This is a genomic window from Paenibacillus sp. FSL H7-0703 (genome assembly GCF_038003485.1).
GTDB classification, from domain to species: domain Bacteria; phylum Bacillota; class Bacilli; order Paenibacillales; family Paenibacillaceae; genus Paenibacillus; species Paenibacillus polymyxa_B.
In genome coordinates this window covers 5,145,524-5,260,866 of the sequence record NZ_JBBOPF010000001.1, presented here as the reverse complement: position 1 = coordinate 5,260,866, position 115,343 = coordinate 5,145,524, and the positions used below count along the sequence as shown (strand labels likewise).

Below are 115,343 nucleotides of genomic sequence, written 5' to 3'. Positions count from 1 at the left end.
GATTGTATCGTTCCACAGCCTTATTAAGAGCACGAACGCGCTCCGAATACAGTTTGCATATCGTGTGCTTGTGGCGCTCATACATTCCATTTTTAATATAAATATCAAGCGCCGCCTGAGACAAAATAGATGTGTCGACATATCTTTTATAGGTATTAAACGTCTTCAATAGGGCTTCTGGCAATACCGCAACTCCTAATCGCAAGCCGGGGAAAATGATTTTCGAAAAGCTTTTCAAATAAATAACATGGTCCGTCTGGTCGTATGCATAAATGGGATCAAACAGATGATCGGCCCCCAAATCTGCCATATAGTCATCTTCTACGATGTACACATCATATTTGGCGGCTAAGGCAGCTATCGCTTTTCGCTCCTCTGTGTTGTAAGAGACTCCTAATGGATTATGATATCTTGACATGGTATAAAAAAACTTGATGCTCTCGTTCTTAAATTGATTCTCCAATTCGTGAAAATCCATACCTTCCGCTGTCCGGACGATGGTACTGACGGGTATGTTCTCTTCCTCCAGAAAACGCAAATATATATCGTAACTTGGCTGCTCGACCAAAACCTTTTCTTTGCCATTGGGAAACGGCATTTTAGCGAGTATCTCCAATGCCTGCTGAACACCCGAAGTAACGATAATCCGATCCATTTTTGCAAACACCTGAGTATCAGCTAAATGGGAAACCAACGTATGACGCAGTGTTTCCAGTCCTTGCGAATCGCCATAAGTGAACAGATGATATTTGTAGGTGTCAATAGCCTGATTCAAACAATGTTGGAAATCCAGATAAGGGAATACATTTAAATCCGGGGAGGCCGAAGCAAAATCAACGAAGTCTTGCATATGGCTATGGTGTAAATCGCCCGAATTTTCCACTACATAGTATCCACTTTGCGGTATGGAATAGATGGCGTGTTTCTTTTCAAGTTCAGCGTATGCCCGCAAAATCGTGCTTTTGCTGCACCTGTATAATTCAGAAGCCTCACGGACCGACGGCAGCTTGTAACCTGATTTATATTGTCCCTCGCGAATTTTAAGTTCTATATCCAATAAAATTGAAACGTATTTTTTCACAATATCCTCCCATCTGCTCTTTACATACTCATTACATGCTCATTTCATTACATGCTTATTCCGTCTTATGTTTCTTTACACGCTAGATGTTACCATGGTTTATGGATAAACAGGATACCTCATTTCATTGAACTGTACTGATACAGTTTTAATTATTGGATCATATTTGGGATGGTTTACGTGAAAAAGAGGCTGTTTCTTCATAATGGAAGAAACAGCCTTGCATGGTAATGATGTATGGATGCGCCTTAAAGTCACTTGTACTGTACAAGAACTGTAGGCGGGAGAGAGCAGAGAATTCACTATATCTGGCGATTAAGGAATTAGGATTAGTAATAAGGCAGCAAGCTAATCGCTGTCAACGCTGCAAGTGGCAGAATCAAACGATTAAAGCGACGGCGTCCGTATGGGAACCCATATGCATAAGCGGGTACTGGATACGGGTACGGGTACGGGTACGGATACGGATACGGAGGATAAGACGCATAGCCACCATAAGCACGGGAGCCGCAGCCACAATTGTTAGGTGGATATGGGAGATTAACATTGACTTTCTCCATCTCGTCTCCACCCACAGGAACGGCTAAGTATATCTTTTCATCATCCACATGCTCTACAATGCCATCATACATTGTCCCGTCCTTCACCCATACGCATACATAACGATGCATATGTTTTTGACATAGTGTTTTAACATCCGTCTGTTCCGGTGCTGTAACTTTTTCGGTTGTCATGCTTTTTTCCATGGTTGTTTCCTCCTAGGCTCTTGCATGTATACCGTATGTTATTCAAAAACGGGCTATTTGCTACATCAAATTGGGCGAATTCCGGCTTGCAAAAAAAAGAAGCACCCCGGGAGCTCTTGGCAGAGCTCCTCTGAACGGACGTATGACGGGAAGATTTCTTCCGCAGCATACGTCCGCCGGGGTGCTGTATGATTAACTTGTCGGCTTGGCTGTATTATAACAATAGTTTGAAACTGTATCTGTGACCTGTATCACATTACTTCAAAAAGTTTCCATAACCACACGTGAGCCGCCTCCAGCCTGCTCTGCTGGAAGAACAACTAGCTTGCGCGGCAGACGGGCCCGTAGTTCAGGCACATGACTAATCACACCAACAGACAATTGATCGTGGTGCAGCTTTTCCAGTGAGGTGATCACTGTGTCAAGCAGCTCAGGGTCCAACGTTCCAAAGCCTTCATCCAGAAAGAAAAATTGCAGAGGGTATTGGCCCCGCAATTGAATTTGAGCCGACAGCGCAAGCGCAAGCGACAAGGAGGTCAAGAACGTTTCGCCACCGGACAAGGTCGATACTGGACGTTTGACCCCACCGTTGGCATCGTCACTAATGACAAAACCACCGCTGGAATCTACCTCTAGCGCGTAACGCTGCTTGGTCAGAAAACGCAGGCGGCGTGAAGCCGATTGACTGACCTGCATGAGCTGCTCCTCGGCAATATATTCAACAAAGGCATTGCCGCGAAAAACAGACTGGAGCTTGGACATTTTTTCCGCTTCGCTACGCAAATGTATACGATTGGACTCCAGCTTCATCCAGCGGACGTGCCGATGCTGCAAGTCCTCTAAATCACGCTCAGCCTTGGCGCGATTCTGAAGCGCCTCTTCGTCGCGTGCACGGCAATCACGTAGCTGTGCAGTGGCCGTTTCCCACTGTTCCTCTGTTACCGTTGCTCCATTCAGCTGCTCTTCGACATGTTTTAAGCGGGAAGACAGCTCTTTTTCCCGTTCTCGATGCAAGCTCACTTCACGCTCATAGCGTGCGGCTTCTTCCGGTCCCAGGCAGCATTCCATGACCTCTGCTTCCGTAGCGAAGGAGGAGGCTTCCAGACGGCTGCCCCAACGGGACTCTGCCATCTGACGTCTTTCTTCTGCCGAGTCGGAGGCCTGCCGTGCAATCAGTGAAGCATGAACGGCTTGCTGCTTGCGTTCTTCCGCTTCGGTACGGCGGCGTGCCGCGGCTTCGGCTCCATTTTTCAGTCCCAACAGTCGCGAGGTCGCTTCTTCCAGCAATGAAGCCGCTTGGCCATCTCCAACCCATTTTCGGAGCTGTGCTAGCTTTTCACGAAGCGAATCATCTTTGCTTTGGAGCCCTGTACGACGGGCAATAATGATTTTGTCTTCCTCGATGATACTCTGCTGTATCTGTTGAACACGCGCCGCCTTTCCTTCGAGGAAGGTCACACTCGTCTCCAGCCGGGACCGCAGCTCTTCCGCACGCCCATCGCGCTCCTGCATGGCACGGTAACGCTCCGCAGCTTCGCTCGGAGCGACATCCGGCAGCTGCGCCGCCCATTCGCCGCGCAGCCCCTCGCTGCGCGTGGTGCATGCCTCGCGCTTGCTGCGTGCCTGCGTCAGCGCTGCAGCTGCTGCCTCCTGCTCGGCAGCAGCACGGATGCGCCGCTGCTGTCCGGCGGCGTCTGCCTCGCGCAGCGCCTGTGCCTCGGCAGGCAGTGCATGCGCACGTGCGGCTAGCTCTGCCGCAGCACGCTCCAGCGCCGTGCAGCGCTCCACCCAAGCGGCAATACCGCGCGGCTCTGCTGGCGCTGCCGCAGGCGTGAAAGGCTCGCCCGTGGCGGCAGCGCCGCTGTCTGCGGTGGCGGGCTGCGCCAGCAAGCTGCGCTGCTCGTGCAACTGCTGGCGCAGTGTGAGGCGCAGCTCCTGCAAACCAAGCCGCAGGCGGTGCAGCTCATCTGGCGCAGCGGCATCCGCGCTATGCGCCGCAACGACGGCAGGCGCGGGGTGATGCAGCGAGCCGCACACTGCGCACGGCTCGCCTTCTCGCAATTCGGCAGCGAGATGCTGTGCGAGACGCCCCAGCTCCTCGGCACGGAGCTCGTGGCGCAGTTGTTCTTCCTCGGAGGCCAGTGACGACATATCGGCGGTGATCTCTGCCTCCAACGTCAGCAATGCCTCAATGCCATCAGCTGCCTGTGCAGCAAGGGCAGAACGCCGTGCCTCTGTCTCCTGTGTCTCCTGGTCCGTCAGCTTTAAACGTTCGTCAGCTTGCGCAAGCCGTTTCTCCTGAGCGGTGTACTCCAGTTCAGCTTCACGCAATTGCTCATCCGCGATTTCCAGCTGTTGCAACCGTTGCACAGCCTCTTGCAGCATACGCCGCTCATCTGCCCGCACTTCATTTTGCTTTAGCTCTTGTTGAAGCTCCTGCTGTCGCTTCAAGCCTCGCGTCTGTAGCTCTTGTTCCTTTGCGAGTCCTTCTGCATGTTCAGCAAGGGTTTGTTCGCTTTGCACAAGCTCGGCCGCCAGACGGTCTCGTTCAATACGCAATGCTTCCGTATCACGCTCCAGTTGAAGTGCCTGCTCTAGTTGGTCGATCCGAAGCAATAGCTTCGGTTCTTCGGCACTGAGTGCTTGCCGGGCCTGCTCATCTGCTTGCGCAGACACAAGCGCAGCCTCCTGCGCGGTAGCGGCCAGGACTTCCATTTCTTCGGCACTCTTTTGCCGTTTTTCCGCTTCAGCACTGGCTTCCTTCCAATCCGTCAGCGCAGGCAACAATGCCTCGGCTGCAGATGCTTGTCGAAGCTTGTGCTCCAGCAAAGCAATGCCTGGCTCCTGTGCTGCCAACTGCTCCAGCTCGTTCGATCTTTGGCTGAGCTCGACAACCAGCTCACGGGTTTTGTTTAGCGCCTCCCATTCACGTGAGACACGCTCTAGCTCACGACGCGAAGCTTCTGCATTGGCAATCGCCTCTTTGAGACGCAACTCTACATGTTCAAGCGCTTCAGCACTGGCATCCCCCAGCCCTTGCTGCTCCGCCTCTAACGCTTTCAGTGCGGTATCGTTATCTTTCACACGACGGCTTAGCTTCTGTGCAAGTTGGTCTCCGTACTTCTCCAGATGGAACAAACGCTGTAGCATCTGTCTGCGTTCACTGCCTTTTAAGGACAAGAATTCCGCAAACTTTCCCTGCGGCAACACGACAGCTCGTGTAAAATCGTCCATTTTCAGACCGATATACTCCTCCACACAGCGCGTCACATCCTGCACCTTATCGGCAAGCACTTCCTCGCCATCCTCTGTTAACGCAATAAAACGGCTAAGCGTATTATTAACCGATACGCCTCCAGCACGTTTGAAACGTCGTTCTACACGGTAACGACGAGGCCCTTGAGCTGACATTAATTCAAACGTAAATGCAACAGACAATGTATCCTCAGCATGATTCATAATGCCTTGTGTACCATTCACTGCCCGCTCCACTTTACCGTACATAGCCAACGTAATGGCATCCAGCAGCGTTGATTTTCCACTACCCGTTGGGCCAAATATCCCGAACAGTCCAGTTTCGGTCAAATCGTCAAAGCGAATTTCCTGCGACTCCCGGTAGCTTTGCAACCCCGCCAGTTTTAGAAGGATTGGTTTCATGCGTCATCCTCCTCAGCGTGGTCTCTTGCATCATCCTGTTCCACCAGTTCCAGAAACAACTGCACTAATCCGTCATCTGGCTGTGCTCCACCTGTCTGCCGCTGATAGAATGCCCGGAACAACTCATGCACTGGCAGTTCTGATCGTTGGTGCTCCAGCTGTGCGGCAGCCATTTCTGGATACATTGGGCGAATATGAATGATGCCTTCACGGCTTTTGCGCAGCCGCTGAATATCTCCCATCGACATCGCTTCATCCAGCGTAATTTCCAGATCAATAAAGGCATCGGCATCCAATCCTTCGTCCAGCCAGCGATATACTTCCTCCAGACCTCCCCGTGCGCGCCACCTCACTAATGGGCGTCCACTGGTAATATACAGTTCCTCGACCTGAGCAGGCTTGCCAGCAACCACGTCAATTAACGTAACCGATTTGGCTTGTCCGGCTTCGGAAAAGCTATAAGCCAGCGGCGAGCCACTGTAACGCATCAGCCCGTCTCCCTTCACATATTGGGGACGATGCAAATGTCCTAGAGCCGTATACTGTGCCCCAATACTCAAAGCAGACGGATCTACGGTATACGCCCCCCCGACCTGAATCGGGCGTTCCGAGTCCGACTCCAGCCCGCCGAGCACATAAATATGGCTCATCGACAAATTAACGGTGTCAGGCCGAAATGCTGTACCCAGTTGTGACATCAGCAAGCCCACACGGCGACTGTATGCCTCGCGCAAGACTGTTTCATCTCCGTCTTCAGACAATAGCTCGTTCAGACGAGACTCGGACGGATATGGCAAGGCTGCAATGCATGCCATTTCACCCGTTCGCGGTGTACGAACGCGTACCGCTTCCCCATGGGGCAGTCCCAGCAACGTAATTCCACGCCCGCTCACCAGCGGTGTGACCGAGGATACCCTTTCCGGCTGATCATGATTGCCCGCAATGACGACTAGTGGTCTTCCTCCAGCCGTGAGACGGGCAGACGTTTCATAAAACAATTGCTCGGCTGCGGCCGAAGGATTGACTGAGTCGTATACGTCTCCAGCCATCATAATCAAATCAGCCTGCTGATCGTCAGCCATTTTCGCCAACTCTTCCAAAAACGCCTCCTGCTCCTTCAAACGGCTGCGTCCTTCCAACGTGCGGCCCAAATGCCAATCACCCGTATGCAAAATCCGCATGCTATTCCTCCTCTCCCTATCTATATAACTACAGCTGTACACTCTCTCCAGCTTCTAAAAAATACAGCCACTTCTCAGCAACCTTTTTGCTTGTAATCTCTTCGATCACACGGGCATACAGCTCCAATTGAAAACGATATTGGTCTATTAAATGGGACAATGTACGATATTCAGATATCCGATCTGTTTTATAATCCACCAGCACGAGTCCTTCGGGAGTTTCAAATAGACAGTCAATAATCCCGTTCATCAGCACTTTATCGCCGTCCTGTCCACCTTCCGAATCTGTTTCTTGTCCTGGTGACATCGATGGTAAGCTGTGGTTCCAGTAATCGGTTGCCCGCATGGTATAAGTAAACGGAAGCTCTCTTTGAACATGGGATGCCCCCAGCATTCTGCTACCCAGCTCACTAGTGAAAAAGCGTAATATTTTATCCGTATCTAGCGCCTTTGCATGAACATCCAGTAACATACGCTGATTGAGCAAACGAGCCTTGGTTTCCTCAATAACTTCGGCGCTCATCCCCCCATCTAATGGCAAATGCAGCATCAACGTATGATAGACTGTTCCTCGTTCCGTTGGAGTCAGTCGCTGATTCCCCATAAACTTAGGTCTGCGCAAGTGTAATTGACTTCCCCCAGTGTGAGAATCCTCCCGATCCTCCGGTGACTCTGCTAGTAGAGAGTTAGATAGATTCAGCCAATCGTCCGAACCCATCTCCTGCATTTCCAGCCATCTTTTCATCTCAGTAACCGATGTATTGGCTGCCGTCTTGCCAGCCCGTTCATACGGATAGATCCAGGAAAGAGCAGCTTCAATATCCGTTTCACTCTCTTCGTTCAAGTCGATTAGCTCCGCATTTCTCAGTGCTTCTGTCTTCTTTTGGCGCTCTTCGCCCGACACCTCTTCCTCATGATCTGAGTTCACACGAGAGCCGGAAAGTGTTTCCGAGGCGACGATTTTAAATAACCAGTCTGTTCCCGGCATATGTTCCAGCCTGTGATAGTACCCATCCTGATCACCTGCCGCTTCCCTCAACAAAGTAGCAGAAGGATGCCGAATCAAAGCAGGACCTACCCAGTCCAGATAACTGCGGCCTGCCGCCAGCATATAGTCTGGTAAGACCGTTTCCGTATGTTCTTTGGCACGTGCCCAACCCGCTGCGCGCGAAGCGAGATCCTTCACAGTTCCGGTCATAATCAGCTTTTCACGCGGACGCGTAAGCGCCACGTATAACACCCGCATTTCCTCAGCCAATAGCTCCAGCTGTGAGCGTCGGCGGATCGCTAAATTAGGCAGCGTAGGGTAGCTGACACGATTTTGTTCCTCCACATATTTAGGACCAAACCCCAACTCCTTGTGCATAAGAAACGGCGCATTGAGATCCTGTTGATTGAACATTTTTGCTGTCCCGGCAATAAACACGATAGGGAATTCAAGTCCTTTACTTTTATGAATGGTCATAATACGGACAGCCTGATCGGGTTCAGTCCCCCCGCTAATGGATCCTAAATCACCGCCTCGCTCCCGTAGACGGGAAATGAAGGTCAGAAATCGGAACAATCCTCGGTTGGACGTAGAAGTCTCATACTGTCTCGCTCGGTCATATAGCGCCCGCAAATTGCTTTGACGCTGTGAGCCGCCAGGCAGTCCACCGACCCAATCCAGATATCCTGTTTCCTCCAGCACATTCCAAATCAATGCACTTAAGCTTCCTTGTCGGGCTTCCTGCCGCCAGGCTTTCAAATTACGCAAAAATGAACGTAGTCGGGCTGATAACGTATTCCCATCATTTCTATTACCAAAGTCAGATGAAGATAAAGAGTCCTTAGGGAAAATATCCAACTTCATGATGTCAGCTGAGATCCCTTTTTCACTTTCTTCCAGTGGGTCAGCTTCTGCCGCCGCCAGCAATGCGTCATAAAATAATCCATCCGGCTTCTCCAACCGAATTTGTGCAAGTTCATCTTCAGTCAAGCCGACAATCGGCGAACGAAGCACGGATGCAAGCGGGATGTCCTGCTGCGGATTATCAATAATGTGCAGCAGAGACAACATCACCTCAACTTCAGTTGCTTTAAAAAAGCCTGTCGTCTGCTCCCCTGAAGCCGGAATGCCCTCAAGCCGCAGTTCCTCTACAATTAGGGGGGCCCACACGCTTGCGGAACGAAGCAAAATGACGATATCGCCGTAGACTGCCGGGCGCATCGCTTTTAATCCTCTGTCGTAAATCAACAGTGGTTGTCCAGTGTCTCCGGTCAGTTCTTTAATCCGTTGCGCGATCGCACGAGCCTCTAACTGTGCCGTTTCTAGCTCCGCAAGCTCAGCCAGCTCACTTTCCTGTAGAGCAGATTCGTCCCCCGTTTCGGACAGCTCCGAAGCCTCGGAAAGACCCTGTCCACCCTTATCAACTAAGAGCAGCTCAGGTGCATATACAGATGCGGTGTCTTGATCCGACGGGTCGGGATAGGATGCGCCGTGTACCAGCCAGGCTCGTTCATCGTACTCAATTTCCGCCACATCCACACTCATAATCTGGCGGAACACCAAATTGACCGCATCGACAACTTCCTGCCGACTGCGGAAATTACGCGCCAGATCAACTAAAAAACCATCTTCCTGCTCCTGCATGCCGTACCGTTGATACTTATTCAAAAACAGACCCGGCTCCGCCAGGCGAAACCGATAAATACTCTGTTTCACGTCGCCCACCATAAAACGGTTACCCGGTTCCTCCCGTGATACCAGCCTAACGATATCTTCCTGTACGGTATTCGTATCCTGATACTCATCCAACAGCACCTCGTCGAATTGCGCCTTATATTCGAGCGCAGCGTCGGAAGGTAGCAGCTTGTACGGAGTAGAATCGGGATGTCGTAATATTTTCAGACAATAATGTTCCAAATCCCCGAAATCCACCAACCCTTTTGACTGCTTGTGCTGTTGAAATCGTTCCCCGAATACAACCACGGTTTCTACCAACTCGTCCATCAGCGGAGCCGCGGCGTGTAGCTCCTCCCAATAGGCTTCTGCTCTCCTGCCAAACAGGGATGCCTTCATATCTGTAATCATTTTTTTGGCTGCTTCGCGCAACGTCTTAACCCGTTCCTGCAACGCAGGCTCAGTCTGATCTTTTTTGACCGGCTTGAGCTTACCGAAGGCAGCTGTCTGAAAATGATCATATAGAGATGCCCACGGCTGTGTCTCCAGCTCTTGCAGCAATCCCTTCACCATCGCCGCATCCTCTTGTAGAGTTACGGCATAAGGTGCAGGGCCGCCGGGCTGCATAGCTGTTTCATGCGCCTGTTCCAGCAAGCTCGCTGCTCCGCGCAAAGAAAGTACGGCATCCGCCAAAATGCTGCGAACCCAGGGAGTCTCTCCCAAAGCGGCTACATCCTGTACACGAAATGCTGCCGCTGTCTCACGCAGCCAATGTTCTGGCCAAGGATGACTTTGAGAAAAATCATACAACCGCTGAACAAGCACGTACATTGCATCATCGGTGCGTTCTCCACTAAACCAGTCGACCAGTCTGCGGAATGTACTGCCTTCATCATGAGCCTCATATTTCTCCTCAAACAGTTCTTCTAGAAGCTCCTGACGCAGCAATTCTGTCTCATGCTCATTCATAATCCGAAAACCAGGATCAAGAGGAATGGCCTGATAATGCCTGCGGATGACCTCCATACAAAATGAGTGAAGCGTTGTAATCGAGGCCCGATTCAGCAACGACAGCTGGCGGCGTACATGCTCACTTTCCGGTTCCTGTTCCAACACACGTTCCAACGCTTCGCGTATCCGTTGACGCATTTCGGCGGCTGCAGCCTTCGTAAAGGTTGCTACCAGCAACCGATCCACGCTGAAGCCAAGCTGGGGATCGACAATTTTACGGATAATACGCTCTACGAGCACCGCTGTTTTACCAGACCCTGCCGCTGCCGCGACCAGCATGTTGTTACCCGATTCCGAAATGGCACGCCACTGGTCATCGCTCCACATACTGCCTTCCGGCTTCGGCATGTCTTTAGTGTTTGACGTGCCTATCATTGGTCCATTCCTCCTTTCCCTTCCTGTGTATGACCCAGCAGATTCCAGATTTGATCCTTACCGGGTTTACCCCATTGATTGTAGCCACTGCCCTCCAGACTGTCGTCAAATTGACAAACAGGCTTATAAGAACAGAAGGTACAAGCCGTCTCTTGCTGGATTCGATAAGGTTCAATGGCCACATCGCCCTCTGTCATCCGTGTGCCAATCGTCCGAATATTATTACGCACCGAAGCTAGCAGGCTGTCCCACTGTTCCGGCGAAGCAACCGAAGCACTGCTATAAAAACTGCCGTCTGCTTTCACCGCAACAGGTAAAATAGAGGAATATCCTTTGTCCAATGCTGTATCCATTTGTCCAACTACATCCCGATCCGCAAGCAATAATCCCTTCATCTTAAAACGTTTCAAAAGCTCCTGACGAGCCTGTTCTGCGCTAAGACCGTTAGGCGACTGCAACATCGGATTGTGGACGTGAAAATACAGGGTACCCGCTGGATAAGCTGTCTCGCCCAACCATTCCTCCGCCGCATTCAGCAGCACATCCAGGTAGGTGAGCATTTGCAAGGACAGGCCATAGTACACTTCATGCAGCTTGAGATCCTTTTGGCTAGATTTGTAATCGATGACACGCAAAAGTAACCCCTTTTCTCCCTCTGCCACATCTACACGGTCAATCCGTCCGACAATTTCCATCACAACGCCGTTATCTAACCGGAAGCTTAACGGAGGAAGCTGCTGACCCGGTCCAAAGTCCAACTCCAGCCCAATCGGCTCAAAACTACCTCTTCGCGCATGTTCACCTAAAATCAACGAAGCACGGCTCACGATGTCTTTCAATTTGCGCAAAATGTAGCCATACCGCTTGGAACTCATTAAAATCTCGCCTTGCAGACGAGGAGCCAAACGCTCCACTGTACTTTCCGCCTCTTGTCGGCATTCTTCGGTGCTGAGGCTGCCCCAGCTGACATTGCGTTTACGCAGATTGATCGCCATCTCTCCAAGCGCTGCATGGAATAATTGTCCGATATCCGGGGCCTTCAGGCGATACATTTGACGTTCCTTCAAACGAAGACCGTGAGAGGCAAAGTGCGAAAATGGACATGCCACAAAACGTTCCATACGAGATACGCTGGTACGCAGCTTGCTACCGTACAGACGGCGGCTCGTTTCCTTCTGCATTTCGGCATGGTTCTCATAAAAAAGTGAGGTCAACAGCTGACGCAGCTTGTCCTTCTCACGCCCTTGCTGGCTTGCATACCAGTTATATACCTCCCACCAAGGAGATAAAATGTCACCGCCACGTCGCCAATGCCGTAATTGCGCAATGAGCTGCGGCAAAGCCTCGGACGGATGAGAAGCATACTCCCATTGCGTCGTCCAAGCATCCCCAGGCAAAGGGGATCCAGCCAACGGACGTTCGTCCAGACTAGGAAACAGGTTCCGCACATGTCGTACTAACTCAGACGGCAACAATGACTTGCCTTCTTCATCAGTCACTGCATAGCTCATCCACAGGCTTTTACCGGCTGAGGTAAGGGCCGTATAAGCGAGAAAACGTTCGTCCAACAGACGTCTTGTCATATCCGGCGCCAGCTCTACGCCTCGTTCGTTTAATGCCGTACGCTCCTGCTCATTCAGCACACCGTCCTCATGGAACACAGCCGGCATCACACCTTCGTTCATACCTAGCACAAAGGCATGTTGAATACCGGATACACGCGTACGGTCCGTGTTTCCGACTAGAACCTGATCCAGAGCCGGCGGAACAAGTCCCATACGGAACTCGGCCAATCCCGTTTCCAGCACACCTGCAAACAAAGAGGTATCCAGCCTCTCATCACCCATCATTTCGACGATTTGATCCAGTAGTTCAAGCACTGCATCCCATACCTGACGATGCTCCTTCGCCTGCTCAGGTTTTCCTGCTTCCTCTGCCTGATGAATGAAGGCGTCCAGCTTGTGGCCGATTTCTGCATCTTCCAGTAACAGATATACCGCTTCACACTTCTCAAGTGCAGTTCGTGCCTTGCCCACACGTTTCTCAAACGCACGTAAAGGCGTCACGATCACATCCCGGCATAGCTCCATCAAATCCAACGTTTCATCCCGCCTACGGTTCCGTTCTTGCTCCTCCAGCTCTAGTGACAAGCTGGGCACAGCCTGCCACGGCCGACCGTCTGTCCAACGGCTGCCTTGTATTCCGCAGGCCAGAACATAGTTTTCCAAACGGTCCATCTCCTCGCGGCTCACCCGACCATCCAGCGGCAAGAGAAGGTCTGTTTTGACCGCACGGAATACATCCTCATATCGCCAATGCCGCTGCACGATATCCAGCGAAGCCCGAATCAATTCCACCAAAGGATGATGTAATACACTTCTTCGCTGATCCAGAAATACTGGAACCTCATACTGTTTGAATATCGGTTCCACCCATGGCTCATAATCTTCAATATGACGTACAAACAGAGCCATCTCCCGGTAACGCGCGCCTTCCTCTCGGGCCAGACGGCGCATTTCGCGTACAGCCCCTTCCAGCTCTGCACGGCGATTAGCCGCAGTGTACAGTTTTATGCCCTCCGGCTGTTCTTCTGTCCACTGCTCTCGTAGCTGCTGCAGCCGCATCCGTTGTTCCTGATTCCGTAACCCTGTACGATGTTCAAAGTTAGCCTCCAAATATGCCAACGCTGGACGCTCCTTAAATCTCGGCAACGGATCAGGGCGCAGCAATTGTGTCTGCGTCTCTATCATCAGCTCGTCTGCTATTCCTTTGAGCCTTACATACGTAGCCGCCGAAGGATGAAACAAATCCAACTCATGCGGAAGCTGTCCGCTCTCGTAGCTACGGTTGCAAGTCAGCGCCACCGTCAACGAAGAGGCATGCAGCATAAGTTGCTCCACCACCTTGTATTCATGTGGTGTAAATCTACGGTAGCCATCCATCCAAATGTCTGCTCCACGCACAAGGGAAGACTCCGCAATCTGTTCTGCCAGCATACGCAACGTATCTTCACCGTCTATATATTTAAGCGTCAGCTCTCGTTCAAAATCCTCGTAGATTAGACTGATATCTTTGAGCTTGCCGCGCAAAATCGGAGTTGACTCTCCCACAGCGTTCATTCGCTCCAGTTGCTCGGGTACAGACCGAGTATCATTTCCATACTGCTTTAGCTCCGTAAACAATGTATTCAACCGATCCACAAAGCCGAGCTGGTCTCCCGAATCCTTAAACAAGCTCAGTTCATCCTTGCGACGACGAATAATTTTATATAAAAGCATCTTCTTGCCTTCTTCCGTTACATGCACCAGTGCTGAACCCCCGGTTTCCTGCATAACTAAATAGGCAAGACGATGAAATCCCATCACTTGGGCGCGCACCGACCCCTGAATACCGTTTCCGGCTTCTGTAAGTAACGCATGCTCGGAAGCAAATGACGATTGCTCCGGTACAAGTAACAGCATAGGCTTACCTAGCGGCTCCTCGCGTAACATAGACGTCATTTCATTGCGGATTAACGTACTTTTACCACTACCAGAGCGGCCAATCAACAAGCGGACCGACATGATGCGGCCTCCTTTCCAACGAACAACATTCTATTAAACAGTATAGCATATCAGGCAAGGGAGAAAAGAACGTACGTTTGCCATGTTGTAGCAATTCATCCTCCCCCTAAAAATAAATCAGTCCCGCAGGTTGGCTTGGTGCATGCCTTCTCTACAGGACTGATTTATACCTAAAATGAGTCTATTTTACCTATTTAATCACCAAAAAGGCGATTGACTTTGACTTTGTATGAAACCTAAAGCTGTGTCCGGCTGCGCACCTCAAAGATGGCGAATTTCAAGTAATGGCCTTCCTCCACACCCAAAATTTGAGGATGGTCCTTACCAGCCGCTCTCCAGTCTACCAGACGAAGGATTTTGCCGGCATCTGCCGCCGCTTCCTTAATGGTGTCCAAAAACAGCTCTGGCCGCATATGGAACGAACAGCTCGCTGTCACCAGATAGCCGCCCTCATTGACAAGTTTCATCCCATGCAGGTTGATATCTTTATACCCACGTGTAGCTCCTTTGACAGCGTTCTTCGTTTTGGCAAAGGCTGGCGGATCGAGAATGACCACATCAAAGGTGCGTCCGCCACCTGCTGTCAGCGGCTTGGATGTATCTCCTTTGCCCCCGGCTCGTGCATTGCGTTCCTCTACGCCTTTCACTTGATTGCGCAAATATTGAAAAGCATCGTCGACGACAAACTCGACGCGTTCCTCAAAACCGTTCAGCTTGACATTATCCCGCGCACTTTCAATCGCATGCTCAGAAATATCAAGACATGTTACTTTTTTAGCACCATGTTTACATGCATTGAGCGTAAAGCTTCCCGTATGTGAAAAACATTCCAATACGGTTGCGCCATCCCAGAATGGGAATTCAACAACCTTACCACTTTTATTCACTGGCTTCATGACCGTAGTGCCCGCATCCCCTGAGTCTGCAGCTACTTCTTGTAGCGTAATTCCACTACGTGCTCCCCAACCTGTCATCAACGGTGCTATAGCCGCACGATTTTCACGCTGGTCAAAGAAATACCCCGTCTTCTGGCCCTCTACGATATCAACCTTGATTTGCAGGCCATTTTCCGTCACCACCACATGACGCGGGCAATCACCGTACAAAGGACCCTTCGTTTGTTCCAATCCTTCCAGCTCACGGATGGATACATCACTGCGCTCATATATACCAGCAGGACCCACTACTTCAACGAGCGCATCCCTGATTTCTTCCCTGCGCCGATCCATGCCAAGCGTTAACAACTGCACGACTAACACATCACCAAATCGATCTACAATCAGTCCAGGCAAAAAATCAGCCTCGCCGTACACCAACCGATAAGCGTCTCCCCCGGTCACAAAACGTTGGCGGTGCTCCAGACATTTGCGAAAGCGTTGGGCAAAAAAGTTTTGATCCATTGCTTCCAGCGGCTCATAGGACATCACACGTACTGTAATTTGTGAAGCCGGATTATAGTAACCTGTCGCCAAATAACGCCCCTGATGGTTAACGATGCTGACCAAATCGCCTGCCTCTGGGTCACCCTCAATCTTGGCTATTTCGTTTTTAAACACCCAAGGGTGTGCGTGCTCCAGCCTTTTTTTACGGCTGCGTTCTAATATTACTGAAGGCAAAATCCTTCACTCCCATTCTTGAATTACTCAAAGTGTTAAAACGTTGTTCGATAGGGGCGCGGCTCCGCGGATCATTTGATCTTACGATCACTGTTGCTTTTCCAGATTCAAATGATCCGCTTCGCTACTGCCCGCCTGTATATCGACGTCACGCTTTTAAAGCTTGTGAAGATACTACAAAAATTATCGTTCTATAAAAAAACAGCTCGGCCATGCTTGTCATGGCTGTCCTCGGTAGATCATAGGCTGTTACATAAGTATTTTCACCTAGAAAAGGGGGCTATGCCCGTGTTTATACATGTTATACTCCCGCTGTGCGGCGGGCTGTTTATTTTTTTGGGCGGGATGAAGCTGATGGAAGCAGCCCTCCGGCATTTGGCCGGCCCCTTCCTCACCCGCTGGCTGAACCGTGCGACAGTTTCCCCTTGGCGGGGGATGCTGTTCAGCTCAGGCATTACCGCCCTACTGCAAAGCAGCACCGCCGTAACGGTGCTGACAATCGGACTGGTCAACGCCGGGCTGTTGACCTACGGCCGCACGCTCGGCATCATTCTCGGCACCAATATCGGCACCTGCCTGACCACCGAGCTGATGGGGCTCCAGCTCGGCAAGCTGGCTGTTCCGCTGCTCTGCGGCTCACTGCTCTGCTGGAGCACTGCCGTCCTGTGGGGTGAAGCTGTCCCCAGCCGCCAGTATACGTCTGCCGGAGCTTCATCCGGCTCCAATGGGCTCAGCCGTCCGCAGGCTGTACAATATATCAGCCTCGTCTTTGCTGGATTTTCGCTGATTCTGGCGGGTATTCGCGTGATGCAGTCGGTCGGACCCTGGATTGAGCAGGCCGGACTATTCCGTTGGTTTCTTGATCACGCTGCAGCCAACATGTGGTGGGCCTTCGCTGCTGGAGCCTGCCTGACCGCGCTGGTTCACAGTAGCGCAGCCGTCATTGGCATGGCGATTAGCCTTGCCGCTGCTGGAGCCTTGCCAGCCGATGTGGGGATCGCCATCGTCATCGGCTCCAATGTAGGCACCTGCGTAACCGCCCTGATTGCCGCTGTTGGCGGCAGCGTGTCCGGCAAATTTGTAGCCTGGTCCCACGTGCTGCTGAACGTAGGCGGAGCCTTGCTCTTTATGCCGTTGATCCCTGGTCTGGAGATGGCCGCTGCCTGGATATCTACCGAGCCCGGAGCCAAGGTAGCCCATGCCCAAACTCTGTTTAACGTTATTAGCTCTCTGCTGGTCTTGCCTCTCTGCTATCTACCTGTGTGGACGCGTTTAGAGGATCGTATATCTCCCCACAGAATCAAACATTAATTCCTAGCATGGACAGCGCCTTGCTTAAAATGACATCATTATTGTCATATCCACCCTGGCGCTGGAGACGCCATGCTTCCTCAGGCGTATGCCACGCAACTCCTTTAATTTCTTCGATCTGTGCCTGTAAATCCCCATCCAGTGCCTCTACGAGATAATAATGTACTTCTTTATCTACTTCCCCAAATTCTGGATGCTGATACGTATAAGCAATCATATCTACATGCTGGATAATCCGCCCGATCAACCCTGTTTCCTCGCGAATTTCACGTAAAGCCGTCTGTTCGATTGTTTCTCCCAACTCCATTTTCCCTTTAGCCAAGGATACCTTGCCATATCGGTCAGTAATGAGCTGAATTTCAAGCTGCTCCCCCTGTTTGCGAAACACAACGCCGCCTGCGGAAATTTCCTTTTTTGCTGCCATCCTGTAATCTCCCTTCCTTGCGCAACAAGGATTCCGTCCTCTCTGTAAGGAAAGGCGAAATCCTTGTTTGCCATCTCTATTGCCTGTTCAGGCTTTTTTTGTTCTTACAGAGCTGTTTGCAGCCCATTCTCTAGTACGCGGACCAATTGGCCTTCACTTTCATTAATGCCTGCCTTCGTCAGCTTCACGCGGCATACCTTGCCAACCAGATCCTCAGTACCTTCAAACGCCAGTTGAATATAATTGTCACTATATCCATGGAGTATGCCGCTATCTTCGGTCCCTTTCGGCGCAACTTCCGGAATGACCTCCAGCACCTGACCTACAAACTTCTTAGCATACGCCAGTTGCATCTGCTCTGACAGTTGTATCAGCTCATGCACTCGTGCATTTTTCACGTCTTCGTTCACCTGATCCTCCATACGCGCCGCAGGAGTTCCACTGCGCTTGGAGTACGGGAACACGTGCATTTCCGAAAAACCGATTTTTTTCATCAACTCATAGCCATTGCGGAACATTTCATCCGTCTCCCCAGGGAAGCCGACAATCACGTCCGTTGTAATCGCTACATCTGGCATTGCTTTGCGAATCATAAGCATTTTGTTATAAAACTCTTCTGTCGTGTACTTGCGACGCATCCGTTTCAACACGGTGTCGTCCCCCGCCTGAAGCGGTATGTGAAAATGACGAACCAGCTTGGTGGAACGATTCAGTACATCAAGCATTTTTTCATCAATCTGGCTGGCTTCAATCGAACTGATACGGATACGCTCCAGCCCTTCCACCTTCTCCAGATCCCACAGCAGATCAGACAGGTCATAGTTTTCCATGTCGTCACCATAACCGCCAGTGTGGATACCTGTGAGCACAATTTCCTTGTAGCCCGCGTGTACCAATTGACGCGCCTGTGCAATAATGCTCGCGGCGTCACGACTGCGGGATAGCCCCCGCGACCACGGAATGATGCAGAAGGTACAGAAGTTATTGCAACCATCCTGAATTTTCAAAAATGCCCGAGTATGATTAGCAAAATCAGGCACATCCATTTCCTCAAATACACGCGTTTTCATAATATTGCGCACGGCGTTCACCGGTTGACGCGTCCCTTGAATTTCCTGCACGAACGGAATGATTTTGTCCCGATCCTGAGTCCCGATAACGAGATCAACGCCAGGAATATCCATAATTTCGGCAGGAGAAGTTTGGGCGTAACAGCCCGTCACTGCCACAATGGCATCTGGATTCCGGCGAATCGCGCGGCGAATAATCTGACGACTCTTTTTATCGCCGGTATTCGTAACGGTACATGTATTAATAAGATAGACGTCAGCAGTCTGCTCATCAAAGTCCACCTGTTCATAACCTTCATTTTTAAACAGCTGCCAGATCGCTTCTGTATCATAAAAGTTAACCTTACAGCCCAATGTGTAAAATGCCACTGACGGCATATTAAACCCCTCCCATTTCTCCTGTCTCATATAAAATGCATGCCAATGCAGCCATTCCTGCGGTCTCCGCACGCAAAATACGTCTTCCCAGTCCTGTAGACTGGGCTCCAGCCTGCTCGGCTTCCAGACTTTCCGCTTCAGTAAAGCCACCTTCCGGGCCTACCACCAGCAGAACACGCGGCATGTCCGTCGACGCCCATTGTCCTGCCAAAGGTTGGATTACATCCCGTAGCTGTTTACCCTGCTCTTTTTCATAACAATAACATATCAAATCATACCCAGCAAAAGAAGCCAGAAGTTCTTTCCACGTCATGGGCGCGCTAATTTCTGGAATCCGGTTACGGTGGCTTTGTTCAGCCGCTTCCTTCACAATCTTGCGCCAACGCTCCAGTCGCTTGCCTTCTTTTTTGGCATCATACTGCACGACCGTACGCTCGGACAAAAACGGTACAAACCCGGTTGCTCCGATTTCTGTACATTTTTGCATCACCGTCTCCATCTTGTCTCCTTTAGGAAGACTCTGAGCGATGGTGACCTGCACATGCGGTTCAGAGGTCATCTTCAGCGGCTCAATAATCGTCGCCGTAACATGATCCTGCTCAATCGTATCCAATGCAGCCAGCGCTTCCCTAGATACCCCGTCACTAACTATAATTTTGTCACCACTACGGCCCCGCATGACTTTAGCGATATGTCGCGCGTCCTCACCCGCAACAATCACGTGATCTTCTAGAAATTGCTCTGCCGGAATAAAATAACGCTGCATTCTCTCTCACACCTATTCCTGGATTTTGCAAAATCCTCATTCTAAAAATAACTGTTATCCACTAACGTTCCGTACAAAATCCGAATAAATCACCAAGCAACATCATATCATCTTTTGCGCCTGTATGACCAGTCTGTTCCCTCTTCCATTCAGGTTATACCTACCTATTCTCGTAAAAAAGGAGCCCTTAGGCTCCGAATAATCCAGTGATATAAAAAGAGAACTGCAAAAACTGTATATAAATCATCTGGGCCAGCGTGTATAGAGGTTCAATTGTTACAGCTCGAACCTGCGGAATGACCAGGATAAGCAGAAAAATAAAGATCGACCACTGTTCAAATTGCTGAAGTTTACGGCGTACAGGAGTGGGCGCCACATCTTCCACAATCCGGTATCCATCCAGTGGAGGCAGTGGGATCAAATTAAAGATAAACAAAAATAGATTTAAATTGATCAGAGCATTGATAAACAAATAGATTGCTTGAGCTACCCGTTGGTTCTCCATCCCCGGCAATACTTGAAAATGAAGGAGCACGGCATAGATCAAAGTAGTAACAAATGCAAGCAGCAGATTGCTTAGCGGACCCGCAGCCGATACGATAATGCCCATGAGGCGCGGACGGCTAAAATTATCACGATTAACCGGAACTGGCTTGGCCCAGCCAAAGCCTCCGATCAACAGCAGCAGCGTACCCAGCAGGTCAATATGCACTGCCGGATTTAAAGTCACGCGCCCAAGTAGCTTGGCCGTAGGGTCACCAAATTTATTGGCATAATACGCATGTGCAAACTCATGAACCGTGAACGATATGATCACAGCCAGTAAATAAAAGGGAAGAACATTTAAATTTACACGAAAAATATTTTGTAGAAAATCCATACTTACCTCTTTCTCGCCACAAACGCCAGCCAATCTTCATCCCGGCTTATTTCGGCAATCTCAAAGCCAGCTGCTTTCAACGCAGTTTCGACAACTTCTTCTTTGTTCTTCCAAATCCCTGAAGCAATATAAATACCACCTGGTTCCAGGGCTTTATATACATCATCAATGAACAGCAAAATAATCTCTGCCAATATATTAGCTACCACCAGCTTGACCGGTAACTGGATACCCAGCGTTGGATCGCTCGCATTAAGCACGGATAGCAAATCACTTTCTTTAATGGTAATGCGTTCCTCCAGTCCGTTCAGACGCGTATTTTCCCGCGCACTGGATACTGCCACCGGGTCCAGATCCAAGGCAAGTACATGCTTCGCTCCCAGCTTTACTGCTCCAATGGCCAAAATACCGGAACCCGTGCCGACATCAATGACTTCTTCTCCACCCTTAATCACAGACTCCAGCGTTCTCAGACAAAGGGATGTCGTAGGATGCGTTCCTGTCCCAAAGGCCATACCAGGGTCCAGCTCAATGATTTTTTCCTCTTCACTCGCAGGCTCATAGTCTTCCCAAGTGGGTTTAATCGTCAGACGGTCCGACACACGCAAAGGCTTGAAATATTGCTTCCAAGCATTTGCCCAGTCATCCTCATCAACTGTTTTCAGTTCATACTGAACCTCACCAGGGTCAATATCGAAAGTTCTCAATTCTTCGACGCGCGGCTCAATTTGCGAACGAATACGATCCATGTCCACTTCTTCGGCAAAATAGCCTTTGATGATCGCTTGTCCTTCAGGTATGTCGTTCAAAGGTCGATCATACCACTGTCCATAGGACGTATCCCGCGGCTTGTTGAGCGAACCGGATTCTTCAATGGAAACCCCTCCTGCACCTGCTTCGTGCAGAAAATTCGAAATCATTTCGATGGCTTCTTCGGTTGTATGTATTGTAATTTCATTCCACAACATGGTTTTCATTTCCTCCTCATTTCACATGCATACATTACATTGTACTATATACATGCATAGGAGTTCAAAAAAGCTAATATTATCGGTGCTCAAAATATTTTTTGTAGAGCTTGTATTTGTTGTCCTCTCTTTTAGTCCAAGCACCCTTAACTCTAGTACATACAATACAATATACTAGAAAAGGAGTGATTTAGTATGGCAAAGGCGGTGTTAGATTATAATGCCAGTGTTATTACACCTATCACTAATGGTATCAATCTACCTGTTCCGATTTCTCCAGCCGGACTTGGAATTGCTACGACGTCTGTATTTATTGATCCTGCTATTTCTGGAGCTGTCAACAACCGAGTAGAGTTAAAAGCCTCGATTGGACTACGTTTTGTCGGTGCCGGCAACATTAGAGTGCTTGTACGGATTTGGAGAGCCGGCAAGGAAATTTATTACGGACTGGAATCCAATGTCTTCGATAACAATATTATTCTTAATGTCGAAACGGTAGACGTTGCGCCTCTGGGCGTGCAAAACTACCAACTGATTATTGAAAATCAAACGCTTGCGACTACTGCTTTCGTCGCCGGTCCTCTTGTTTTTAGTGCAACAGCATACAGCGGATAATGAATAGAAAGAGGAAAGAACACAAATAAGACGGGCTATCTCACAAATTATCCTTATTAATGGAGATAACCCGTCTTATTAAATTCTACTCATTGTCGTTTATGATACGTTGCTGACGACGGTCAGCTACTTCGCTACGCCGGATCGCTTCTAGATCCTCAGCATCTGCCTGATCTGCCGAGAACTCAACATCTTCATTTTTAGCAGATTGCATGCGTTTGATTTTCTCCGTTTTGGTCAGCACTTTATCAAACCGTTTGTTTTTGGACATCGGTCACTACTCCCTCCAAACTTTTCACAGCATTCCACCCGCTTGTTCCACGATGGACATCGCCTGATGATGAATGGATTCATCCACCACAGCAGTCAACAAAATATCGCGGCCCGTCGGTCCGCCCTGTCCTCCATCACTCATGCCACTGGCGGACGGATCAGCCGCAGCCAGTATTGCTGGAGTTGCATCTGTAAAGTCCACGCCCTGTGTCAGTGAGGACAAGCTGCTAATCTGTCCTGAAAATACAGGCAATCCGGCGTTGCCAGTAGACTGCCGCGGATACCGGCTAAATCGGTCTATCGACACATCGGCTACCCGGAGAGCTTCCAGTTTTCTAGCGGCTCCCTGTGCTTCCTCAGGACTTTTGAAATACGCCAAAATATTTTTTTCGCCCATCTCAAAATCTCCCTGTGTAGTATTGAGCGCAACTGCTCTTCAAGAGCATGGAGCGTTACGCTTTGTTATATCCTGCTCATTGGCACGATTTTATATTCCCTACGAAAGCTAGACGGATCAGGCGGTATCGAGAACAGCAGGCCAAGACTGTGAACCATAGTTTGTGAAGAATATAACTTTTACGGGTGTAAAGTAGCAGCCGGCGCTTCACCTGACTTGGCCACTCCTGTCTCCCATGCAGCACGAATGACAGCATCCCGTACCTTTTGAACCACCTTCGGATTAAAAACATTCGGTATGATATAAGTTTCACTTAGCTCCTCAGGACAAATCGCATCAGCGATGGCAAGTCCGGCAGCCAGTTTCATTTCCTCATTAATCGTCGTAGCATGGCAATCTAGAGCACCCCGGAAAATTCCCGGGAAGCACAGCACATTGTTAATCTGATTTGGAAAATCGGAGCGGCCGGTAGCAAGCACACGTACATGAGGTGCGGCTACAGCCGGATCAATTTCCGGCTTCGGATTCGCCATGGCGAACACGATAGGATCAGTTGCCATGCTCTGTATATCCTCCACAGTCAGTATATTCGGGCCTGACACACCGATGAATACATCAGCTCCCATAATCACATCGGATAAACTTCCACTTAAATTGTGCGGATTAGTCATGTTCGCATACTCTGTCCAATGCGGGTTACTGTACTCCACGTCACGATGAATAGCTCCCTGTCGATCAACGCCAATCAGATTGCGCACACCTGCCTTAAGCAGCATACGGGAGCAGGCCATACCCGCCGCACCAATCCCTGCAAATACAACTTTAACATCCTCCATTTTTTTGCCACATACCTTTAATGCATTGACCAGACCCGCTAATACAACAACTGCCGTACCATGCTGATCATCATGAAATACTGGAATGTCCAGTTCCTGCTTCAACCGTCTCTCGATTTCAAAACAGCGTGGCGAAGATATATCTTCCAAATTAATACCGCCAAAGGCAGGAGCAATCATTTTGACAATTTGAACAATTTCATCAGCGTCCTTCGTGTTGAGACAGATTGGGAAGGCGTCAACACCTGCAAATTGTTTGAACAACACTGCTTTACCCTCCATCACAGGCATAGCGGCCTCCGGTCCGATATCTCCTAACCCAAGTACCGCAGTTCCGTCTGATACGACTGCTACTGTATTCTTTTTGATCGTTAATTGATACGCTTTGGCTGGGTCATTGGCGATTTCCATACAGATTTCAGCTACACCCGGCGTATACACTTTGGACAACCCCTCCATCGTTTCAATTGGTTTCTTTGGTAAGGTCTCCATTTTGCCACCTGCGTGTAATTCTCTAATTTCATCTATTAAACTGCTCATATTTTTCTCCGTCCTTTCATGTCTCTTTTTGGATATGAAACTCAGTCCTGTGTATAAAACTCATCAGCTCCAAAATTGGAGTAACAAAGTTGCTAAAATGACCGTGCCTGCCCCGCCAATACGTGTTGCAATTTGTGCAAAAGGCATCAGTTCCATCCGATTGGACGCAGACAGAATGGCTACATCTCCCGTGCCCCCTAATCCACCGCGACAGCTAGTCACCAAAGCAGCTTCTACGGGATACATGTGAATCCATTTTCCTGTGAAGTATCCGGTAACAATCAATGCAACTACAACAGATGCGCAGGTAATGGCATAAGGAACCGTTAAAATCCCAACTACACTATCCAAAGGTACATACAAAATACCCAATCCCACCATCAAGGGCCACGTCAGACTTGCCGTTATACATTTGTACAAGTGAAAAGCTCCCTGCTCCAATGTGCTCGGCATGATCTGAATACACTTTATTAATGCCGCCGCCAGAATCATGAGGATCGGACCTGGAATATGGAGATACGGCTCCAGCAGCTTACCCACAATAAAGAAAGTACAGGCCAACAGCAGACCTCCTCCCATCAATGGAAAAGAAATCGATTGTTCCAGACTTGCCGGGGCTAACTTGTCTGCATCTTTATCTAGTTTTAGTAACTTCCCGTTACCTGAAGTTTTTGGATTTTTCTCTGCTAATCTCTTCAGAACACCCGCACCTATGATTGCAACAATGTTCCCAATTATTGCAGCCGGGATAAACTGGGATACGAATACTGCCGAATCCTTGCCCAGCACCAATCCATAAGAAATGGACAACGGTAAAATGCCTTCCCCAATCCCACCGGAGATAATTGGAATGATGATGAAAAAAAATGTATGATAGGCGCTATAGCCAAAAGCCATACCCACCACCATTCCCACGCCAACAGCTGCAATAGATCCTATAATAATGGGGGCAAAAATTTTGACAATTCCGTTCATCAGCATTTTGCGATCCATGCCAAGAATACTTCCCGTTACTAGACATGCGATGTAGAAGTAAAGAAAATTCGAGGTTTTCATCAGCGTGTGTACTGCACCCATCGCAGATGGACTAAACATATTCCAAAATACCATTAACGATGGAACCATAAGAGATAAAATGGCCGGCCCGCCAATATGCTTAAGCAACGGAAGTTTGGCCCCTAGATCACTGAGCAGTATACCTAAAATCATGATGACGGCAAACCCGCCCAACAGATCGTTTGGAAGTCTTTCAGTAACTGCAGCTGCATAAACAATCAGCGCGATCACGGCATAGAGTGGAAGAGGAATAACCCCCAACTTTACCCTACCCAGCATTCTGATGCCATCTACAAAATTTTTACTCCATCTTTGCCCCTTTTGAATGACAGGCTGATTCGTAGCATTTTCCATAAATCTCCCTCCATAAAGTGAAGAATGATGATCATGTTTCCATTCTACACCTTGGAAAACGCTTTATTTGGTTTTATAACTAATCATTCACTTTTGTAATTAAAGTAATCAGAAAGAAGATTTAAATAAAACTATTCATGATGCCTTCTGCCTGTGGCAATATTCGGTATTGGTAAACAGGGCGTCCTATGGTACCGTATATGGTTTCCATGGAAAGAGCCTCAATCTCTGTCATAAAAGCCAGGTACTTGCGCATAGACACCCTGGATATCCCTGCGCTCTCCGCAATATCCTCGGTGGAAAATAGCACCTTATTATGCCGCTGGATACAATTCCATATCATAGCCAGCGTGGATTTAGTTATGCCTTTGGGCAACCGTGCCAAGTCTTTAGTCAAGCTTTTATGATAAATCAGTCGGTCCAGTTCCTCCTGAGAAAGTAGACTGTGCTCACGCACGATGCTAATGTGCTCTCGGTACCCCGTGAGGGCCTCCAAAAAACGGTTAAAGTGAAACGGCTTAATCAAGTAATCCACCGCGCCGAAGTTCATCGCTTTTTTGACACTGTTCATGTCACTTGCAGCCGAGATGACAATGACATCTATATTTACACCTGTCTCCCGTATGAATGACAGTAAATCGAGGCCATTGCTTTCCTGCATATACACATCTAGCAGTATCAGATCAATGGCCTGTTCAGCTATATATTTCTTCGCCTCTTCTACAGAAGAAGCCCAGCCCCCACATCGAAAACCTTCCACCTGCTCCATATATTTGCGGTTAAATTCCGCAACCATCGGATCATCTTCTACAATCAGGACATTAATCATGTTCATCATTCCCCGCTATAATGTATGGAATCGTAATCTGAAAACAGCACCCTTGCTCGGCTGGGTTCAACTTTATACTTCCCTGTAATCTTTTCACGCTTTGCGTCACCAGATAAAGGCCCATTCCTCGTGACTCTCCCTTGGTCGAAAAACCTTTTTCAAATATAGCCTTTACATGCCCTTCCGGTATACCCGGACCATTATCGCACATGATACAGGTCAGATAGCCGTTCTTCTGGCTTTCCTCATAATAAAGTGAAAGAGTAATCCGCTTGTGCTCCAAAGATTCCATCGCCTCCACCGCATTATCAAACAGATTGCCAAGAATAGTAATCAGTTCATGCGTCGTTTGAGTTTGACTGGATTCGGGCAAGTAACTACCTGGAGTCAGTTCAAAATTCACCCCTACCTCTCTGGCCCGGCTTAATTTCCCCAACACAAATCCCGCCATAACCGGGTCCCTGATCTGCCGGGTGATGGAGCCAATCTCCACTTGATGATGCTCAACGGCATCCATAATGTAATGCTCCAGTTTATCGTACATTCGTAAGTGTACCATCCCCATAATGACATGCAGCTTGTTCATAAATTCATGAGCCTGCGCACGTAGTGCTTCCGTGTACAGGGACACTCCTGTCAAACGTTCCGCAAGCTGGTTCATCTCCGTTTTATCCCGAAAGGTTACAATTGCTCCCACAATTTCCCCTTTGACCCGTATCGGAACACTGGTGGTCAGCAAGGTTATTCCACCCAGCTCCATTTCCTCATCCATCTGTGGAGTACTCGCTTCCAAGACCTCTTGCAATCGAAAAGCGGATAAATAAACGGTAATCTCCTGTCCGGAGAATGAGAAATCTTCAATCCCCGCTTGCCTAAGCAGACGTATCGCTTCTGCATTCATCAGCATGACGCGACCGAATTCATCTACTGCAATAACCCCTTCCTTGATGGATTGCAACATAGCGCTGCGTTCCTCCAGCAAGCGTGCGATTTCCGGCGGCTCCAGTCCGACTAGCATATTTTTGATTTTACGAGCCAGCACAACCGCACCTCCAGTGCCAATCAACATTCCAGTGCCAATGGCGATAGCAATAAGACGGTTGTTGCCTTCCTGAGCCATCTGTACATCTTGCATGGATATACCCACAACAATCGCCCCTACCTGTTTCCCCGTTAAACTGAACACGGGGGAAAAGGCTCGCATGGACAAGCCCAATGTTCCCTTCGCAACGGACACGCTCTCATGGCCATGAAGTGCAGTATACTCGTCTCCGCCGACAAAGGCTTTGCCGATCATCCTAGCATCCGGGTGCGTTTTACGAATTCCCTTCATATCCATAGCCACGATAAACTGGATGTGATTTGCTGCTGAAACCCTCTTCACATACTCCTGCATAGAAGGAGACGAACCCGTCCCTTGCAATTGCTCGACAATAAGCGGCGTATGGGCGAGTGTACGCGCGATGGACATTGCCTTTTCTTCCAGTCCCTTCTCAGTTTCATGTTCCACTCTCTCAGCAAATAACAGGGTTACAGGCAGAAGCACAAGTGCCATAACTAGACATACTAGCAGTGTAATTAGGCCTCTGAGCTTTAATAGCGGTTTACCCCGACGTAGCTTGAGCTGTACATTTCCGATGGAACTCACCCCTTTCTACTTGATATTAAGTCTCAACAGTTCAACATGCCTATACAAAAATGGTTATGTATGTGTTTACGTGAAATAAAAAAAGGAACTATCCCGCAATTGCGGAATAGTTTCCTTTGATTCATGGTTGAAGCTCCGCGATTCCTAATTGGGCTTAGTCGCCTCGGAAGGCGCGCTTCACACGGTCAAAAAAAGACTGCTCATTCTCATGTGTCTGCTCTCCGCTAAGCGAAGAGAATTGACGCAGCAAATCCTTTTGTTCCTCACTCAGCTTACTAGGCGTTACCACAACGACCTTAATATGCTGGTCACCCTGACCTACGCCTCGCAGTTTTGGCACACCTTTTCCTTTAAGACGGAAGTAAGTACCTGTTTGTGTACCTGCTGGAACTTTCAGCTTCACTTTCTCGGTCAACGTTGGGATCTCGACTTCATCTCCCAATGCTGCCTGTGAGAACGTCAGCGGAATTTCACAGTAGATGTCGTCTCCCTCACGCTCAAAGAAGTCGTGCGATTTCACACGGAACACGACGTACAAGTCACCTGCCGGTCCTCCGTTGACACCGCCTTCGCCTTCACCGTTAATACGCATTTGTGCGCCGTCATCCACACCTGCTGGAATGCGGATATGAATTTTACGTTGCTTGCGTACCCGACCCGAACCGCTACAAGTCGTACATTTTTCTTTAATGATTTTACCGGAACCGCCGCAATTGGAGCAGGCGCGTCGATTAACCATACGACCAAACGGTGTATTCTGCACCACTTCTTCCTGTCCGCTACCGTGGCAGACGGAGCAGGTTTGTGGTTGAGTACCCGCTTTGGCTCCCGTACCGTGACATGTATCACATGTTTCCGTACGTTCAATATGAATGTCGGTTTCTTTACCGAACACCGCTTCCTTGAATTCAATCGTCATCGTATATTGAAGATCGTTCCCACGCTGCGGTGCATTCGGATCGCGTCGACCGTTGCCGCCGCCACCAAAGAACATATCAAAAATATCGCCAAACCCGCCACCGAAGTCGGCACCACCACCAAAGCCGCCTCCCATGCCCTGGTTCGGGTCTACATGACCATACTGATCGTATCTTGCCCGCTTCTGACCATCGCTGAGAACATCGTAAGCTTCTTTCACTTCTTTAAATTTAGTTTCCGCGTCCGCAGCCTTGTTCACGTCCGGATGATACTGACGCGCAAGCTTACGGTAAGCCTTTTTGACTTCTTCATCCGAAGCGCCCTTCGCGACGCCCAGCACCTCATAATAATCACGCTTATCAGCCAATGTTCCACCCCCATGCCTACAACGTGTCTGCACTACATATAAAAGGAAAGCCAAAGGCACGGGATGACCCGGCTTTGACCTTCCCATCATTTCAAGGCAGTACAACCCGTAATATGCTTATTTATCTTGGAAATAACTGTTACCCTTCGGCTAATTGTTATTTATCAAGGCAGCTACGCTGCAATTACTATTCAGTATATCATAACGCATCGGTGTACCGTAAAGCTACCACATACCCGATCCGTAGCTTAGTCTTTCTTCTGGTCTTCGTCAACAACTTCATAGTCCGCGTCAACCACATTGTCGCGGCCTTTGCTGTCTGCTGCACCATCTTGAGCTTGTTGAGCCTGTGCTTCTTGAGCAGCTTGCTCATACAGCTTCACAGACAATTGCTGAACGATTTCAGTCAGTTCTTCAGTAGCTTTTTTGATGTCTTCCAGGTTGTCGGTTTCCAGCGTTTTTTGCAGATTTTCTTTAGCTGCATTTGCTTTTTCGACTTCGCCTGCATCCGCTTTTTCGCCCAGATCTTTAATCGTTTTGTCTACGGAGTAGATCAGTTGATCCGCAGCGTTTTTCGCTTCTACCAAATCTTTGCGTTTTTTATCTTCTTCCGCATGCAACTCGGCATCCTTCATCATACGTTCTACTTCCTCATCGCTCAAGCCGCTCGAAGATGTGATCGTAATTTTTTGGCTTTTACCTGTGCCTTTATCTGTAGCGGATACGTTCACAATACCGTTCGCATCCAGATCAAAGGTAACTTCGATTTGTGGTACACCACGTGGTGCTGGTGGAATATCTCCCAATTGGAAACGCCCCAACGTTTTGTTGCCTGCTGCCATTTCACGTTCACCTTGCAACACGTGAATTTCTACGCTAGGCTGATTGTCGGCATACGTCGAGAATACCTGCGATTTGCTCGTAGGGATCGTCGTGTTACGATCAATCATTTTAGTAAATACGCCACCTGCAGTTTCAATACCGAGGGACAGTGGAGTTACGTCAAGGAGAACGACGTCTTTCACATCACCAGTCAGTACACCCGCTTGAACTGCCGCGCCCAAAGCTACCACTTCATCAGGGTTTACGCCTTTGTGAGGCTCTTTACCTGTCAGCTTTTTGATTGCTTCTTGTACAGCCGGAATACGTGTGGAACCGCCGACCAGAACAATTTTGTCGATGTCGCTGGCACTCATGCCTGCATCTTTCATCGCTTGACGAGTAGGTCCCAAAGTACGTTCTACCAGACCTTCAGACAATTCTTCAAATTTCGCACGAGTCAGGTTCAACTCCAAATGCTGTGGAACGCCATCAGCTACTGTGATAAATGGCAAAGAAATCGTCGTTGTCAGTACGCCAGACAGTTCTTTTTTCGCTTTTTCCGCTGCATCTTTCAGACGTTGTACAGCAGCTTTATCTTTGCTCAGGTCAATGCCTTGATCTTTTTTGAACTCATTTACGAGATAATCAATAATCACTTGGTCAAAGTCATCGCCACCCAGCTTGTTATCGCCGCTTGTTGCTTTAACTTCGAAGAAACCGTCGCCCAGTTCCAGAATGGATACGTCGAATGTACCACCACCGAGGTCATACACGAGGATCGTTTGGTCTTCGGATTTTTCCATACCGTATGCCAATGCTGCTGCTGTTGGCTCATTGACAATCCGCAGAACTTCCAGACCGGCAATTTTACCTGCATCCTTGGTTGCTTGACGTTGACCGTCATTGAAGTAAGCTGGAACAGTGATAACAGCTTGAGAAACCGTTTGTCCCAGGTAAGCTTCAGCATCGGATTTCAGCTTTTGCAAAATCATAGCGGAAATTTCCTGTGCGGAATATTCCTTGCCGTCAATGCTTTCTTTATGATTTGTACCCATGTGACGCTTGATGGACATGATTGTACGATCTGGGTTCGTAATTGCTTGGCGCTTTGCCGTTTCCCCTACAGTACGTTCTCCATCTTTTTTGAAGCCAACAACGGAAGGGGTTGTGCGTGCGCCTTCCGGATTTGGAATAACGACCGCTTCGCCGCCCTCCATAACAGCCACACAAGAGTTGGTTGTACCTAAGTCAATACCGATTACTTTGCTCATCGGACAATTCCTCCTTCTGTATATACGAGGCCCGCAGGCCAGAATGGTTGAATCAAAATGATGTATTTCTAATGTATATTGAAAAAGCTACATGCTCACTTTTACCATCGCTGGACGAAGCACCTTGTCCTTCAGCATGTATCCTTTTTGTACCTCTTCAACGACGATGCCTTCCTCATGCTCTTCGCTCTCCACCTGCATAATAGCCTGATGGAAATCAGGATTAAACGGTTGTCCCACCGAATTCATGGCCGCTACTCCCTCTGCCTGAAGCACACTCTCAAATTGGCGGAAAATCATTTCCACGCCTTTGCTGAATGACTCAGACTCCGCTCCTTGCGGTGCTGTTGCCAGCGCACGCTCGAAGTTATCCAAAACAGGCACCAACTCGGTAACCAGCTTCATAGATGCATATTTGGCAAGGTCTTCTTTTTCTTTCAGCGTACGACGGCGAAAATTATCAAAATCCGCCTGAGCGCGTAAAAACCGTTGCTGATGCTCTTCCACCTGCGCGCGAAGCTTAGTCAGCTCTGTTTCGCTTTCTTGGTCTTCCAGTGCCGCCGCTTCATTAACCGGTTCTTCCTGCTGGCTCGTTTCGGCGGCTTCCTCTGTGCTTACATTTTGTTGTTTTTCTTCTTGGAACGCTTGTTCTTCCTTCAAAATGTTTCACCTCCTTCAAGTCATAACTACCTTTACAAAAACACGCAACAATGCACCCGCGCAGGATACAAACCGTATCCCAGCGCGGAACATGTAGTACCGCAACCTATGCGGTCTTGTTCTATTTAAACCGCTGCGTTAGCATTGCGGTCAAATCCTTAGACAGGATACCCAAAATATTAATAACTCTCGCATATTCCATCCGTGTCGGACCCAGTATGCCTATAGTGCCCAACGCTTCTCCGTCTACTGCATACGTAGCAGTAATTAGGCTACAATTGGCAAACGCCTCATGATCATTTTCAGTGCCGATGCGGACTTGAATTTCAGGTGCCCCGGCAACAGGTGTCATTAGTTTAAGTAGCGTTGGTGTTTCCTCCAGCAGATCGAGAATATGTTTAACCTTTTCTACATCTTTAAATTCAGGTTGATTGAGCATGTTCGTCGCACCGCTCAAATACAAGCGCTGATCCGATTCATTATCCAGTGCTTTATCCAGCACCTTCATAGCGTCCTCAAAATGAGACACATGCTTCTCCATCTCCTGACCAAGTGCGGTGTAAAGGCGTGATTTAAGCTGATAAATCGGCACACCGACCAGCTTGCTGTTCAGTAAATTCACAACCTTCTCCATCTCGGAAATTGAAATTCCCGGTGGAATATCTACCGTTTTATTCTCCACCTGACCGGTATTGGTCACGATTATCGCCACAGCCGTCGTTTCGTTGAGCGGCAGCAGCTGAAAATGACGCAATGAAGTATGAAAAACCTCCGGCCCAAGCAGGATGGAAGTATAATTGGTCATATGGGACAAAATGCCTGACGCATGCTGGATCACTTGCTCCATTACATTCAGCTTTTCGGCGTAAAAGGCTTTCAGTTCCCGCATTTCCATAGGCTTCAGTGTATTCAGTGGCACCAGATGGTCCACATAATAACGGTAGCCTTTATGAGACGGGATGCGTCCCGCAGAAGTATGGGGTTGCTCCAGATAGCCCTGTTCCTCTAAATCCGACATTTCATTACGGATCGTGGCCGGGCTGAATCCGACATCCTGCCTTTTGGATATGCTGCGGGAACCCACTGGCTCAGCCGAACGAATGTAGTCATCAATAATCGCATTCAGAATGAGTCTCTGACGTTCGGTTAACAAGCGAATCCCCCCTTGTTGTTTATCCATAATAGCATGATTGTTAATGGAATCATTAGCACTCGTTCGCGATGAGTGCTAACCGTTAATACAAAAATACCAAACCGACCTGATCATTGTCAAGTCAGTTCAGTATTTTCAATAAACAAGATTTATCACAACAGTTTAGTTTACTGGAATGAATCCAGAACGTTTACGATTTTTCACGAAAAATCTCAATATACAGCGTATAAAAACCGTAATTATGTATAGTGACACAGAAAATAGAAAAATTCGAGACTATGTCTCCATACCATTATAGCTTCTTTGTCCTTGAGGAGGAATTAAATTTGAGAACTAATCGCCGCAATCTTTTATACGCATCGATCGCACTTTCACCTACAATTTGTATGTTTCAAATTCTAATTGAGTTGTTTCCGTATACAGGACTAGGAAGAATAGTTGCTTTGCCATTGGTATTCATCCTGAATGCAGCCCTTATTATTTCAGTCATCCATTTAATTCGTAAATTAAGCCCCCTGTGTTGTGCCTTAATCTTGGTTCCTACGATACTTTTAAGCATATGGAATACCATTTTGTTTTACCCTCAAGAATCCAGTCCAAGTATTCCCAAGCAAATAAAATAATATCGGCAATACAACATTACGATGATTTAACACTAGCCGATTGGGAAGGATATACATATAGTCCAAGCAGAAGCGGAGCGTCTGAAAGATATGTTGTCGCCTTGTATAAATATAAACACCGAGTTCCATTAGACGGCACTGCATACTTTTATAATGATACTGATTATCATAAGGACCATCCCATAAGAAGCCTGAATGGAATACCTTCCGAACTGGAGCCTCATCATCAATTCATTTGGTGGTTGCTCAAAACATATGAGAAATGAATCAGGATTAAACAATGTAGGCTGTATAATATACGCATGATTAGGTCCTGATGAAAAAAGAACTGACCTCATTATTAACAGGTCAGTTCAGTACTTTCAACACTGCGATTTCATCACAATTGTTTTGTTTACTACAGTGAATGCAGTCGGTCCATACCTTTTCAGGGAAAATCTCTTTGCTTACTACATCAAAACCGTTTTTTATAAAAAAGGAGACCTCGTAGGTCAATGCCATAATTTTAGGAATACGTTGCCGCCGTGCTTCTATAATAAGGCCCTCCACGAGTTTGGAGCCAATACCCATACCTTTGTGTCCCTCAGAGATGCCAAGGGAGCGAATCTCTACCAGATCAGCGCCCAATTTGCATAAAGAACCACAACCAACAACTTCGCCGTCCACCTCTGCAACAATAAACAGCTCCAGTTGGCGCGTAAGCACTTCCCTCGAACGTGGCAGCATAATCCCCCGCTCTGCATAGCCGCTAATCATTTGATATAAAGGCTCCACATCCTCAGGAACCGCACTTCTGCACAATACATCTTTACACACTGAAGCCATCTTGCTCTCCTCCTGCCGCTTGCCGCATATAATGAATAAATATACAACATAACGCATAGAATCGCAATACTCCATTTACCCTGCTGTGACAGAATGGTGTTATAAAATGATCGTCCCAGCTTATAAAGTTGAAACGTACTGTACTGAAGCCTACGACTTATGAATTTACCGTGATAGAACCGATGAACTCTGCAAATACATCATTTCCGAATAAAATGCCGCGTTCACTCAAACGATAACCGTCCTCAATGGATTCGATTAACCCGGCATTGAGCATTTTTCCGAGAGGAGCAGTAAATGTATCCTCCAGCGCCTGACCGAATTGAGCTTCAAAGCGGGACTTAGAAACGCCCTCTAGCATTCTCAAACCGACCATAAGAAAATCCTCCATAGCTTCCGCGGCTGGCACCTCAAAGCTATCCAGACGTGGCAAACCATTACGACTAGCCTCCACATAAGGGTTAATACCCTTAATGTTCATATGACGCTCTCTGCCAACATATCCATGTGCCCCTGCGCCGAGACCGTAATAGTCTTCATTTCGCCAATAGGTCATGTTGTGCTTGCTCCCCAAACCTGGTTTTGCGAAATTGCTAATCTCATACTGCTCATAACCCGCTTCTTTCATGCGACGCATGAGAAGTAAATACATTTCCAGTTCATCATCCTCGTGTGGAAGCGGTAGCTGATTTTTCTGATACAGCGTGTGGAAGAGCGTGTTTTCTTCAACCTTCAAGCTGTAGATAGAGTAATGAGGAAGCTCCAGCTCTAGTGCTCTACTCACGCTTTCATGCAGCATGTCCACCGTTTGATTCGGCAAACCAAACATCAGGTCAATCGACAGGTTGTCCAAGCCTACCTTACGGGCGTTTTCCAAACTACGATATACGTCATCTGTACTGTGAATACGACCTATGCCTGTGAGTAGCTCATTCTGAAAAGCCTGTACACCAAAGCTCAGTCGATTGACGCCGCCTTCTTTCATCACAGAGAGTTTTTCAAAATCAGTGGTGCCTGGATTGGCTTCCATAGAAAACTCAATATCTTCCGCCCAATGTGGGAAATAGGTTCGGACACTCTTCAGGAAATATTCCATTTCCTTTGGGTTTAGGGTTGTTGGTGTTCCACCCCCGACAAAAATGGTTTTAATCTCTCCTGGCGGGTGAAGCTTGACTGTATGTTCCATTTCTCGTTCCAGTGCATACAGATATTCCATAACAGGTTGATCCTTGAGCACATAAGAGTTGAAATCACAGTAAAAGCATTTATTCGTGCAAAAAGGTATATGCAGGTAAACCGCTTGAGGGGCGGATGAATGTTCATGTTTTTGTATGGATGCGGTCATACCGATCCTCCTTGTCAATTCAGGGAATAGTGAAAAAATGCGCCGAGGTCGAGATCAACCGCTTCGTGTTCCATTTGTTCTTCTGATCGCTGTTACTCCCCAATTTTCTATTCTATAAGCACTCTTACAGTTAAAATTGGGGAGTAAAGGCGAGCGATACGCTTCTCCAGATTCAAATGGACCACTCCGCTGCTGCCTACCACCATCGGTCATTTTTTTGTGGTGTAGGTGTTGCAGTAAGAGTAAAGCATCTTTAGAAATACGCTAAAGATGCTGTTGTTATACTATTTTTGCAACTGAGATAACAAACACTCCATCTCTGGATAGCTTGCTCAAATAAATAACGTCCATTCTCCATGCACGGCAAATGCCCCATGAAAGAATGGACGAATACCGCTTGGAATCAAGCGGATCGTAATACCTTAGGGTACTCACAGAGTAATTGTACCTAAGCTACTACAGGATCATGCTGTTGTTGCTTATGTGTATTCAATTCATATACACAATTCTGATGTATCGAATTCAATACGATGCTGCTGATTCAAGCGGCTTTACTCATCTATTTTCAGTACCGCCATAAATGCTTCCTGTGGTACTTCTACGTTACCGACCTGCTTCATACGCTTCTTGCCCTCTTTTTGCTTTTCAAGCAGCTTCCGTTTACGAGAAATATCGCCGCCGTAGCATTTGGCCAAGACGTTTTTACGCATCGCCTTAACGGTTTCACGCGCCACAACCTTTGTTCCCACAGATGCCTGGATCGGCACCTCGAACATTTGACGCGGGATTAGCTCGCGCAGCTTCTCACAGATAATACGTCCGCGATGATAAGCCCGATCTCTATGCACGATGAACGACAGCGCATCGACCTGCTCGCCATTCAACAAAATATCCATTTTCACCAGGTTGGACTGGCGATAGCCTGAAATCTCATAATCAAAGGAAGCATAGCCTTTGGTACTTGATTTAAGCTGATCGAAGAAATCATATACGATTTCAGACAGCGGAATTTGATACGTAATGGTTACCCGTGTCGTATCCAGGTATTCCATATTTACGTATTCTCCACGCTTGGTTTGACAAAGCTCCATCACCGTACCTACGTAATCATTAGGGACGATAATACCTGCTTTTACATAGGGCTCTTCCACATGTTCAATCCGTCCGATTTCCGGATAATTCGATGGATTGTCGATCTGGATCGTTTCCCCATTCGTCAACTTTATGCGGTAAATAACGCTTGGTGCTGTTGTAATCAGCGGAATGTTAAATTCACGTTCAATCCGTTCCTGAATAACGTCCATATGAAGCAGACCAAGGAATCCACAACGGAAGCCAAAACCCAACGCGCTTGATGTTTCTGGCTCAAAGCTGAGCGAAGCATCGTTCAACTGTAGCTTTTCAAGCGCCTCACGCAGATCGTTATACTCCGATGTTTCGATTGGATACAGACCGCAATAAACCATCGGATTTATTTTGCGATAACCTGGCATCGGTTCTAATGTTGGATTTTTTGCATCTGTCACCGTATCCCCGACACGCGTATCGCCCACATGCTTAATTCCGGCAACGATAAAGCCAACATCACCGATATTCAGCTCGTCCACGATGTTCATACGCGGCATAAAAGCACCAACTTCAATAACCTCAAACGTTTTGTCAGTCGCCATCATTTTAATTTTCGAACCGGCTCGGATACTACCATCCACGACGCGAACATATACGATAACGCCTTTATAAGGATCATAGTGCGAATCGAAAATGAGTGCCTTGAGCGGATTATCCGGATTACCTTGCGGAGCAGGTACACTTCTGACCACCTGCTCCAAAATTTCCTTGATACCGATTCCAGCTTTGGCTGAAGCATGTACGGTCTCGCTTGTATCCAAGCCGATAACATCCTCGATTTCCTGTTTTACCCGCTCAGGATCAGCACTTGGCAAATCAATCTTGTTAAGCACCGGCAAAATCTCCAGATTGTTATCCAACGCCAAATATACGTTAGCCAACGTCTGTGCCTCGATTCCCTGCGCGGCGTCTACTACCAGCAAAGCACCTTCACAGGCCGCCAAACTACGGGATACCTCATACGTAAAATCGACGTGTCCCGGTGTATCAATCAAATTCAAAATGTACTCTTCGCCGTCATCGGCCTTATAAGTGAGTCGCACTGCCTGGAGCTTGATCGTAATTCCGCGCTCCCGTTCCAGTTCCATCTGGTCAAGCACTTGCTCCTGCATTTCACGAGAAGTGAGTGCACCGGTATATTCTAAAATCCGGTCAGCCAGCGTGGATTTACCATGGTCTATATGTGCAATGATACTAAAGTTCCGAATTTTACGTTGTCTTGCCAAAATGTCAGTCATGCCTTACCCCCACACAATGCCTAGTGTCAATCAGCTTATTATAGCAGTTGTAAGGGGGGTCAGCAATATTTCTATTCTGTTACTCCGTCAAATACAGATACGACCCATCGAATGCCCTGTCTCGACAGGTTTTGAAGCAACCCAGCTGTTTTGTCCGCCATGGTATCCACCGAGGCTTGCTGTTCCTTGACGGCCAGCAGTTCACGCGGTGTCTCCAGGCCCTGAGTATTGACATGCTGCACAGTCGTCGAATACCACCTGGATGCCCCGTGCTCCGTCTGTTCCTCATTTTCTTCCCTTCCACTAGCTTCGTTTATACCCACTCCCGTTGCCGGCTCAACATTAACATTTCCACTTGTGCTATACGTACCGCTATATGCACGAGTGTTAACTGCGGGTGTATCCTCAATAACCGTCTGTTCATATCCGACTTTCTGTTGATTTACCGATTGAATCGTATCCCCATTCCATTCCGGTCCATACACTGAACGCAGGCCAGATCCTGCCAGTTGCATACCGAGTAGAATACCTGCCCCCATGAGCAGTACAAATCCAAGTGCTTTCTTACGAAAATGTCCAGACATTCCCCTTCCCCCTTACCGCTACCTCATTTAATTGCCGCTGTTGCTCTTTTTTGTATCCGATACGTTAGTGCCCGCTTTCTGAGCTTTCTGATCTTCCCAATACACTTCACCGATCATGTCCGCCAAAACGTCCGAGGTACGTTTTAACTCCTCCTCGGTGTTGTCAACACCTCCGATTTCGATCAAAATACTGTGGGAAGACAAGCTTTGATTGTACTCACCGTTGTTGCCTTTGCCACCATCTTTCCCCCATACACCACGTGATACGCCGTGATACGATTTTTCCAGCTTTTCATGAATACGAGCAGCAAAAGCTTCATTTTCGCGCCAATTTTTGTTGTCATGCCCGATAATAAAATATACCTTGGCATAGGAAAGCCCATTAATGGTTGCTGTTGTTTTTCCGTGACGTTGTGAATCCCGATGGATATCAAGTAAATAAGTTAAACCTTTATTTCCAGCTAAAGCTTCCTTGACTGTTTCGCGTGAATATTTATAGGAGTAGTTCCAATTGTAATTTTGAACTGTAGTGGCATAATCCTTGTTTACATGCAACGTGGATATCCCTTGCTTTTCCAGCCTCTTCTTTACAAAGTCCCCTACCCTTGACACATTAGCTGATTTAGAACCTGAATTAGGATTGGAACTGGTTTTGCTGAGTAGTGGGTTATATGCTTCTCTGGGATGAGAATGGTAGATTAATATACGCTTGTCCCCTTTGGCTGTATCACCTGGATGATCCTCACGTACCGGGTCTGTTTCCGGTGTTGTCGGAATATCCGGCGTAGTAGTTGGTGGATTCTCAGATGTATCTGAGCCACCAGGGGCATCCGTCGTCCCCTGATCGGGCTGATAATCCGTAGGACCCTCTACCTTGGTGTTCCCCGAACCCTTGCGCAGCAAGACAGGTGCTCCTGCAGACATACCAGGAATCTCACGAGAAATGAGACTTTTAGGGTCCTGCGGATTAATACCTGTAAGCATCTGAAAAACAAAAGGCGACCATTGTTCACCCGACAACGAAGATTGCTGCTTCTTTTGTGCCAAATGAGGTACTTCCATACCTAGCATATCCGCGAAAAAACCGCTGGACACCGAACCTGCCAATCCTTTCATGGAAGAAACAGGAGAGGTTTGTAGACGATTTTCTGCCAATCCCCCTAGCCCCAAAACGACAAATAAAAGCGCCGAGCCCATGATCAGCAGCACAAGCGTATGTCCCATCGCCAAAATTTCGATACCTTTTCTTCTCCATCTTCCGACGTTCCAGGTCTGAATTTTTTTCATGTGAGCCTTGTCCTCCTTCGTCCCGTCGAAACCCGCTTTATTTAGGAACATAGGGTTCCTATCTGCTACGGAAATCTCTTATACTTCAACTCTATGAACGGAGAACAATTGCTAGAACACAAAAAATCTCTACTACAGATATATCACCTCCCTTTTTGAAAGAGATTAGATTCCTGTTAAATAGAGACTTTTGTGTATGAAATACGATTTTACCAACCCTTGATTAATGCGTATAGGCGGCGACATTGCCAGGATCAACAGCTTCGTGCAGAGCAGCGTTCAATCCAGTAGCAATAATGTTCGCGATATCTTCAATAAATTCATCGATCTCTTTAGGAGTCACAATCAGATCATGCCCCAGCGGTTGTAGGACCTCTCTCACAAGCCCAAGTCTCTCAGGTTCTGAAATATCGTCCAACATCCCCAGGATTGCTTTTGTAGAAGCCTTTTCTTTGGTAAAATGTGTTTTCATCAGTTCAATTACGTTATTGACAATGGTCGAAGCGTAGCATACCGTTGGTACGCCGATAGCGATACACGGAACGCCCATAATATCCTTGGTGATACCGCGCCGCTTGTTGCCAATACCTGAACCCGGATGTATCCCGATATCGGCCACCTGAATGGTCGTGTTGACGCGCTCCAGTGAACGTGACGCCAGAGCGTCAATGGCAATAATCAGTTCTGGCTTTGTGCGATCCACGATGCCTTGAACAATTTCACTGGACTCGATCCCCGTAATACCCAGGACGCCCGGTGCAATTGCGCTCACATCTCGATAGCCCGGGTTGATTTGATCAGGTGTCAGTTCAAAAAATTGACGAGTCACCATTAAATTTTCAACGACAAGCGGACCCAGCGAATCGGGAGTGACGTTCCAGTTGCCCAGACCTACCACCAGTACCTTTGCCGTATTAGAGATTCCTATTTTTTGTATAAAATGCTCCATTTCTTTTGCAAATGCAATAGCGACACGTTGCTGGAGCCCCGTGTCGCCTTCACGCAAGCCGGGTACTTCTAGCGTGACGTAATGTCCTTGTACCCGCCCAATACGGTTGGCTCCTTCTTCATTCAGTACATCCAGCCGTGTGATTTTGATTCCGTTATCTTCCTCCACGTTCTCACTTATGCCCGCCAAAGGTACAGGCTGATCCCGTTCGGCCAGTTCTCTTGCCTCTAATGCCAAATCCGTGCGTACCGCATACTTCTGCAAATCCAGATCCATCTTTTAAGCCTCCTTGGATACCATCTTTGACTATAGTGTGCGAGACACCCAACAGGTTTATGCACATCCATTTTCATCCTGTAATTCGCATCGTCTCAGAATGTTTTCTTATTGCAATTTGAGGTGTGGCATGCTAAAATATTTTAAGTTGTGAAACGTTTGTGTTCATAAGTAATGCCTTTACAGGAGGTGAATGTAATGCCAAACATCAAATCCGCTATCAAACGCGTTAAAACTAGCGACAAACGCCGTGCGTTGAACGCTTCCCAAAAATCTGCGCTTCGTACAGCAGTAAAAGCTGCCGATACAGCGTTGGTAGGTAACGAAGCTGAAACTGCTGCTGCTGCTTTCAAAGTAGCTTCCCAAAAGCTGGACAAGGCTGTAACTAAAGGTCTGATCCACAAAAATGCAGCTGCTCGCAAGAAATCCCGCTTGGCGAAAAAACTTAACGCTCTTACAGCTCAAGCGTAAGCAAGAGCTACTTTCATACGTTAATGAAAAAAACCTGACCAGCCTTGGCTGATCAGGTTTTTTTAGTTTATAACTTTTATTAATTTATAGAGTCAGCTTTTCACGATACATTAGCTGACTCTATAACAGCACATGGGGGGAATTAGATTGAAGCCCCCGCACCCATTTTCATCAAAAATAGTTCTAGTCCCAGTACCTTGTCAACGACACCTGTTTTCATATGATAATCCAGCTCGCCCAATTCGTAGAGAAGCTGACGCAGCTGCTCAGGGCGAAACCTCCGCGCTTGGTCTCCTGCAACTTTCACCCCATAAGGATGCAAACTAAGCTGACTCGCAATTTGTTGCTGGGAATAGCTTTGACCTGCCAGCTCTTTGACCTGCAACATTATACGGAACTGGCGCGTGATCAAAGCGGCAATCTTGATCGGTTCCTCTTTTTGCTTAAGCAACTCATAGAAAATACTGAGTGCCTTATCCAGCCGCAAATTAGCCAGATCCTCAACCATCGCAAATACGTTTTGCTCTGTGTTACGAGGCACCAGGGATTCTATATCAGCGGATGAGATGGTTCCCTGTGCTCCTGCGTACAAGCAGAGCTTGTCTATCTCAGCAGCCAAGGATTGCAGCCCGGTACCTGTGAATTGAATGAGGCTTTCAGCAGCTCCTGCAGCCAATTGCACTTCTCTTTCTCCTGCACGCTTATGAATCCAAGCCACAAGATCATCTCCACCCATTGGAGCAAAAGCAATAACCGAAGCATCACTTTTCAGTTTTTTGACAATCTTTTTCCGTTCATCCAACTTTTCAGCCTGAACCGTAAAAACGATGACGCTATAGTCAGTCGGGTTATCCATATAAGTCAACAGCGTCTCAAGCCGATGCTCCATCTTACCGCTATCTTTGCCTGCTGCAAATACACTGGTATCCCGTACAATAATCAGCTTCTTTGGTACCAGAAAAGGCGCTGTTTCCGCCTCCTCCACGACCACCTCAATGGGTGTTTCGGTTAAATCATAAGGAATGATGGCGAAGTCACGGTGCTCCTCTTCCACCACTTTCTCTTTAAGCATCTCAACAAACTGCTTCATTTGATATTTTTCACTGCCGTATAGCAAATACACTGACGAAATGTCGCCTTTGCGAATAGCCTTAGAGGCTGTTTTTACATCCATTTTCCGTTCCCCCCACCCACTGATCGTACCCGACATCCGAACGGAAGGCAAGTCATGATACAAACGAAGGGACCCTGCCTATAGGCAGGATCCCTTCACCACCATCTATATCAACACGGCAGCAGAAAGCTCTAGAAACTTTCGGCCGTCGGGATACGACGTCGGTTCATATAGTTTATTCTCTGTTTTTAAAAGTGTGTCAACTTACGGAAACTATTTTCCAGTGCTGCGCGGGACGGTGTACGTATATTTACTCGCTGTCCCATCCTGCTCCGTCTCATACATAAAGGTCTGGCTGTCTTCTGACCAGCTTCCTTTGACCCAAGCACCTTTTAAAGTACGGACTTCCAGGGTTGTTCGGTCTACACCGTTATCGGAAAGCTTATACACTTTCAGCTTTTTGCCCTCAATAGCCACCGCATAGCTACCATCAGGCGAGTTGAGCTGATCTGTAGAGTCGGATTGGGCACTATAGCTGGAAGCATTATCGTTGTCTGGAGAGACCAGTGAATTAGATACAAAGCCTTCTTTACGAACTGGGTCTTGTGACACGGATGATTGCTGATCATTAGAAGCTGCATTGCTGCTATCCGTTCCCAAGGCATTCCCCGAATCCTTAGTGATGCTTTTGGAAGTCGTGTCTTTCGACGTTTCGTTTGACGCAATCCGCTCCTGCACCTTCAATTCCTGACTAAGCGACGAAGATGAATCATTCGTACTCGTGCTATCGTTATTACCGTCCTGAGCCGTATCCGTACCCGCTAGGGGCGCTTTTTCCATTTTCGGTTCTAACTGTTCATCAGGAGCAATCGTGGGTTGATCAGATTTTTCCTGACTTAACTGTTTGTCCTCAGATTTAGAAGCATCTGCAGCAGACGGATTTTCCTTTGCCACCTGACGATCCGTACGTAGCTGTCCCTGCCCTGCATCCTGACGAGAAGAATGTTCAGCTGGTGTAGACTTCGTCGAATCTTCCTCCCCAGCTCGCTGATCGTCACGTTTCCCAGCATCCCGTTTGGAAGAGTTCTGTTCATCGTCTGCATTGGTTGCACCTTGTTTGCTCAGGTCAGGTTCTTTATCCGCAGATGGCTGAGATGCATCCGTTCCTTGCCCCTGCTCTGACGGCTGCTGTGTAGAATCCGAACCAATGGCTGCATCACGACCTCCACTGCCATTGGCTGTATCTGTAATTTCCGTCTGATTTTGCGGATTCGTCACTTCGGGCGTCTGGGTTGTAAGTATGCCTTCCGCATCCTGCACTGTTTTAGGCTCGAAGTTAAATACTACAATCCCCAGCACAACAGCAGCGGCAACCACGCCCATAGCAGCGCGCCCAGCCATTCGATTCCACCAAGGTGTAGGCTGGGTACGCTGTCTAGGCACTGGTCCAGGCTCTACAGCCACAGGCTGCATTTCCTGAAGCGCACTTCCCTGCTCTTCACGTGCGCGGTCAATGGCATCAAGCTGAGGCATGATGGAATCCACCAGGCTGAACGCCGGGGAAACCGCAGGCAATTCCTCCAGCTCGCGAGAGAGTGTCTGAAGAATAAGAAATTTTTCCGCACAGTCCGGGCAAGTCGCAATATGGTTCATTAATTGGGACGTTTCTTCTTCGCCCAGCTCATGATCCACATAACGCTGCATCCAATCCATCACCTCTTCCCCACACTTCATCCTGATACACCACCTTTCTGATATTCCTGAAGTAGCCCTTGCAATTGCTGTCTTGCACGATATAAGTATGACTTGACCGTATTTAGCGGCAAATCCAGAGAATCTGCAATCTCGTTATAGGAAAAATCCTGCAGATATCTTAAGACAATTACCGTCCGGTGGTGCTCCGGAAGTTGTTGTATAGCCTCACGAACATCCTGTGCCATATAAGAGGTCAACACCTCGACCTCCACGTTTTGGGGATCGTTGAATATCATGTCGTGCTCGTCAATGGAAACCGAGGGCTTCGTTCTTCTGAATTTGTCGATGCATATATTCGTTACAATGCGTTGGACCCAGGTTTTAAACTGCGCTTTTTCCTCATAAGAGTTAATTTTGGAATAGATCCGTATGAGGGCTTCTTGTGAAGCATCCATGGCGTCCTGCTCATTGTTTAGAATGTAATATGCCGTACGGTACACATGCTGTTCTATCTCTCTTAATAGGGTAATGAGAGCGTCGCGATCGCCCGATTGAGCGGCTCGAATGAGTCCCTGCTCTACCACAAAGGATCCCCCTCTCCCTGCAATATTACAGACGTATCCATTTTGCAAATTGTTGCAGGATAGACGTCTGACACTAATTTTATTTTTTTAACAAAAAAAATTATACCAAAAAGCCCAGAATCCCCAGCATATCCTCCCTTAGAATAACAGAAAAAGGGAAGGTAGTCACCTTCCCCTAGCTCCTACATACATCTAAATGCTAGCCTATCGAGCTGCAAGATCATATTGTTACTTCTTGGAAACCAAAAAATCAGATATGAGTTCTAATTGATAAGTCAGAGCAATCGGATCTTGAAAATAAAAATCATCGATTGAGTATTGATATACTTTACCTGATTTAACGGCAGAAAGGTTCTTCCACACACTTTTAGATAAAATATCTTTTCCTTGGTCTGCTCCGTCGCCTCGAATACCCAACATTAAAAAATCGGCATCGCCCAGCATCTCCGGTAAAGCCTCTATTGAAATGCTGGCCCACCCCTTCTCGAACGCTGACTTTTCTACCTTCGCAGGAGCATGAAGTCCCAGCTCATCATAAAGTATGGCTCCTCCACGTCCATAAGATTTTCCATATAGATATAATTCTTTTCCTGTAATCTCAAAAATAGCTATTTTTTTACCCGAATCAATGACGTCAGACAAAGCCTGTTTCTTCTCAGCAATCTTGGTTGCAAAGTCAGCCAGGCAATTTTTCGCTTCCTGCTCCTTGTTTAACACTTTGCCCAGCTCCATCAAACGGTCCTTATATTGATATTTACCATATGGGATAAACACTGTAGGCGCTATTTTTTTCAGATTTTCATATGCTTTCTCATCATAGGTAATGATCAGATCCGGCTTCAGGGTAATCACCTTTTCAAGGGATAATGCGGAACTGTCACCGATATTTGCAACACCATTCAAATATTTTTTATAATATGGAGCATCAAATACAGTGTCTGGAGCCCCTACAGGTGTAATACCAAGTGCTAGCACATCACCTACATAATCACCGACTGCCACTACGACACGCTGGGGATGCTCAGGAAGAGTAATTGTACCTTTATCACTTTCATATGTACGCGTGGCAGCTTCATCCCCGGTTGATGTGGTCTTGGAAGCAGTCGATTGACCGCTTTCTGTTACAGTCCCACCCCCACTTGTAGCGCATGAGCTCAATACCAGCATTAACGAAATGATGAACAAACAAGCTGATGCTCTAAATTTAAAATAACTCACAATATTCCTCCTGTTAATAATGATTCTCATTTTCATTACTCATATGATTCTATCAAAGCTTACAGCTACTGTCCATGCAGATTGGATTCAAAGCAAACAGCCCACTCCTGAGAGTGAGCACCCGTTTTAGTTTGTTGTTGTATTCGTATTTGTTTTGTACTGTTTGCGTTGGTACCGCACACTCAGTTTTCCTTGCTGCGCTCGAATCTGGATCTCTCCCATCGTATCTGTTCGATATATAGCAGAATCAACTGCCGATAAACGTTCCAATACCGCTTCATTCGGATGTCCGTAAGTATTGGTCACACCGACCGAAATAACGGATACTTTCGGTCGCCAGTAGGATAACCACTCTTCCGAGGTGGAATACTTGCTACCGTGATGTGCTATTTTCATGACGTCTACAGCTTTCCCGACAGCCCCCGTTGCTCCCTTATCTTTCACACTTGATGAAAAACGAGTTAATTCAGAGAGCAACGACGACTCTGCTGCATCATCCATATCTCCTGTGAACAAAAAAGAGGCTCCCTCCATTTCCAATATCATGGCAACAGAGTAATGATTTTGCTCCTTCATAACAGGCAACTGCTCAGATTCGTTCTCCGGTGGCGTAAACGGATAGAGAAAGCGGATTTTTGTAGCCTGGTCTGGCTCCCATTCCATACTATGATGTGCACCGTACAGCTTGATCTGCTTGTCTAAAGCCGTGTTCAACAGCTTACGGAATGGGGCTTTATCTGTCAGGGTACCATTAAAAAACAAGGTAGATACGGGAATCTGGTCAAGCACAGCCTGTAGTCCTCCGGCATGATCATGATCTCCGTGTGTTAAAATGACAGCGTCCAGCCGATGTACACCTCGTTGTTTTAGCAAGGGCACAATCGTATCTTCACCTACCTCGTAGGGATCTGCGCGTTTGCGCCAAGCATTTTTCCCTGTAGCAAAGTCCATTGTACCCCCGCCATCTACCAAAATATGTTTCCCGCCCGGCGTGGTAATTAAAATGCTGTCACCTTGGCCCACATCCAGATATTGAACCACCCCCGTATTTCTCCCACCAGGAGATTGATAACCTGTATACAATATGCCAAGCCAGGCGATAACACTTAGAGTCAGTGCCAAATGACGATAACCATTCCACTGTCGACGCGCAAATTTCCCTGCTCCCTCAGGTTCATGAGCTGTATTCAAAACAGCAGCCCATTCGGCAGAAGCCGCTAATCCCGTATACACGGGTGATGATATGGGAGTGGAATTCAAAACAGAATTATCGTCTGTTTGCCTGCGAGATGTCAGCCACGTTTTAAGCCAGTACAGAACACTATACAGAGCTGCGTAATACGCCATGACCCACAGAATGGAGGAAGACGGCCAAATACTCACATAAGCATCATCCACATTCAGCCATTTCACTAGTAAAAAGGTCAAATCGTTCAATTGCTCTGCCGGCCACGCAAGAATACGAGCCCCATCCCCCCACAAAAAGGAAAGCCCCATCGCCACCGTACCTATTGGAAGCACGATATATGTAATAAGGGGTACAAGCACAAAATTGGCCGCAAATGATAACAGCGAAAATTGATTAAAGTAGAATACCGTCATTGGAAACGAAACAAGCTGTGCCGTAATTGTAATCGCAACCTCACCTCCGATTAGGAAAGGCCATTTGGCGAAAAACGGCTTCATAAGCGGCATATAAATGAGCAACCCACCTGTCACCAAAAAGGAAAGCTGAAAGCTGACGCTAAGTAGATAATATGGATTCCAAATCAGCATGAGCAACGCGGATATACTTAAAATATTAAGTCCGTCTTTGAGCACACCTCGTCGGGCTGCAAACAAGCCGATCATCGCCATAATTCCCGCCCTCACAACAGAGGGAGAAGCACCTGTCAGCAGGACATAAGCCGGAATGAGTATCAAAACGACTGTAAGAGATGTCTCGCGGCTAACTCTTAGTAGCTTGAGTAAATATAATAGTGTAGCTGCATATACCGCCACATGCATGCCCGATATTGCTAAAATATGCGTTAAACCAAGCTTCGTAAACTCGTTATATGTTGCTGGGTCCAACTCATCTGTTACCCCAAGCACCAGTCCTTTCATATATCCTGCGTGATGAAGTGATGTAAATGCCGATTCCATTCTCTGCCCTAGTTGCTCCCTTAGCTGATCATTCCATCTGAACAAAGTGTAGCGGTTCCACAGTGAAGCCTCCTGCTTCTGTAACGAGGCTGCTCCATCGCCTTTGAAAAGCCAGTGGATTTCCTGTGTGTGCAGGTATTCACTGTAATCAAAGCCGCCAAAGTTCCCCGCTTTTGCAGGAGCCTTTAAGGTGCCACGCACTAGGATTGCATCTCCACGTTGCCACGCTGCCGCAAGTTGCTGTTCCTGCTTGGCAGCCAACTTGATATGAACAATGACCTGTTCAGAAATTGGTGTACGATTCTCGTCCTTTTTCGAATGACTTCCGTAGTGATTGATTGAGGTGACTCTCATCTCAAACTGTGTTCGGTCACCATCTACCTGTACTTTAGAAGCGATAAGCCCTGCTATTTGAACAGGCATGTCTTCCACCATAGAAGACGATACATGAAGAGCATCGGGAATACTGCTAACATTATGCGTATCATGCCAAAACCAATGAAATCCACCCCCGCTGAATGCAAGCCAAAGTAATACCATATGCCGGATGGGGATTTTCATCCATAAAGCTATAAGCGGAAAGATCAGGGTAACCCCCGCCCAGAGTAACAAAAGCATATGTCCAGAATACAGACATGCTCCCGCACTTCCTGTAATCCAACAAACAGTAAGGGTCAATATAGGTCTAGTTAACACAAGCTTAGCTTGAATACAATCACCTTCCGGTAGCAAACATTGCTTTCTGTCCAAAAAACACAAAATAAAAAGAACCTCTGACAAAATAGCATTCGTCAGAGGTTCTTCCTCGTTTACTTTTTTAATTCATTACATCCATCAGCGTTTCTTTTGGTGGATGATAGGTTTTCAGCATACGAAAGGCGATTCCCTTTTCCTCCATCATAGCACGAACCTTGTCGGCATCTTTGGGATAAGGTCGGTGGTATACAATCTCCACAATACCGCTGTTCGCCAACATATTGGCACACGTCCAGCATGGCTGGTCGGTGACATATACTGAAGAGCCTTCACGATCAATTCGGTCAGTAAACAGCAGCAGGTTCTGCTCCGCATGAATAGTGCGAATACAACGCTGCTTCTTAACCATTTCCTCGCGCCCATCACGGTGAACGACCTCATACTCCTCTGAGATCATGCAGCCTGCCTCAGAACAGTCAGGTACCCCGGATGGTGCTCCATTATAGGCCGTCCCCAAAAGCTTTTTACCTTGTACAAGTACGGCTCCAACATGACGCCGCGCACAGCGCGAACGGGTGGATACCATATAAGCGATATCCATGAAATAGGTGTCCCAGTCCTTGCGTACATCTGCACTCATTTCCATCTCTCCCGTATAAACAAGTTAAAACGTAAACCATATCCGCTACCGCCGTTCTCAGGACCTGTACATTATAATCTTATATAAGTTACAAACTGACATACGGCTTCATTTTAGCCAACATTTTAGCTCCGATTCCCTTTACGTGATCCAAATCGTTCACACGTTTGAACGCCCCGTGCTGATTACGGTAGTTCAGTATAGCCTCGGCTTTTTTAGCCCCAACCCCTGGTAATTCCATTAACTCAGCAGCAGTCGCCGTGTTGATGTTTACCTTTTTTTCGCCGGAATCGGGTGTAGTAACCGAATCACTTACCCTATTGGTCCTACTCGTCGTTGCACCACTCGAACTGACAATACCTGTGTCTGAGCTCGGATTCGCAACACCTGACTGCTTTACGGTACTTGAATTTCCCGCAATAGAGTTTTCGCTCACAGCAGCAGATACACCAGTAGAAATCTGCACAGTATCACGTTTCACATTGTCAGCGGCTTCGGCATTCCTACTGCGCTCAGCTTTGTCTGAAGGTTCTTTTACAACAGGCTTTTTCTGGGCGTAGTCACTGCTGCGCTGCGACTTATTTGGCTCTGTCTCCATCGCCACAGCCTGCTCCACCTTATGGTTAAGTAAAGTCCACTCTTCTTGCGGCTCAGAGCGCTGTCCTCCGGCAAATAAAATAAGTCCACTCCCGATTACAGCAAGCGTTATCGCTGTTCCTGTCCATACACGTTTCATTTCCGTATCGTCCCCTACTCCACATGGATTTCGGGAAATTGAGCCGACTGAAAACACCGTCTCAATCAAACAGAGCAAGTCTGTCCAATTCCCGTTAAACCGGAGGGTGCAAACAACCTCCATACGGTCTCGCTGTGAGCATTTTCACAAAAAAGTGGTACGACCCCGGGGACGATCTAACATGCTCAGACATAAAATTCGTCATGTCGGCCAAGACCAGGCGCATACACTAAGAAGAATGACAGCTGACAGCACAGCGTCTATACCGCAAAGTATGAAAGGAGGACGTTGAACAATGAAAGTTGGATTTATCGGGACTGGCAGCATGGGAAGTCTGCTAATTGAGTCTTTTATTAATTCTAACGCACTCAAGCCGCAGCAAATATCAGCAAGCAATCGAACGCATTCCAAGGTAACCGAGCTAGCCCGTCGCTATCCAGGTTTGCATGCAGCCCAAAGCAACCGTGAAACGGCAGCGGAAAGCGATGTTCTGTTTATCTGTGTGAAGCCGCTGGAATCAAAAGCCGTAACGGATGAAATACGCGACGTCATTACAGAAGAGCAAATCGTCGTATCTATCACAAGCCCGGTGCAGATTCGTATTTTGGAACATGCACTGAAAGCCAAAGTATCCAAAATTATTCCAAGTATCACCCACCAAGTGGGCAGCGGAGCCTCACTGTGCATCCATGGAAGCCGGATTACAGAGGAGGATCGCACCCTTCTGGAAGAGCTTATGTCCCACATCAGCAGGCCGATTCGGGTTAAAGAATCTTATACTCGGATCACGTCGGATTTTTCGAGTTGTGGTCCTGCTTTCTTGGCCTTTTTTATGGACCAGTGGATTCAAGCCGCAGTTCAAGCTACAGGTATAGACCGTACGGAGCTATGCGCCCTGGCCGGTGAAATGATCATCGGCACTGGAAAGCTGCTCACGGAAGGCGGGATGACACCAGCCGAGTTACAGGCCAGAGTGGCGGTTCCGGGAGGTATTACCGCCGAAGCTCTCGCATTGTTGGACATCAGCCTGCATAGCGTCTTTCCCGAGCTAATACAGGCCACGCACAACAAGTATGAAGAGGACATGCAAAAGGTAGATGTCTCCTTCGGCTTAAAGCCGATTAACCGGCAACAATATTAACCAGTTTACCTGGAACAGCAATTACCTTGCGGATCGTTTTGCCGGCCAGTGCCTGCTGAACATTGTCCAACGACACAGCGAATGCCTCCATCGCTTTAGCATCAAGGTCCTTGGCAATCGTTGCACGCTGTACGATTTTACCATTTACTTGCACAACAATTTCCACTTCGGCGTCCACCGTCCATGCTTCATCATAAGCAGGCCAAGCCGCGTAGGTAATGCTATCATTGTGCCCCAGCAGCTGCCACAATTCCTCAGCCAGATGGGGTGCAAGCGGCGACAGCATTTGCACGAAGTTTTCCATTGCTGCACGCGGCAGAAGGTCTGCTTTGTATGCATCGTTGGTGAAGATCATCAGCTGGCTGATCGCTGTATTGAAGCGCAGCGCATCCAGATCTTCGGTTACTTTTTTCAGCGTTTTATGCCAAGTACGATTGAACTCATCGCTACCGCCGTCATTTGTAATTTTATCGTTCAGGCTACCATCCTCGGAAACAAACAGGCGCCATACGCGGGACAGAAAACGATGTGCTCCCTCTACCCCATTCTCATTCCATGGCTTGGTCGCTTCCAGCGGCCCCATAAACATCTCATAAATACGCAGCGTATCGGCGCCAAACGTATTGACAATATCATCAGGATTAATGACATTACCGCGTGATTTACTCATTTTTTCATTGTTGTTGCCTAAAATCATACCCTGGTTGACCAGCTTATAAAAAGGCTCTTTCGTTTCCACTACGCCGATATCATACAGTACCTTATGCCAGAAACGGGCATACAGCAAGTGAAGAACCGCATGTTCCGCTCCGCCAATATACAAATCAACAGGCATCCATTCACGCTGTTTTTCTTTGGATACAAGCTCTTTGTCATTTTTCGGATCAATAAAGCGCAGGTAATACCAACAACTTCCTGCCCATTGCGGCATTGTATTCGTCTCGCGGCGTGCTTTCATACCTGTCTCAGGATCAATGGTTTCCACCCAATCTGTTGCGTTCGCCAGCGGGGATTCACCTGTACCTGAAGGCTTGATATTGTCCATCTCCGGCAGTACGAGCGGAAGTTGGTCCTCAGGAACCGTTTTGATCGTTCCATCCTCCAGATGAATTACCGGAATCGGCTCGCCCCAATAGCGTTGACGGCTGAACAGCCAGTCACGCAGGCGGTAGGTGACTTTGCCGTGTCCTTTGCCCTCGGCTTCCAGCCATTCAATCATCTTCGGAATCGCTTCCTCGTTGGTAAGTCCATTCAGCGGGCCTGAATTGACATGCGGTCCATCCTCAGTATATGGCTCATTAGCCACATCTCCACCTTGGACAACCTCAATGATATTCAATCCGAATTGCTTGGCAAATTCCCAGTCACGCGCATCGTGAGCAGGTACAGCCATAATCGCTCCAGTTCCGTAGCCTGCCAGTACATAGTCAGCAATCCAGATCGGCAGCTTTTCGCCGTTCACCGGGTTCACTGCATAAGCTCCTGTGAATACGCCTGTTTTATCCTTGGCCAGATCCGTACGCTCCAGATCGCTTTTACGAGCAGCTTGTTCACGGTACTGTTGTACAGCATCCTTTTGCTCAGGCGTAGTGATAATATCCACCAATTCCTGCTCTGGTGCCAGCACACAGTAGCTTGCGCCGAACAGTGTATCTGGGCGGGTTGTAAATACTGTGAGTTGCTCGTCATAGCCTTCAATTGGAAAACGAACCTCAGCCCCGGTAGACTTACCGATCCAGTTCCGCTGCATATCCTTAATACTCTCAGACCAATCCAGTTCCTCCAGATCATCCAGCAGACGATCCGCGTATTCCGTAATTTTCAGCATCCATTGACGCATTGGTTTACGGACGACCGGATGACCGCCACGCTCACTCTTGCCGTCAATAACTTCTTCATTCGCCAGCACTGTTCCCAGCGCTGGGCACCAGTTCACGGGTACTTCAGCTACATATGCAAGGCCGCGCTTGTACAGCTGGATGAAGATCCACTGTGTCCATTTGTAATAATCAGGGTCCGTCGTGCTGATTTCACGATCCCAGTCGTAGGAGAAGCCGAGCGATTTGATTTGACGGCGGAAGTTATTTACGTTTTTCACCGTAATTTCGCGTGGGTGCTCCCCTGTATCCAGCGCATGCTGCTCGGCAGGCAGACCGAAGGCGTCCCAACCCATCGGATGCAATACGTTGTAGCCGCGCATTCTTTTATAACGTGAAACAATATCCGTAGCTGTGTAGCCCTCTGGGTGGCCTACATGCAGGCCGGCTCCAGATGGGTACGGAAACATATCCAAAGCATAAAACTTCGGTTTGCCCGGCTCTTCCCCGGTGCGGAACGTCTTGTTCTCATCCCAATATTTCTGCCATTTTGGTTCAATACTTTGCGGTTGATAGCCGTGCTTCGGCTGTGTGTCTGTCATTGTCTTTTCCTCCTCAAACGGTATGCAACAAAAAAACCTCTGCATCCCGTAGCGTGTCAGCGCTAGGGACGAGAGGTTATATTCCCGTGGTACCACCCTAGTTAGCAGAAAGCGTTCTTCGCGTTCTACTCCCTTTGCACCTGATAACGGAGGTGATCCGATGCGGGTTAATAACAGGATACAAGCACCTGTAAAGGCGTTCCTGCGTTGGACGCATATCTCCGAGGCGAGTTCACTTTGCGCTGTCAACCGGCTTGCACCACCCGCCGGCTCTCTATATGTCCAGACAAAGCTACTATTCCTCATCAGCGATTGTTTAACCGTTAATAATGGCACTATTATATTGAAAACCGCGAAAAAAGTCAAATAAGGACTATCTTTGGTGTTAAAGACCCTCTTCATACTAATTGTTCATGACACATGCATACGAATGTTTTATAATAACTTCGAATTAAATTGATGCAAATTGAGTTGAGTTGAGATAAGAAAGGTGAGCTGAGACATGGCACAGATTAAAATTTTCGGAATAAAAGAAGCTCTAAATCCAATCAAAAAGCAGCTTTCAGAGGTGATTCATTCTGCTGTGGTGGATGCATTCAAATACCCTCCAGACAAGAGGTTTCATCGTTTTTTCCCTATGGATCAGGAAGACTTTATATATGCCGATGGTCGCTCTGAGGCGTACACCATTATTGAAATCAGTATCTTTGAAGGCAGAACGACAGAAGCTAAGAAGCAGCTCATCCAGCTGTTATTCCAACGAATTATGGACCATTTTGGCATTGCTCCACAGGATCTTGAGATTACTATATTTGAAACGCCCAAACAGAACTGGGGTATTCGGGGTGTACCGGGTGATGAGCTTCAGTTGAACTATAAAGTGAATATATGAGTGCAAAAAGACGCCCTTCATGTCATCATGAAAAGCGTCTTTCTTTTCCTAAATTTGCTCAATGAGTCTTCACTATTTTACAGCAACATAAAACAGTCTCGCCGCGTCATCTTCTGCTTCTACCCATTCAAAATCCGCATATACCTTCACATCACGAAAACCTGCTTTGGACAATTCTGCTTTCATCCAGTCTGGATCATAGGCACGCTGTACATGAATTTCCTCGAAACGCTGATACAGATCGCGTCCTTCATGTTCTGCTTTCGCAAAGATACTAAGATGATGCTCAATTTCACAACGGGGAGTGTCCAACGCACATGTCCAGATATATGAGATAGAGCGATCATCCAGTACGAATGGCTGCTCTTCATCATAACGTAAAAACGTCTGGGGATGATGTACATCGAACAAGAAGGTTCCGCCAGGCTTCAGTCCAGCATGAGTTCTAAGAAAAGTAGAAATTATATCTTCTTCCTCCAACAAGTAATTCAGACAATCGCAAAAAGAAATTACAGAATCCACAGGCTCGGGTAAAATCCATTCTCTCATATCCTGCTGTATCCAGCGAACGCTTCCCTCACGAAACAATCGCTGTCCCTGGGGAGTGGTTTCCATTTTGCGACGGGCTACTGCCAGCATGTCAGAGGATAAGTCGATTCCAGACACTTCGAAGCCCGAGTTAACTAGGGGAATCGTAATCGAACCCGTTCCACAGCCCAGTTCGGCCACCGTATGCGGCATACCGTACTGATCCCAAGCCTGCCGTGCAAAGCGTAACCAGTCCGGGTACGGCATGTCCTGCATCAGCTCATCATACACATAGGCAAACTTCCGGTAAGAAGCCATTTTTTATTCCCCATTCCCGTCCTTCGGTTTCGGCATTTTCTCCACCAGGTAGGTCCAGTTTTCCTTTTGTGTAACCATTCCTTCCTTCATCAGCTTGCCCATCGCACGCTTGAAGGCGGATTTACTGATACCAAACCGTTGCTTGATAATATCCGGCGGCGTTGCGTCGGAGTAAGGCATGCCGCCACCCGGACGCTCTTTCAGAAAAGCAATTAATCGATCCGCATCCTCATCACGACCTACTTCCTTGCGTGGCGACATCGCCAGATTGACCCGACCGTCTTCGCGAACAAGTGTGACCCGTACCTTAACCTCTTCACCCAAGCGAAGCATCCGGTTGCGTTCCGAGGAGTGAATCATCCCAATCGCACCAAAACCAAGCACACCTCCGTCCACCAGAACGAATGTGCCCATTTGAAGCGGCTTGTACACAGTCGCCTGCACCCACGTATTCAGCCACGAATCAGGGGCGTGGAAGCACAACGGAGCCAGTTCCTGTTCCCCTGCCAGCTTAGCCCGCAGTCTACCTTGCTTGTCATGCTCCATAATGGCATACACATAGTCGCCCACCCGAGGATGTAAATCTCGGTTTTCTGGCAACTCACGAATCGGCAGCAAAAGCTGACGACCCAATCCCATCTCCAGGAAACAACCCAAACGCGGATGCACATCAGCCACTTCAAGCTTTGCCATTTCGCCCAACGACAAGAACGGCTTTTTCATGGTTGCGGCCAAGCGGTCCTCTGTATCGTGAAAAATAAATACCTCCAACCGTTCACCAACTTCAATTTCACGTGTCAGCTCCGTATAATGCAGCAGCACATCCTGCTCACCAACAGTGAGAAAGTAGCCGAAAGGAGATACCTCACGATCCACCATAATGGTGACATAAGTACCGGCGATCAAACTCATACCTTTTCCACAACCTTAGCATCCGACCAGAGTCGTTCAATGTTATAGTATTCGCGCTCGTCGCGATGGAAGACATGCACTACGACATCCCCCAAATCCATTAGAACCCAACGGGCGGAATCCATTCCTTCGATTCCTTTGATGGTTACACCTTCATCATGAGCGCGTTTGCGAATTTCTGTTGCAATCGCCTGTACCTGTGTATCCGAATTACCGTGGCAGATAACAAAATAATCAGCTACTAGTGATATTCCCCGCAAATCCAGTGCGACAATATTCATTGCCTTTTTATCATTTGCAGCATCAACCGCTGTTTGCATTAATTGCTCATTAGTTAGGGTCATTCATGAACCTCCGTTTTTCTCTGTTTTAGTTGTTGAATCAAGTCATTACGCGACAAGACTGTTAGTGGAAAAATAACCTTTTTCTTTTCCAGCAACAATGAAATCGTGGAGTCAAATCCAGCGATAAGGCCCTGCTCCAAGCTTTTCTTTGCCTGTTTACGGATATGCTCAACCCCCGGAAAATCCCGTCCCGGTTCGATGTAATCAGCGAGACACACGACTTTATCCAGCAGGCTCATACCTACGCGTCCTGACGTATGCCAGCGGATCGCATTCCTTATTTCCGGATCATCCACTCCGTAATCTCTTGCTGCAACGCAGTATCCTACCTCTGAATGCCAGAGCTGCTTGTCATGTTCCAAAAGCTCCTGATCACATTCGGGATGACTGCGAATCACCTCTTCCATCTGCTGAACAGGCCAATACTTCGCTACATCATGCAAAATAGCCGCCAGTTCTGCCTTATCCGGATCTGCTCCATAGCGCTTCGCAAGCTCCACTGAGGTATGCATAACACCTAGTGTGTGCTTCCAGCGCTTTTCAGGCATTTGACCAGATACGGCTTCCATTAATTGCTCACGGCTGTACTTCATACAAACCGCCCCTTGTAATATAGTCATGCACACGATCAGGTACAAGATAACGGATAGTGCGCCCTTCCGCAGCACGCTCTCGAATATCCGTCGACGAAATATCCACCACCGGCATATCCGCCAGCAGTACCTTGTCCTGCAAATAATGCGGCAACTCATCCAACGCAAGCTGGAACCCTGGGCGCCGAACACCAATAAAACAAATTCGCTGCGCCAGCTCCTCAATTCCCTGCCAATGAGGCAAGTAGTTCACCATATCCGCACCAATAATAAAATAAAAATCCACAGCAGAGTGCAACTCCTGAAGCTCCTTGATCGTGTCAATGGTATAGGATACTCCCCCACGAAGCACTTCAATATCAAGCACTTCAAAAGCAGGATGACCCGCTACCGCTTCACTCGTCATCTCCAGACGCTCCTTACCGCTCGCCCCCGCCTGATGCTTGTGCGGAGGAATATGAGAAGGCATAAACCATACTTGATCCAGCCCATAGGCATCTCTTGCCGCTTCTCCAGCCAGCAGATGTCCAATATGAATCGGGTCAAATGTACCACCCATAATACCGATTTTCATAATTTTCTCCCCGCGTGTTATCCTCTAGGCAACTCGATTTCCTTATGATCACGGGATTCTTTGTACAAAATAATAGTGCTCCCGATGATCTGTACAAGCTCAGAACCTGTCTCCGCGGCCAGTTCTTCCGCAATTTCATGCTTGTCGTCCAAACAGTTGTTCAAAATTTGCACTTTCATCAGCTCACGCTTTTCAATCGCATCGTTGATGTGACGCATAAGATGCTCATTCGTACCGTTTTTACCTACTTGAAAAACCGGGTCCAAATGATGCGCCATTGAACGCAAATATCTTTTTTGTTTACCTGTTAACATGTATATTTAACCCCTTCGTCGCCACATATACAATGCAGCATTTCCATAATTTTAATGTACAATCTTACTTACGACAGGCTACTCAGCACAGCCGCTCTCATTTGCTCTACAGCAGGGACAACCCCTGTAAAATACTCAAAAGCCACAGCCCCCTGGTACACGAACATGCCCAAACCCCCATGTACAGTGCAGCCGCGCTGTTCACGGCTTTCCTGTAAAAGTCTCGTTTCCAGCGGGTTGTAGATCAAATCACTCACAATGATTCCCTCCGGAATCAAGCTCGTTTCCAGTGGAAGCTCATCCGCTAAAGGAGACATTCCCACCGAGGTTGTGTTAATCAACACATTCACTGTGGCGAGCACGCTCTTGGCATCTTCGTTGGAATAACCCCTCACTGGGATCGCTTCCGTCGTCCACTCTAATGCCAGTTGCTCAGCTTTGTCACGTGTTCGGTTCAAAATAATAACCGATTCCGGTTGCTCCTCCAACAGAGCATGAATCACGCCACGAGCAGCCCCTCCGGCTCCAAGAACAGCAATTCTTGCGCCCTTCAACTCGACAGAAGTCTCTTCTTTGAGGGAACGTACGTAGCCAATTCCGTCCGTGTTATAGCCCTTAAGACGTCCATTGTCATTCACTATCGTATTGACAGCGCCAATGAGTCTGGCCCCTTCATCAATCTCATCCAGATATTTCATAACCTCAACTTTATGGGGAATCGTCACATTGACTCCGCGGAAATGCAAAGCGCGAATCCCCTTCATGGCATCTTCCAGCTGATCCGGTTTGACATGAAGAGGTACAAAATCTCCTTCAATCCCCGCTGCCTGTAAAGCTATTTTATGCATAAGAGGCGATTTGGAGTGCTTGATCGGATCACCCAATACGCCCAATAGTACAAGACCTTGTTCGGTCGCTTCAGACTCCCCGCTGTTCATCGTTGCTCTCCCCCATATTGCAAAATATTAGGCCGCACAAATACATGAATGGCGGCAGGAACCAGTACCTGTTCCTTGCCGCCCTATAACATGGTTACAGCAACGTTATATCAACGCAGGCCGCAAAAGCACACGGACTCCCCGAGGAGCATGAACCGCAATCAGAGCTCCGTTCTCGCTATTTACCCTGATCCATCCCAAACCGGAAATGTAGATGTCCGATGGAGATTTGCGTGGAACGCGGAACTCATGTCTTGTCCATTCCGGCATCTCTGCCAATTGATCGCGTGTTGGCGGAGATAACAATTCCCCGGCATGATCAGCGAACAACTGATCAGCTCGCTCCAGCTTCGTGCGATGTATCTTAAGACCACCGTTAATGTAGCAGGTAAATGATTGGTGCTGACCCTCCACAAAATCAAATCGGGCCATACCGCCGAAAAACAATGTTTGTCCGGCATCAAGCTGATATGCAGCAGGCTTCAGCGGCTTGTCCGGCATAATAGCGCTCAAGTCCTGACGGGAGACGATTTCGCTGAATCGCCAAGGGTATACAATACCCGGAGTATCAATAATGTGCTTGCCGTCGTCGAGCGGAATATTCACCATATCGAGTGTAGTCCCCGGGTAACGGGACGTTGTGAGTTCCTGCTCCATATCGCTATAATCACGAATCAAGCGGTTAATAAGCGTCGATTTACCCACATTTGTCGCTCCGACTACATATACATCGCGGTTACCACGGAGCTCAGATACCACATCCAACAGACGGTCAAAGCCCTGATTTTTTTTAGCTGAGCACAGTACGATTTCTTCCGTGCGTAGTCCTTGCTCTTTCGCTTGCTTTTGTACCCAGTTACGTACCTTGTTCCAATTCGTTACCTTAGGCAGCAAATCGGTCTTGTTCACAGCCAGTATAACTGGATTGGAGCCTACAAAGCGTTGCAAACCGGAAATCAAGCTACCTTCAAAATCAAAAATATCTACAATGTGGATGACGAGCGCATCTTTGTCGCCAATCTGGCTGAGCAGCTTCAAGAACTCATCTTGATCCACCGTAACTGAAGACGTCTCATTATAGTTTTTGATCCGGAAGCAACGCTGACAGATGACAGGTTCGCGAGTAAGCAATTTTTCAGGAATATATCCCGGAAGCTCCGGGCTAGTGGTCTGCACGGTGATACCGCAACCACTACATTTGACGGCAGTGCCGCCGTCAGGTCTTTCAGTCATTCTTCTTTTCCTCCTCAAGCCATAAGCCTTTCTTACGTAACCTTGTGAGCGCGATTCGCTCCAACCGCCGATTAAATCGGGTCATGACTCCTTCATCATGAATGGATATCGGTAGCACCAACACCGTATGCAATCCCAGTCGGTTGCCTCCCAATACGTCCGTCAACATTTGGTCCCCGACCATAATAGTCTCTTCCGGAGTCAGCCCCATCATACGGATGGCTCTACGAAAAGACGAGTTGGAGGGCTTCCGTGCGGCATGTATAAATTCAATGTCCAAAGGCGTAGCAAACACGGATACACGGTCCATATTGTTGTTAGACACGATGACAAGCTTAAAACCCGCCTGTTTGACCTTCTCAAACCAGGCCACCAGCTCGGGAGTCGCATTCGGCGCTTTTGCACCGACCAGCGTGTTATCTAGATCCGTAATAATGCCGCGATATCCTTGAGCATACAAGCCCTCAAGATCAATATCAAAGACGGTATTCACCCGTAATTTGGGCATCAGCATTTCAAACAACGTCGGTCACCTCAGTTTCATACGACAAACTATACCATATTACTATGGCTTAGTAAAAAGCTATCCGCAACAAACGGACAGCTTTTTCACTAAATATATAGCTAAAGATTAAAATAGACGGCGTTTGGACCTAATCAAAAATAGACTAGTCTTGATCCTTCTGATCCGACGCAGCTTTTCGTCCAGCCCATCGTTTTATCCATCCTTCTTTGTGTAACAGAGATGCCTGCTGGCGAACCATATGCCAATCTTCTGCGGTTACGGATGAGGGGCTATAACGCGCTTGTTCAAATCGGCCAAGCAGCTGATGTAAAATTGAAGCGTGTTCCGGTACTTCTAGCGACCATCTATCAACTGATTCCCTCAGCGTCTCGTGACTGGCGCGGACAAATCCCCTTCTTCGCATGTACCTTAACCAATGCTCAGTTTCGACGACCACCTTTTCATCCGGGGTCAGCGGCTTACCTCTGCGTAAGCGCAGCAGGTAAAAGTGAATGTCTGCGCGATTACGCCAGACGATATAAGCAGCCCACAGCAGCAGAATTGCAGCAGCAGAACCTATAATTACAGGATGAATATTTGAACCTTCTTCTGGATTAGTCTGCGGGGTTTGTTCAGGCTGTTCTGGTTCAGGCTGATCTTTAACCTCAGGGACTTCTGGAGTCTTTGAATCCTCCTGTTCCGTAAGCAGCGGCATATCAAAACCAGGCGTAGCTTCTACAGGAACCCAACCGTATTCACCTAAATATACTTCCGCCCAGGAATGAGCATCCGCATTTGTCACGGAGTAAGAGGACATATTTTCGTCATTTTCGCCCGTTGTTGCATCATCTGAAAATGTCTGCTGACCAGGTGCATATCCTTTAACCCAACGGGCTGGAACCCCAACAGAGCGAGCCATCATGACTAATGAGGTGGAATAATAATCGCAATAGCCCTCCCGAATCTCAAACAGAAAGGCATCCACAAAATCTCTGCTTCTTTTCCGTGAGAGGTCCGGGTTGTTCGTATATGCATAATTTTGCTGCAAATACTGCTGTAGTAATCCGACTTTTTCATACGGCGTTTTCGCCGTTGACGTTACGTTCTGAGCCAAATCACGAACCCGCTGTGGCAACTCATCTGGAATTTGTAGATAGGCATCCTGTTTGTTTTTTCCGTACAACTCATTAAAAGTTTTTGTGCGTAGCTCTTTCTCAGGGATCACAGGGACATGTGATACCAGAGTATACGTTTTAGGATAAGCAGTTCTTCGGGAGGATGGATTCCAAAGCAGTTCCGCCTGTTCCGGGTTCCAACGTAACCCATCTGCCCGTGAATCTCTGTCCACCGATTGAACACGCTGCACCGAGTAGGCGCCAAACAGAACAGGATAGCTCTGGTCATTTTGCATCGTAATGGTCTGAACGACCTGCTCCGTCGAATGCCGCGTTTCTTGTGTGTTTTCAAGCTCTGCGGTCATTGGAACATCATTTAGCGTTTGATCATCGTTTCCCCCGTCACTCCAGCCTGTACCGGAATAGGTTCGTTTTGTTTCCCCCCGCCAGTAGCTTCGTTGAGTGGTCGTGATGGTCATGACAGGAGAATAATCAAAATTAAAACCTCCACCCAACCGATTATCCTGGCGACTATAACCTGATGCCGTGTTCATCCGCTGATTCAATGCCCCAGATCCATTGCTAATCCCGGCGGTGGTTGAGCTATTTCTCTGGGTCCACGCTGTATAGGGATCCGTCAAAGCTGGCTGTACCTCTGGCATATTGACACCAGCCATAATAATGAGCGCAAAAATGACCGCAATATTGGCTGCTATTTTATATGGATAGCGTCGAATATGCTTCCAGCCTTGAGGATAATGCTGCCGAAAATACTGAAGATGCTGTGTCACTAGCCAACCCATACCAGCAAAGACGATCCAGGCAACTTCCTCCCACAGCACAGTAGGCGTAAAGGAATCAAGCACTGCCAGCGAGGCGATATTAATACCCACAAAAACAAGAATCCGCTGCTTCGTTGTAACGATGAGCGGCACCATTTCAATAACTAGCCAAGCGATAAGGGAAAACCAAATATAAGGAGACATATTGGATATAAATTGGTCCAGGCGATTGGCTACCCCTCCGAAGGGGATAATGATGGAGTAAGACACCAATGTCCGATACAAAATAAAAAACAGCGCCGCCGCCTTAACAATAAATTCAATCCAAGGACGAAATGGTAGTACAATCTTCACCAGAGCCAGCATTGTAATGGTCATCAGTACAAGTGCTCTTGTCTCTTCAAGCCATAATTCGGAAGCAAAAGAAACCCATTGCATGGCAATAATAATAATCCATAAAAATGTAAAAGCGGGGGCCCAGGAACCCTTTAACGATTGTAACCAGCTCTTCATAGTGTCCCTCCCCCCATTACAGCCGGGAGCTCTTCAAGGCTCTCAACATCGTAGCCCTTGATTCCCCTTGCACGAAGCATGCTCATCCATTCTTCAGCTTCTCCCTCAGCAGAACCTTCTCCTATATAGACATGGCACGGAGTCATCCCCCGAGTATCGGCCCAGCGAAGAAGCTCCATCGCCTGATAATCCTTCAGCGGACTAATCAGTATAAAATAACAGCCTTGCGGAAACTGACGCACACTGCTTTCTACAGCGGATTTCAAGCTACCTTGTGAAGTTGTGTGTATGTCTACCAAGTGATGCATCATTCGTTGTCGTTCCATTGTCTGCTCACTTGGCTGAAAGACAGTGCCTTTTTCTCCAGCTGTGCACAATCCAACCCCCATTCGCTCCCGTCCACCATATTCCAGCAATGAAGCGGTAGAGGATACGGCTAGCTCAAACTGTTCGGCGTTTACATAATGCTTCATGTGTACGTCCAGCACAAGCATCGTTTTTGGAACGGTCTCATGTTCAAATTCCTTGGATTTCCAGCTACCTGTACGAGCCGTCGCATTCCAATGGATGCGCGAAAACCGATCTCCATATACATAATCCCGTACACCGTTAATTTGTGTCGTTTCACGCCGCGTTCGAGTTTGAACGGTCTGCGGTCCAGACATCCTTGAGCGACGGTCATTCATCTGCCAATATGGAATGAATACCGTTCGGGGCAGCACCCGAAATTCACCGCGTGCGTTCAAGCTGCCTTTGTGCTCCAACAGACCGAAGATGTCCTCACTCACACATTCCGTTTCCTCAAAGTGATAGCTTCCTCGCTCTAAAGCAGGAGTCTGAAATGTAAGCTGACCGCCCCCTTTAAGACTGGGAATGACACTGTCCTCAAACGACCAGGATTCACCTGTATGTCGCTTGAGGACCTCACGGACAATGACATAGGGTAACGGAAGAAAACCAGGTATACTGAGGCTCAGCTTTACATGCACCTGATCTCCCGCATGCAGCAGTTCTCCAAACTGCGAGCCTTGCGAAAGCTGCCGGGAGCCTTGCACACGGCGAACTCCGCTCAGACCAACGATCCATAAATAAACGATTAACAGCGTAACCATAGACAACAGCATGACCGACGTCTTGCCGCCCTGAAACAACAAATATAGCAGGCACACCACCCATATGACCACCAGAAGCCAGATGCGGCCTGACAGCCGTGGAAGCCTGCGCTTCCTTTTGACCATATTCATTCTCTAAGGACGCTCCATTCGTACGGGTACATGAACCTGCCGAAGGACAGCCTGCAGCACGGACTGGGCACTGGAACTGTCCAGACGCGCCTCGGGACGCAGCAACAAACGATGCGTTAGCACATAAGGTGCCAGCGCCTTCACATCATCAGGCAGCACATAGTCACGGTTGTCCAGAAAAGCGTATGCCTTCGCAGCCATTACAAAAGCAAGCGCCGCCCGGGGGCTAGCTCCCAGCAGCACGGATGGATGTTCTCTTGTCGCACGAACGATATCAAGTAAATAGGACGTCACTGCTTCGTCCATATAAATCCCTCTAATTTCCTGCTGGATGTCAGCAATCTGCTCCATATGAGCTACAGCCTCCAGGCGGTCTGCTGGCTGGCCTGCCTGATGATGAAGCAGCATGTTTCGCTCCGTCTCCATGTCAGGATAACCCAAGCTGATTTTGAGCATAAAACGATCTAACTGTGCTTCCGGCAGCATATAAGTGCCTTCAAAATCAATCGGATTTTGTGTCGCACACAGCATAAAAGGATGAGGCAACATATGAGTGTCCCCATCCACTGTCACACTGCGTTCCTCCATAACCTCCAGCAGAGCCGACTGGGTTTTCGTCGTCGCTCGGTTAATTTCGTCCGCCAGCAAAATATTAGTCATCACAGGACCCGGACGGAAATAAAAACGCTCGTCCCGTGGATGAAATATGGATACCCCTGTAATATCACTCGGGAGAATATCAGGATTACATTGAACACGGCGGTAATCACCGCGCATGGATTTGGCAAGAGCCTTGATCATTTGCGTTTTTCCCGTACCCGGAACGTCCTCGATCAGAATGTGTCCACCCGCCAGCATAGCCGTAAGCAGTAATTTTATTTCAAAGGATTTACCTAATATACATGATTCCAGATTAGAACGGATTGCAGATACAATCTGCACAGATTCTTGACGTACGGGCATAGCTCTGTAAACCTCCTAGATAGCAACATGTTTCCTATTATTGTACATGAAGGTGGGCACAGAGTACACTTAACCCCCTGCCCGTATTATTCAAACTCTATCCTTCTTTCGATCTTTCATGTGCAGAACAATTAAAAACCCTTCGGTCATTAGATCCGAAGGGCACATGTATATAATCATTTATTTTTATGTCAAATCTAAAGTACGCTGCTTTTATATGCTTCCTTTTGGACGAACAAACAAGCATGCCAGAAAAGAGAAAATAATCGCAGAGGAAATTCCTGCACTTGTCAGACTAAAGATCCCTGTAATGACACCCAGCCATCCGTCCTTCTCCAATTCGGTTAATGCGCCGTGTACAAGTGAGTTACCAAAACTGGTAATTGGAATGGTCGCACCCGCCCCTGCAAATTTAATAAGCGGATCGTATATCCCAACAGCATCAGCAATTGCACCTGCAACCACTAACGTACTCATCGTATGTGCCGGCGTCATTTTGAACACATCCATCATCAACTGGCCCACAACACAAATGGCACCACCCACTAAAAAAGCCCATAGAAATATCATACTGTTCCTCCCGCTTCAAAAGCTACAGCATGTGCAACACAAGGAATGCTTTCACCCTGCTGTGTAGTCAAAGGAGATAATAACGCTCCGGTCGCCACGACCAGTACCTTTTGCAGCTCTCCTTTTTCGATCCGCTTCAACAAATGCCCGTAGGTTACAACAGCCGAGCAGCCACAACCACTGCCTCCTGCAATGACTTTCTTTTGCTTATTGATGTCGTAAATCAGCAAACCGCAATCATTAAATTCCGTCTGATTCATATCGAACCCATCTTTTTTGAGCAGCTCCTTGGCAATTGGTAGCCCCACTGAGGCTAAATCGCCCGTTACAATGAGATCATAGTAACCAGGGTCACGGCCAGTGTCTCGAAAATGAGACAACAGCGTATCCGCAGCCGCGGGAGCCATGGCTCCACCCATATTAAAAGGGTCTTTAATGCCCATGTCCATTACACGTCCAATGGTAGCACAATCCACCACCGTTCCTGACTTGGCATGTCCTACAATTGCGGCGCCGGAACCGGTAACAGTATACTGAGCCGTAGGGGGCTTCTGTGATCCGTATTCATTAGGATAGCGGAATTGTTTTTCTACAGTACAGTTATGGCTGGTCGTACCCGCCATCACGTAGTCACCGGCCTCTGAGTCCACAATAAGTGCGGCTAAGGCTAAGCTTTCCATTGATGTTGAACAGGCTCCAAAAACACCCAAATAGGGAATAGCCAGCTTGCTTGCCGAGAAGGAGCTACTGACAATCTGATTCATCAGATCACCACTAATAAAAAACTGCACTTCTTCTTTGTTCAAATTGGCATTAATTAGCGCCAGCTCTGTAGAATGCTCAATCAATCTACGTTCCGCTTTTTCCCACGTTTTCTCGTTGATTTCTATATTGTCATAAATATAATCAAAATCTGTGGACAACGGCCCCTCTCCTTCATCCGGGCCCACAACAGTGGCACTTCCAATGATGCGCGGTCTTGATTCAAACTTCCAGGTTTGTCCTCCCTGTCTTCTCATAAGTGATTGCCTCCCACACCAAGGATGGCATATATAACGCCTACGATAAATGCAGCCACCACCCCGAATACGACGACCGAGCCTGCAAGTTTGAACATATTCGCGCCCACTCCGAGCACCAGTCCCTCAGAACGATATTCCAATGCAGCCGAACACATGGAGTTAGCAAAGCCTGTAATGGGCACAGCGGTTCCTGCTCCTGCCCATTGAGCAACCTTATCGTAAACCCCGATACAGGTTAATATGACCGCCAACAAGATCATCATCGATGAGGTCGGCGGGGCGGCCTCCTTGGCTGATATGTGCATTCCTGCCATAAAAGCCTCTTGAATCGCCTGTCCAATCACACATATCCCGCCTCCAACCAGAAAAGCGCGCACACAATTGGCAAATACTTTTCTCGAGGGTTCATGCTTTTGTGAAATATTCTGATAGTCCTTCTCATTTATGGACAGCGGCGACGTATTGGTACGAAAACCGCGCTGCCCGGATTTAGCTGGCATCATTCACCACCCCTTATCTGTAAGTTTTCGCGCTTGGCGGTTCGAATTGCTTGGGTCTTTTTCATTATGAGCTTTTTGGAGAAATGTTATGTCAGGAAAATGATATCGTGGACATTCGATACAAATCCATTCATACTGAATACATGACGACCACTGGTTAATTAATAAGGAGTGAGGTATACATCATGGAATCAAAAACATTGGAATTGTTTAAAACCTTAACGGAGTTTCCTTCCATTCCTGGACATGAGCGTGAGTTGCGGGCATGGGTTAAGGAACGAATATCCGGTTATACCGATGAAATCGTGCAAGATCGATTGGGCAGTCTTTTTGGGGTGCTACGCGGTCAAGAGAGTGGACCACGTGTAATGGTGGCAGGCCATCTGGATGAAGTCGGTTTTATCGTGAATGGTATTACGGAAACTGGAATGATTCGTTTTCAGCCGGTTGGAGGCTGGTGGAGCCAAGCCATTATGTCACAACGTCTTCAAGTATTGACTCCAAAAGGCCCAGTTATCGGTGTAGTTGGCTCTGTCTCGCCTCATTTGCTGGATGAATCGCAACGCAGCAAACCTATGGACATCAAGCATATGTATCTGGATATCGGCGTGGACAGCAGACAAGAGGCGCAGGACCTGGGGATCGTACCAGGAACGGCCATTGCGCCGATCTGTGATTTCACTCCACTGGCAAATCCTAAAAAAATTATGGCTAAAGCATGGGATAACCGCTACGGTGTAGGCTTGGCTATTGAACTGCTTGAAGCATTACATAAAGAAAAAGACAAGCTTCCCAATACATTGTATGCAGGGGCCACTGTTCAAGAAGAAGTGGGACTGCGTGGTGCACGTACAGCGGCCAATCTGATTCAGCCGGATATATTCTTTGCACTGGATTGCAGTGCAGCCAACGATATGGGCGGCGACCCGAATGCTTACGGGCACCTCGGTAAAGGCGCACTGCTGCGGGTATTTGATCCAGGTATGATTACACATCGCGGGATTGTGGAGTACGTGCAAGACATGGCGGAAACTCACAAAATCAAGTATCAATATTTCATCTCCACAGGGGGAACCGATGCAGGTCAAGTGCACTTGAGCGGAATTGGCGTGCCATCCACTGTCATAGGCATCTGTGGACGATACATCCATACTTCCTCGTCCATTATTCACACTGATGATTATGATGCAGCCAAAGAGCTGATCATCAAGCTGGTTCAAAATCTGGATCGTACAACGCTGAATACCATTATTGAACGAGCCTAAGTTGTAACAGAGAATCGCAATCTATAAAAAAACAGTCAAGACACGTACAACGTGCATTGACTGTTTTTTTAATTTAATAGAAACAAAAGATAGAATATATCAAATCAAATGCTTATAACGAAGCAAAGCAATCACTACAAGTACAGTAGTTAAAGCAATACAGACGTTTTCTATCTTAGCTCCCTTCCGGGTTCCGGTACTCATCAATTTAAATCGCAGCTTCCATTTGAACGGCGGCAAAGGTTTAATTCCATTATTCGTCAAGGAATCTGCCAGTAAATGCAGCAAATATGCCATACCTCCAGCCAGCCATATGCTGTCACCGTGCAAACGTGTCGTACCATAAAGCAGCGCAGTCCATGCGACTGTCCCGTATACCGTATGTGTCAACCCTCGGTGTGGGACTAACGTACAAATGATCAGCAGACACCCGGCGATATAATTCCACGGTGCATATGATTCTCCATACCAGGCTAGGCCGATACCAATTAGAAAGATAATAACCTTGCGCATGGATCGTGAAGGCATAAAAGAAGCACTGATCATCAGCAAAGCCAAAACAAGATTCCATGGCGGTGGAGCCAAACGGGTGAAAAATACCCAACCAGCAGCCCCAATCATTAGAAGCTGTATAAGCCTAAGCATTTTGGTTGGGAGCGCACGGCTCACGAGCATGGAGTTAGGCTCGTCAATATCCGGCAACAGTGAACCGACCACAGCAGCTGCCACGGCAGCCGGGGTCACTTCGTATCCACTTAAAGCTAATACCGACAGGGAGACCCCGGTTCCAATAATCAAATGGGCTCTTCCCATCATGGTGCAAAACATCCTTTCGTTGCAGCATACAACAGAGTTCAACATCACTCCATTTGAATCAGCATGATTCGATTGTATACGACAAACAAAAGGAGAACAATAGTTCGCTTATTCTATTTAAAAGACTTCATCCAAAAGTCCTAGTTTCGTCCTCATTACTTAATCCTCCCCTTATTCTTTATCTGTAAAACCATTTCTAAAAAAACACGCCATATGGCCTATGAGTATGTTGACAAACATCTTCAATATTTTCTTTTTGCCTCAAAGTCCTATTGTACAATTTGAAATATTAGGTAATATAGTGTTTATATTTACTATATTAATCTATTAAATGAATAAGGAGGAAATGTTATGCAAAAAATATCGACGTTCCGAAAGTTCAAAACCATCGGTCTAACATCGTTGCTAAGTCTTGTATTATTCGCCCTTCCCGCTTCAGCTGCTTGGAATGATACATACACGGGGTACGCCACATATACAGGATCAGGTTACTCTGGAGGGGCATTACTGCTTGATCCCATCCCTTCGGATGCCAAAATTACAGCGCTTAATCGCACACAACTGAATTATAACGGAATCAAAGCTGCATTAGCTGGAGCCTATTTGGAAGTTCAAGGTCCCAAAGGGAAAACAACCGTATATGTAACTGATCTTTACCCTGAAGGTCCAAGTGGCGCGCTCGATCTGTCCCCAAACGCGTTCAACCTGATTGGCAATCAAATAGACGGAAAAATTAATATTTCGTGGAAAGTGGTCAAAGCTCCGGTTAACGGCAATGTCTCCTACCGCATTAAAGAAGGCAGCAGCCAATGGTGGGCAGCCATTCAAGTACGCAATCATAAATATCCGGTCTTGAAGATGGAAGTCCAACAAAACGGACAATGGCTCAATCTCGAAAAACAGGATTACAACCACTTTCTAGGTACTAACTTAGGAAAACAACCTCTGAAAATACGGATTACGGACATTCGCGGTGTCGTGCTAAACGATACAATCCCAGCTCTAGCGGAAAATGGTACAGGCGGAGCCTATATCGTTAATGGTAACGTTCAATTTCCTGACTAGTTGCAGTACCGTCATCTTTCCTTCTTTTATTTGAATACACAAACCCGGCCGGGAACCGACGCAATCCAATGCGTATAAGTGTTCCTGGCCTTTTTACGAAAAAATCATTATTTTTCACAAAGAATCGGTTTGTTCACTGTCCTGTTCACAAGATCACACGTATAATGAATACATAAATAGGGTGTACTTTACAGCTACGTGCACACAGACAGGAGGCCTGTTCATATGAGCAATTTCAAAAAGCATCACAAGCTTCACAGCAAATTGCTGGTCAGCATTACGTTATGTATTACGCTAACGTTGCTGGTATCCACCACTGTGTATTATTTTTACTATATTCGCGTGGAAAAGGAGCAGGCATTCGAGGCCAATCACAACAGCTTGACGTTGAGAAGCAAAGAAGTTATTAACATGACATCTATTGCTCAATCTTTGGCATTCCAAATGTATCGCAGCAGTACCCTGTCCAAGTTGTTGTATTATCCAAAACCTAATGTATATGATGTAACCGCTGCCATGACCGAATTGAACAATTATCTTAACTCCATGCCGTATATCGAATCCATCTACGTGTTTAACCCTAAAAGCGGCACCTTCTACATTGCGTCCTCACAAGGTCAAAACGGGTTATTCAGCAAACATGAACTGGCTGATACAGATATCATTCGCGTGCTGGATCATTATCAGGACTATAAACCCTTTACGCCTATTCCACGCACGTATCCGCTGCTGTCGGCCTCAGACTCTGGAGCTGGAGTAGAGCAAGCAAGCCCAGATATCGCAGCCTATACGTATTTATGTTATGACGCAATTAACTCGAACGAAGCGATAAATTCGGCTGTGATTGTGAATGTGTCGGCGGCCTGGATGAACAAGGAAATGGCGGCGAATCCAATCTCAGGCGGGACCGCTTATATTTTAGACGATCAGGGCAGACTGTTGTCTGGTACAACATTGACAGACGAAACTTTGAACGAAAAAGAGCAGCTATGGTTGCACACGAGAGTCAAAAAACAAGAAACAGGCTATTTTGTAGAAGACTTTCATGGTAAAAGATCACTCATTTCCTACACCTCCCCGGACGGACTAGGTTGGCAGTATATTAGTGTCACACCATATGAAAGCGTTATCAAAATGGCGAGTGTTATTCGTAATGCGATGTTACTGATAGCCGCCATCATTGCATTGGCAGGATTCGTGGCTTCGTGGCTGCTATCCAAAATGCTGTATACGCCTATTGGCCAAATTGTTGTGCATATGAATTCACTGGAATCGGAGAAACGAAACAGTATGTACACGATCCGGCAAAACATTTTACGGAATGTAATCCGAGGAATCCGAAATCTTCCTGCTGGTGAAGAACCGGAACGATTACGCGAGCTTGGGATTACGTTCCAGTTCGACAAAGACTACCGCCTTGTGCTGCTGCGCATAGATGAATATACCCGATGGCAAAGCGAACGTGGACCTGATCTGCTACCCTATAAGTTTGCAATCATGAACATTGCTTCTGAAATATGCGGACAAACGTACCGGGTGGAGACCGTTGATATGGATGAGGACAGTGTACTGCTGATGCTTAACATTCTCGATCCCGCAGAGCATACAGACACTGTACTGCTAGAAACCTTATTACGCCAAATACGTGAAGCTTGCTTTGAATATTTGAAGCTGAGCGTTTCACTGACTTACAGTGCCATCACGAGTCAACCAGAACGGCTGCATTTGCTGTACCGCCAGGTACAAGACGCATCTATGCACCGATTTTTTCAGGGGCATGGCTGCATTATTAATGCGCAAAACACTACAGACGAGGATATCCAAAATACTTACGTATATCCAGCCGATAAAGAGAAAAAAATGCTGGATACGCTGCTGTCTGGTCATACGGAGGATGCACACAGTATGTTCAAAGAATTGTTGATGCATATGGAAAAATATCCGTTTTCCTCCGTTCAAGTGGCAATATCCCGGCTCATCATGAGTGTGAATAATGCTGTTCGGCATATCAGTGAGCTCAATGGATTTGCTATAGAAACTAAACCTGAATTACCATCCGCAGACCGGTTAGAGACCGCTGAGAATCTTATTGATCATTATCAATTGGTCTTTGATCATATTCGCTCCAGTCTATCGGAAAAACGAAACACGAAGCAGGAACGATTGGTGCGGCAAATCAATGAACGAATGGAGCAAGCCTATACGGATCCCAATTTTTGTCTCAATCAGCTTGCGGAAGAGCTGGATATGTCGCCGATCTATGTCAGCAGGCTATATAAGCAACAGACCATGTCTACCATCGTGGACGTCATCCAACAACTTCGTATTCGCAAGGCCTGTGAGCTGCTGGAACAGACCGACTGGTCCGTAGCTGACGTAGCAGAACAAACCGGATTTGCGAGCAGCTCTTATTTCCATCGCATGTTCAAACGTAGCTTGGGCGTAACACCGACAGATTTTCGCCGTTCTAAAGCAAATGCGCAATAAGTAGACTGCTCTACACGACCGCTCCGAGAACGGAACATTGCTCCCAAAAACATAAACTGACATTAATAAAGCAAGCCTCCAACTTTCTGGAGACTTGCTTTATTATTTATCACAATTCTTTATGTTTTATTTAATACCCTTCTCCTTTACGTAAGCTTCCCATTGTTTTGTATATTCGGTTTGGATTTTCTCCAAACCAGCTTGATTTGCCTTTTGCAAGAAGGTCTGCAAGCCTTGATCTACATTGTCGATCAGTCCAGCTTGGAGCGGATACAGATATTGCTTCTCAACCTGTTCTAGAGCTGCTTTTTCTGCTTGATAGGTTGTGTAGTCCTCTGCAAAGCCGGTAAACAGGTCAGGCTTCTGGATTTTATCCAGCTCAGCAAAAATTTTCTTCACACGGTCAAAGCCAGAATCAAACAGCATGTATTCCGGATTACGCCAAGCCCAACTGTTCATACCTTCGCGTGAAAATCCATTAGAACTGCCGCTACCTATCATATGGTAGTAACCATCTTTGACTTCATAGTTTTTGCCTTCAATACCATACTGCGTGAGCAAGTTATAGCGTTTGTCCGTCACAAGCTTTTCATAAAAAGCTAATGCGCGCGCCGGATTTGGGCTGCTTTTTGGAATTGCAAAGCCGTTGTGAATCGGATGTACTGGAGTTGCATAACCTGTCGTCAAAGGGAATGGGTAATACTCGAGCTTCCAGTCCGGGTGAGATGCTTTGAGCTTAATGACCATATCATTAAACCGGGTTGGATTGTCACCGAAAATACTCGCCGCTTTACCAGAAGTCACTTGATCCTGAAGCGTATCTTTTACGTTTAATACATTTTTGGGAATGAATCCTTTATCGGCCCAGCGTTTGTAAGTGTTCAGCTCTTCCTTTTGTTCATCCGAGCCCCAATATTTATAAACCTCTGTTGGTTTTTCATATTTAATACCAATACCATAAGGCAAGGCACCTACACTCTTCGTTACTAATTCGGTATATCGGTCATGCAGATTTCCCTTGATATCGCTGTTCAGAGATACGGTTTTCATATTTGGCTCATGCTGACGTATCCCATCCATATAAGCCTCGTAACTTTTGATATCTGTCGGTTTAGGCAAATTGTACTTCTCTCGTAAATCCTCACGCCATACAAAGCCGTTAGTGACATACTCTTTATACGTGCCAGGCACGGTATAAATTTTGCCTCCGATTTTAACTCCATCCCACATGTCCTGAGGCACAAATTTTTGCAAGGCAGGTGCAGCCTTAGGCAGCAGATCGTCTAGCGGCAGGAATGCGCCCTTTTTGGCATAGGCCTGATACTGCGTCCAATCTGCAGTGAAGATCAGGTCGATAGGCTGACCCGAAGACAATAACAGCTTATATTTTTGATCCCAGTCTGTCCACGTCGTATAGTTAAATTTGACGGTGGCATTCAGATCTTTTTCCGCCAACTTATTGATCTCTGTCTCAATGGTAGGCAAGTCCTTAGGAGCATCCCCCAGCATATAAAATTGCAGCTGTACTTTCTGGGATTTATCATCCTCTCCATTTGCTTTTTGAGCGCTGTTTCCACTACCTTCTCCACATCCGGCTAATAGCGCCGTGATGACCATTACTGCAATCAGGATGGACATGCGTTGTTTTCTTTTCTTTGTGAATGTCATGTGAATCCTCCCTTTGAAATGGTAGTCTGATTAAATAAAACGCTTACAAAGAGTGCTATTTAGATGGCACAACGTCAGCACGTCATGCCATCACAGTCCTTGAGTGCCACTTTAGCCTTTTACCGCACCAATGGTCAATCCCTTAACAAAATAGCGCTGTACGAACGGGTACAGCAGCAAAATAGGTCCAGTAACTACGATCGCCATTGCCATTTTGGTCGACTCTGTCGGCATATCGTTGGAAAGGGTTACGCCAGTACCTGCACCCATTTGAGCGATAAATTGCATGGAGTTAATTACATTATACAGATAATATTGCAACTGGTATTTATGCGGATCGTTAATAAAGAGTGAGGAGGAGAACCAGTCATTCCAGTAAGCCAAGGCCAGAAACAGCCCCACAGTGGCAATCCCCGGTGTAGATAAAGGCAGCACAATTCGATAGTAAATTTTAAAATCACCCGCACCGTCAATTTTAGCGGACTCGAACAGTTCTTCCGGCATGGAAGAACGAATGAAGTTTTTCATCAAAATGATCAGAAACGGAGTCATCAATCCCGGGAAAATAAGCACTGTATACGTATCAAGCAATCCTAAATACTTCGTCAGCATAATGTACCAAGGTACCAACCCACCTCCGAACAGCGTCGTAAAGTAAATATAGAATGAAAACGCATTGCGGTATTTAAAATCTTTGCGTGCCAGCACATATCCTGCCATCGTCATCAGGAACAGGCCCAACGTCGTGCCTACAACCGTGGTAAAAATTGTCACCCCGTACGCCCTTAACACCTCTTCAGGAAAGGTGAACACCGTCCGGTAACCTTCCAGTGAGAATTGCTGTGGTATAAAGTGATATCCATCCCTGATAATCGATTCATTACTGGTCAGTGAAGCCGAAATAATAAGTAGGAACGGGAGTAAACAAGCAATAGAAGCAATAATGATAATCACATAAGAGATGATTTTAAAAATTCGAGTGTATACATCCTCTTTGATCGCCATCCGTTTGGGTCCTCCTTTCTAGAATAAGGCATATTCGTCGTTCAACTTGCGGATGATGTAGTTCACGGTCATGATCAGTACAAAGCCGAACAAGGATTGGTACACGCCTGCTGCCGAAGCCATCCCCACATCAAAAGTCACTTTCAAGGAACGGTACACATAAGTGTCCAAAATATCCGTCGTATTGTACAGCACCCCATTGTTGCCGATTAATTGATAGAAAAGATCAAATTGTCCTTTCATAATACTACCAAGCGCAAACAACAGCAGCACAACGAATGTCGATTTAAGCATCGGAACGGTAATGTACCAGATTCGTTGAAAAATGTTGGCTCCATCCATTTTAGCTGCCTCATAATATTCGTCACTGATCCCTGTAATTGCTGCCAGATAGATCACCATACTGTAGCCGAGATTTTTCCATAAATAGAACAGGATAATCAGGAAAATCCATACCCATGGTTTGTTGTATACATCCACGCGTTCACCACCAAATTGCAGCAGCAGCGTATTCAGGAAACCATTATCATAATTAAATATGTTATACACGATGACACTTAGAATAACGAAAGAAACAAAATAAGGCAGGAACATCACGGATTGAGCGATCTTTTTAAAGTAGCGGCCTCGCAGCTCATTCAGTAAAATAGCGAGAACAATCGCTAGCACGTTACCGAGTAAAATAAACGCTGCGTTGTATCCGACCGTATTCAATGTCAGTTTTGTCAGCGTGCCGGATTGCCATAGAAAGCGAAAATTTTGGAGTCCGACAAACTTGGCATCAAACAGGCTGGTATTGAAGTCGAACTGGGTAAATGCATAATAAATACCCACCATAGGAATGTAGGAATTAATGAAGAAAAAAATTAAAGTGGGCAACAACATCAGAAATAATACCCGATTGCGGAACAGTTCATAGAAAAAACCGTGTTTCCTACCCGTTCCCAGCCTCTTACCGTTCAGGCGGGAATCCGTTGCAAGCATTGCAGAATTTTTGGGCATAGGCTGATTCAATGTGAGTCACTCCCCCTCTGTGTACGTTACCGACAGCAAGGTTTGTAGCACCGCCGCCGTATAACTATATTTTATGTAAGCGCATTCAAAATGAAAAGTGAAGCCTCTCATACTTCATGAACAAAGGAGTGTCCGGAGGAGTGAACAATTCGGATATTTGTGAAGTTTTGTGTAATATGAGGCGTCTGATCGACGCCTTGAGCCCATTCACAAAGCATATTTGAACGATCTACTCTACTCCTTTTGCCCACCCTGGAATGTGGTTTCATCCTGTTTTACCCGAAATCCGATTTTCTTTGCCTGCTCCAGCAGCTCAGCGGCATTATCCTGCGGCTTATATCCGATTAGTTCTTCCAAGTAGCTAATGTCATAATAATTATCCGTATTGGCTGACGTACCGTACAAATTAAGATAGCTTATCTCTGGACGAGCTTCTATACAGCAGACGGTCAGACGGATCATATCGCGCTCGGAGATCCAAATATGAGCGGCGCGCTCAGAATGGGGCCGATCATCCCCAGGAAAATTTCCGATACGGATATTAATTGAAGATATTTTGCCCTGATCGGCATACAGTCGTCCCAACAGTTCAATGTAGCACTTACTCAATCCATAAAAACTGTCTGGTCGGTAGGGATCTTCTACATCTATGCTTTCGCCTACTTTATAAAACCCTGTGGCATGATTGGAACTGGCAAAAACAATGCGTTTTACCCCATTTTTCACCGCAGCTTCATACAGCTTGTAGGCTCCGCTAACATTGCCAGACAGCACTTTGCCGAGAAAATCCCCTTCATCCTTGATCCATGCAAAATGGAGTACCGTATCCACTCCGCGCGTAAGCTCATCCAGTCGTGCAGCATCATGTATATCCATTTCCACAATCCCTGCCTCTTCATCCCTCTTCACATCAGCAGCGATTATTTCATATTTACCTTCCGTTTGTAGCCCTTCATACAATACTTTCCCAATTGTACCTGCCGCACCTGTAATCAACAATTTTCGTGCCATCGTCCACATCTCCCTTCTTTGCTTGCTTGTATGCTGTCATCCATATCATAATCTTAACCAACTCCCCAGGGAGGAAACCCCTTAAACTCTCGAATTCGGTAGGTCATAGCCCACTTAGCTGTGTCTCCTGTTAGCATATAAAAAGGGACCCTGCTATTGTGCAAGAGTCCCTTGTTGTTACTTTGTTTCAAATTCTATGTTTCAAGTTCTATCTTTCAATTTCTTTGTTTCAACTACTACGCTCAAGCTTGTCGTACTACTCTCGCTCTGCGATTAACCAAATAAATGCTAAGCCCGATTAAGATTAACCCGATAAGCAGGAAAGCCGTAATCGCTTCGCCCAGTACCAACGAGCTGACAAACACCGAGATCACAGGCACCAAAAACGTATAAGAAGCAACCTTACTCGCATCCCCTGAATTAACAAGTGTGAAATACAGCAACCAGGAAAGTGAAATTCCCAGCACCGTGCCGAATATCAGCCCTGACACATACGGGACATTCCATACGATATCCGACCAGTTTTCCGTCACCGTTCCAGCTCCCGTCAGCACGATGCCTCCCAGTGTACATTGAAATGCAACCAGCCACAGCGAATCCACACGCTGGTTTACCTTTTTCACATATACCGTTCCCAATGCCCAGCTCACAGCTGTAATAATGGCGATGATTACACCTGCCACAGCCACATGCCCTGAAAATCCGCCCACACTGACAGCTGCAACGCCCAAAAATCCGATGATCAATCCAATCACCTTGAGTCTGGACATCGCTTCTCCCAGCCACATCCATGCAAAAATACCGACCAGCACAGGCTGGAGATATACCAGCACAGAAAACAAGCCGGAGGGGACGTACATCAGTCCCACTGTTTGCAGGCCATAAAACAGTACCACGTTAAAAATACCTGAAATAGCATACACCCGCCAATTTTCTTTCCAACGAATGCGATTCCATCTCGGTACTAAAATTGCTCCTAATAGCAGACCGCCCAGCAGTGTACGTAGCCCTGCAAACAACAATGGAGGTGTGAATTCCAATGCCACTTTATAAATGGGCCAAGAAATGCCCCACAATACAACCAGTAGCGCGATCATCATCATCCGCTTGGCTGTCGTTAACTCTCCCATGACGCTATCGCTCCTCTATGAAAAAAATCACTAGACTTTATATACTACGCCTGCAGAACAACTTTATCAAACAAAAAATATGTATTGGAAAGCTCCACCTTTCATGCCCGCTTGTTCATCGAGGTATGTCTTCGGACAGAGGAATCCAGTCATTTGCCTATGTTACAATATACCAAAAAGACTTATAAAGCTTATAAGGATAGGAGGTTGTCTGCACTTGATTTATATCATCAAATTTTTGTACAGCTTTGTGCTCCCTCCCGGTTTGTTCATTCTCGTGATGGCAGGGCTCGTGATCTGGATATGGAAAAGGGCACGTATACCTGCGGTCGTACTGCTTCTTGTCACATTGCTGCTGTACGTTTCCTCGACCAATCTGGCTGGAGATTTGTTAATCAGTAGCCTGGAAAAACAGTACCCACAACCCCGTACCGTTCAAGGCGATGTCATTGTCGTGCTTGGGGGCGGAGCCACACAGGGAACCCCCGACATCAATGGACAAGGCAATCTGCTAGGATCTGCAGCCAATCGACTGCTCACTGCGGCCAGATTGCACGAAGCAACAGGCTTACCCATTCTTTTCTCCGGCGGGCAAGTGTTTGGAGACAGTGGAAATGAAGCGAATATTGCGCAAAGGCAGCTGCTAGGACTCGGTATTCCAGCAAAGGATATCCTGATCGAAAACCGTTCTTTGAACACACAGCAAAATGCCGTATATACATCCCAAATTTTAGAAAAACATCAACTCACTAGACCTGTTCTGGTGACCTCCGCTTTCCATATGCCACGTGCTGCACTGGAATTTCAGCGTGCAGGCATGCAGGCCATAGCTTATCCTACCGACTATCTGGCAAGTGAAAAGCTGTCACTGTATGCTGGCAAGCTCTCGCCGTCTGCTGGGGCCATGTCTACAACCGGAACAGCCCTCAAGGAATACCTAGGAATTCTTGCATTAAAGCTTAAATAATGTGATGTCTAATCGTATAGCGGCACATAGCACAAACAAGCGTCTTGCGCTCGCAGGTATAAGCCTGTAAGCTAGCAAGGCGCTTGATCTACCCTTACATATTCTAATCCAAGAAAATATCTGATATTTGTTCTTCCGATATGACCTTAAAGCCTTCCTTTTTTAACAAAGCCGAGGTTACCCCGTTACCTGCTATTTTACGATTTTCGAATGACCCATTATATATTGCTGCTGATCCGCAGGACGGGCTGTTTTCTTTTAAAACAACAAGTGTTGCGTTAACCTCTCTGGCTATATTCAAGGCTTCATACGCACCTCTAATGTACATATCGCTAACATCGTTGCCTGAGAACTCGACCACCTTGGCTGTGCCGTTCAGCACATCCTCGCCTGTCCCTCCAACAATCTCAGCAGGCTCTCTCGGAGTCACAAAGCCCCCCAAAAGCTCAGGACAGATCGTCACAGCTTTCTTTTCCTCTACCAACTTCTGAATATGTACATCCAGGCTATCCGTCCCGTTATATCGTACCTTCATGCCCGCTAAACACGAACTTACCAGAATCATTAGTTCCACCTCATATCCATTGCATTCACTATTAAGTAGTTAAAGTATAAACAAATTTTCTAGTAGAGTCATCGTACGAAAATTTTGACTCGCCACTACGTCCGCGTTCCGTAAGGATATTCTTCCAGCTGATGACATAATCGTAATCATGATCCTGCACTCTACCCATACCCTTTTGAACTCTGTTCGAAATACAAGTAATGAAAAAAGACCCTGATTAGGGCCTTCAAATACTGCGGAGTTCTACGTATCTTCTTTGTCATTTATCCCTTCTGTTTGTAAGTAAAATAAATTCACTCTTGCTATAAGTCGTAATTTAAGATATATTATTAATTAAATAATCATTCATTTAATTAATTAAAGTTTAGTTTAAAGAGAGGGGAATACATTTGGCAAGACCCATCAATGAAGAAAAAAGACTGGAGCGGCGTAAACGTATCCTAGAAGAAGCTGTTGTCCTGTTCGCAGAAAGTGGATATTCTAATACCACAACGGCGATCATTGCGCAGAGTGTGGGAGTGACTCCTGGAACCATTTTTCAATATTTCCCCAGCAAAGAAGCTTTATACTACGCTGCTGTCCTTGAGCCGCTTGCTGATATTCAAGCGAAATCACTTGCTTGTCTACAACAGGAGGGGACGCCGGGCGTATTGATTAAGAGCATGGTGGCAGAACAATTCAACCATATCTACTCCTATATAAATGAATTGCGACTTGTTCAATCTGTCTTAGGACAACGAATAAGATTCCCTGAACTTACACAGAAGGTCCTTGAAAGTATAAAGGTAATGACAGATGCGATCGAATGTGTCTATGCCAAGGGACAGTTAATGGGAGAATTCAACAAAAGCTTTTCTCCAGCAATGATCTCTCGTGCCTATATCTCTTTCTTAAATGGAGTGGGCTTAACTCTTGGAGAAAGTATTATTCATCATCCCGAGTGGGAAAATCTGAAGGGGCATGCCTTTTATTTGTTCGCCCCCATACAACCTAAAGAAAAACTGGAGGAATCTGAATGAATCAGGCATCATTACAACCCGATCTGACAATTAACGTTCGTGTGAAAAAACGAAAGAAAATTTTATGGAGCCTAGGGATCGTGCTTTTGCTTGTAATGGCTCTTGTATTTTTTATATCTTATAAAGTAGTAGACACCTTGTTGCACCATCCTAGAGACACTAATGTCAGCTACGGATTGAATATCGATAAAACTCCCTACGAAGAGGTCGAGTTCAAGAGTTTGAAAAATGATAATACGATTAGAGGTTCCTTCTTTCCTGCAAGTGGTCTTTCTGGTAAAGCAAGTAATAAGACAATTATTGTCGTCCATGGATATACGAGCAATCGTTTAGTCAAAGGGCGGACCCAAAAGTTAGTAGAGCATTTCGTTCCGAAAGGCTACAATGTATTGGCATTTGACCTCAGCTCACAAGGTAAATCCGATGGTGATTTGATTACACTGGGCTTCAATGAAAAATACGATTTGCTAGGAGCTGTAAGCTATTTAAAATCCAGAGACCATACGGGTGATAAGATTGGAGTTATCGGCTTTTCAATGGGTGCTGCTACTTCTTTGCTAGCCGCAAGTGAAAGTGATGACATTAAAGCCGTAATTGCAGATAGTCCTTTTCGTAATGCTGGTCTATTTCTGAGAGAGGGTTTGCCCTTCTTTTCAGGTTTACCTGCATTTCCATTCAGTTATACATCGACATGGATGGCAAATTGGGCCTTTAAGGTTGATCTTGATTCCATATCACCTATGGATGCGGTAAAAAAGATGCAAGACAAGCCAGTTATGCTCATTCATGGTACTGGAGATCAGCAAATTAGTTATAAAAATACAGAAATTATTTACGAGTCCTTAAAAGATAACCCAAAAGCAGAAGTATGGTACCCGCAAAATACGGAGCACATCGATGCCATCAACCATTACCCCACTGAGTATTTCAAAAGAGTAGATCGCTTTTTGGATGAGTATGTAGGAAAATAAATTAAATCCAAGAGAGCCAACTAGCGAAGGAGCTTGTCCTGACGAAGTATAACACCCAATAATATCAAGCATTTTTAGCCTGTAGTGTAGAAAACCACTACAGGCTTTTATTTGCGTTTTAAATGAAAACACATAGCAAAATAGTTATTATTTAAGCGAAAAGGAGCAGTTGTTTTTATAAGATAGCCTTAGATAAGAATATTGGATGGGCAGAGGGGAATGCAATTTAAACACGCCTCTGAAAAGAAGCAAGTAATTGAATTATAAAAAGACCTAAAAAGGCCCTGTTAAGGGCCTCAAGCGGCTTCATATATCTCCTTATCCATTACCCCTTCTGCTTGTAAAACTCATGGTACAACTTCATCAGCGCGCGCTTTTCGATTCGTGACACGTACGAGCGCGAAATTCCCAGTTCTCGTGCAATTTCCCGCTGTGTTCGTTCTTCTCCTCCGGCTTCCAGGCCGAAGCGGCCGATCACCACTTCTTTTTCACGCTCATCTAAAATATCCAGGTTGCGATAGATTTTACTTTTCTCAATTTTGAGCTGTACTTTATCTACAATATCATCCGCCTCGGTGCCGAGGATATCAATCAAAGTAATCTCGTTGCCTTCCTTATCAGTCCCTATAGGATCGTGGAGAGATACGTCTTTGCGTGTTTTTTTTAGGGATCGTAAATGCATAAGAATTTCATTTTCTATACAACGGGCTGCAAATGTTGCCAGCTTGGTGCCTTTCCCAGTCTGAAAGCTTTCAATGGCCTTGATCAGTCCGATGGTACCGATGGATATAAGATCCTCCAAATCTTCACCGGTGTTATCGAATTTTTTCACAATATGGGCCACCAGCCGTAGGTTATGTTCAATGAGTGTGTTACGGGAGTGTGCGTTGCCTTCGGCAAACAGCTTTAGGTGTCGAGCTTCCTCTTTCTCAGTCAATGGCTGCGGAAAGGCGTTGTTTTTCACGTAGGAAACGAGCAGCGTCAATTCCTTGATGAACAGAGCGATAGCGCTAAATAGTCCGGGCACGGATGACACCTCCTGAGGTAGTTGCGAACTTACCGGCCTTTGTTACTTACCAGGCTTGCGGTCTGTTTATTGTATGTAGGCAGGTGCCCATCCGTGCCTGTACTCCGAAAACTGCTCCGTAACAATTTGCCAGATACCTTTCTGGAGCAACCTCCGATACTTAATTCGAAACGTAGAGATCTCTTCGACACAAATCAACGCACTCCATATAGCCAGAGGGAAACCCGGGATAGCTTTACATTATTCATCACTTGGTTTCCTCCTTTTCTTTCAGCAGAGTATTAACTTCTTTCTAAATATGACAATGGGAGTGGGGAATAGACCATTGTATCTCCATCTTCATCTCGTTTTAAAACAATAGCAAAATCAGCACCATTACTTTCATCGCCTCTTGGCAATGGAAATATCATAGCCGGACAACGCAACTCATAATTGTGAGGAAATTCTTTTCGAAAGTTCTCTAGAGCATAATTCAGAATCGCATCTATTTTGTCGGTAAGCATATTAAATCCATCTATTACAAAATAATTATATTCTTGGGAAGCCGTGTACTTCTCAATCCAAAGGGAATATGCCGTCTCCCAAATAATAAGTGTATATTTTCATATTCTATCCATTTCCATTCTCGCACCTCAATTAGTTATTTATATTCTAAACATGCAACTCCCCCGCCCGCAAATGAGCTTACTATTATGATGTTGGACCGTTTAAACACTAGTATGCATTCCATCATCAAGGAATATATTCATAGAGAGTTCCATATAAATGATATAAATCAACCTTTTCACCACATTCAAAAATTAAACTTAAGGAGGAATTTCAACATGGCAAAATTCAGTCAAAATCCAGATAACTATACTTTTTCCGTAGATTCTGTTGTTATAGCAGAGGAAAATGTTTCAACCAACGGGGATTCTAAAAATACTTTTCCGAAAAATGTTTTAGTCGATAATAATCTCTATTGGGAGAGCAGTTTAAGCGGTAAAGGTGGAGAGATCATCTTCAAATTAGATACAGGTAAGACGATCAATGATATTCTTTTAGCTCAGCCATCTTCTCGAGCTTTTATACTTTCATTTTCTTTTCACGGCTCTAATGACGGAGAAAATTGGTTTAGGTTAGGTGAAGTCGAAACTTTGCCAACCACTGCAAAAACAACTTATCAATTTAGTAATGAGATTCCTTTTTCATATTATAAAATAACTGTACTTTCATCCGGCTTGAGTAGTACAACCTCCTATTATGGTATACGATATATTCAGCTTAAAACCGCACTCATTAATGGCGTTCCTGCCTACAGAGCATCCAATATAAACCCCGCTATTGCAGAATAAGTTAGTACACACAAAAAAGGGGCTGGCCAATGCCGCCCCTTGATTTATTCTATTTCATTTGAAGCATGTTATAAATCATCTCTGCCGCTTCCGCACGTGTGACCTCCTGCTTGGCACGGAAGCTACCATCTGGATATCCTTGTACTAAATTAATCTCGGTTAGGCCAAGTACATCCTTTCTGGCCCACTCTACAATTTGAGAGGAATCTGAGTATGCACTGCTTTCTTGCTGTGGTGTAGCCTTAATAATGTTATTCACCATTTTAGCCGCTTGCTCACGGTTAATGACCCGATCTGGGCCAAATTCTCTACTACTAAACCCGCGAGCGACCTGATCTTTAATCGCCGTTTTGAGCAGATCAACGTACCACGCCGATGGACTGATATCCTCGAAGCCTAAAGTCACATCCGTTTCAAGTGGTAATTTCAAGGAACGGACAAGCATCGAAGTAAACTCCATACGCGTCACAGGTCTGTTCGGCTCAAATAGCATGTGAGTTGTTCCCTTTACTACACCCAAATCGGCAAGCACATTTATTTTTTCTTTATTAAATACCCGTTCAATGTCGCTAAAATGATTTGGCTTCTTCTCAACGGTTGAATCTTGAATATACTCTGTTTCTAACGATTCCTTTACAACAGGCTGAATCGGTTTTACACTCTCCGCCCCTCCTGCTCCACCACCTGCGTCCGCAGTATTACCCGTTGTTTTTCCATTCGCTTGTTTTGCCTCTGTGCGTTTTCCTTGACTATTTTCTGCCCATAGTTGAACTTTATACAATCGCTTCTCTTTAAGTTGTCTCCAGATATAGCTTCGATCCTTACCACGATATAGCTCTGTTCCTCCTTCACTAGCGAGAACGAAAATATCATTTTTATGTTCTGACTCCCAATGGATGATAAACTCACTATTCGTTGTTTCCGTCTTCAAAAACGCAAACGCTGGAGACGGCAGCGTCTCGACCTGATCTTCTGTCTGCTTACCTTCACCACTTGTGTTCAATGGCTTGACGGTAATACGATACAATGTAGAACTATCTAATCCATCTACTTTAAATTCATGGGAGGTCGTATGACCGATAAGCCCCCCGTTTTGGTAGACATTGTAAGCATCTGCACCCGGAGCTTCTTTCCACGTAACAAGCAAATCGGTATCCGTTACGCTTTTCATAACCAATCTACTATCCGGTATTTGACCTGGCAACGTACGATGCGTAAAGGGAGCTAGATTACCTCTCCCCGTTGTATTCATGGCCTGTATACCAAACGAGTAAATTACACCAGGCTGGATATTTGAAAGCTTAATATGGGCATCTCTGGTGTCAAAAACTTCCCCCGTATCTCTGCGGATTACAGTGTATTGAAAAGCGCTCTTGATTTCATCCCAGCTCAGCAAAATCTGGCCATCCTCAAGTTCTGTAACATTAACATTTTGTGCTTGAGGAGGAAGTGTCAGCAGCTTACCCAACGCTGGCTGGCTGAAACCACTACTGTTCCCACTGCTCACTTGAAAATCATAGTTTTTCCCACCTGTTAAACCAGATACAACTACATGTGGTTCCGTACTATAATAATCTTGACCGTCGATCGTTACCTTATATTGAGTTGCCCCATCAACCGGGGCCCATATCAATGTGGCATCGTGCTCACGAACATCTTCAGCTGCAAGTTGCACAGCCGAATCAGGTAGTGTTAATGCGTTGATAGATGTATCTTTACCTGTACCACTTCGATTGTAGGCTCGTATTTTAATATTGGCAGATCTACCCGCAGGCAAGCCCTCAAAAGTATAAGAATGGATACCACGCGCAACCCGCACCTTCGGTTCATCGTTAACATTCAAGATGTATCCTTCAGCCCCCTGCACATCCTGCCACGCAACACCGATAGCATACACATCCTTCGTCACACTCGATATTGTAGTTACTCGATCAGGTAAAGTGATGACTCCCAGATGAGCATAGTCTCCGAATCCTGTTGCATTTGCAGCGGAAACGTTATAACCATACTCTGTTCCCGCCTGAAGATCACTATCGGTGAATTCTGTATACACATCGTTATAAACCGATACTTTGTCACGTTCTAGGGCGTAGTAGGTGGCAGTGATTACAGAATTCCACTTCAAGTCGATTCCATCTTCTCTTACAGTTACATTCCGGAATCCGTTCGGGCTGTCTGGTAGACTTAGAAAAGATACATGCTTTTCTGTACCCTCTCCAGTGTCATTAATAGCTGATACAGAAACATCGTAATATTTACCAGGCTTCATTCCCGTAATTGGATTATACACATCCTGTGTAACCGTATCCTTAAATATGATTTCTCCCGTACTTACGTCTGCTGCTGTAATGTTATATTTGTTAGCTGAGAAAACTGGCGTAAAATCAGCCATGATTTCTGTAGAATGACGAGAGACAGGTTGTAACTGGATATGATCAGGAGCATCAGGTAACGTTAATACATGGACTCGATTGGAATATGCATTGCCTCCTACATGGTTACTGGAACGCACTTCATATTCGTATTGCCGTCCTCCTTGTAGCCCCCTAACTGTAAAAGAATTTGTTGGATGCGTAACATCCCAAACCTCATTAGTTGTTAGATTTCGGACTGTATAAACGTAACCATCATCAAGGCCCGACGGGAGAGTCCACTGCAAATCAGCTTCCGTATTTCGTACGGATGTCGCAGAGAGCACAACCGGTTGGGGCTGCTTTTGAATGCACAGAGCACTGCTAACTGTTTCATAAATATTACCCACCCTGTCTTTGACCTTGGCATGAACATACCATTCACCTTCATTTGAAAGATCCATCTGGAGTGTTGTATCGGCTGCAGTATCCCAGTTTTCAGGTGAATCAGGGCTGTTCGTGATTTTATACTGCATTGTCGACGACTCAATCCCCGAATGCTGATCGGCATATCGTATCCTCACATGAATAGGGGTATCTTTCCATTCACGCGAATCCGGCGTCAGTTGGATCGTCGGTGGTTCCAAATCAATATAAGACATTACGGATACTGGATCACTTCGATTCCCAGCTGCATCTACAGCTTGGGCAGTCACTTTTATGATACCCGAATCCTTTAATATTCCCAACGAACCAGGCACATAGGTGCCAGAACCCAATTGATATTCATAATGTACTGCTGTAGTATCCGTCGCACCCGATAGAGCAAACTCCACTGGCTTATTGGTATATCGAGTAGGTGTCGTCACCTCGGAAAACGTAACTTTTGGAGGCGTTGGCTTGGTTCGATCAATCATAACCGATTGAGTCACGATTGGACTAGACACGTCGAGATTATTGATCGTCCGTGCTGCTAATTCGTAAGTCCCTTCTGCGTTTAATGTAAAAGTGCCATTGTATGTCCGCCACTCCCCTAATGGACCCAAGCGATACTGTGTCATCTTAATTCCATTTGTAGAGTCACTTCCTGAATCAATAGCTATATTTACATGACGGATCGTTGGCCCTTTCTCGCTAGCCCGAATGGCAGGAGCAGTTGGTCCCTTTTTATCAATCGTGATTTCTTTGCTTACTTCTTGGCTCACATTACCTACGCTGTCAATGGAGCGTGCATAAACCGTGCTTTTACCATCTTTATTCACATGAAACACTCCATCGTAGTCCTGCCAATCTTGATTCACAACGCCCGTCAAACGAAATTGAGTATGGGCTAGTCCAGAATAATCGTCTGTTCCCGGTTGTAATGAAATGGTATAGTCATTACTGTTTCCCGTTGCGTTTAGGATGGGTGGAGTGGGTGGCATCTTGTCTATTCGGACATTCCCGGAAGAAAGACCACTATACTGGTTATTTACGTCCACCGTTCGGGCATAGATCGTATTTACACCATGGTCATAGACAGTGAAAGGCCCGGTGTATTGCTGAAATGCTCCTCCATTCAGGCTATATTCATAGTATTTTAGTCCTTCAGGAGCCACGTCTCCATTTATCCACACGGTTACGGGTTCTTTGGTCCATCCTGTGATCGCTTGTCCCTCTGTGCCTGCATGAATCTGCGGTGGTTTAGGCATTAAGTCCGATTTGGGAATAACACGGATTCCAAACTTGGATACTTCATTGCTTGTCTGTTGGTTAGTTCCCATCGCTCTGAAATATCGAACATCCCTTAATGTAATAGAGTCGGTGATATCTAACCATTTTCCCTGATAATATCTATCCGCATAGAATTTCGTTACATTAGTCCATGTATATAAGTTTGTTCCATTAGGCCTCCAACTGTCGCCTGCTGCGTTATTAGATGCATATATATCAGTATGATAAGACCCTTCAATGTAAACAAAAATCCTGTAATCCGAAGTCTTAATGGATCTTCCAATATCAATAAAACGATTTGTCGGCTGCGTAATACCATCACATTTATACCCGGCCGAACCCATGCCAGTATATACTTCCGTTGCTCCTACCCCATTTCCTGACCAAGAACCCCAACTATCGCCTCCACCCGGCAAATTGTTTTGGCAAAAAGGGCCCCCCATGATCTCCTGAGCAGCAGCTGATACCCTTTCCGGAAATATGGGAATCATCGTTAATAGTAGGAATACAGCCAAAAATCCATATACCCACTTCCTTACCTTTCGCTTATTTTTTCGATACATACACTTCTCCTTACTTTATTTTATTTTCAAAGAGTTTTACAAACTCGCTTCGGGTAAATAGAAAAAGCACCTCAAACGAAGGCGTTAATGCCTAGGTTTGAGGTGCTTCCTCTATATCACGAGTATGTTTTGAAGCTATTATACTTCGTTCCAAGCAGGATGTAAACAGAACTGACAAATTATTTGAAGATATTAATGAATCTGAACGCCCAAGTTCCGAAAAAATCCTCGCATATTCTGCATGTAAGAATCCTGAGTAGCGGAAGATTCCTTAAGAAGATTTTGCATACTGTTCATAAAAGCAGAAGCTGATGTCGTATCCGCTTTGTCAAACCGATTGTTTAGCGGTGTGTTATTGAGCAACTCTGCGTTCTGTCCCGTACGTTCCTTGTATTTCTCAATCCAATCGGGATGTTGAGGAACCTTTTGCGCAAAATTTAACAGTTGGCTCAGCCCATTTCCTCCACCTTTAATATCATTCATGTACGCAGTATATTTTTGAGGATCAACCTGCTTCATCACTTCCGACAGCTTGACATAATCCTCAGGAGCACCTGACGGACGATCTATTGGAGTCGTGTAGCTAATATCTCCGGTCTCTGGATCAGTGGATCGTGTCAAAGCAATACTAGCAATCTGGTTCATGGTTTCCAGAAACTCTTTGGCCTTGTCGCCTTCCATGTAATGATCGGCAATATACTTGGATTGAGTAACTCCCATCTCCAGCAGCACAGCTCGTTGACTCTCATCCGTTACTGTTCCGTCGACGATAAAATTAGATTCAATCATACTGTACACTGCATTAGACACTTCTTCTGGCTGACCTTCCAAAACCCGGTTTAATGAATCATTGATCTGTGTTGTACCGAAATACTTGGCAGCCTGTGATACAATAGCTCCTTCCGCCAACTGTCTACCGGCTTCACTAATCTCCACGGAGTCTTGAACTACCACTCTGGAGACCTGTTCTTCATGAAGCTGGGGTGGTGGAGCTTGCTTGCTTGTCGGATTGATCCGTAAGCTACTTGCATTAAGAATCGCTTGTTGTGCTCTAAGAGGTCCAAAATTCATTCTATTTCCTCCTGTCATGTTTGTAACAGGCAATCTAAGGCGTATGTATAGTGTAATGTGACCCTGTTTCTATATATATCGGACAAAGCATATATGGAATGAACATATGCTTTGTCCTAAAATTGAACAAATATTGAAACGAACTACTTTTGTTTCAGATATAAAATATTCAAGCAACAAGTTACCTTAAGTGTTAGCTTAATAACCCGTCCATCAGCCGCCATAAATACTATAGGCAAAGTGATATACAATATCTGTGTCTATAATCGAAGTACCTGACACCTGAACGGCTACCCCTGATAGATCATAGTAGTGTGTAAAACTGATGGCTCCAGACAGGTATTCCGCTATACTTCCAGTGGAAGATGGCAGGGAAAGAGTCACACTAAAGGCTCCATTCTGGTCCGTATAAGCTGTGCCTGTACGAGTACGATTTCCGCTGCTTTCAGTCCAGTTCTGATTCAACCAAGTCACATCAACAGGCGCATTTGCCACTGGATAACCATCAGTTGTCTTAACTACCCCCTTCACGGTAAGGTTGCTGCGTTGATTAACCCGATAATGACGACCATATGAGTAGTTCGGATAATCATTAGGACCATTAACAGAATCATAGCCGGTAATTTCAATTTTGCCAGCCCGAAGCACTGGCTTCAGTGTAAGTGTGTATAAATGATTGGGTGAATACTGATTGGTTGTGTACACTCGCACATAGTAGGTTCCTGTATTTAAGCTGACATTATGGTTCGTTTGCGGCAAAAGCGCCATTTGGTTTCCTGTAAGAGCTCCGTAGACTTCCGCTTTGTAGCCATAACCGTCCGAAACACTATCAAGCTTTACGTTCAAAGCATCATAATTGCGGCTGGCAGGGATCGTAACTTGGTACCAGTCATTATCAATGCCTGAATGAATGGAGCGTGAATTAAGCGATGAACCGCCCGTACTAAAGGTAAAGTTATAGGCATGGAAAGCACTCTCATCTGGTTCATATGCATCGTAGCTGGAGCTTGTATCGACCGTTAGATAGAAAGGATCATTGATGCTGGAACCCTTTTTGGCATGAACAGCAATCGCATATGCCTTTTCATATCCGGTAGCGTTACGGGTTCCTACGTTCTCAGGAAGTGAGGCAGCCCCCTGTTCATAATTGTTAAAATAAGTACCATAGGTGGATGCGTCAATGGCATTAGGATTAATGTCACCTGTCGTCATATCAAACTCATATAAGTATAAGTCATAGTCAAGCTGGGCTGAAAATGGACCATCCAACTGGGACTGCAACAATTCACCAGGCTGCAAATAGATCGGATATAAAAATTGTGTGCCTCCCTCTTGCGTAATCGTACCGGAATACGTAGCAGAGGAAACTGTGGCTGATGCAGCCATTGGGTTTGCCTTCAGCGAAGAAATGGGTTCCCTTTTCAATGATGTTGTCTCTGGTGTCTTGAAGTTGAGATTTTCTTGCATGACATAAACCGAAGACGTAACGTTGTCTGGCTTGTCTGCTCGCGTTAAACGCTTAATCACGTCTTCATTTCCAGTTGTTAGCTGAATATCGGATTCCACTTTAATCGCTTGATCCGATGTAGCCTCCGTACTTTCACTCGCATTCGCAGTCATTCCGAAAGCAAACAGGAGCATCATGCTTAACATCACTGCAATAGCCTTTTTGAACCTCTTCATACTGAAATCCCCTCTCAAATGGTTTAAGGAATTCCCGCTATCCCCGGATAAACCAGGGCGATTTCTAGGCTGTATGGCTCTATCATAATACATTATTGGTTCAAATGGAATATACTTCTTAAAACATTCTTATTTGTAATTCCATGTGAATAGGTTTAGGTTAATCAACTTAATTTTGACACTATTTTACCATAAAAATCCTACCATTCTCTTATTTATACGATATAATCAAATAATATGGATAGTTCTTTAAGACTATTAAATAAATCGAATTACCCATAACATACATAAAAAAGGGGAATACAGATGAAAAAACTTAGCGTGTTTATGTTAGTATTATGTTGCTTCTCCATTTTGGCAGCCTGCTCTACCGATCCGATAAAAAAAGATTTAATCACGTATGTAAATGATGGAATGCTTCCTTTGGCACAAGATGAAAAAGCAGTTACTGATAAGTATGAAGCTGTGACTGGAGATAACTTTACAGATGATGTTACACTATATAATGCTTTAAAAGACGATATCATCCCGGAATACACCAAATTTGTTGATAAGTTAGAAGCTGTAAAGACGGAAACTCCTGAGGTAAGAGCCGTCCACGAAACCTACATCAAGGCCGCTAGTACTCAAAAGGAAGCCTTCATTAAGATGCTCGATGCATTGGATAAACAGGATCTGAACTTAATCAATGAAAGTAACACTAAGCTCAGCGAAGGTAGAAAGCTATTCAGAGATTTTGGTGAACAGGTCAACACACTTGCCAAAGAGCATGATGTGGAGATGAATAAGAAATAAATATTAAAACTCCCTTGATGGGAGTTTTTTTATATACTTATGAATATTCGAAGCAAATTACCGCTTTACTTAATTCTTGGTCGTAAAATAAATAGACGGTATCCGCCCCACATGCTTGAAAATAATATCCGGTAATGGAACCGATATAGGTAAAAGTCTCACCATTGGGACGCTTAGGCACATGAAGCAAATTGGTTTGCTCGAACTGGAGCATCTCTTCCAGAGATTCGTCATATTCCTTCATGTAACTTTGAGCCTTGTCAGACTGAAAAGCGATATCCTCCAAAATACCGTTAACTTCTGGGAAACTCAGTCCCCAACCACTGGATTGCTTTTCCTCAAAATCACGGGTGAGCTCTTCCACAGTCTTTTTGGCCTCCCCAAAGGAGGAATATGGATAAATTTTATTGTTTTCCAGGAAAAATGCTTTGCGAGCTTGGTAGTCTTGTTCATTAGCCATGTACACCTGTTCCAGTCCGTCCAACGCCATGACTTCTCTCTTCATACGTAGGTACGCTTTATCCCCGGTAGACTTTAGCGCTTCATAGGTAGCTTCCAATTGCTCTTTCTGATGAAGACTAAAATAATTCCAGTCTGTTTCGAATTTGTATTTGCCGTCAATTACATGGAAACCCAGCATATCTTCCTTGGTATATGAGGTATGAAATTGCTGAGTATTTTCACCCACACAGCCTTCGTATATTTCTTTTACGGAAACAAAATGCAGCCACTCGTCCTGCTCCGGGAATAAAAACTGAAGATTAATTGAGCAAATCGGCAGAAAGTGCTTGCGATGATGTTCAAGATCGCTGGCAAATACGTCCTCGTATGCTGGAAAACGTTTGATGAATCTCTCAGGTATGTTCATGGTAGTCCCCCTATATTGTATGGTTTTCCGGCAGTCTTCTGATCTGAAACGTTCCTTCAATGGAAATCACGCTGTAGAGTTCATCAAATCCTTCTTCGTAGCTTGGAACCTCTAGTTTACTCATTACACTTTTAATACCGATCTCAGGAATATACTCTTTTTCTGTACGCTGCTCATTACGCTTAATAGATTCTGCAAAATCGGGCTCAAAATAGTAGCCAATAATTTTAAATCCCTTATTTTTACAAGCATCTATATATTTCTTCCGTTCTATAACAGTGGCATTTGTATTGTCTACAACAAAGCGCTGCATGGTTTCAATGGAGGCTTGTAGATAAATATTTTCCCTATTCCGTGTTTTAAGCATATCAAGGTTTATTCGCATATGTGTTTTGAAGAAATGTTCTTTATAAAATGTCGACTTGCCCGAAGCCTGAATTCCTATAAAAATGACACACTCCAAATCTACACATCCTTGTCCAAGTATACATATTGGTTAATATAATCTCTATTCTGTGAAAAAATCGGTGTCTCATGATCAACATCCCACTTGCTTCTGACGGCTTCGCCTTTGTTGTACTGTTGTTTGGTAATGCAAATTCCCCGCTTTTGCCAGACCGGAAGTTCGTTCCAGTTTATCCCTTTTTCCACAAAAAGCTTGTCTTGGAGCTGATTTCCGTTCAATCCTTCTAATTCTGAATGCCTGAAATGGGCTTGAGCTACCATAGAAATGCTATTTTTAGTAGCATCTTGTTGTCTCCATAGAAAGTAGTTTGTAACCTCATCCTGGGGCAAGACCCATGCTCTCGCATCAAAAGTGGCTAAAGGCTGACCTGGGTAAACCTTTTGGATTTCCTCATTAAATTTGGCTGTAGCCAGAGAAGCAGATATGGACACCATCTTTTGAAGATTATTTTCAAACCAGGATTGCGTCGTTAATTTGTCATAATTCGTAAGAAGCAGTGAAATTTCATCGCTCTGATGATACACCAGTTTACATCCCATAATATTATAGGCCAAATATTTACACGTCTCCCATAATGTAAAAATTAGTTTCTCATCAAAAGGTTTCGTCATCCCACGTGTAAAGGTATGAAAATGCGCACCATCAATTCTGATAATTACGGGTAAACGGCGTGGTAGGCTTAATCTATAGGCATTTTCATATTCCTTCATCCTATTTCCAAAATCATTTTTTTTCATAAAATATGTAGGTTCCTTTCCTGACCAGTGATTTGCGCATAGAGTACAACAATGTCTATCTTCCCCAATAGGCGTATATAAGAATTGTAACAAATTGGATTATGCAACGCTAGGAATTAAGCAAAACAAAAAAATCTTAGCAGATGGGCTTGCAGATTCTTTGGTTTTTTGGTATCTATTCCCCAAATGTTAGGCTATAATAATTTCAGATTTTACTTTATTCCGATATGAAAAGGATGATATATTTGAGCCAAATTCCATCCATTCCGCGCCCGTTAGTCAGGGCTAATCAATGGGTAATTGTTTTATCTGTAGTTTTTACTTGGATTACAGGGGGATATGGGGTGCTAGTTATTCCTCTTATCGCGGGGTTGCTCGGCGTCCTTTTTAACTTCAATCCAGTAATGCGGATAGCCAAGCTTTTCTTGAAGAAAAGCCCCTCCTCATATGTGCAGGAGGACCGAGAACAGCAAAGGTTTAATCAGCTTCTTGCCGTCTTTTTTCTGCTGGTCGCTTGGATAGGATTTATGCTCCAGTGGAGTATTGTCGCTTATGTATTTTCGGCCATGGTCCTGGTGGCGGCCTTGGTGGCTATCCTTGGTTTTTGCATAGGATGTTTTGTTCTCTACCAATGGTCCCAATATCAATATCGAAGAAGAAAAAACGTGTAAACAGAAAAACTATCTATTCATTCCATTTCAATTAGGACATCGTTAATTAAATCGAGGGTGTAGCCGAACTCTCCAACAATATGGATGCTATATCGGTTCCGCCTTCTTTTTATTTTGCGGTAATGTTATCTTCAAATACAAAAACGGAGATGGCTATATCTTCCTCCACTTTAATATCTGAAAAGAGGTGCAGCAGCCGGGAACCCATGTAATCCTCCAGTTCTTTATTGAAGTGTGTAGGATATATTTTTTGAACCATTTTGGTTCGAGCTGCATGTACCATCTCTTTCCCGGATTCTTCTTGTGCCAGAAACTTTTCGGATGGGGTTAAATTTCCATACAGCATTGTGATGGCCATATTATCTACAAAGGTTGTATGTATGCGCTCCGGGCCTTTCCCAAACAGCTCTTTACGTACTTTTCGAATAATTTCGTTAAAACCCGTTTCCCTTCTCATATCGCACCGCTCTCCTAAAATCTACTAAAATCCCTATTACTATATCCATCATAACCGATTCCTCTCCTATAAAACAGAGACTAGCGAAAGTGATTTTTGGAACATGATTTTATCTAAAATTATAAGCGTTCATTAATTTTGAGTAACATTTCCTCTAAAATTTTCTTCTCCTCTTCAGTCAGGGCTTGAACAATTTCGTCCTCCACCTTTTGAAAAGAGTCGCTAAAAGCTTCAATCAATTCAATGGCTTTTGGTAAAACATAAATATTTTTTTGCCGCTCATTATTGGCCGGGATTTTGCGCTCGATGAATCCTTTTTGCTCAAGACCTTGAAGTATGCTTGTAATGCTGGCTCCGCGCAGATGAAACCGATCGGCCAGATCCTTCTGAATTAAATTATTTTCTTGATTCTCGTAGATATATCTAATCATTTTTCCTTGTTGAGCATTTAATCCCAACTCTTTTATGCTCTCGTCCGCTCTTTTCTTTAACTTAAGACCGATAATCTGAAACAAATCCAGATAAACCGTATCCTTTTGGGTTTTCATAATCGTACCTCCTCAAATTATTAGAAGTCTAATTGTCAGTAAATAAACTATATAAATCTCTAAACTGTTTGTCAAACGAAAATTAGTTTATTGACAGTTACAAAACTAATAGTTAGAATTCTAAGTGTTTAAAACTGACCACTAAGGAGGAACGACATGAAGAATGTAACTCAAAGCAGCTCTACAGTAGAAAAAGTTACAGCGATTACGAATGTACGTATTTTCGATGGAGAAAAAGTTATTGAGCCCAGAAATGTTGTCATCCAGGGGGAAACCATTATTTCGGTAGGCGGAGACCTTCCGACACATGCAACGATCATCGATGGGGAAAATGCGACATTATTGCCTGGCCTGATTGATGCGCATGTCCACACTTCAATCGGTGGGTTACGAGATGCTTTAAAATTCGGCGTCACGACAGAACTCGAAATGAACGGCAGTTTTACAGAAAGAGGGCGCAAGATCCAGTTGAAAAACGTGAATGACGCCGCCGAAGTCCGTTCCGCCGGCACAGCGATCACTGCTCCAGGTGGTCATCCGGATGAATTATTGCAGGATGAGGATGAAATTCCTGAGTTCGTATTAAAGGAATTGGAGAAGTTACCCAAGGAAGACCGGGAAGCTATGCTAGCCGCCTACGCTCACGATCACGAAAAAGTGCCCCAAGTGACGACAGTGGAAGAAGCGATCAAACATGTGCATACCCAAGTGGAGAGTGGCGCCGACTTTATTAAAATCATGATTGAAGAGGGGACGGTCTTGGGTGCCCCTGGACTGCCTATTTTAAGCGACGAGATTTTAAAAGCAGCCGTGGCAGAAGCCCATAAGCTCGATAAAATAGTCATAGCTCACGTCTTGACGGCTCACTCTTCGCAAACCGCCATCGATATGGGAGTCGACGGATTGGGTCACTTATTTCTCGACAGGCCCGAATACACATCTGAGTTGGTGAAATCCATAGCGGATTCAGACGCATTTGTTATACCGTGCTTGGTATTGAACTCATCCATTCTGGGGAATCCGGCATCAGAATTGGCGAATGATCCACGTGTTTATTCCAAATTAAGTCCGGAATGGATCGATATTTTGAACTCAAGCTTCCATACTTTCCCGCAAGGCATTTTGGAGAATAGCTTTAAAAATGTGATGGATCTTCACCGTGCCGGTGTGGATATTCTGGTCGGGACGGATGTCGCCCCCGTTCCTGTTCCCAATCTTGGCGGCCTCGCTCATGGAGCCAGCGTTCATCATGAAATGCAATTACTGGTTGAGGCCGGATTTACTCCCATAGAAGCGCTTCAGTCGGCTACCGCGAAACCGGCCCGTTGCTTTGGGCTTAACGATCGCGGCTGTATTGCCGAAGGTTCGCTTGCTGATCTTATACTAGTAAACGGTGATCCGACAACCAACATCTCGGATACTTTGTCGATCAAATCCGTATGGTTAAAAGGTGTGCAACAACTATGTTAATCGGAGCCTATCGAACAGGAACAACTTTCTAATCTCATTTGTATGACTTCCATTTTTACTTTCCGAGGATAGCTTAATCTTGTTGCCAACGCAAAAACACCTTCAAGGTTATCCCCATATCTTACGACATGGGGTTTCACTTTGAAGGTGTTTTAATTGCAAGGAACATTGTAAAAATGTACAAACAGTGACCCCAAATACTTTCGCCATGCACTGTTTGTCATAAAATATAGGACTTACTCGTAAGCACCGATGTTCACAGCGGCTCCCTGTACTCTTGGCTTCCCGTCGATATCCAGTGTTCCAATGATGGCACGTTCCGTGTTCCCGGCATCGATCGCAGGTGACGAAGACTGCAAATGGAAGTCGCTGTTCGCGGCATTCACGAATTTAGGATCGGCAAATAGAGAATGCGTATCGTTGCCGGTCCCCGATTTGTACGTGGAGAAACCTGTATATTCTTTATTTCTCCAGATCCAGTTGGCTTCCGAGCTGCCGCTCGGAGCAAAATATAAATTATAATCCACAACATTGCCGGAATTTTTGGTGTATCCATTGGAGATCAGCATATCCGTGGAGCTGGCCACGAAAATATTGTTTTTGATCACGTTGTTTCGCGTATCATATTGAACCAAAAGCTGACCGCTTCCGTCGTCAAACGTATCGTTCTTGTATAGTGTATTGTTCACGATCTTGCAGTTTACCGTGGAGCCACGCTCCTCATTGTAACCGCCCATGGCAATGCCGGTCAGTCGGTTGTTATATATCACGTTGCTGCGGACCGTAATATTACTGGTTGCTTTACCGGCGTGCTCAGAGGCAATTTCGACGCCGATATCGTTGTTGTAGCTGTAGTTCTGCTCAATAATGCTGTCCTTGCCTCCATCTACATAAATGCCGCCTGCCGAGTTGTCATCGCTCTTGTAAGATGGGTTATTTTGAACTGAATTATTATACACCCGATTGCCCTTCACCAACCCGTTCCGCGCCTGATCGTAAGCGGTATTCGGCGCAGTTCCCTCAAAGCCGATCAAATCAATCCCGATGTTGTCATTATCGTGAATGAGGTTGTTGGTCGCCACAAAGCCATCCACGTTGCCGTTTAAAACGAGCGATTCGCTGGAGCCCAGCACGAGATTGTACAGCTCATTGCCGCTGATCGTAAGGTCGTGAATCGAAGCCGGAGCTTTCGTGCCGTAAACAGCGATACCATGAGCATCCCGACCCAGCCGATCTTTGCCGGTCGGGGTGACCGTGTTTTTGATGTCATGGATTTTGTTGTTGGACAGATTAATGAAGCCGCCCGAACCGTGGACATAAATTCCTACAGGCACCACGTTCTTGGAAGCAGTGGTAAAATTGCGGATTTCAAACCCCTGAACAGTAACGTAATTGACATCGGACAGTTCGATCAGCCCTTCGTTCCCGCTGACCGAAAGTCCGCTGCCATCAATAATGGCGGTCTCTGTCCCATAGTTGGTGAACACAATGGGACCCTGCGAAGCGGAGCCAGAGCGGGTAATCTTTAATTTCTGCTTGTACACGCCGCCTCGGACGTAAACCGTGCTGCCCGCAGGAGCCACGTCGGCCGCGTGCTGCAACGTCTTCCACGGCGCGTCGCTCGTTCCTGCGTTGGAGTCGCTGCCGCTCGTGGCCACATAATATTCTGTACCGGCCGCGGAAGCGGCGGGAGGTTGCACATTTCCGGCCACCAGACCAAGTCCGAAAGCCATGGCTAAGCCTACCAGAAACATTTGCCCGAATTTCTTCATGTTCCTCATCCCCCTTTGTTTTCCTTGTAAATTGTACCATAATTCCACTAAATCTGTTCTATGGCATCGGCCATTAGTGCAACCTGATCCGCGATATCAAGGACCGGGAGGTCACCGTAATCGCTGTCGAAAGAAACAAGAAACCCTGCGTTTTAGTAATCGCAGGGTTTCTTGGTGATCTAAGCTGCTCTATAACGTTGCCGTAGCTGCCCTATCGGCAGACTGTGCATGTTCTTACTCCAGACGGACTACTCCTTTACCAGTCGATTAGAAAGCATCAACATGATAAAAGAGAATAAAATGATGACGGCTACCCAGCTCCAGGAGAGTGTCATATTTCCGACCTCGGACGCAGTGTAAATTGCTGTAGGCAGAGTTTGGGTCTGTTCAGGAATATTACCTGCAAGCATCAACGTAGCGCCAAATTCCCCTAACCCTCGGGCAAATCCGAGAATATATCCTGAAATGAGCGGTCGATAGGCAAGGGGCATCGTAATGTGGCGAAACACTTGCCATTCGTTGGCACCTTGCGCACGTGCAGCCTGCTCTACCTCCGGGTCTACAGCTTCAAATCCTGCTTTAATCGTACGGTAAGCCAGTGGAAAAGCAACAACTACGGCCGCCACCACTGCAGCTCCCCACGTAAATACAATCGTCTGCTCGAACAGGCTTTCGAAGGCTGTGCCGATCCAGCTTTTCCTTCCCAGCAAGATGAGCAAAATAAAGCCGACAACAGTGGGAGGCAAAACGAGCGGAAGAAGTAGGACGGTCTCGATCACGCTGGTTCCCCTCCGCGGCGTGCAGTTCGCCATCATTCGCGCTACCACAGTAGCTAATAAAAAGACGATGATGCTGGCGACGACAGCGACTTTAACAGATACGATAACCGGAGGAAGAAAAGCTGACCAATCCAACGGGACCCCCTCCTTTAGCTGTGAATTCTATTTTCCCGTCATTTCTGTAGGGGCTGAAAATCCATCTTTACTGAACACACTCATTGCTTCATCTGTCCGTAGAAAATCAAGAAACTCGCCTGCTTTCTGGCTATGTTTGGTTGCTTTTACAATGCCTTCAGGATACAGGATGGGTGCATGCAATTCCTCGGGCACTTCCAGTGCTATGACCGTTTTATCGGATGATTTGGCATCCGTTAGATAGACGAGTCCTGCATCGGCGTTGCCTGTTTCAACATAATTTAATACCTGTCTTACGTCCTTGGCGAATACCATCTTAGGTTCCAGCTTGTCCCATAGTCCAGCCTTCGTTAACGATTCTTTGGAATACTGTCCGGCGGGAACGGTAGTAGGCTCCCCAACAGCCACTTTCAGGAAAGAAGGACCCATCAGGTCATTGAGCGTAATGCTTTTGTTATCTGTGCTTTTCGCCTTATCTTGCGGAATAACCACAACCAGTTTATTTTGAAGCAGCACGTTATCCTTTTCCACCAATGAAGCATCGGTTAATGCCTTCATTTGCTTCATGCCTGCCGAAATAAATACGTCAGCGGGTGCGCCTTGCTCAATTTGTTTTTGTAATGTACCGGATGAAGCGTAGTTAAAGGTAAGTTTGATATCTGGGTGCTGTTTCTCATACTGGCCTTTGAGCGTATTCAGACTATCTTGAAGACTTGCAGCGGCAGATACAACTAGTTCTGTCTTGGGTGCGGACTGTGCCGATTGTACAGCAGCCGGAGACGAGCAGCCCGCCAGAACCCATGCCAACAATCCAACGAACGTGAATATGTACCCAAATTTCTTTTTCAACTTGTTTTTCCCCTATCCTATAAATTCCAAAATGAGATGACGAAATGTGATAGCGAAAATAAGGAAACATTGTACATCTCATAACGGGTCGAATCTATTGGGTCAACCCAAATATTTGTGATAAATCGATCTCGCCTCGGCGATGTCCTTCGTGCCATGAATTAAGACGCGTCCATCCTGAAAAAGAACGATTCGATGCGTTCCGATAACAACGGATACCAGGTATGGATTATGCTCCACCTTGCCCCCCTGACGGGATAACAAACGTGCCGCTTCATTCAGATCACGTACAGTACCCGGGGCAGGGCGGATTTGAACCGTATCTCGTCCGCACAAGACAGCCGTTTTAGCCTGATGCTCCGATTGTAAAAAAGGATACACTGGGTGCTCACCACACGTTGGGCAATCGGCTTTCTTCATGGCGCTGATTTGAATCGCCTGATGCTGATTGTTCCACAGATCGAAAGAAATCAGCTTATTTTGCAAAGCCGAATCGTCCCCGGTGAGCAGCTTCAATGCTTCGGCGCTTTGATAAGCGGCCACCATCTGTACAGCCGGGCTAATCACACCGACCGTATCACAGGTTGCACCGCCAAGCGGTACGGTCCCGAGTAGGCAATGCAAGCACGGTGTCTGTCCTGGCACGATGGTAAAGGTTGTCCCGTAGCTGCCTACACACGCTCCATAAATCCAGGGAATTCGGTGCTTGACCGCATAATCGTTCATAAGCAGACGTGTATCGAAATTATCGGTGGCATCTACGATAAGATCCACCCCTGCTGCGATATCGTCGATTTCCTCCAGCGAGACGTCCCGGACTAGCGCACGAATGTCCACGTCCGAATTGATTTGCTGCAATCGCTTCTGCGCGGCCACTGCCTTGGGGATCTGACCACGGGCATCCGCTTCGTCATAGAGCTGTTGGCGCTGCAAATTGCTCCAATCTACATAATCACGGTCTACCAACGTCAGCCGTCCGATGCCCGCTCGCACCAGCATGTCAGCATTGGCAGTGCCCAGTGCGCCGGCCCCCACCATCAGCACGTGCTTACTACGGATATTTTGCTGGCCTGTCGGTCCAATTTTCGAGAATAATTCCTGTCTAGAATAACGGGCATGAGACGCATGCGCATGTGCTTGTGCATCAACTTCTATTTTCTGATTTTTGTCCATTTCTGACATCGTTGATTTACGCCTCCATACTTATCCATTGATAGCTACAAGTTGATCAGACAAGCTAAAAGTTCAAATGTCCTCGCCCTTATGCGAAAGCTTTGGAGTATTTTGAGGGTTCCAGCCACCCAGCTGATGCCCCTTCCATTCTGAGCCGTCCTCCCACACTTCCTTTTTCCAAATCGGTACGATTTGCTTTAACCGTTCAATGGCATGGCGGCTGGCTTCGTAGCAAGTATCGCGGTGTGCAGCAGAGACAGCAATCACCACACTCGTCTCTCCAATTCTTACCGTACCAAGCCGATGTGTAATCGCAGTACGTGTAGAAGGCCAACGCTCTGCAATTTCGTCACCAATCTGCTTCATTGTGTTCATGGCCATCGGGACATACGCCTCATATTCAAGCAGCACCGTTCGTTGACCTTGCGTAAATTCCCGAGTCGTACCATTGAAGGTCAGCGAAGCGCCATGAGAAGGGTCGAGCACCTTTGAGGTTACTTCATCGGCATCAATCGGGTCGTACGTAATGGCAAATAAGCCACATTTTGAAACGACCGTCTCCATCCCGGGTGCTGACTGATGAAGAGCAATTGTATCTGATGGAAGCACAAGTTCATCTGGAGAAGCCAACTTTTTATGATGGGTAAAAAAAGAACCTGGCAGTTGTGAAGTTACTTCCGGGTATAGCTCATTCAGCCTTTTTCGAATGTCTGCAATGGTCACCGCTTCCTGTGAAAGTTCTACCGTGATCACATCACCAAGTTGCTCCGCCATACCTGCGAATAGCTGAATACGGTATTGCATATGATCTGCCCCCTTGCACCTATTCTATCGAAATTCATTTATTCTATTAATAGAATTTACCCTCCTGAAACCGGAGGAATAATCGCAATCTCATCATGGATACTTACGAGGTCCTCAGGAGCGGCGTAGGCTTGATTTCTGGCAACAAAAGAACCTTGCAACTGGGCTGCTGCTTCAGGGAAACATTCGGATAGCAAGTCTTTTAACGCGGCAACGCTCATCGTTTCTTGATCAGTAGGCACCGTGATTATAGGCCCTCCCATTTGTTCCGCAAGTCCGGCAAATACTTGAATATGATAGTTCATTTAACATCCCCTCCTTTTCAGTACAGTGATTGTCCACCACATATGTACCAAGAAAAACCAACATGAATGAATCCCCCGAAAGGTTTTATTCCATGCTGGTTAACTATGACGGTGTACAATGAGGATTTGTATATTATATTTTAGATTCAACCAGTTCATCAATCCGCTCGGTATGCGTATATACATTCAGAGAATGACTGCGTATAAAGCCGACGGTTGTAATTCCCAGATCCTCAGCCAACTCAAGTGCAAGCTCTGTGGGAGCTGACTTGGACAACACAACTTCACAGCCAATCTTCGCAACCTTCAACAAAATTTCAGACGAAATGCGTCCGCTGAATACTATGATTTTATCTTGTAATACAATATCATGTTTTAGGCAATGCCCATAGATTTTATCCAGCGCATTGTGTCGGCCGATATCTATTCTGGACAGGATCATCCCGTCTTTATCGCACAACGCTGCATTATGAACACCACCGGTCTCTTGGAACGTAAGTGCCGAGCTTTGCATTAAATTCATCAAGCGGAAACAATCGTCAAAAGACAGCGTAACATGGGTGTCATTCATTCTTTTTGCCACTTTGGCATCATTCATAAAATAAAAGCCCTGTCTACTTTTTCCGCAGCAGGAGGTAATGTACCGTTTGGAATGAAAGTTTTGATAAAACTCATTCATTCGACGGGTTTTAATATGAACAAAACCTTCTTTTTCCTGAACCCAAATATCTTCAATATCATCGTACCGTTGAATGACGCCTTCAGAGGCCAAAAAACCTACTGCCATATCCTCCACATACTCTGGTGTACAAACCATGGTAGCAAATTCCTGCTGATTTATTTTGATGGTCACCGGATGCTCCGTCACCACAGTGTCTTCAAAACGCTTGATCTGACCGTCACGATAACGTAGAATCTCACGTTTTACCTCAGCTGGCTTTTCCATGTGCTCCACTCCCTTGTTTCTGACAGGCGGGCTCTTTGGCTCACCCGCCGATGTGTGACATTTCAATTTTAGACGTTGCTTGCTGTGTATGATTCAGTCGTTCCTCTGAATAGCGGTCGGTACGTTCTCTCCAAACACGCTCAATGTAAGCTTTAATCTCGTCATCGGACTGTTCGGAACGCAGCATCGCGCGAAGCTTGTACCCTTGAGAGGCAAACAGGCACGTGTACAAGGAGCCTTCAGCAGAAATTCTCGCTCGTGTACATGTGGAGCAGAAGGCGTCCGTAACAGACGAAATAATGCCGATTTCCCCTTCTCTGTCCTGATACCTGTAGCGCGTCGCCACCTCACCTTTGTACTGGGGTGGAACAGGCTCTAACGGCATATGCTCATGAATGGCTTCGATGATCTGCTGCTTGGAAACGACCTGATCCAATTTCCAGCCATTGGTGTTGCCTACATCCATAAACTCAACAAAACGTAAAATATGCTTTTTCTTTTGGAAATAGTCAGCCATGGGAACAATATCCTGGTCGTTAAAGCCCTTTTGCACGACCATATTTATTTTCACCTGCATCCCTGCTTGAGCGGCAGCCTCAATACCATCCAGCACCGCCTTTACACTGCTTCTGCCCCCGTTCATTTGGCGGAACCGATCATCATCGAGCGAATCCAGACTAACCGTCACTCTTTTCAGTCCCGCCTCTCGCAGTGCTACAGCATATTTAGGCAAAAATACGCCGTTTGTCGTCATTGCAATATCTTCAACGCCATCGAGTTGAGTTAACGAATGAATAAGCAAGGACAAATTTTTCCTCAGCAACGGCTCACCACCAGTAATACGCAACTTCGTAACGCCCAGCGAGACAAAAATACGGGAAAGGCGCGTAATTTCCTCAAAGGTCAATATTTTTTCTTTTGGCAAAAACGGATAGTCATGGCCAAATATTTCTTCCGGCATACAATATCGGCACCGAAAATTACATCGGTCTATGACGGATATTCTTAAGTCCCGTAACGGACGATTCCATTGATCGTCGCTCCGGTTTGCCATCCTGTTCACCTCAATCCGTCTTCATTAATAAAACTCTTTACACTCTAAATTGGAACGGCATTTCCATTCATTTTATACTGAACCAAAAAACCGGCATCACAACAACTTCTTCGCTTATGAATATCGAAGAATCTGCTAAATGCCGGTTAATTTATCTACATCAGGATTTTACGAATCCCACTTCATGTGATATAGAAAAATCAAACTAACAAGCGCTGCGACAAATAAAATATACGCGGTTCCCACGCACACTCCATTTACGATTGCTCTGAAATAGATTACATTCCTATTGTTAGCAATCCTGGAACGTTTGTCAATGATTTTTCGATTTCTCAAACGATAATCATTATCAATTAAAAAATTAATAATGTACCGTTGAACTATCTTAAATTTTACGTTATAGTTACACGAGATGACATGCAGAAAATGACATATCTAAGTTATTCAGAAGTTATTGATATACAGACGGTGCGTACTGTTTGTTATTAATACATATTCAAATGGCGGATTGGCCTCCAGGACCTAGAGCTTGGTCACTACTCCACCATAAACACAAGTGCTGAAACACGAGCACTTGTGTTTATGGTGGAGTTTTTTTATTCCTAATTTTTAAATTTAAAATCTGAAAGGAGCCTGAACCGTGACTGATAGTACGATCAAAATTACATTAAACGGACAGGAACTGAAAACGAAGAACAGCGCAACGATCCTTGAAGTGATTAACGAAAACAACATCGCTCATCCCCAGCTGTGTTACGTTCCCGAAGTCGATCCGATCCGCACCTGTGACACATGTATCGTGGAAGTGGACGGAAAACTTATGCGTTCCTGCTCAACACTGGCTTCGGATGGAATGAATATTCATTTACACTCGGATCGCGCGAAAGCAGCTCAAACCGAGGCTATGGACCGATTGCTAGAAAATCATCTCCTCTACTGCACAGTGTGCGATAACAACAACGGTAATTGTACTTTGCATAATACAGCAGAGCTTATGGAGATTGAACATCAAAAATATCCGTATCAACCGAAAGTTGACCCGGCAGAAGTAGATATGTCTCATCCCTTCTATCGATATGACCCCAATCAATGTATTGCATGCGGCCAATGCGTAGAGGTATGCCAAAACCTTCAGGTCAATGAAACGCTGTCCCTCGACTGGGAAGCTGAACGCCCTCGCGTCATATGGGATGACAGGGTTGCGATTAACGATTCCTCCTGCGTCAGCTGCGGTCAGTGTGTAACCGTCTGCCCATGCAATGCCTTGATGGAGAAATCTATGCTGGGAGAAGCAGGCTTCATGAGTGGCGTGAACAAGGATTTATTAAATCCGATGGTGGATTTAATAAAGGAAGTGGAGCCGGGCTATAGTGGGATTTTTGCTATTTCCGAAGTCGAAGCAGCAATGCGTGAAACCCGTACGAAAAAAACGAAAACCGTCTGTACGTTTTGCGGTGTAGGTTGCAGCTTTGAGGTTTGGACCAAAGGCCGCAAAATTTTGAAGGTACAACCTACCTCTGAGGGACCTGTTAACGGTATCTCGACATGCGTAAAAGGGAAATTTGGCTGGGATTTTGTGAACAGCGATCAGCGTTTGACCTCCCCTTTAATTCGTCAAGGTGACGAATTTGTGGAAGCTACCTGGGAAGAAGCCTTGAGCCTGATGGCCAGCAAAATGGGAACTATTCAAGAAACTTACGGCGGTGAGGCACTCGGCTTTATTTCTTCGTCCAAATTTACCAATGAAGAAAACTATTTGATGCAAAAGTTGGCTCGTCAGGTCTTCCAAACGAATAACGTCGATAATTGCTCACGGTATTGCCAATCTCCTGCGTCATGGGGGCTGCAATACACCGGAGGCATCGGTGGGGACAGCGGTACGATTAAAGACATTGCCAAAGCAGGTTTGGTCATGCTGGTCGGTTGCGCGCCGGGAGAAGGACATCCAGTGCTGGCTACTCGTATCAAACGTGCGCATAAGCTGCACGGTCAAAAGTTGATCTCGGTCGACCTGCGCAAGCATGAAATGGCAGAACGCGCAGATCTGTTCATTCGTCCGAAGCAAGGTACTGATTATGTATGGTTATCCGCTGTAGCCAAATACATCATTGAGCAAAACTGGCATGATGCAAAATTCATTGAAGAGCATGTAAACTTCTATCCTGAATATTTGAAGTTGCTAGATCGTTTCACCCTGGAATTTGCCGAACAGGAAACTGGTATTTCCAAAGAGACACTGATTCAGGTAGCGACTATGATTCACGAAGCCGACGGCACTGCCATTTGCTGGGGCATGGGTGTGACGCAAAACATCGCAGGCTCTTACACTTCGATTGCAATTGCCAACCTACTGCTGGTGACTGGAAACTTTATGCGTCCGGGTGCAGGCGCATATCCGCTTCGCGGACATAACAATGTTCAGGGTGCTGCCGATATGGGTACAATGCCGGATATTTTCCCGGGCTATCAGCCCGTGACGAACGATGTCGTTCGTGCCAACTTCGAAGCGGCCTACGGCGTACAAATTCCAGGTCAACGCGGACTGGACAACATTCAGATGCTGGAAGCTATTGAAACAGGTAAGCTCAAAGCGATGTATATCGCTGGAGAAGAGATGGCATGGGTGGATGCCGACTCCAACCATACCCAAGAAATGCTGGCGAATTTGGATTTCCTTGTCGTTCAGGATGTATTTTTGAGCAAAACAGCTGAATTCGCCGATGTCATTTTGCCAGCCGTACCTTCACTCGAAAAAGACGGAACCTTTACGAACACCGAACGTCGTGTCCAGCGTTTATATGAAGCACTCCGCCCTATGGGAGACAGTAAGCCGGATTGGTGGATTTTCAGCCAATTTGCCAAGCACATGGGATTTGATTGGGATTACAGCCATCCAAGTGAAATTTTCGAGGAAATGGCGTCGCTCACTCCATTTTTCTCCCAATGTAATTATGACGTATTGGAAGGCTGGAACAGCTTCCACTGGGGATCGCCGGATGGTAGCAATACACCGCTACTGCACACCAACGGCTTTAACTTTCCAGATAAAAAAGCGCGTTTGGGACTTTTCGAATATGTGCCACCGAAAGAGTACCCCGTTGAATTCGATCTGACCTTAAATAATGGTCGACTGCTCGAACAGTTTCATGAAGGAAATATGACGACCAAATCAGCGGGTATTCAGCTCAAACTTCCAAAAGTATTTGTGGAAGTGTCACCTGAATTGGCTGAAGAGCGCGGAATCCATAATGGATCGCTGGTTCGATTGGAATCCCCTTATGGTGCGGTCAAGCTACGCGTTCTGGTTACAGACCGGGTGCAGGGAACTGAAATTTATGTGCCGATGCACTCTACCAGCCATGATGGCGCGGTCAATCTGTTAACTGGTGGAGCGTTCGATGTGGTCACCCGTACACCGGCCTATAAACAAGCCAAAGTACGGATGCAAATTTTGGAGGTAGACGGTCAAAATCCACTACCACGTATCAATCCGCGTTACAAAAAGCGTCATCCGCAAAATGGGGTTGAAGTGGACCGTAAGTGGAATCGTCCCGGTTACGTCGATTTAGTGGATCAAAAATAAGGAGGTCAAGCCGTGGCTAAGCCTATTTCAATTGTGAGAAAACGCATTTTGACAGAAGAAGAACGGCAAAAACAATCGCTGGATCAGCTTACTGCTGATTTGGCGGACAATGGGGCGGCATTGCAGAAGACACTTGAAATCGTACGTGAGCTGCACGATAGTGGTCTTCTCGAAGCAGCTCAGTCTATGCTAAAGGCTAAAGAAAGCATCGCCAAAATCGCTGTAGGACAAGCGACGCGTAAGCCTGTGACGAACATCATCAATAATCTCATGGGAGCAGCAGGGATGCTGTCTGAGGTAGACCCCGAGCTGATGAAAAAGCTGGCAAACAGCGTTACTAATGGCCTGAACGAAGCCGATAAACATCTAAAGCAGAATAAAAAGACTCGTCTGCGCGATCTTATGAAGGCGATGAATGATCCAGATGTAAACCGGGCAATGGGATTTGGCATGCATTTTCTCAAAGGAGTGGGGAAAAGTTTGTCTGATAAATAACTCATAGAGCGTGAAGGTGGAAGACTAGTAACAACAGACAATAAAAAGAGCTGGCTCCGAAAACGGGGGCAGCTCTTTTTATTTATTTTTTATCCACCTGCAATAGCGTCACCGTTTTAAGAGAAACGGCATCTTTTATTTGCTCCTCTGCGATGACCTTGAGCTTAAGCAAACTGGCAATCTTCGACGTATCCGGCTTGGAAAACAAGCGCCATAGCTGCGGATCAGGCAGTGAATCATACAGCTTTGTATGATCGTATTCCTTGCGGTGCTGCTGTATAATCTTGACTCGGTAGTTGCCAATTTCCCAATCTGATACTTCCTGCTGTGCACAATGTGCGGTAATGTCATTACGCAAATCAGTCAGTTCACCTTCAATTTCTTTTTGCTTTTGCTTTAACTGGTAGTAGCGACGCACCTTGTTTTCCAATCCCATCACGCTCCTCTGCTTACATATGTATGTTTGCAGAAGCGTTTTAGGACAAGTTTTGTAATGTTAGATTTAAAGGTATAACTGTAAAAGCATTTCCCGGGTAATGGAAAGGTCCATAAGTTGAGAGCATCATCATCCAAACTTTATTTCAGGATTTTGCAAAATCCTCATTTAGGTACATTCGCCCCTGGATTTACAGGCCCTGCTCCTTGGGATTTCCCCTTACGCTTCATATAATTGGCCCAGTATGCCGTTAGAATAGGTACCAAAATCGAGGTCACAATGACCGAAGCGGCAACTAATGCCGTTGCAGATTGCGCTACAGGCAGAAACTCAGGCTTGATGTTGGCGACAATGACGGGATTCGCTACTGCTGCACCTGCTGTACTGGAGGCTGCAATTCCTGCTGTACCGTTGCCTCCGCCGATATATTTGTCTGCCAGAATCAGTGGAATACCTGTAACTATAATGACAAAAATACCCAATAAAATACCAAGCATACCTGTCTGGACAATGACACTCAGGTCAATGGAACAACCAAGTGCAAAACCGAAAAATGGAATCAAAGCTTGCGTTGCGTTCCCAAAATATTTTCGGAAATCATGATCCAGATTGCCCAGCATAAAGCCGACCAAAAATGGTAATACCGCCCCCACAAATGTCTGCGGTTCAAAAACGGCCAGCCCGGTGCTACCCAAAATAATCATGGTCACCAACGGACCCGATTCCAGTGACATCAGTACAAATGCTCCTGCCTCTTCCTTGGAGCCATACTGCTGCATAATGGAGGCGTATAACCCGCCGTTCGTCATATCCATAGCCGAGATCAGCGCCAGCACCGACAAACCTGCAAATAGTCCACTTTCTACACCACCAACAGGCAGCAATCTGGATGCAATGATCGCCACTACCCACGCAACCGCGATTTTAGTCAATACGAGCGTTCCTGATTTACGCAATACAGTACCCGTCGCTCGCACATCTATAGAAGCACCCATACAAAAAAACCACACTGCTAAAATGGGTACCGTACCTGTCATCAGCCCCTTGGTAAAAGATCCAAAATAGTCGCCTGCCCATGGAGTAAATGTATGAAAAAGCGCGCCAATAAACAGCGGCACCAGCATAATGCCCCCTGGAATTTTATCAATGTTTTGTTTGATTTTCATAACTTCGTTCAACCCTTTCGTTTTTGCCAATGCAAAAACAAGGCCGTATTACTTGCGGCTCAAGCCGAGCTCGGGAATCAGTCTCGCGAAGGTATCGTGACTCTCCTTCAGTTGCCGCGCGAATGCCTCTGCATCCTGTACACGCAATCCCAACCCATGCTTACGCATTTCCTCCCTGAATTCCTCGTCTTTCGTCCCCTTGATCAGTGCATCCGTCAGCGTTTGAGCAACTTCATCCGGTGTATCCTTGGGTACAGCCAGCCCTCTCCAAGTGCCAATAAAATGTACACGCAGCCCAGTGGCTTGCTGTAGTGTCGGCACTTTTGGAAACGCTTCCGAAATAGTGTCTGCCTGGATCGCCAGTATGCGAAGTTTCCCTTCGTCCACGTATTTCTTCACTTCTGCGGGACTGACGGGTACAGCATCCACAAATCCGCTCATCAAAGCGGAGACGGCTGGGCCTGCTCCCTCATAAGGGATATGGGTAAAGCGGACTCCGCTTTTCTGCTCCAGCATTGCGGCAGCAAGGTGCCATATGCTCCCCGTGCCTGCATTCCCCATTTTGAGCTTGCCGGGATGGGCCCCAGCATCCTCCAGAAATGCCTCCGCTGTCTTCCATGGTGCATCCGCCCGGACCGTAATGGCGGAAGGGTCCATATTGGTTTGAAGCAGCGGCTTAAATCGCTCATAGGTGAGCGGTAGCAGTCCCAAATGAGGCAACGTAGTCAGCTCAGCGACCAGATACGTTACGGTATAACCGTCCGCCTGCGCCTCAGCCCCTTCCATCAGCCCGACAGAACCGCCTCCCCCCGTTCGATTAACGACGATGATCGGCTGACCGAGATGCTTTTCGGCGGCTTTCGCCAACGCTCTCGCGGTAATATCTGTACCGCCTCCGGCTGCATAAGGAACGACGAGTGTTATTGGCTTCGTAGGAAATATACGGCTGTGATCCTGCAAGGTGCGGTGATCCACATATTCACTGATACTCAAGGCAGAAAGCATAGCTACTCCCGCCGCAACCAGCACATATTTTTGCCATGGCTTTTTCTTCATTACGTTTCCTCTTCTCCAAAAATGAACTGGGCCCGTCATGCGCCCGTTTTCACCTCCAACGTTTTCGGTCTTGTTGTTTGCGTTTACATGAAGTCAATGTACCGCAACGTGGAGGGCTACAGCTATCGCTTAATCTTCGTATTTATCTTCTATTTCGCCAAAGTATCGACCTTTTAACCGATCTGCATATTCATTGGAAGATTTGCTGATTTGTCTGAATTTCCCTGGGGTCACTTGTTTGTGCTTGCGGAATACCCTAATAAAGCTGTTCTCATTTCGGTATCCGACCTGTTCTGCAATTTCACCGATTTTCAAATGGGTTTCACATAGTAATGTGCATGCCTTTTTTACGCGTAATCCAGTCAAATAATCGTAAACGGTGGTCCCCGTTTCTTCCTTGAACATGCTGCTCACCGAGGACACGCTCATGTGAACATGATCAGCAATTTCCTGAAGCCCGATGTTCAAATGCAAGTGATGTTCCATATATTCGATCATCTCTTGTACACGCACAAAATCTTTGGACTGAATGCGACCGTGCCATTTTTCTTCAATATCAGTCAACATAATGACCAGCAACACCTCAATGTCTTGAAGGTCTAGCGTCAGAATCTGATTCCAGTGGTAATCAGCAAGCTGATCCGGCGGCGTCACACTCTGAATGGTACACCATTTTAGCAAATCTTCCAGCAATTCATGAACAAACAAGTAAACCTGGGCTGGGGATGTTCTGTGGAGTCGAAGTTCTTCTACCCAGTGGCTGATTAACTTTACACTTGCACCAGGTTCCTGTGACTCCAGGGCACGAATCATTTCCACACGCCAATTGTCCAGCAATGTTGAATCCTGAATCTGCTCCTTTGACTGTTCATCCACTGTGTTATCCTTTTTCACACTTATGCTGCTGTCTATATTCGTATATGAACGTCCATACCCCTCATACAAACGCAAATTAAGGGCCTCTTTTCCTTTTATAAAAGACGCCCGTGCCTCTTGAATATCCGTGACCATGTGACCAATCCCTATAGAAATCGTCAAAGGAAGATACTCACCGACAACCTGAATCAGCCTATCCACGCTTTTCTGAAGCAAAATGCTCTCTTGGAGGTCAGTCTCTGTACCAACTTCATTCGAACTCTCGCTGAACTGTAGCAGCACAATAAAACCACTTTCCTCCTCCGGCGAGCATACTGCTTTCCAGTGAGGTTCGAGCATCTCTAGCAAAATATTGTTCAGCGCATACTTGAGCAGCATTTTATCTTCTTCTGGAAAGCTTGCGGCCCACGCAGAATACCGGTCAATGGACACGATCATGACAAACAAAGAATGGCCGTCCCAATCGGAAAAATACTGTTCCCATTTCATACGCATTTCCTGTATGCCCATTCTACGCTGGATGACATCTTCCATATATTTAGAACGCAGCTCCGGCAAGCTTCGCTCTACCACCAATGATTTGCGGTGAAACTCTCCAACCAGTTTGCTAATCACAGGTTCCAGGTCATACAATCCTCCTTGGCGCGTTCCCTTATTGCCCGAATTCAATAGGCTATTGATTTTTTTCATGGGGCGAAAAGCTGCATAATTGTAATAGTAAACTGCTGAGCACCCAGCCAGTATGGAGATAAAGGCCAGCCACAGCATCATATTG

At 46.4% G+C, this 115,343-nt stretch carries 98 protein-coding genes and 1 other annotated feature (2 of these 99 running past the window's edge); of the genes, 17 read left to right on the top strand and 81 right to left on the bottom strand.

Translation table 11 applies throughout. From position 1 onward, the window contains the following. The 7 genes from MHB46_RS23665 to MHB46_RS23635 form a co-directional block, all read right to left on the bottom strand. A protein-coding gene (locus MHB46_RS23665) for an aminotransferase-like domain-containing protein (RefSeq protein WP_254325250.1) crosses the window boundary here: on the bottom strand, positions 1-1,081 show its 5' portion. 263 nt of this gene lie to the left of the window's left edge; only the first 1,081 of its 1,344 coding nucleotides appear in the window; its start codon is at positions 1,079-1,081; the stop codon falls past the left edge of the window. Positions 1,082-1,410: 329 nt separating this feature from the next. Beyond that, entirely contained in the window at positions 1,411-1,827 is a 417-nt protein-coding gene (locus MHB46_RS23660) for a hypothetical protein (RefSeq protein ID WP_341163606.1), read from the bottom strand. Between the two features lie 261 nt (positions 1,828-2,088). Beyond that, a complete protein-coding gene (locus MHB46_RS23655; protein ID WP_341163605.1) occupies positions 2,089-5,484 on the bottom strand; it encodes an SMC family ATPase in 3,396 nt (1,131 codons plus the stop codon). After that, positions 5,481-6,665, bottom strand: a complete 1,185-nt coding sequence (locus tag MHB46_RS23650) for an exonuclease SbcCD subunit D (RefSeq protein ID WP_165178415.1) — start codon at positions 6,663-6,665, stop codon at positions 5,481-5,483. The genes MHB46_RS23655 and MHB46_RS23650 overlap by 4 nt, the downstream gene beginning before the upstream one ends. Positions 6,666-6,693: 28 nt before the next feature. After that, complete coding sequence (addA, locus tag MHB46_RS23645; RefSeq protein ID WP_341163604.1) at positions 6,694-10,713, bottom strand: helicase-exonuclease AddAB subunit AddA; 4,020 nt, start codon at positions 10,711-10,713, stop codon at positions 6,694-6,696. Then, entirely contained in the window at positions 10,710-14,276 is a 3,567-nt protein-coding gene (gene addB / locus MHB46_RS23640) for a helicase-exonuclease AddAB subunit AddB (RefSeq protein ID WP_341163603.1), read from the bottom strand. Before addB ends, addA begins: the two co-directional genes overlap by 4 nt. A 236-nt stretch (positions 14,277-14,512) precedes the next feature. Beyond that, on the bottom strand, positions 14,513-15,892 hold the full coding sequence (locus MHB46_RS23635) for a class I SAM-dependent rRNA methyltransferase (RefSeq protein WP_341163602.1): 1,380 nt from the start codon (positions 15,890-15,892) through the stop codon (positions 14,513-14,515). Positions 15,893-16,180: 288 nt separating this feature from the next. Between MHB46_RS23635 and MHB46_RS23630 the strand changes: the two genes are divergently transcribed. Continuing rightward, complete coding sequence (locus MHB46_RS23630) at positions 16,181-17,203, top strand: Na/Pi cotransporter family protein (RefSeq protein ID WP_341163601.1); 1,023 nt, start codon at positions 16,181-16,183, stop codon at positions 17,201-17,203. Here MHB46_RS23630 and MHB46_RS23625 read toward each other — a convergent pair. From MHB46_RS23625 to prmA, 5 genes are all read right to left on the bottom strand, one after another. Continuing rightward, positions 17,193-17,627, bottom strand: a complete 435-nt coding sequence (locus MHB46_RS23625) for an NUDIX hydrolase (RefSeq protein ID WP_165178419.1) — start codon at positions 17,625-17,627, stop codon at positions 17,193-17,195. The genes MHB46_RS23630 and MHB46_RS23625 overlap by 11 nt on opposite strands. Positions 17,628-17,731: 104 nt before the next feature. Further along, positions 17,732-19,075: a tRNA (N(6)-L-threonylcarbamoyladenosine(37)-C(2))-methylthiotransferase MtaB gene (mtaB, locus tag MHB46_RS23620; RefSeq protein ID WP_341163600.1), complete on the bottom strand. Its 1,344-nt coding sequence runs from the start codon at positions 19,073-19,075 to the stop codon at positions 17,732-17,734. A gap of 1 nt (position 19,076) precedes the next feature. Further along, a complete protein-coding gene (locus tag MHB46_RS23615) occupies positions 19,077-19,841 on the bottom strand; it encodes a 16S rRNA (uracil(1498)-N(3))-methyltransferase (RefSeq protein WP_103049600.1) in 765 nt (254 codons plus the stop codon). Between the two features lie 187 nt (positions 19,842-20,028). Further along, positions 20,029-20,721, bottom strand: a complete 693-nt coding sequence (locus MHB46_RS23610) for a site-2 protease family protein (RefSeq protein WP_023989504.1) — start codon at positions 20,719-20,721, stop codon at positions 20,029-20,031. Positions 20,722-20,723: 2 nt separating this feature from the next. Further along, a complete protein-coding gene (prmA, locus tag MHB46_RS23605) occupies positions 20,724-21,689 on the bottom strand; it encodes a 50S ribosomal protein L11 methyltransferase (protein WP_023989505.1) in 966 nt (321 codons plus the stop codon). Between the two features lie 195 nt (positions 21,690-21,884). Between prmA and MHB46_RS23600 the strand changes: the two genes are divergently transcribed. Then, positions 21,885-22,304 carry a hypothetical protein gene (locus tag MHB46_RS23600; protein WP_341163599.1) on the top strand — a complete coding sequence of 140 codons (420 nt, stop codon included), beginning with the start codon at positions 21,885-21,887 and terminating at the stop codon, positions 22,302-22,304. 85 nt (positions 22,305-22,389) lie between these two features. Here MHB46_RS23600 and MHB46_RS23595 read toward each other — a convergent pair whose 3' ends face one another. From MHB46_RS23595 to gpr, 16 genes are all read right to left on the bottom strand, one after another. After that, entirely contained in the window at positions 22,390-22,575 is a 186-nt protein-coding gene (locus tag MHB46_RS23595; RefSeq protein ID WP_069290020.1) for a YfhD family protein, read from the bottom strand. A 24-nt stretch (positions 22,576-22,599) separates the two neighbouring features. After that, entirely contained in the window at positions 22,600-22,974 is a 375-nt protein-coding gene (locus MHB46_RS23590; RefSeq protein ID WP_013311164.1) for a hypothetical protein, read from the bottom strand. Positions 22,975-23,153: 179 nt separating this feature from the next. After that, positions 23,154-24,350, bottom strand: a complete 1,197-nt coding sequence (locus MHB46_RS23585; RefSeq protein ID WP_341163598.1) for an NAD(P)-dependent malic enzyme — start codon at positions 24,348-24,350, stop codon at positions 23,154-23,156. 63 nt (positions 24,351-24,413) lie between these two features. Further along, positions 24,414-25,760, bottom strand: a complete 1,347-nt coding sequence (locus MHB46_RS23580; protein ID WP_341163597.1) for a 2-hydroxycarboxylate transporter family protein — start codon at positions 25,758-25,760, stop codon at positions 24,414-24,416. 121 nt (positions 25,761-25,881) lie between these two features. Next, positions 25,882-26,589, bottom strand: a complete 708-nt coding sequence (gene dcuR, locus MHB46_RS23575) for a two-component system response regulator DcuR (RefSeq protein WP_069290023.1) — start codon at positions 26,587-26,589, stop codon at positions 25,882-25,884. Beyond that, a complete protein-coding gene (gene dcuS, locus MHB46_RS23570) occupies positions 26,582-28,237 on the bottom strand; it encodes a DcuS/MalK family sensor histidine kinase (RefSeq protein ID WP_341163596.1) in 1,656 nt (551 codons plus the stop codon). The genes dcuR and dcuS overlap by 8 nt, the downstream gene beginning before the upstream one ends. Positions 28,238-28,391: 154 nt before the next feature. Then, entirely contained in the window at positions 28,392-29,522 is a 1,131-nt protein-coding gene (gene dnaJ, locus MHB46_RS23565) for a molecular chaperone DnaJ (RefSeq protein ID WP_023989511.1), read from the bottom strand. A 248-nt stretch (positions 29,523-29,770) separates the two neighbouring features. Beyond that, entirely contained in the window at positions 29,771-31,615 is a 1,845-nt protein-coding gene (gene dnaK / locus MHB46_RS23560; protein WP_013311171.1) for a molecular chaperone DnaK, read from the bottom strand. 87 nt (positions 31,616-31,702) lie between these two features. Next, positions 31,703-32,275, bottom strand: a complete 573-nt coding sequence (gene grpE / locus MHB46_RS23555; protein WP_341163595.1) for a nucleotide exchange factor GrpE — start codon at positions 32,273-32,275, stop codon at positions 31,703-31,705. A 121-nt stretch (positions 32,276-32,396) separates the two neighbouring features. After that, positions 32,397-33,428, bottom strand: coding sequence for a heat-inducible transcriptional repressor HrcA (hrcA, locus tag MHB46_RS23550; protein ID WP_013372178.1), 1,032 nt, complete (start codon positions 33,426-33,428; stop codon positions 32,397-32,399). Between the two features lie 971 nt (positions 33,429-34,399). Further along, positions 34,400-34,876: an N-acetyltransferase gene (locus MHB46_RS23545; protein WP_013311174.1), complete on the bottom strand. Its 477-nt coding sequence runs from the start codon at positions 34,874-34,876 to the stop codon at positions 34,400-34,402. 157 nt (positions 34,877-35,033) lie between these two features. Further along, positions 35,034-36,221, bottom strand: a complete 1,188-nt coding sequence (gene hemW / locus MHB46_RS23540; protein WP_039272303.1) for a radical SAM family heme chaperone HemW — start codon at positions 36,219-36,221, stop codon at positions 35,034-35,036. Between the two features lie 551 nt (positions 36,222-36,772). After that, positions 36,773-38,587, bottom strand: a complete 1,815-nt coding sequence (lepA, locus tag MHB46_RS23535; RefSeq protein ID WP_029515362.1) for a translation elongation factor 4 — start codon at positions 38,585-38,587, stop codon at positions 36,773-36,775. A gap of 71 nt (positions 38,588-38,658) precedes the next feature. Continuing rightward, a complete protein-coding gene (locus MHB46_RS23530) occupies positions 38,659-39,171 on the bottom strand; it encodes a hypothetical protein (RefSeq protein ID WP_341163594.1) in 513 nt (170 codons plus the stop codon). A 27-nt stretch (positions 39,172-39,198) separates the two neighbouring features. Beyond that, the gene (locus MHB46_RS23525; protein ID WP_341163593.1) at positions 39,199-40,458 is read right to left on the bottom strand and encodes a stage II sporulation protein P; all 1,260 of its coding nucleotides are present in this window, start codon (positions 40,456-40,458) and stop codon (positions 39,199-39,201) included. Between the two features lie 223 nt (positions 40,459-40,681). Then, on the bottom strand, positions 40,682-41,683 hold the full coding sequence (gene gpr / locus MHB46_RS23520; protein WP_039272306.1) for a GPR endopeptidase: 1,002 nt from the start codon (positions 41,681-41,683) through the stop codon (positions 40,682-40,684). Positions 41,684-41,881: 198 nt separating this feature from the next. On the opposite strand from gpr, the gene rpsT reads away from it, so the two are divergent. Beyond that, complete coding sequence (rpsT, locus tag MHB46_RS23515) at positions 41,882-42,154, top strand: 30S ribosomal protein S20 (protein WP_013311181.1); 273 nt, start codon at positions 41,882-41,884, stop codon at positions 42,152-42,154. Between the two features lie 142 nt (positions 42,155-42,296). On the opposite strand, the gene holA is transcribed toward rpsT, so the two are convergent. The 8 genes from holA to MHB46_RS23475 all read right to left on the bottom strand — a co-directional run bounded on the left by holA (position 42,297) and on the right by MHB46_RS23475 (position 50,982). Then, on the bottom strand, positions 42,297-43,328 hold the full coding sequence (holA, locus tag MHB46_RS23510; protein WP_341163592.1) for a DNA polymerase III subunit delta: 1,032 nt from the start codon (positions 43,326-43,328) through the stop codon (positions 42,297-42,299). A 213-nt stretch (positions 43,329-43,541) separates the two neighbouring features. Beyond that, positions 43,542-45,002, bottom strand: coding sequence for a zf-HC2 domain-containing protein (locus MHB46_RS23505; protein WP_341163591.1), 1,461 nt, complete (start codon positions 45,000-45,002; stop codon positions 43,542-43,544). Next, complete coding sequence (locus tag MHB46_RS23500; RefSeq protein ID WP_013311184.1) at positions 44,999-45,547, bottom strand: RNA polymerase sigma factor; 549 nt, start codon at positions 45,545-45,547, stop codon at positions 44,999-45,001. The genes MHB46_RS23505 and MHB46_RS23500 overlap by 4 nt, the downstream gene beginning before the upstream one ends. Positions 45,548-45,775: 228 nt before the next feature. Next, positions 45,776-46,765, bottom strand: coding sequence for an iron-hydroxamate ABC transporter substrate-binding protein (locus tag MHB46_RS23495; protein ID WP_341163590.1), 990 nt, complete (start codon positions 46,763-46,765; stop codon positions 45,776-45,778). Between the two features lie 126 nt (positions 46,766-46,891). After that, positions 46,892-49,465: a ComEC/Rec2 family competence protein gene (locus MHB46_RS23490; RefSeq protein WP_341163788.1), complete on the bottom strand. Its 2,574-nt coding sequence runs from the start codon at positions 49,463-49,465 to the stop codon at positions 46,892-46,894. Further along, positions 49,395-49,547, bottom strand: coding sequence for a hypothetical protein (locus tag MHB46_RS23485; protein ID WP_341163795.1), 153 nt, complete (start codon positions 49,545-49,547; stop codon positions 49,395-49,397). The genes MHB46_RS23490 and MHB46_RS23485 overlap by 71 nt, the downstream gene beginning before the upstream one ends. 180 nt (positions 49,548-49,727) lie before the next feature. After that, positions 49,728-50,246 carry a deoxycytidylate deaminase gene (locus MHB46_RS23480; protein WP_025723414.1) on the bottom strand — a complete coding sequence of 173 codons (519 nt, stop codon included), beginning with the start codon at positions 50,244-50,246 and terminating at the stop codon, positions 49,728-49,730. An 88-nt stretch (positions 50,247-50,334) separates the two neighbouring features. Beyond that, positions 50,335-50,982, bottom strand: coding sequence for a ComEA family DNA-binding protein (locus tag MHB46_RS23475; protein ID WP_341163589.1), 648 nt, complete (start codon positions 50,980-50,982; stop codon positions 50,335-50,337). Positions 50,983-51,277: 295 nt separating this feature from the next. Between MHB46_RS23475 and comER the strand changes: the two genes are divergently transcribed. Next, positions 51,278-52,123, top strand: a complete 846-nt coding sequence (gene comER, locus MHB46_RS23470) for a late competence protein ComER (RefSeq protein WP_165178435.1) — start codon at positions 51,278-51,280, stop codon at positions 52,121-52,123. Here comER and leuS read toward each other — a convergent pair. Beyond that, on the bottom strand, positions 52,104-54,542 hold the full coding sequence (gene leuS, locus MHB46_RS23465; protein WP_103049583.1) for a leucine--tRNA ligase: 2,439 nt from the start codon (positions 54,540-54,542) through the stop codon (positions 52,104-52,106). The two genes, comER and leuS, sit on opposite strands and share 20 nt — an antisense overlap. Positions 54,543-54,603: 61 nt before the next feature. Further along, positions 54,604-54,860, bottom strand: a binding site (T-box leader). Between the two features lie 184 nt (positions 54,861-55,044). Between leuS and MHB46_RS23460 the strand changes: the two genes are divergently transcribed. Continuing rightward, the gene (locus tag MHB46_RS23460; protein WP_160789315.1) at positions 55,045-55,434 is read left to right on the top strand and encodes a tautomerase family protein; all 390 of its coding nucleotides are present in this window, start codon (positions 55,045-55,047) and stop codon (positions 55,432-55,434) included. Positions 55,435-55,506: 72 nt separating this feature from the next. Here MHB46_RS23460 and MHB46_RS23455 read toward each other — a convergent pair whose 3' ends face one another. The 15 genes from MHB46_RS23455 to spoVAC all read right to left on the bottom strand — a co-directional run bounded on the left by MHB46_RS23455 (position 55,507) and on the right by spoVAC (position 68,402). Continuing rightward, entirely contained in the window at positions 55,507-56,280 is a 774-nt protein-coding gene (locus MHB46_RS23455) for a class I SAM-dependent DNA methyltransferase (protein WP_341163588.1), read from the bottom strand. Between the two features lie 3 nt (positions 56,281-56,283). Beyond that, the gene (locus MHB46_RS23450; RefSeq protein ID WP_029515375.1) at positions 56,284-57,192 is read right to left on the bottom strand and encodes a CvfB family protein; all 909 of its coding nucleotides are present in this window, start codon (positions 57,190-57,192) and stop codon (positions 56,284-56,286) included. Then, positions 57,189-57,536: a ribosome silencing factor gene (rsfS, locus tag MHB46_RS23445; RefSeq protein WP_013311194.1), complete on the bottom strand. Its 348-nt coding sequence runs from the start codon at positions 57,534-57,536 to the stop codon at positions 57,189-57,191. The genes MHB46_RS23450 and rsfS overlap by 4 nt, the downstream gene beginning before the upstream one ends. Further along, the gene (gene yqeK / locus MHB46_RS23440) at positions 57,533-58,129 is read right to left on the bottom strand and encodes a bis(5'-nucleosyl)-tetraphosphatase (symmetrical) YqeK (protein WP_039272316.1); all 597 of its coding nucleotides are present in this window, start codon (positions 58,127-58,129) and stop codon (positions 57,533-57,535) included. Before yqeK ends, rsfS begins: the two co-directional genes overlap by 4 nt. Further along, entirely contained in the window at positions 58,113-58,703 is a 591-nt protein-coding gene (gene nadD, locus MHB46_RS23435) for a nicotinate-nucleotide adenylyltransferase (RefSeq protein ID WP_071641885.1), read from the bottom strand. Before nadD ends, yqeK begins: the two co-directional genes overlap by 17 nt. 17 nt (positions 58,704-58,720) lie before the next feature. Further along, complete coding sequence (gene yhbY / locus MHB46_RS23430) at positions 58,721-59,017, bottom strand: ribosome assembly RNA-binding protein YhbY (protein ID WP_013311197.1); 297 nt, start codon at positions 59,015-59,017, stop codon at positions 58,721-58,723. Between the two features lie 68 nt (positions 59,018-59,085). Beyond that, complete coding sequence (aroE, locus tag MHB46_RS23425; protein WP_322160757.1) at positions 59,086-59,955, bottom strand: shikimate dehydrogenase; 870 nt, start codon at positions 59,953-59,955, stop codon at positions 59,086-59,088. A 105-nt stretch (positions 59,956-60,060) separates the two neighbouring features. Continuing rightward, a complete protein-coding gene (gene yqeH / locus MHB46_RS23420) occupies positions 60,061-61,188 on the bottom strand; it encodes a ribosome biogenesis GTPase YqeH (RefSeq protein WP_039272319.1) in 1,128 nt (375 codons plus the stop codon). Then, positions 61,181-61,711 carry a YqeG family HAD IIIA-type phosphatase gene (locus MHB46_RS23415; protein ID WP_013311200.1) on the bottom strand — a complete coding sequence of 177 codons (531 nt, stop codon included), beginning with the start codon at positions 61,709-61,711 and terminating at the stop codon, positions 61,181-61,183. The genes yqeH and MHB46_RS23415 overlap by 8 nt, the downstream gene beginning before the upstream one ends. Positions 61,712-61,856: 145 nt before the next feature. After that, on the bottom strand, positions 61,857-64,103 hold the full coding sequence (locus MHB46_RS23410) for a transglutaminase TgpA family protein (protein ID WP_341163587.1): 2,247 nt from the start codon (positions 64,101-64,103) through the stop codon (positions 61,857-61,859). Beyond that, positions 64,100-65,347 carry a DUF58 domain-containing protein gene (locus tag MHB46_RS23405; protein WP_165178438.1) on the bottom strand — a complete coding sequence of 416 codons (1,248 nt, stop codon included), beginning with the start codon at positions 65,345-65,347 and terminating at the stop codon, positions 64,100-64,102. The genes MHB46_RS23410 and MHB46_RS23405 overlap by 4 nt, the downstream gene beginning before the upstream one ends. Before the next feature lie 3 nt (positions 65,348-65,350). Continuing rightward, a complete protein-coding gene (locus tag MHB46_RS23400) occupies positions 65,351-66,310 on the bottom strand; it encodes an AAA family ATPase (RefSeq protein ID WP_103049576.1) in 960 nt (319 codons plus the stop codon). A gap of 213 nt (positions 66,311-66,523) precedes the next feature. Next, positions 66,524-66,880: a stage V sporulation protein AE gene (gene spoVAE / locus MHB46_RS23395; RefSeq protein ID WP_013311204.1), complete on the bottom strand. Its 357-nt coding sequence runs from the start codon at positions 66,878-66,880 to the stop codon at positions 66,524-66,526. After that, a complete protein-coding gene (gene spoVAD, locus MHB46_RS23390; RefSeq protein WP_075154476.1) occupies positions 66,877-67,899 on the bottom strand; it encodes a stage V sporulation protein AD in 1,023 nt (340 codons plus the stop codon). The genes spoVAE and spoVAD overlap by 4 nt, the downstream gene beginning before the upstream one ends. Continuing rightward, positions 67,896-68,402, bottom strand: coding sequence for a stage V sporulation protein AC (spoVAC, locus tag MHB46_RS23385; RefSeq protein ID WP_025723396.1), 507 nt, complete (start codon positions 68,400-68,402; stop codon positions 67,896-67,898). The genes spoVAD and spoVAC overlap by 4 nt, the downstream gene beginning before the upstream one ends. A gap of 185 nt (positions 68,403-68,587) precedes the next feature. On the opposite strand from spoVAC, the gene MHB46_RS23380 reads away from it, so the two are divergent. After that, the gene (locus MHB46_RS23380) at positions 68,588-69,667 is read left to right on the top strand and encodes a M42 family metallopeptidase (protein ID WP_061830384.1); all 1,080 of its coding nucleotides are present in this window, start codon (positions 68,588-68,590) and stop codon (positions 69,665-69,667) included. A 99-nt stretch (positions 69,668-69,766) separates the two neighbouring features. Here MHB46_RS23380 and MHB46_RS23375 read toward each other — a convergent pair whose 3' ends face one another. Beyond that, positions 69,767-70,483 (bottom strand): metal-dependent hydrolase, encoded by a 717-nt coding sequence (locus tag MHB46_RS23375; protein ID WP_165178440.1) that lies wholly within the window; start codon positions 70,481-70,483, stop codon positions 69,767-69,769. Between the two features lie 351 nt (positions 70,484-70,834). Between MHB46_RS23375 and MHB46_RS23370 the strand changes: the two genes are divergently transcribed. Both MHB46_RS23370 and MHB46_RS23365 read left to right on the top strand, forming a co-directional pair. Beyond that, positions 70,835-71,548, top strand: a complete 714-nt coding sequence (locus MHB46_RS23370; protein ID WP_061830386.1) for an expansin EXLX1 family cellulose-binding protein — start codon at positions 70,835-70,837, stop codon at positions 71,546-71,548. A 225-nt stretch (positions 71,549-71,773) separates the two neighbouring features. Beyond that, positions 71,774-74,035 carry an AraC family transcriptional regulator gene (locus tag MHB46_RS23365; RefSeq protein WP_341163586.1) on the top strand — a complete coding sequence of 754 codons (2,262 nt, stop codon included), beginning with the start codon at positions 71,774-71,776 and terminating at the stop codon, positions 74,033-74,035. Between the two features lie 126 nt (positions 74,036-74,161). Here the strand turns inward: MHB46_RS23365 and MHB46_RS23360 are convergent, their stop codons facing one another. The 5 genes from MHB46_RS23360 to MHB46_RS23340 form a co-directional block, all read right to left on the bottom strand. After that, positions 74,162-75,703 carry an extracellular solute-binding protein gene (locus tag MHB46_RS23360; RefSeq protein ID WP_341163585.1) on the bottom strand — a complete coding sequence of 514 codons (1,542 nt, stop codon included), beginning with the start codon at positions 75,701-75,703 and terminating at the stop codon, positions 74,162-74,164. Positions 75,704-75,814: 111 nt separating this feature from the next. Further along, positions 75,815-76,708 carry a carbohydrate ABC transporter permease gene (locus MHB46_RS23355; RefSeq protein WP_013311212.1) on the bottom strand — a complete coding sequence of 298 codons (894 nt, stop codon included), beginning with the start codon at positions 76,706-76,708 and terminating at the stop codon, positions 75,815-75,817. Positions 76,709-76,726: 18 nt separating this feature from the next. Next, positions 76,727-77,722, bottom strand: a complete 996-nt coding sequence (locus tag MHB46_RS23350) for an ABC transporter permease (protein ID WP_061830390.1) — start codon at positions 77,720-77,722, stop codon at positions 76,727-76,729. Between the two features lie 234 nt (positions 77,723-77,956). Continuing rightward, complete coding sequence (locus tag MHB46_RS23345; RefSeq protein ID WP_341163584.1) at positions 77,957-78,733, bottom strand: NAD-dependent epimerase/dehydratase family protein; 777 nt, start codon at positions 78,731-78,733, stop codon at positions 77,957-77,959. A 242-nt stretch (positions 78,734-78,975) separates the two neighbouring features. Continuing rightward, complete coding sequence (locus tag MHB46_RS23340) at positions 78,976-79,863, bottom strand: DMT family transporter (RefSeq protein ID WP_023989546.1); 888 nt, start codon at positions 79,861-79,863, stop codon at positions 78,976-78,978. Between the two features lie 217 nt (positions 79,864-80,080). Here MHB46_RS23340 and MHB46_RS23335 point away from each other — a divergent pair, with 217 nt between their 5' ends. Further along, positions 80,081-80,830, top strand: coding sequence for a YdcF family protein (locus MHB46_RS23335; RefSeq protein WP_341163583.1), 750 nt, complete (start codon positions 80,081-80,083; stop codon positions 80,828-80,830). A gap of 103 nt (positions 80,831-80,933) precedes the next feature. Here MHB46_RS23335 and MHB46_RS23330 read toward each other — a convergent pair whose 3' ends face one another. Further along, complete coding sequence (locus MHB46_RS23330) at positions 80,934-81,395, bottom strand: DUF523 domain-containing protein (RefSeq protein ID WP_061830393.1); 462 nt, start codon at positions 81,393-81,395, stop codon at positions 80,934-80,936. A 389-nt stretch (positions 81,396-81,784) separates the two neighbouring features. Between MHB46_RS23330 and MHB46_RS23325 the strand changes: the two genes are divergently transcribed. Both MHB46_RS23325 and MHB46_RS23320 read left to right on the top strand, forming a co-directional pair. Next, positions 81,785-82,414 (top strand): TetR/AcrR family transcriptional regulator, encoded by a 630-nt coding sequence (locus MHB46_RS23325; RefSeq protein ID WP_341163582.1) that lies wholly within the window; start codon positions 81,785-81,787, stop codon positions 82,412-82,414. Next, on the top strand, positions 82,411-83,385 hold the full coding sequence (locus MHB46_RS23320; RefSeq protein ID WP_341163581.1) for an alpha/beta hydrolase: 975 nt from the start codon (positions 82,411-82,413) through the stop codon (positions 83,383-83,385). The genes MHB46_RS23325 and MHB46_RS23320 overlap by 4 nt, the downstream gene beginning before the upstream one ends. Positions 83,386-83,710: 325 nt before the next feature. On the opposite strand, the gene sigK is transcribed toward MHB46_RS23320, so the two are convergent. Continuing rightward, positions 83,711-84,412: an RNA polymerase sporulation sigma factor SigK gene (sigK, locus tag MHB46_RS23315; RefSeq protein ID WP_013311218.1), complete on the bottom strand. Its 702-nt coding sequence runs from the start codon at positions 84,410-84,412 to the stop codon at positions 83,711-83,713. 281 nt (positions 84,413-84,693) lie between these two features. Further along, complete coding sequence (locus MHB46_RS23310) at positions 84,694-84,915, bottom strand: hypothetical protein (RefSeq protein ID WP_341163580.1); 222 nt, start codon at positions 84,913-84,915, stop codon at positions 84,694-84,696. A 321-nt stretch (positions 84,916-85,236) separates the two neighbouring features. On the opposite strand from MHB46_RS23310, the gene MHB46_RS23305 reads away from it, so the two are divergent. Next, entirely contained in the window at positions 85,237-85,746 is a 510-nt protein-coding gene (locus MHB46_RS23305) for a discoidin domain-containing protein (protein ID WP_341163579.1), read from the top strand. 49 nt (positions 85,747-85,795) lie between these two features. On the opposite strand, the gene MHB46_RS23300 is transcribed toward MHB46_RS23305, so the two are convergent. The 3 genes from MHB46_RS23300 to MHB46_RS23290 form a co-directional block, all read right to left on the bottom strand. Further along, entirely contained in the window at positions 85,796-90,373 is a 4,578-nt protein-coding gene (locus MHB46_RS23300; protein ID WP_341163578.1) for a fibronectin type III domain-containing protein, read from the bottom strand. Between the two features lie 192 nt (positions 90,374-90,565). Beyond that, positions 90,566-91,444 carry a hypothetical protein gene (locus tag MHB46_RS23295; protein ID WP_341163577.1) on the bottom strand — a complete coding sequence of 293 codons (879 nt, stop codon included), beginning with the start codon at positions 91,442-91,444 and terminating at the stop codon, positions 90,566-90,568. A gap of 213 nt (positions 91,445-91,657) precedes the next feature. After that, positions 91,658-93,127, bottom strand: a complete 1,470-nt coding sequence (locus tag MHB46_RS23290) for a hypothetical protein (protein WP_023989556.1) — start codon at positions 93,125-93,127, stop codon at positions 91,658-91,660. Positions 93,128-93,433: 306 nt separating this feature from the next. Between MHB46_RS23290 and MHB46_RS23285 the strand changes: the two genes are divergently transcribed. Beyond that, on the top strand, positions 93,434-93,922 hold the full coding sequence (locus MHB46_RS23285) for a hypothetical protein (RefSeq protein ID WP_322174667.1): 489 nt from the start codon (positions 93,434-93,436) through the stop codon (positions 93,920-93,922). A 37-nt stretch (positions 93,923-93,959) separates the two neighbouring features. Here the strand turns inward: MHB46_RS23285 and MHB46_RS23280 are convergent, their stop codons facing one another. The 3 genes from MHB46_RS23280 to MHB46_RS23270 are packed head-to-tail and all read right to left on the bottom strand — an operon-like array spanning position 93,960 to position 95,993. After that, a complete protein-coding gene (locus tag MHB46_RS23280) occupies positions 93,960-94,790 on the bottom strand; it encodes a siderophore biosynthesis protein (protein WP_341163576.1) in 831 nt (276 codons plus the stop codon). A gap of 10 nt (positions 94,791-94,800) precedes the next feature. Beyond that, positions 94,801-95,253, bottom strand: coding sequence for an ATP-binding protein (locus MHB46_RS23275; RefSeq protein ID WP_165178505.1), 453 nt, complete (start codon positions 95,251-95,253; stop codon positions 94,801-94,803). Between the two features lie 2 nt (positions 95,254-95,255). Continuing rightward, positions 95,256-95,993 (bottom strand): tRNA(His) guanylyltransferase Thg1 family protein, encoded by a 738-nt coding sequence (locus MHB46_RS23270; RefSeq protein WP_165178506.1) that lies wholly within the window; start codon positions 95,991-95,993, stop codon positions 95,256-95,258. Positions 95,994-96,229: 236 nt separating this feature from the next. Between MHB46_RS23270 and MHB46_RS23265 the strand changes: the two genes are divergently transcribed. After that, positions 96,230-96,664: a DUF4395 domain-containing protein gene (locus tag MHB46_RS23265; RefSeq protein ID WP_445667600.1), complete on the top strand. Its 435-nt coding sequence runs from the start codon at positions 96,230-96,232 to the stop codon at positions 96,662-96,664. 109 nt (positions 96,665-96,773) lie between these two features. On the opposite strand, the gene MHB46_RS23260 is transcribed toward MHB46_RS23265, so the two are convergent. Continuing rightward, a complete protein-coding gene (locus MHB46_RS23260) occupies positions 96,774-97,121 on the bottom strand; it encodes a DUF2294 domain-containing protein (protein WP_134903409.1) in 348 nt (115 codons plus the stop codon). Between the two features lie 119 nt (positions 97,122-97,240). After that, on the bottom strand, positions 97,241-97,669 hold the full coding sequence (locus MHB46_RS23255) for a MarR family winged helix-turn-helix transcriptional regulator (protein ID WP_165178509.1): 429 nt from the start codon (positions 97,667-97,669) through the stop codon (positions 97,241-97,243). Between the two features lie 156 nt (positions 97,670-97,825). Here MHB46_RS23255 and MHB46_RS23250 point away from each other — a divergent pair, with 156 nt between their 5' ends. Beyond that, positions 97,826-99,139, top strand: coding sequence for an amidohydrolase family protein (locus MHB46_RS23250; RefSeq protein WP_341163574.1), 1,314 nt, complete (start codon positions 97,826-97,828; stop codon positions 99,137-99,139). 236 nt (positions 99,140-99,375) lie between these two features. On the opposite strand, the gene MHB46_RS23245 is transcribed toward MHB46_RS23250, so the two are convergent. From MHB46_RS23245 to moaA, 8 genes are all read right to left on the bottom strand, one after another. After that, a complete protein-coding gene (locus MHB46_RS23245; protein WP_341163573.1) occupies positions 99,376-100,911 on the bottom strand; it encodes a choice-of-anchor Q domain-containing protein in 1,536 nt (511 codons plus the stop codon). Between the two features lie 248 nt (positions 100,912-101,159). Then, positions 101,160-101,825, bottom strand: coding sequence for a molybdate ABC transporter permease subunit (modB, locus tag MHB46_RS23240; RefSeq protein WP_341163572.1), 666 nt, complete (start codon positions 101,823-101,825; stop codon positions 101,160-101,162). A gap of 27 nt (positions 101,826-101,852) precedes the next feature. Continuing rightward, on the bottom strand, positions 101,853-102,674 hold the full coding sequence (gene modA, locus MHB46_RS23235; RefSeq protein ID WP_341163571.1) for a molybdate ABC transporter substrate-binding protein: 822 nt from the start codon (positions 102,672-102,674) through the stop codon (positions 101,853-101,855). A 102-nt stretch (positions 102,675-102,776) separates the two neighbouring features. Beyond that, on the bottom strand, positions 102,777-103,856 hold the full coding sequence (locus tag MHB46_RS23230) for a thiazole biosynthesis adenylyltransferase ThiF (RefSeq protein WP_341163570.1): 1,080 nt from the start codon (positions 103,854-103,856) through the stop codon (positions 102,777-102,779). Between the two features lie 63 nt (positions 103,857-103,919). Then, positions 103,920-104,651 (bottom strand): molybdenum cofactor biosynthesis protein, encoded by a 732-nt coding sequence (locus tag MHB46_RS23225; RefSeq protein WP_341163569.1) that lies wholly within the window; start codon positions 104,649-104,651, stop codon positions 103,920-103,922. Positions 104,652-104,707: 56 nt separating this feature from the next. After that, the gene (locus MHB46_RS23220; RefSeq protein ID WP_061829719.1) at positions 104,708-104,956 is read right to left on the bottom strand and encodes a MoaD/ThiS family protein; all 249 of its coding nucleotides are present in this window, start codon (positions 104,954-104,956) and stop codon (positions 104,708-104,710) included. A gap of 133 nt (positions 104,957-105,089) precedes the next feature. Continuing rightward, entirely contained in the window at positions 105,090-105,902 is an 813-nt protein-coding gene (fdhD, locus tag MHB46_RS23215; protein ID WP_165178516.1) for a formate dehydrogenase accessory sulfurtransferase FdhD, read from the bottom strand. Positions 105,903-105,942: 40 nt separating this feature from the next. Beyond that, positions 105,943-106,956 (bottom strand): GTP 3',8-cyclase MoaA, encoded by a 1,014-nt coding sequence (gene moaA, locus MHB46_RS23210; protein ID WP_165178517.1) that lies wholly within the window; start codon positions 106,954-106,956, stop codon positions 105,943-105,945. Between the two features lie 640 nt (positions 106,957-107,596). Between moaA and fdhF the strand changes: the two genes are divergently transcribed. Both fdhF and MHB46_RS23200 read left to right on the top strand, forming a co-directional pair. Continuing rightward, positions 107,597-110,539 carry a formate dehydrogenase subunit alpha gene (fdhF, locus tag MHB46_RS23205; protein ID WP_341163568.1) on the top strand — a complete coding sequence of 981 codons (2,943 nt, stop codon included), beginning with the start codon at positions 107,597-107,599 and terminating at the stop codon, positions 110,537-110,539. Positions 110,540-110,551: 12 nt separating this feature from the next. Further along, positions 110,552-111,034, top strand: a complete 483-nt coding sequence (locus MHB46_RS23200) for a DUF1641 domain-containing protein (RefSeq protein ID WP_341163567.1) — start codon at positions 110,552-110,554, stop codon at positions 111,032-111,034. Positions 111,035-111,116: 82 nt separating this feature from the next. On the opposite strand, the gene MHB46_RS23195 is transcribed toward MHB46_RS23200, so the two are convergent. The 4 genes from MHB46_RS23195 to MHB46_RS23180 all read right to left on the bottom strand — a co-directional run. After that, complete coding sequence (locus MHB46_RS23195) at positions 111,117-111,470, bottom strand: hypothetical protein (RefSeq protein WP_013311244.1); 354 nt, start codon at positions 111,468-111,470, stop codon at positions 111,117-111,119. A gap of 164 nt (positions 111,471-111,634) precedes the next feature. Next, on the bottom strand, positions 111,635-112,636 hold the full coding sequence (gene kdgT / locus MHB46_RS23190; protein ID WP_341163566.1) for a 2-keto-3-deoxygluconate transporter: 1,002 nt from the start codon (positions 112,634-112,636) through the stop codon (positions 111,635-111,637). A 48-nt stretch (positions 112,637-112,684) separates the two neighbouring features. Further along, positions 112,685-113,692, bottom strand: coding sequence for a tripartite tricarboxylate transporter substrate binding protein (locus tag MHB46_RS23185; protein ID WP_322174639.1), 1,008 nt, complete (start codon positions 113,690-113,692; stop codon positions 112,685-112,687). Between the two features lie 129 nt (positions 113,693-113,821). Further along, positions 113,822-115,343, bottom strand: partial view of an AraC family transcriptional regulator gene (locus MHB46_RS23180; RefSeq protein WP_341163565.1) — the 3' portion only. The gene runs 920 nt beyond the window's last position; 1,522 of the gene's 2,442 nt are visible here — the last part of the coding sequence; the start codon falls outside the window, past its right edge; the stop codon is at positions 113,822-113,824.

Bases quoted from the DNA above. Each gene is read 5' to 3' on its own strand.
- MHB46_RS23660 (WP_341163606.1), bottom strand. From the start codon at position 1,827: ATGGAAAAAAGCATGACAACCGAAAAAGTTACAGCACCGGAACAGACG.
- MHB46_RS23655 (WP_341163605.1), bottom strand. From the start codon at position 5,484: ATGAAACCAATCCTTCTAAAACTGGCGGGGTTGCAAAGCTACCGGGAG.
- MHB46_RS23650 (WP_165178415.1), bottom strand. From the start codon at position 6,665: ATGCGGATTTTGCATACGGGTGATTGGCATTTGGGCCGCACGTTGGAA.
- addA (WP_341163604.1), bottom strand. From the start codon at position 10,713: ATGATAGGCACGTCAAACACTAAAGACATGCCGAAGCCGGAAGGCAGT.
- addB (WP_341163603.1), bottom strand. From the start codon at position 14,276: ATGTCGGTCCGCTTGTTGATTGGCCGCTCTGGTAGTGGTAAAAGTACG.
- MHB46_RS23625 (WP_165178419.1), bottom strand. From the start codon at position 17,627: ATGGCAGCAAAAAAGGAAATTTCCGCAGGCGGCGTTGTGTTTCGCAAA.
- mtaB (WP_341163600.1), bottom strand. From the start codon at position 19,075: ATGCCGTCAGTGGCATTTTACACATTGGGCTGTAAGGTTAACTTTTAT.
- MHB46_RS23615 (WP_103049600.1), bottom strand. From the start codon at position 19,841: ATGCAGCGTTATTTTATTCCGGCAGAGCAATTTCTAGAAGATCACGTG.
- MHB46_RS23610 (WP_023989504.1), bottom strand. From the start codon at position 20,721: ATGGATTTTCTACAAAATATTTTTCGTGTAAATTTAAATGTTCTTCCC.
- prmA (WP_023989505.1), bottom strand. From the start codon at position 21,689: ATGTTGTGGAATGAAATTACAATACATACAACCGAAGAAGCCATCGAA.
- MHB46_RS23600 (WP_341163599.1), top strand. From the start codon at position 21,885: ATGGCAAAGGCGGTGTTAGATTATAATGCCAGTGTTATTACACCTATC.
- MHB46_RS23595 (WP_069290020.1), bottom strand. From the start codon at position 22,575: ATGTCCAAAAACAAACGGTTTGATAAAGTGCTGACCAAAACGGAGAAA.
- MHB46_RS23590 (WP_013311164.1), bottom strand. From the start codon at position 22,974: ATGGGCGAAAAAAATATTTTGGCGTATTTCAAAAGTCCTGAGGAAGCA.
- MHB46_RS23585 (WP_341163598.1), bottom strand. From the start codon at position 24,350: ATGAGCAGTTTAATAGATGAAATTAGAGAATTACACGCAGGTGGCAAA.
- MHB46_RS23580 (WP_341163597.1), bottom strand. From the start codon at position 25,760: ATGGAAAATGCTACGAATCAGCCTGTCATTCAAAAGGGGCAAAGATGG.
- dcuR (WP_069290023.1), bottom strand. From the start codon at position 26,589: ATGATTAATGTCCTGATTGTAGAAGATGATCCGATGGTTGCGGAATTT.
- dnaK (WP_013311171.1), bottom strand. From the start codon at position 31,615: ATGAGCAAAGTAATCGGTATTGACTTAGGTACAACCAACTCTTGTGTG.
- MHB46_RS23545 (WP_013311174.1), bottom strand. From the start codon at position 34,876: ATGGCTTCAGTGTGTAAAGATGTATTGTGCAGAAGTGCGGTTCCTGAG.
- hemW (WP_039272303.1), bottom strand. From the start codon at position 36,221: ATGACCGCATCCATACAAAAACATGAACATTCATCCGCCCCTCAAGCG.
- lepA (WP_029515362.1), bottom strand. From the start codon at position 38,587: ATGACTGACATTTTGGCAAGACAACGTAAAATTCGGAACTTTAGTATC.
- MHB46_RS23530 (WP_341163594.1), bottom strand. From the start codon at position 39,171: ATGTCTGGACATTTTCGTAAGAAAGCACTTGGATTTGTACTGCTCATG.
- MHB46_RS23525 (WP_341163593.1), bottom strand. From the start codon at position 40,458: ATGAAAAAAATTCAGACCTGGAACGTCGGAAGATGGAGAAGAAAAGGT.
- gpr (WP_039272306.1), bottom strand. From the start codon at position 41,683: ATGGATCTGGATTTGCAGAAGTATGCGGTACGCACGGATTTGGCATTA.
- rpsT (WP_013311181.1), top strand. From the start codon at position 41,882: ATGCCAAACATCAAATCCGCTATCAAACGCGTTAAAACTAGCGACAAA.
- holA (WP_341163592.1), bottom strand. From the start codon at position 43,328: ATGGATGTAAAAACAGCCTCTAAGGCTATTCGCAAAGGCGACATTTCG.
- MHB46_RS23505 (WP_341163591.1), bottom strand. From the start codon at position 45,002: ATGAAGTGTGGGGAAGAGGTGATGGATTGGATGCAGCGTTATGTGGAT.
- MHB46_RS23485 (WP_341163795.1), bottom strand. From the start codon at position 49,547: ATGTCTGTATTCTGGACATATGCTTTTGTTACTCTGGGCGGGGGTTAC.
- MHB46_RS23480 (WP_025723414.1), bottom strand. From the start codon at position 50,246: ATGAGTGCAGATGTACGCAAGGACTGGGACACCTATTTCATGGATATC.
- MHB46_RS23475 (WP_341163589.1), bottom strand. From the start codon at position 50,982: ATGAAACGTGTATGGACAGGAACAGCGATAACGCTTGCTGTAATCGGG.
- comER (WP_165178435.1), top strand. From the start codon at position 51,278: ATGAAAGTTGGATTTATCGGGACTGGCAGCATGGGAAGTCTGCTAATT.
- leuS (WP_103049583.1), bottom strand. From the start codon at position 54,542: ATGACAGACACACAGCCGAAGCACGGCTATCAACCGCAAAGTATTGAA.
- MHB46_RS23460 (WP_160789315.1), top strand. From the start codon at position 55,045: ATGGCACAGATTAAAATTTTCGGAATAAAAGAAGCTCTAAATCCAATC.
- MHB46_RS23455 (WP_341163588.1), bottom strand. From the start codon at position 56,280: ATGGCTTCTTACCGGAAGTTTGCCTATGTGTATGATGAGCTGATGCAG.
- MHB46_RS23450 (WP_029515375.1), bottom strand. From the start codon at position 57,192: ATGAGTTTGATCGCCGGTACTTATGTCACCATTATGGTGGATCGTGAG.
- rsfS (WP_013311194.1), bottom strand. From the start codon at position 57,536: ATGACCCTAACTAATGAGCAATTAATGCAAACAGCGGTTGATGCTGCA.
- yqeK (WP_039272316.1), bottom strand. From the start codon at position 58,129: ATGAAGTACAGCCGTGAGCAATTAATGGAAGCCGTATCTGGTCAAATG.
- nadD (WP_071641885.1), bottom strand. From the start codon at position 58,703: ATGAAAATCGGTATTATGGGTGGTACATTTGACCCGATTCATATTGGA.
- yhbY (WP_013311197.1), bottom strand. From the start codon at position 59,017: ATGTTAACAGGTAAACAAAAAAGATATTTGCGTTCAATGGCGCATCAT.
- aroE (WP_322160757.1), bottom strand. From the start codon at position 59,955: ATGAACAGCGGGGAGTCTGAAGCGACCGAACAAGGTCTTGTACTATTG.
- yqeH (WP_039272319.1), bottom strand. From the start codon at position 61,188: ATGACTGAAAGACCTGACGGCGGCACTGCCGTCAAATGTAGTGGTTGC.
- MHB46_RS23410 (WP_341163587.1), bottom strand. From the start codon at position 64,103: ATGAAGAGCTGGTTACAATCGTTAAAGGGTTCCTGGGCCCCCGCTTTT.
- MHB46_RS23405 (WP_165178438.1), bottom strand. From the start codon at position 65,347: ATGAATATGGTCAAAAGGAAGCGCAGGCTTCCACGGCTGTCAGGCCGC.
- MHB46_RS23400 (WP_103049576.1), bottom strand. From the start codon at position 66,310: ATGCCCGTACGTCAAGAATCTGTGCAGATTGTATCTGCAATCCGTTCT.
- spoVAE (WP_013311204.1), bottom strand. From the start codon at position 66,880: ATGATATTTCTATGGGCTTTTTTAGTGGGTGGTGCCATTTGTGTTGTG.
- spoVAD (WP_075154476.1), bottom strand. From the start codon at position 67,899: ATGAGAAGACAGGGAGGACAAACCTGGAAGTTTGAATCAAGACCGCGC.
- spoVAC (WP_025723396.1), bottom strand. From the start codon at position 68,402: ATGCCAGCTAAATCCGGGCAGCGCGGTTTTCGTACCAATACGTCGCCG.
- MHB46_RS23380 (WP_061830384.1), top strand. From the start codon at position 68,588: ATGGAATCAAAAACATTGGAATTGTTTAAAACCTTAACGGAGTTTCCT.
- MHB46_RS23375 (WP_165178440.1), bottom strand. From the start codon at position 70,483: ATGATGGGAAGAGCCCATTTGATTATTGGAACCGGGGTCTCCCTGTCG.
- MHB46_RS23370 (WP_061830386.1), top strand. From the start codon at position 70,835: ATGCAAAAAATATCGACGTTCCGAAAGTTCAAAACCATCGGTCTAACA.
- MHB46_RS23365 (WP_341163586.1), top strand. From the start codon at position 71,774: ATGAGCAATTTCAAAAAGCATCACAAGCTTCACAGCAAATTGCTGGTC.
- MHB46_RS23360 (WP_341163585.1), bottom strand. From the start codon at position 75,703: ATGACATTCACAAAGAAAAGAAAACAACGCATGTCCATCCTGATTGCA.
- MHB46_RS23355 (WP_013311212.1), bottom strand. From the start codon at position 76,708: ATGGCGATCAAAGAGGATGTATACACTCGAATTTTTAAAATCATCTCT.
- MHB46_RS23345 (WP_341163584.1), bottom strand. From the start codon at position 78,733: ATGGCACGAAAATTGTTGATTACAGGTGCGGCAGGTACAATTGGGAAA.
- MHB46_RS23340 (WP_023989546.1), bottom strand. From the start codon at position 79,863: ATGGGAGAGTTAACGACAGCCAAGCGGATGATGATGATCGCGCTACTG.
- MHB46_RS23330 (WP_061830393.1), bottom strand. From the start codon at position 81,395: ATGATTCTGGTAAGTTCGTGTTTAGCGGGCATGAAGGTACGATATAAC.
- MHB46_RS23320 (WP_341163581.1), top strand. From the start codon at position 82,411: ATGAATCAGGCATCATTACAACCCGATCTGACAATTAACGTTCGTGTG.
- MHB46_RS23310 (WP_341163580.1), bottom strand. From the start codon at position 84,915: ATGCTTACCGACAAAATAGATGCGATTCTGAATTATGCTCTAGAGAAC.
- MHB46_RS23305 (WP_341163579.1), top strand. From the start codon at position 85,237: ATGGCAAAATTCAGTCAAAATCCAGATAACTATACTTTTTCCGTAGAT.
- MHB46_RS23300 (WP_341163578.1), bottom strand. From the start codon at position 90,373: ATGTATCGAAAAAATAAGCGAAAGGTAAGGAAGTGGGTATATGGATTT.
- MHB46_RS23295 (WP_341163577.1), bottom strand. From the start codon at position 91,444: ATGAATTTTGGACCTCTTAGAGCACAACAAGCGATTCTTAATGCAAGT.
- MHB46_RS23290 (WP_023989556.1), bottom strand. From the start codon at position 93,127: ATGAAGAGGTTCAAAAAGGCTATTGCAGTGATGTTAAGCATGATGCTC.
- MHB46_RS23285 (WP_322174667.1), top strand. From the start codon at position 93,434: ATGAAAAAACTTAGCGTGTTTATGTTAGTATTATGTTGCTTCTCCATT.
- MHB46_RS23280 (WP_341163576.1), bottom strand. From the start codon at position 94,790: ATGAACATACCTGAGAGATTCATCAAACGTTTTCCAGCATACGAGGAC.
- MHB46_RS23270 (WP_165178506.1), bottom strand. From the start codon at position 95,993: ATGAAAAAAAATGATTTTGGAAATAGGATGAAGGAATATGAAAATGCC.
- MHB46_RS23265 (WP_445667600.1), top strand. From the start codon at position 96,230: ATGATATATTTGAGCCAAATTCCATCCATTCCGCGCCCGTTAGTCAGG.
- MHB46_RS23260 (WP_134903409.1), bottom strand. From the start codon at position 97,121: ATGAGAAGGGAAACGGGTTTTAACGAAATTATTCGAAAAGTACGTAAA.
- MHB46_RS23255 (WP_165178509.1), bottom strand. From the start codon at position 97,669: ATGAAAACCCAAAAGGATACGGTTTATCTGGATTTGTTTCAGATTATC.
- MHB46_RS23250 (WP_341163574.1), top strand. From the start codon at position 97,826: ATGAAGAATGTAACTCAAAGCAGCTCTACAGTAGAAAAAGTTACAGCG.
- MHB46_RS23245 (WP_341163573.1), bottom strand. From the start codon at position 100,911: ATGAAGAAATTCGGGCAAATGTTTCTGGTAGGCTTAGCCATGGCTTTC.
- MHB46_RS23230 (WP_341163570.1), bottom strand. From the start codon at position 103,856: ATGTCAGAAATGGACAAAAATCAGAAAATAGAAGTTGATGCACAAGCA.
- MHB46_RS23225 (WP_341163569.1), bottom strand. From the start codon at position 104,651: ATGCAATACCGTATTCAGCTATTCGCAGGTATGGCGGAGCAACTTGGT.
- MHB46_RS23220 (WP_061829719.1), bottom strand. From the start codon at position 104,956: ATGAACTATCATATTCAAGTATTTGCCGGACTTGCGGAACAAATGGGA.
- fdhD (WP_165178516.1), bottom strand. From the start codon at position 105,902: ATGGAAAAGCCAGCTGAGGTAAAACGTGAGATTCTACGTTATCGTGAC.
- moaA (WP_165178517.1), bottom strand. From the start codon at position 106,956: ATGGCAAACCGGAGCGACGATCAATGGAATCGTCCGTTACGGGACTTA.
- MHB46_RS23195 (WP_013311244.1), bottom strand. From the start codon at position 111,470: ATGGGATTGGAAAACAAGGTGCGTCGCTACTACCAGTTAAAGCAAAAG.
- kdgT (WP_341163566.1), bottom strand. From the start codon at position 112,636: ATGAAAATCAAACAAAACATTGATAAAATTCCAGGGGGCATTATGCTG.
- MHB46_RS23185 (WP_322174639.1), bottom strand. From the start codon at position 113,692: ATGAAGAAAAAGCCATGGCAAAAATATGTGCTGGTTGCGGCGGGAGTA.